Annotated in this window: 101 protein-coding genes, 1 pseudogene and 1 other annotated feature (1 of these 103 running past the window's edge); of the genes and pseudogenes, 45 read left to right on the top strand and 57 right to left on the bottom strand. The window is 54.2% G+C overall.

Annotated features, from left to right (window positions below; all coding sequences use genetic code 11):
* The 6 genes from BLS94_RS05035 to BLS94_RS05010 all read left to right on the top strand — a co-directional run.
* Positions 1-917, top strand: partial view of a VTT domain-containing protein gene (locus BLS94_RS05035; protein WP_090958184.1) — the 3' end only. 1,228 nt of this gene lie to the left of the window's left edge; 917 of the gene's 2,145 nt are visible here — the last part of the coding sequence; its start codon lies beyond the left edge, outside the window; its stop codon occupies positions 915-917.
* Positions 918-1,040: 123 nt separating this feature from the next.
* On the top strand, positions 1,041-1,727 hold the full coding sequence (locus BLS94_RS05030; protein ID WP_090958182.1) for an endonuclease/exonuclease/phosphatase family protein: 687 nt from the start codon (positions 1,041-1,043) through the stop codon (positions 1,725-1,727).
* 501 nt (positions 1,728-2,228) lie between these two features.
* Entirely contained in the window at positions 2,229-2,774 is a 546-nt protein-coding gene (locus BLS94_RS05025) for an SRPBCC family protein (protein ID WP_090958180.1), read from the top strand.
* 366 nt (positions 2,775-3,140) lie between these two features.
* On the top strand, positions 3,141-3,647 hold the full coding sequence (locus tag BLS94_RS05020; protein WP_072767645.1) for a DUF4142 domain-containing protein: 507 nt from the start codon (positions 3,141-3,143) through the stop codon (positions 3,645-3,647).
* 113 nt (positions 3,648-3,760) lie between these two features.
* Entirely contained in the window at positions 3,761-6,607 is a 2,847-nt protein-coding gene (locus tag BLS94_RS05015; protein ID WP_090958178.1) for a cation-translocating P-type ATPase, read from the top strand.
* Between the two features lie 264 nt (positions 6,608-6,871).
* Complete coding sequence (locus BLS94_RS05010) at positions 6,872-7,399, top strand: DUF1269 domain-containing protein (protein ID WP_090958176.1); 528 nt, start codon at positions 6,872-6,874, stop codon at positions 7,397-7,399.
* 218 nt (positions 7,400-7,617) lie between these two features.
* Here the strand turns inward: BLS94_RS05010 and BLS94_RS05005 are convergent, their stop codons facing one another.
* Positions 7,618-8,064 (bottom strand): YjjA family protein, encoded by a 447-nt coding sequence (locus BLS94_RS05005; RefSeq protein ID WP_090958174.1) that lies wholly within the window; start codon positions 8,062-8,064, stop codon positions 7,618-7,620.
* A 45-nt stretch (positions 8,065-8,109) separates the two neighbouring features.
* Positions 8,110-8,619 carry a hypothetical protein gene (locus tag BLS94_RS05000; protein ID WP_090958172.1) on the bottom strand — a complete coding sequence of 170 codons (510 nt, stop codon included), beginning with the start codon at positions 8,617-8,619 and terminating at the stop codon, positions 8,110-8,112.
* Positions 8,620-8,984: 365 nt separating this feature from the next.
* On the opposite strand from BLS94_RS05000, the gene BLS94_RS04995 reads away from it, so the two are divergent.
* Entirely contained in the window at positions 8,985-9,590 is a 606-nt protein-coding gene (locus BLS94_RS04995; protein ID WP_090958171.1) for a UbiX family flavin prenyltransferase, read from the top strand.
* Between the two features lie 373 nt (positions 9,591-9,963).
* On the opposite strand, the gene BLS94_RS04990 is transcribed toward BLS94_RS04995, so the two are convergent.
* From BLS94_RS04990 to BLS94_RS04970, 5 genes are all read right to left on the bottom strand, one after another.
* Positions 9,964-10,257 (bottom strand): hypothetical protein, encoded by a 294-nt coding sequence (locus BLS94_RS04990; RefSeq protein ID WP_090958169.1) that lies wholly within the window; start codon positions 10,255-10,257, stop codon positions 9,964-9,966.
* A 169-nt stretch (positions 10,258-10,426) separates the two neighbouring features.
* Positions 10,427-10,729 carry an EexN family lipoprotein gene (locus BLS94_RS04985; protein ID WP_083569934.1) on the bottom strand — a complete coding sequence of 101 codons (303 nt, stop codon included), beginning with the start codon at positions 10,727-10,729 and terminating at the stop codon, positions 10,427-10,429.
* A 351-nt stretch (positions 10,730-11,080) separates the two neighbouring features.
* Positions 11,081-11,602 (bottom strand): hypothetical protein, encoded by a 522-nt coding sequence (locus tag BLS94_RS04980; RefSeq protein WP_072767654.1) that lies wholly within the window; start codon positions 11,600-11,602, stop codon positions 11,081-11,083.
* 414 nt (positions 11,603-12,016) lie between these two features.
* Entirely contained in the window at positions 12,017-12,694 is a 678-nt protein-coding gene (locus tag BLS94_RS04975) for a DUF6475 domain-containing protein (protein ID WP_090958167.1), read from the bottom strand.
* Positions 12,684-13,667, bottom strand: a complete 984-nt coding sequence (locus BLS94_RS04970; protein ID WP_176767800.1) for a YdaU family protein — start codon at positions 13,665-13,667, stop codon at positions 12,684-12,686. The genes BLS94_RS04975 and BLS94_RS04970 overlap by 11 nt, the downstream gene beginning before the upstream one ends.
* Before the next feature lie 179 nt (positions 13,668-13,846).
* On the opposite strand from BLS94_RS04970, the gene BLS94_RS04965 reads away from it, so the two are divergent.
* From BLS94_RS04965 to BLS94_RS04950, 4 genes are all read left to right on the top strand, one after another.
* Positions 13,847-14,389: a helix-turn-helix domain-containing protein gene (locus BLS94_RS04965; RefSeq protein WP_176767799.1), complete on the top strand. Its 543-nt coding sequence runs from the start codon at positions 13,847-13,849 to the stop codon at positions 14,387-14,389.
* Positions 14,390-14,685: 296 nt separating this feature from the next.
* The gene (locus BLS94_RS04960; protein WP_090958161.1) at positions 14,686-14,907 is read left to right on the top strand and encodes a hypothetical protein; all 222 of its coding nucleotides are present in this window, start codon (positions 14,686-14,688) and stop codon (positions 14,905-14,907) included.
* A 103-nt stretch (positions 14,908-15,010) separates the two neighbouring features.
* Entirely contained in the window at positions 15,011-15,343 is a 333-nt protein-coding gene (locus BLS94_RS04955; protein WP_090958159.1) for a hypothetical protein, read from the top strand.
* A gap of 327 nt (positions 15,344-15,670) precedes the next feature.
* On the top strand, positions 15,671-15,928 hold the full coding sequence (locus BLS94_RS04950) for a hypothetical protein (RefSeq protein WP_090958156.1): 258 nt from the start codon (positions 15,671-15,673) through the stop codon (positions 15,926-15,928).
* Between the two features lie 139 nt (positions 15,929-16,067).
* On the opposite strand, the gene BLS94_RS04945 is transcribed toward BLS94_RS04950, so the two are convergent.
* Both BLS94_RS04945 and BLS94_RS04940 read right to left on the bottom strand, forming a co-directional pair.
* Complete coding sequence (locus BLS94_RS04945) at positions 16,068-17,246, bottom strand: alginate O-acetyltransferase AlgX-related protein (RefSeq protein WP_090958154.1); 1,179 nt, start codon at positions 17,244-17,246, stop codon at positions 16,068-16,070.
* Positions 17,247-17,268: 22 nt separating this feature from the next.
* The gene (locus BLS94_RS04940; protein WP_305367562.1) at positions 17,269-18,672 is read right to left on the bottom strand and encodes an MBOAT family O-acyltransferase; all 1,404 of its coding nucleotides are present in this window, start codon (positions 18,670-18,672) and stop codon (positions 17,269-17,271) included.
* Between the two features lie 670 nt (positions 18,673-19,342).
* On the opposite strand from BLS94_RS04940, the gene BLS94_RS04935 reads away from it, so the two are divergent.
* Positions 19,343-20,518 carry an acetyltransferase domain-containing protein gene (locus tag BLS94_RS04935; protein ID WP_218124741.1) on the top strand — a complete coding sequence of 392 codons (1,176 nt, stop codon included), beginning with the start codon at positions 19,343-19,345 and terminating at the stop codon, positions 20,516-20,518.
* An 80-nt stretch (positions 20,519-20,598) separates the two neighbouring features.
* Here BLS94_RS04935 and BLS94_RS04930 read toward each other — a convergent pair whose 3' ends face one another.
* On the bottom strand, positions 20,599-21,615 hold the full coding sequence (locus BLS94_RS04930) for a zinc-dependent alcohol dehydrogenase family protein (RefSeq protein WP_090958149.1): 1,017 nt from the start codon (positions 21,613-21,615) through the stop codon (positions 20,599-20,601).
* Positions 21,616-21,840: 225 nt separating this feature from the next.
* Here BLS94_RS04930 and BLS94_RS04925 point away from each other — a divergent pair, with 225 nt between their 5' ends.
* From BLS94_RS04925 to BLS94_RS04900, 6 genes are all read left to right on the top strand, one after another.
* Positions 21,841-22,107 (top strand): hypothetical protein, encoded by a 267-nt coding sequence (locus BLS94_RS04925; protein WP_256325294.1) that lies wholly within the window; start codon positions 21,841-21,843, stop codon positions 22,105-22,107.
* Positions 22,108-22,204: 97 nt separating this feature from the next.
* The gene (nhaA, locus tag BLS94_RS04920) at positions 22,205-24,052 is read left to right on the top strand and encodes a Na+/H+ antiporter NhaA (RefSeq protein ID WP_090958145.1); all 1,848 of its coding nucleotides are present in this window, start codon (positions 22,205-22,207) and stop codon (positions 24,050-24,052) included.
* Positions 24,053-24,252: 200 nt separating this feature from the next.
* The gene (locus BLS94_RS04915) at positions 24,253-24,681 is read left to right on the top strand and encodes an OsmC family protein (RefSeq protein WP_090958143.1); all 429 of its coding nucleotides are present in this window, start codon (positions 24,253-24,255) and stop codon (positions 24,679-24,681) included.
* 473 nt (positions 24,682-25,154) lie between these two features.
* Complete coding sequence (locus BLS94_RS04910; RefSeq protein ID WP_090958141.1) at positions 25,155-26,687, top strand: CotH kinase family protein; 1,533 nt, start codon at positions 25,155-25,157, stop codon at positions 26,685-26,687.
* A gap of 20 nt (positions 26,688-26,707) precedes the next feature.
* Positions 26,708-27,817, top strand: coding sequence for a hypothetical protein (locus tag BLS94_RS04905; RefSeq protein ID WP_090958139.1), 1,110 nt, complete (start codon positions 26,708-26,710; stop codon positions 27,815-27,817).
* 97 nt (positions 27,818-27,914) lie between these two features.
* On the top strand, positions 27,915-28,289 hold the full coding sequence (locus tag BLS94_RS04900) for a hypothetical protein (protein ID WP_072767670.1): 375 nt from the start codon (positions 27,915-27,917) through the stop codon (positions 28,287-28,289).
* 121 nt (positions 28,290-28,410) lie between these two features.
* On the opposite strand, the gene BLS94_RS04895 is transcribed toward BLS94_RS04900, so the two are convergent.
* Positions 28,411-29,997, bottom strand: a complete 1,587-nt coding sequence (locus BLS94_RS04895) for a long-chain-fatty-acid--CoA ligase (protein ID WP_090958137.1) — start codon at positions 29,995-29,997, stop codon at positions 28,411-28,413.
* A gap of 517 nt (positions 29,998-30,514) precedes the next feature.
* Here BLS94_RS04895 and BLS94_RS15185 point away from each other — a divergent pair.
* The gene (locus BLS94_RS15185; RefSeq protein ID WP_090958135.1) at positions 30,515-31,807 is read left to right on the top strand and encodes an NYN domain-containing protein; all 1,293 of its coding nucleotides are present in this window, start codon (positions 30,515-30,517) and stop codon (positions 31,805-31,807) included.
* A gap of 36 nt (positions 31,808-31,843) precedes the next feature.
* Here the strand turns inward: BLS94_RS15185 and BLS94_RS15415 are convergent.
* Together BLS94_RS15415 and BLS94_RS04880 are read right to left on the bottom strand one after the other, a co-directional pair.
* Positions 31,844-32,002, bottom strand: a pseudogene (locus tag BLS94_RS15415) (diguanylate cyclase); the annotation flags it as partial.
* A 162-nt stretch (positions 32,003-32,164) separates the two neighbouring features.
* Positions 32,165-32,578, bottom strand: a complete 414-nt coding sequence (locus BLS94_RS04880) for a response regulator (protein WP_090958214.1) — start codon at positions 32,576-32,578, stop codon at positions 32,165-32,167.
* A gap of 255 nt (positions 32,579-32,833) precedes the next feature.
* On the opposite strand from BLS94_RS04880, the gene BLS94_RS04875 reads away from it, so the two are divergent.
* Positions 32,834-33,037, top strand: coding sequence for a hypothetical protein (locus BLS94_RS04875; protein WP_090958133.1), 204 nt, complete (start codon positions 32,834-32,836; stop codon positions 33,035-33,037).
* 179 nt (positions 33,038-33,216) lie between these two features.
* Here the strand turns inward: BLS94_RS04875 and BLS94_RS04870 are convergent, their stop codons facing one another.
* The 3 genes from BLS94_RS04870 to glgP all read right to left on the bottom strand — a co-directional run bounded on the left by BLS94_RS04870 (position 33,217) and on the right by glgP (position 36,896).
* A complete protein-coding gene (locus BLS94_RS04870) occupies positions 33,217-33,423 on the bottom strand; it encodes a hypothetical protein (protein ID WP_090958131.1) in 207 nt (68 codons plus the stop codon).
* A 329-nt stretch (positions 33,424-33,752) separates the two neighbouring features.
* Complete coding sequence (locus tag BLS94_RS04865; RefSeq protein WP_090958128.1) at positions 33,753-34,169, bottom strand: BON domain-containing protein; 417 nt, start codon at positions 34,167-34,169, stop codon at positions 33,753-33,755.
* 177 nt (positions 34,170-34,346) lie between these two features.
* Positions 34,347-36,896, bottom strand: a complete 2,550-nt coding sequence (glgP, locus tag BLS94_RS04860; protein ID WP_090958126.1) for an alpha-glucan family phosphorylase — start codon at positions 36,894-36,896, stop codon at positions 34,347-34,349.
* Between the two features lie 647 nt (positions 36,897-37,543).
* Here glgP and BLS94_RS04855 point away from each other — a divergent pair.
* From BLS94_RS04855 to BLS94_RS04840, 4 genes are read left to right on the top strand one after another with little or no spacing between them, the layout of a single operon-like run.
* Positions 37,544-38,704, top strand: a complete 1,161-nt coding sequence (locus BLS94_RS04855; RefSeq protein WP_090958124.1) for an ABC transporter permease — start codon at positions 37,544-37,546, stop codon at positions 38,702-38,704.
* The gene (locus BLS94_RS04850) at positions 38,698-39,510 is read left to right on the top strand and encodes an ABC transporter ATP-binding protein (protein ID WP_090958122.1); all 813 of its coding nucleotides are present in this window, start codon (positions 38,698-38,700) and stop codon (positions 39,508-39,510) included. The genes BLS94_RS04855 and BLS94_RS04850 overlap by 7 nt, the downstream gene beginning before the upstream one ends.
* Complete coding sequence (locus tag BLS94_RS04845) at positions 39,510-40,448, top strand: MlaD family protein (RefSeq protein ID WP_090958121.1); 939 nt, start codon at positions 39,510-39,512, stop codon at positions 40,446-40,448. The genes BLS94_RS04850 and BLS94_RS04845 overlap by 1 nt, the downstream gene beginning before the upstream one ends.
* A 43-nt stretch (positions 40,449-40,491) precedes the next feature.
* Positions 40,492-41,337, top strand: coding sequence for an ABC-type transport auxiliary lipoprotein family protein (locus BLS94_RS04840; RefSeq protein ID WP_218124739.1), 846 nt, complete (start codon positions 40,492-40,494; stop codon positions 41,335-41,337).
* Between the two features lie 97 nt (positions 41,338-41,434).
* On the opposite strand, the gene BLS94_RS04835 is transcribed toward BLS94_RS04840, so the two are convergent.
* The 9 genes from BLS94_RS04835 to atpD form a co-directional block, all read right to left on the bottom strand.
* Positions 41,435-42,421, bottom strand: a complete 987-nt coding sequence (locus BLS94_RS04835; protein ID WP_256325293.1) for a F0F1 ATP synthase subunit gamma — start codon at positions 42,419-42,421, stop codon at positions 41,435-41,437.
* Positions 42,408-43,982, bottom strand: a complete 1,575-nt coding sequence (locus tag BLS94_RS04830) for an alternate F1F0 ATPase, F1 subunit alpha (protein ID WP_090958119.1) — start codon at positions 43,980-43,982, stop codon at positions 42,408-42,410. Before BLS94_RS04830 ends, BLS94_RS04835 begins: the two co-directional genes overlap by 14 nt.
* On the bottom strand, positions 43,979-44,977 hold the full coding sequence (locus BLS94_RS04825) for a F0F1 ATP synthase subunit B family protein (RefSeq protein WP_090958117.1): 999 nt from the start codon (positions 44,975-44,977) through the stop codon (positions 43,979-43,981). The genes BLS94_RS04830 and BLS94_RS04825 overlap by 4 nt, the downstream gene beginning before the upstream one ends.
* 3 nt (positions 44,978-44,980) lie before the next feature.
* Positions 44,981-45,262, bottom strand: a complete 282-nt coding sequence (locus BLS94_RS04820) for a F0F1 ATP synthase subunit C (protein WP_090958115.1) — start codon at positions 45,260-45,262, stop codon at positions 44,981-44,983.
* Positions 45,263-45,611: 349 nt separating this feature from the next.
* Positions 45,612-46,349, bottom strand: a complete 738-nt coding sequence (locus tag BLS94_RS04815) for a F0F1 ATP synthase subunit A (RefSeq protein ID WP_090958112.1) — start codon at positions 46,347-46,349, stop codon at positions 45,612-45,614.
* The gene (locus BLS94_RS04810) at positions 46,339-46,662 is read right to left on the bottom strand and encodes an ATP synthase subunit I (RefSeq protein ID WP_090958110.1); all 324 of its coding nucleotides are present in this window, start codon (positions 46,660-46,662) and stop codon (positions 46,339-46,341) included. Before BLS94_RS04810 ends, BLS94_RS04815 begins: the two co-directional genes overlap by 11 nt.
* 9 nt (positions 46,663-46,671) lie before the next feature.
* Positions 46,672-47,097 carry an AtpZ/AtpI family protein gene (locus BLS94_RS04805; RefSeq protein ID WP_090958107.1) on the bottom strand — a complete coding sequence of 142 codons (426 nt, stop codon included), beginning with the start codon at positions 47,095-47,097 and terminating at the stop codon, positions 46,672-46,674.
* Complete coding sequence (locus tag BLS94_RS04800; RefSeq protein WP_090958105.1) at positions 47,087-47,479, bottom strand: F0F1 ATP synthase subunit epsilon; 393 nt, start codon at positions 47,477-47,479, stop codon at positions 47,087-47,089. Before BLS94_RS04800 ends, BLS94_RS04805 begins: the two co-directional genes overlap by 11 nt.
* Before the next feature lie 5 nt (positions 47,480-47,484).
* Positions 47,485-48,954 carry a F0F1 ATP synthase subunit beta gene (atpD, locus tag BLS94_RS04795; protein ID WP_090958103.1) on the bottom strand — a complete coding sequence of 490 codons (1,470 nt, stop codon included), beginning with the start codon at positions 48,952-48,954 and terminating at the stop codon, positions 47,485-47,487.
* A gap of 317 nt (positions 48,955-49,271) precedes the next feature.
* Between atpD and BLS94_RS14815 the strand changes: the two genes are divergently transcribed.
* Positions 49,272-49,640, top strand: coding sequence for a hypothetical protein (locus BLS94_RS14815; RefSeq protein ID WP_176767798.1), 369 nt, complete (start codon positions 49,272-49,274; stop codon positions 49,638-49,640).
* 568 nt (positions 49,641-50,208) lie between these two features.
* On the opposite strand, the gene bamC is transcribed toward BLS94_RS14815, so the two are convergent.
* Together bamC and dapA are read right to left on the bottom strand one after the other, a co-directional pair.
* Positions 50,209-51,327: an outer membrane protein assembly factor BamC gene (gene bamC, locus BLS94_RS04780; RefSeq protein WP_090958099.1), complete on the bottom strand. Its 1,119-nt coding sequence runs from the start codon at positions 51,325-51,327 to the stop codon at positions 50,209-50,211.
* Positions 51,328-51,365: 38 nt separating this feature from the next.
* A complete protein-coding gene (gene dapA / locus BLS94_RS04775; RefSeq protein ID WP_090958097.1) occupies positions 51,366-52,256 on the bottom strand; it encodes a 4-hydroxy-tetrahydrodipicolinate synthase in 891 nt (296 codons plus the stop codon).
* 590 nt (positions 52,257-52,846) lie between these two features.
* Here dapA and BLS94_RS15410 point away from each other — a divergent pair.
* Positions 52,847-52,966: a DUF2795 domain-containing protein gene (locus tag BLS94_RS15410; protein WP_218124738.1), complete on the top strand. Its 120-nt coding sequence runs from the start codon at positions 52,847-52,849 to the stop codon at positions 52,964-52,966.
* A gap of 94 nt (positions 52,967-53,060) precedes the next feature.
* A complete protein-coding gene (locus tag BLS94_RS04765) occupies positions 53,061-54,203 on the top strand; it encodes a glycosyltransferase family 9 protein (RefSeq protein WP_090958094.1) in 1,143 nt (380 codons plus the stop codon).
* Here the strand turns inward: BLS94_RS04765 and BLS94_RS04760 are convergent.
* Positions 54,175-54,978, bottom strand: a complete 804-nt coding sequence (locus BLS94_RS04760) for a glycosyltransferase family 4 protein (protein ID WP_256325292.1) — start codon at positions 54,976-54,978, stop codon at positions 54,175-54,177. The genes BLS94_RS04765 and BLS94_RS04760 overlap by 29 nt on opposite strands.
* 146 nt (positions 54,979-55,124) lie before the next feature.
* Positions 55,125-56,132, bottom strand: a complete 1,008-nt coding sequence (locus BLS94_RS04755) for a glycosyltransferase family 9 protein (RefSeq protein ID WP_090958090.1) — start codon at positions 56,130-56,132, stop codon at positions 55,125-55,127.
* A 359-nt stretch (positions 56,133-56,491) separates the two neighbouring features.
* On the opposite strand from BLS94_RS04755, the gene BLS94_RS04750 reads away from it, so the two are divergent.
* Positions 56,492-56,950: a YbhB/YbcL family Raf kinase inhibitor-like protein gene (locus tag BLS94_RS04750; protein ID WP_090958088.1), complete on the top strand. Its 459-nt coding sequence runs from the start codon at positions 56,492-56,494 to the stop codon at positions 56,948-56,950.
* Between the two features lie 147 nt (positions 56,951-57,097).
* Here the strand turns inward: BLS94_RS04750 and BLS94_RS04745 are convergent, their stop codons facing one another.
* A complete protein-coding gene (locus tag BLS94_RS04745; protein WP_090958086.1) occupies positions 57,098-58,210 on the bottom strand; it encodes a hypothetical protein in 1,113 nt (370 codons plus the stop codon).
* 448 nt (positions 58,211-58,658) lie between these two features.
* Positions 58,659-58,862 carry a cold-shock protein gene (locus tag BLS94_RS04740; protein ID WP_090958209.1) on the bottom strand — a complete coding sequence of 68 codons (204 nt, stop codon included), beginning with the start codon at positions 58,860-58,862 and terminating at the stop codon, positions 58,659-58,661.
* Between the two features lie 359 nt (positions 58,863-59,221).
* On the opposite strand from BLS94_RS04740, the gene BLS94_RS04735 reads away from it, so the two are divergent.
* Both BLS94_RS04735 and BLS94_RS04730 read left to right on the top strand, forming a co-directional pair.
* Complete coding sequence (locus BLS94_RS04735; RefSeq protein ID WP_090958084.1) at positions 59,222-59,500, top strand: hypothetical protein; 279 nt, start codon at positions 59,222-59,224, stop codon at positions 59,498-59,500.
* A complete protein-coding gene (locus tag BLS94_RS04730; RefSeq protein ID WP_090958082.1) occupies positions 59,501-59,881 on the top strand; it encodes a hypothetical protein in 381 nt (126 codons plus the stop codon).
* A 118-nt stretch (positions 59,882-59,999) separates the two neighbouring features.
* Here the strand turns inward: BLS94_RS04730 and BLS94_RS04725 are convergent, their stop codons facing one another.
* Positions 60,000-61,892 (bottom strand): glycosyltransferase family 2 protein, encoded by a 1,893-nt coding sequence (locus tag BLS94_RS04725; protein ID WP_090958080.1) that lies wholly within the window; start codon positions 61,890-61,892, stop codon positions 60,000-60,002.
* 365 nt (positions 61,893-62,257) lie between these two features.
* On the opposite strand from BLS94_RS04725, the gene BLS94_RS04720 reads away from it, so the two are divergent.
* Entirely contained in the window at positions 62,258-62,662 is a 405-nt protein-coding gene (locus BLS94_RS04720) for a DUF2892 domain-containing protein (protein WP_090958078.1), read from the top strand.
* Positions 62,663-62,732: 70 nt separating this feature from the next.
* On the opposite strand, the gene BLS94_RS04715 is transcribed toward BLS94_RS04720, so the two are convergent.
* From BLS94_RS04715 to BLS94_RS04685, 7 genes are all read right to left on the bottom strand, one after another.
* Positions 62,733-63,518, bottom strand: coding sequence for an inositol monophosphatase family protein (locus BLS94_RS04715; protein ID WP_176767797.1), 786 nt, complete (start codon positions 63,516-63,518; stop codon positions 62,733-62,735).
* Between the two features lie 344 nt (positions 63,519-63,862).
* Entirely contained in the window at positions 63,863-64,666 is an 804-nt protein-coding gene (locus BLS94_RS04710; protein WP_090958073.1) for a glycosyltransferase family A protein, read from the bottom strand.
* Positions 64,629-65,753: a glycosyltransferase family 9 protein gene (locus BLS94_RS04705; protein ID WP_256325291.1), complete on the bottom strand. Its 1,125-nt coding sequence runs from the start codon at positions 65,751-65,753 to the stop codon at positions 64,629-64,631. The genes BLS94_RS04710 and BLS94_RS04705 overlap by 38 nt, the downstream gene beginning before the upstream one ends.
* On the bottom strand, positions 65,750-67,213 hold the full coding sequence (gene rfaE2, locus BLS94_RS04700; RefSeq protein ID WP_090958070.1) for a D-glycero-beta-D-manno-heptose 1-phosphate adenylyltransferase: 1,464 nt from the start codon (positions 67,211-67,213) through the stop codon (positions 65,750-65,752). The genes BLS94_RS04705 and rfaE2 overlap by 4 nt, the downstream gene beginning before the upstream one ends.
* A gap of 84 nt (positions 67,214-67,297) precedes the next feature.
* Positions 67,298-67,891 carry a D-glycero-alpha-D-manno-heptose-1,7-bisphosphate 7-phosphatase gene (locus BLS94_RS04695; RefSeq protein ID WP_256325290.1) on the bottom strand — a complete coding sequence of 198 codons (594 nt, stop codon included), beginning with the start codon at positions 67,889-67,891 and terminating at the stop codon, positions 67,298-67,300.
* Positions 67,882-68,613, bottom strand: coding sequence for an SDR family oxidoreductase (locus BLS94_RS04690; protein WP_256325289.1), 732 nt, complete (start codon positions 68,611-68,613; stop codon positions 67,882-67,884). Before BLS94_RS04690 ends, BLS94_RS04695 begins: the two co-directional genes overlap by 10 nt.
* 17 nt (positions 68,614-68,630) lie before the next feature.
* Entirely contained in the window at positions 68,631-70,547 is a 1,917-nt protein-coding gene (locus BLS94_RS04685) for a glycosyltransferase (RefSeq protein WP_090958067.1), read from the bottom strand.
* A gap of 37 nt (positions 70,548-70,584) precedes the next feature.
* Between BLS94_RS04685 and BLS94_RS04680 the strand changes: the two genes are divergently transcribed.
* Both BLS94_RS04680 and BLS94_RS04675 read left to right on the top strand, forming a co-directional pair.
* Positions 70,585-70,977, top strand: coding sequence for a hypothetical protein (locus tag BLS94_RS04680; protein WP_090958065.1), 393 nt, complete (start codon positions 70,585-70,587; stop codon positions 70,975-70,977).
* A gap of 175 nt (positions 70,978-71,152) precedes the next feature.
* Positions 71,153-73,393: a copper-transporting P-type ATPase gene (locus tag BLS94_RS04675; protein ID WP_256325288.1), complete on the top strand. Its 2,241-nt coding sequence runs from the start codon at positions 71,153-71,155 to the stop codon at positions 73,391-73,393.
* 561 nt (positions 73,394-73,954) lie between these two features.
* Here BLS94_RS04675 and clpB read toward each other — a convergent pair.
* Positions 73,955-76,561 (bottom strand): ATP-dependent chaperone ClpB, encoded by a 2,607-nt coding sequence (clpB, locus tag BLS94_RS04670; protein ID WP_090958061.1) that lies wholly within the window; start codon positions 76,559-76,561, stop codon positions 73,955-73,957.
* Between the two features lie 106 nt (positions 76,562-76,667).
* The gene (locus BLS94_RS04665) at positions 76,668-78,143 is read right to left on the bottom strand and encodes an FMN-binding glutamate synthase family protein (protein ID WP_090958059.1); all 1,476 of its coding nucleotides are present in this window, start codon (positions 78,141-78,143) and stop codon (positions 76,668-76,670) included.
* Positions 78,144-78,211: 68 nt separating this feature from the next.
* On the opposite strand from BLS94_RS04665, the gene nadC reads away from it, so the two are divergent.
* On the top strand, positions 78,212-79,075 hold the full coding sequence (nadC, locus tag BLS94_RS04660) for a carboxylating nicotinate-nucleotide diphosphorylase (protein ID WP_090958057.1): 864 nt from the start codon (positions 78,212-78,214) through the stop codon (positions 79,073-79,075).
* Positions 79,076-79,133: 58 nt separating this feature from the next.
* Here the strand turns inward: nadC and BLS94_RS04655 are convergent, their stop codons facing one another.
* The 3 genes from BLS94_RS04655 to BLS94_RS15180 form a co-directional block, all read right to left on the bottom strand.
* The gene (locus BLS94_RS04655; RefSeq protein WP_090958056.1) at positions 79,134-80,039 is read right to left on the bottom strand and encodes a hypothetical protein; all 906 of its coding nucleotides are present in this window, start codon (positions 80,037-80,039) and stop codon (positions 79,134-79,136) included.
* A 338-nt stretch (positions 80,040-80,377) separates the two neighbouring features.
* Positions 80,378-81,406 (bottom strand): cardiolipin synthase, encoded by a 1,029-nt coding sequence (gene cls / locus BLS94_RS04650; RefSeq protein ID WP_256325287.1) that lies wholly within the window; start codon positions 81,404-81,406, stop codon positions 80,378-80,380.
* A 23-nt stretch (positions 81,407-81,429) separates the two neighbouring features.
* The gene (locus BLS94_RS15180; RefSeq protein ID WP_256325286.1) at positions 81,430-81,741 is read right to left on the bottom strand and encodes a hypothetical protein; all 312 of its coding nucleotides are present in this window, start codon (positions 81,739-81,741) and stop codon (positions 81,430-81,432) included.
* Between the two features lie 804 nt (positions 81,742-82,545).
* Between BLS94_RS15180 and BLS94_RS04645 the strand changes: the two genes are divergently transcribed.
* The 3 genes from BLS94_RS04645 to BLS94_RS04635 all read left to right on the top strand — a co-directional run bounded on the left by BLS94_RS04645 (position 82,546) and on the right by BLS94_RS04635 (position 85,863).
* Positions 82,546-83,754, top strand: coding sequence for a cation:proton antiporter (locus tag BLS94_RS04645; RefSeq protein ID WP_090958054.1), 1,209 nt, complete (start codon positions 82,546-82,548; stop codon positions 83,752-83,754).
* Positions 83,751-84,866 carry a YbdK family carboxylate-amine ligase gene (locus tag BLS94_RS04640; protein WP_090958051.1) on the top strand — a complete coding sequence of 372 codons (1,116 nt, stop codon included), beginning with the start codon at positions 83,751-83,753 and terminating at the stop codon, positions 84,864-84,866. Before BLS94_RS04645 ends, BLS94_RS04640 begins: the two co-directional genes overlap by 4 nt.
* Before the next feature lie 223 nt (positions 84,867-85,089).
* On the top strand, positions 85,090-85,863 hold the full coding sequence (locus BLS94_RS04635) for a gamma-glutamyl-gamma-aminobutyrate hydrolase family protein (RefSeq protein WP_090958049.1): 774 nt from the start codon (positions 85,090-85,092) through the stop codon (positions 85,861-85,863).
* A gap of 314 nt (positions 85,864-86,177) precedes the next feature.
* On the opposite strand, the gene thrC is transcribed toward BLS94_RS04635, so the two are convergent.
* The 3 genes from thrC to BLS94_RS04620 all read right to left on the bottom strand — a co-directional run bounded on the left by thrC (position 86,178) and on the right by BLS94_RS04620 (position 90,441).
* A complete protein-coding gene (gene thrC, locus BLS94_RS04630) occupies positions 86,178-87,593 on the bottom strand; it encodes a threonine synthase (protein WP_090958047.1) in 1,416 nt (471 codons plus the stop codon).
* A 194-nt stretch (positions 87,594-87,787) separates the two neighbouring features.
* Entirely contained in the window at positions 87,788-89,104 is a 1,317-nt protein-coding gene (locus BLS94_RS04625; RefSeq protein ID WP_072767488.1) for a homoserine dehydrogenase, read from the bottom strand.
* Positions 89,105-89,214: 110 nt separating this feature from the next.
* Positions 89,215-90,441, bottom strand: coding sequence for a pyridoxal phosphate-dependent aminotransferase (locus BLS94_RS04620; protein ID WP_072767487.1), 1,227 nt, complete (start codon positions 90,439-90,441; stop codon positions 89,215-89,217).
* 219 nt (positions 90,442-90,660) lie between these two features.
* Here BLS94_RS04620 and BLS94_RS04615 point away from each other — a divergent pair, with 219 nt between their 5' ends.
* The gene (locus tag BLS94_RS04615; RefSeq protein ID WP_072767516.1) at positions 90,661-91,029 is read left to right on the top strand and encodes an Mth938-like domain-containing protein; all 369 of its coding nucleotides are present in this window, start codon (positions 90,661-90,663) and stop codon (positions 91,027-91,029) included.
* A gap of 235 nt (positions 91,030-91,264) precedes the next feature.
* Here the strand turns inward: BLS94_RS04615 and BLS94_RS14505 are convergent, their stop codons facing one another.
* The 5 genes from BLS94_RS14505 to BLS94_RS04595 all read right to left on the bottom strand — a co-directional run bounded on the left by BLS94_RS14505 (position 91,265) and on the right by BLS94_RS04595 (position 99,650).
* Complete coding sequence (locus BLS94_RS14505) at positions 91,265-91,444, bottom strand: hypothetical protein (protein WP_143021649.1); 180 nt, start codon at positions 91,442-91,444, stop codon at positions 91,265-91,267.
* A gap of 75 nt (positions 91,445-91,519) precedes the next feature.
* Positions 91,520-92,761, bottom strand: a complete 1,242-nt coding sequence (locus BLS94_RS04610; RefSeq protein ID WP_090958043.1) for an EAL domain-containing response regulator — start codon at positions 92,759-92,761, stop codon at positions 91,520-91,522.
* A gap of 298 nt (positions 92,762-93,059) precedes the next feature.
* Positions 93,060-97,232, bottom strand: coding sequence for a PAS domain S-box protein (locus BLS94_RS04605; protein ID WP_090958041.1), 4,173 nt, complete (start codon positions 97,230-97,232; stop codon positions 93,060-93,062).
* Positions 97,229-98,494, bottom strand: coding sequence for an ABC transporter substrate-binding protein (locus tag BLS94_RS04600; protein WP_090958039.1), 1,266 nt, complete (start codon positions 98,492-98,494; stop codon positions 97,229-97,231). Before BLS94_RS04600 ends, BLS94_RS04605 begins: the two co-directional genes overlap by 4 nt.
* 223 nt (positions 98,495-98,717) lie before the next feature.
* Complete coding sequence (locus tag BLS94_RS04595) at positions 98,718-99,650, bottom strand: histone deacetylase family protein (protein WP_090958037.1); 933 nt, start codon at positions 99,648-99,650, stop codon at positions 98,718-98,720.
* 212 nt (positions 99,651-99,862) lie between these two features.
* On the opposite strand from BLS94_RS04595, the gene BLS94_RS04590 reads away from it, so the two are divergent.
* The 5 genes from BLS94_RS04590 (at position 99,863) to BLS94_RS04570 (ending at position 106,228) form a co-directional block, all read left to right on the top strand.
* Positions 99,863-101,989 carry a bifunctional diguanylate cyclase/phosphodiesterase gene (locus tag BLS94_RS04590; protein WP_090958034.1) on the top strand — a complete coding sequence of 709 codons (2,127 nt, stop codon included), beginning with the start codon at positions 99,863-99,865 and terminating at the stop codon, positions 101,987-101,989.
* Positions 101,990-102,136: 147 nt separating this feature from the next.
* Complete coding sequence (locus BLS94_RS04585; RefSeq protein WP_090958032.1) at positions 102,137-104,290, top strand: hypothetical protein; 2,154 nt, start codon at positions 102,137-102,139, stop codon at positions 104,288-104,290.
* 76 nt (positions 104,291-104,366) lie between these two features.
* The gene (locus BLS94_RS04580) at positions 104,367-105,389 is read left to right on the top strand and encodes a class I fructose-bisphosphate aldolase (protein WP_090958030.1); all 1,023 of its coding nucleotides are present in this window, start codon (positions 104,367-104,369) and stop codon (positions 105,387-105,389) included.
* Between the two features lie 16 nt (positions 105,390-105,405).
* Positions 105,406-105,792 (top strand): fluoride efflux transporter CrcB, encoded by a 387-nt coding sequence (gene crcB, locus BLS94_RS04575; RefSeq protein ID WP_072767479.1) that lies wholly within the window; start codon positions 105,406-105,408, stop codon positions 105,790-105,792.
* Positions 105,793-105,895: 103 nt separating this feature from the next.
* Positions 105,896-106,228 carry a DUF190 domain-containing protein gene (locus BLS94_RS04570; protein ID WP_072767478.1) on the top strand — a complete coding sequence of 111 codons (333 nt, stop codon included), beginning with the start codon at positions 105,896-105,898 and terminating at the stop codon, positions 106,226-106,228.
* A 579-nt stretch (positions 106,229-106,807) separates the two neighbouring features.
* On the opposite strand, the gene BLS94_RS04565 is transcribed toward BLS94_RS04570, so the two are convergent.
* Entirely contained in the window at positions 106,808-107,149 is a 342-nt protein-coding gene (locus tag BLS94_RS04565; protein ID WP_090958028.1) for a hypothetical protein, read from the bottom strand.
* 171 nt (positions 107,150-107,320) lie between these two features.
* Entirely contained in the window at positions 107,321-107,551 is a 231-nt protein-coding gene (locus BLS94_RS04560; RefSeq protein ID WP_143021648.1) for a hypothetical protein, read from the bottom strand.
* Between the two features lie 484 nt (positions 107,552-108,035).
* Here BLS94_RS04560 and BLS94_RS04555 point away from each other — a divergent pair, with 484 nt between their 5' ends.
* Both BLS94_RS04555 and BLS94_RS04550 read left to right on the top strand, forming a co-directional pair.
* Positions 108,036-111,245 carry a hypothetical protein gene (locus BLS94_RS04555; protein ID WP_090958024.1) on the top strand — a complete coding sequence of 1,070 codons (3,210 nt, stop codon included), beginning with the start codon at positions 108,036-108,038 and terminating at the stop codon, positions 111,243-111,245.
* A 76-nt stretch (positions 111,246-111,321) separates the two neighbouring features.
* Positions 111,322-112,512, top strand: coding sequence for a hypothetical protein (locus BLS94_RS04550; RefSeq protein WP_090958022.1), 1,191 nt, complete (start codon positions 111,322-111,324; stop codon positions 112,510-112,512).
* Between the two features lie 73 nt (positions 112,513-112,585).
* Here the strand turns inward: BLS94_RS04550 and BLS94_RS14810 are convergent, their stop codons facing one another.
* The 3 genes from BLS94_RS14810 to BLS94_RS04535 form a co-directional block, all read right to left on the bottom strand.
* The gene (locus BLS94_RS14810; RefSeq protein ID WP_176767795.1) at positions 112,586-112,750 is read right to left on the bottom strand and encodes an SRPBCC family protein; all 165 of its coding nucleotides are present in this window, start codon (positions 112,748-112,750) and stop codon (positions 112,586-112,588) included.
* Between the two features lie 66 nt (positions 112,751-112,816).
* Complete coding sequence (locus BLS94_RS04545) at positions 112,817-113,305, bottom strand: hypothetical protein (RefSeq protein WP_090958020.1); 489 nt, start codon at positions 113,303-113,305, stop codon at positions 112,817-112,819.
* 701 nt (positions 113,306-114,006) lie between these two features.
* A protein-coding gene (locus BLS94_RS04535) for an IS3 family transposase (RefSeq protein WP_090958200.1) occupies positions 114,007-115,241 on the bottom strand; the annotation gives its coding sequence in 2 pieces (ribosomal slippage) (positions 114,007-114,953 and positions 114,953-115,241; 1,236 coding nt in all).
* Positions 114,847-114,963 (bottom strand) — a sequence feature (AL1L pseudoknot). (Overlaps the previous gene by 117 nt.)
* Positions 115,242-115,343: the final 102 nt, after the last annotated feature.

Genomic DNA, 115,343 nt, shown 5'->3' with positions numbered 1-115,343 from the left:
TCGGCGTGGAGCCCAGCGAGATCGCTGCACGCCTGGCGCAAGACGACTCCCTGATCCGTGCCATCGAGTCACTTCGCGGTTCAGCGCGTACCTTACTTCCGTTGCCGCTTCGCGTAACGGCCGAGATGGATGCTTTGGTGCCGGATGCCCAGGTTATCGATCCGGACCAGCCTATGGACGCCGACCAACTAATCGACGAGTATGTGCCTGGGGAAGAACGCGAACCCGCCCGCTATCATATCTACCTGGTCGCATTCATCCTCGCATCCATTCTGGGATTAACCACCCTATGGCACTGGTCGCCGCTTCGGGAGTGGGTTAACGTAGAAACATTGGTAGGCTTGGCCGCCGAATTCGAGCAAGCCCGCGGTGCCCCATTATTTGCGCTTGGCGTTTTCCTCATCGGCGGCCTGATTGTGTTTCCGCTTACGGTACTTATTATTGCTTGCGTCCTGGTGTTTGGCCCATGGCAGGGTTTTCTTTATTCGCTGATCGGCGCGTTGTTGAGTGCAATGTCAACCTACGCGCTGGGCCATTTGCTGGGCCGTAATACCGTACGCCGGTTTGCCGGCAAAAAGATTCGGGAACTGAACAGGCGGCTGGCTTATCGGGGAATCATGACTATCATTATCGTTCGCATCGTTCCACTCGCGCCGTTTTCGGTCATCAATATGATTGCCGGGGCCTCGCAAATTCGCTTCCGCGATTTTGTCTTCGGCAGCGCCATTGGATTGCTGCCGGGGATGGCAGGAATATCCTTATTTACAGATCGGCTGGCTGCCACGATCCAACAACCTGATTTACCGGCCTTTGCGGTCTTGGCAACAGTTGTCGCTATCATTATCGTCAGCGGCTGGACATTCTGGCGGTGGGAAGAACGCAAGCGAAACTCCCGATTGAGAGCGCACGCCGATTGAAGAATACCTGACGTGGGTTTGCAGCCCGGCAAAAACACTGTGATATTAAATAACAGCGCGGCAGCTTGCCCGTACTGCTATTCTTCATGATAGAAAGTTTATTCTTTAATCTTTACGTAATTTATGCCCCTTACGCTGGTTACATACAACATACATGCCTGTGTCGGCACAGATGGCCGCTTCGAACCTGCACGCATCGCAGGCGTGATTCGTGAGCTGGACGCAGATGTCGTGGCGCTGCAGGAAGTGGACCACCGTCACGTCGAAGGTTATGACCTCCTGGATTACCTGGCTGTGAAAACCGGCTTAACCGCCATTGCCGGCCCTACCCTGCTGCGTGAATCCCGGCATTATGGAAATGCGATATTGACAAAACTCCCCATTTTGACAGTGAATCGCGTGGACCTGACCCTTCCCGGCCGGGAACCGCGTGGAGCGCTCGATGTGACTCTCGACGGTAAAGAACGGCATGTGCAAGTGGTCGCGACCCATCTCGGACTTAAACCATGGGAAAGACGCCAGCAGGTGCGTCAACTGCTCAAGTTGTTCGACATCGATTCCAGAGATATTTATGTGCTGCTGGGTGATTTAAACGAATGGTTTCTTTGGGGACGTCCCCTGCGCTGGCTGCACGGCCACTTCAGATCCACCCCCCACGTAGCGACCTACCCGTCGCGCAAACCTTTCATGGCCCTGGACCGGCTTTGGGTGCACCCGCGTCGCCGGCTCGCAAAATTGGAGGTCCACGCCAGCAGCCTTGCGCGGATTGCGTCCGACCACCTTCCCTTGAAAGGTACTATTGAAATTTAACTCGCGAAGATGGAGAGATTTCACCTCATCCTCGAGTTTTCTTGTGCTTTATATCGCGGTGCTACAGTCTCGTTATCAGCCTGCTTCGGAATTCTAATAGTTGAATTCGGGAATTGGCGCGATTGGGATACATAGCCTCAGCGGGTCATCAGGAAATGGCTCTTCTCAGAGGTATACCGTGGACACCGTGCAAATACTTGAATAATTGAATAATTGATTGCTCTCACTCCGCGATGGCAGGCTCTCACATGGCCCGAACTTGCAGTACTTTTGGACTACGTGTACAACCGCACAGATCGCTTGCGGGGGGAAGTACATCATTTTAAAAGAGGTACGATTTGGTGCTGTGTTCACTCAGCCTGTATAGGTAAAACGCGGACAAATTTTCTCTCACGGTCGAGCGAGTCTTCCGCCAGTTCAAGGATCAGGCCAGGTAGAGCTCGCGAATGAAAAAAACTTTCGGAACGGTGATGGTGCGGCATCTACTTGGAGGAAATTAAAATGTTAAAAAAACTTGTAACGATCGCTGCGGTTACCGCAGGCGGACTCATGCTGTCAAAAAAAATCAGGAACTCTCGCGGTTCTGGAAACACGTCGATGATGGAAGATTCGATCGAGGTTAATTTGCCGATAAGCACGGTATACAATCAATGGACCCAGTTCGAGGATTTTCCCCACTTTATGAAAGGAGTATGCGAAGTACGGCAAATTGATGACACGCATTTGCACTGGCGCGCAAAAATTGGCGGTAAAGAAACGCAATGGGACGCTGAGATCACAGAGCAAGTGCCGGAAACGCGAATTGCCTGGCGCAGCACGAGCGGCGCTAAAAACGAAGGCGTCGTCAAGTTCTACAAGATATCCGATTCGATAACCCGGATCGTGCTGCAAATGGATTACGGTCCCAAGGGTATTATTGAAGAGATTGGCGATGCGTTGGGGCTGGTAAAGATGAGAACGAGCGGAGATCTCAAGCGTTTCAAGGAATTTCTTGAAAACCGCGGGAAAGAAACGGGAGAGTGGCGCGGCTCCGTCGCCCAACACTAGCATTCCAGACAAGCCCCTGAGTTCACTTACGGGGCCGGAAGCGGCTTTCCCTGGGCAGGATGGTCGGAAGGCAAAGAGGTGGAGATACGCATCCGCCGACTCTTGACCACGAAATTGCAAAGTAGCTCGCCAAGTAGCGCGCGCAGTAACACGTCTTTGCTACTTCAATCCGTACCACCTTTCATGGTGTTCATCCCGGTAGCGCTACCCCTTTTTCACGGCGTTCCTCAGGTAACCTCCTCACATATCTCCAGGGCGGGCAGAAGCGCTCCACTGGCAACAGCTGGTGCAAATTCCGCAGTAGAGTTTTCATGGTAGAGTTCATTGCTCAGTTTATTACTCGACCTATCAAAGCAGGGGATCAACATGAGAAATCTGCTCTTTTTGGCTGTTGGGCTGGCCGGTTCCGCATTTTCCGCTGAACAAAAGATCGGCATCGACGATGCGCAAATCGCTCACGTCCTGGTCAGCGCCAACGATGTGACTGTCGAGGCCAGCCAGCTGGCAGGGCTTAAATCATCCAGCGAGGAAGTCAAGGCGCTCGCTCATCAAGTTGCATATGAGCACTCGAACGTGAATCAGGCGGTCGCCGAGTTGACAACCAGGCTTGAGCTGGCCTCCCGGCATAGCCCGATCAGTCAGGAGCTGAAGGCCGATGGTGAAAACCGCCTTGCCGGGCTGAAAAGTGCATCTGACGACGAATTTGACAAGGCATACATCGACCAGGTAGTCGCTTTTCACCAGAACCTGCTCGATTTGATTGACAATACACTGATGCCCAACGTCAAGAATCAGGAACTGGCAGCGCTATTATTCGGCTTATTCGCGCCCCTGTCCGACCATCTCGAGCGCGCCCAGCAGATTCAGAAATAGCAGAATAAAGCTTGGGCTTGGGCTTGGGCTTGGGCTTGGGCAATCCCAAGCTTATCCACTGCATGAACTCTCATGCTCGGCCTTCAATTACGAGAGCATCTTGAACCAGGCGGATGAATACAGCACATCCTGAGCAAGATCAGAAGATCTCTTACCAGCAAGAGATTGAGAACGTATTGATCGTGCTCGCCACAGACGCGCAGCGCGGCTTGAGCGAGGGGGAAGCGCGGGCGCGGCTCGATAGATATGGGAAGAACGAGCTGGAGGCCGAAAAACCTGTTCCCCGGTGGAAGAAATTCCTCGCCCAATTTCAAAATGTACTGGTTATGCTGCTGCTGATTGCAACGGCGATCTCCACGGGATTGTGGCTGTACGAACGCGAATCGGCGTGGCCCTATGAAGCGACCGCCATATTCGCGGTCGTGTTGCTGAACGCGCTCATGGGCTACATACAGGAATCACGAGCGGAGGAAGCGGTAGCTGCGCTACGCCAGATGTCGGCGGCGCACGCACATATTATCCGCGATAGCGCCCAGCGAAGCATTCCTGCAGCCGATCTCGTGCCCGGCGACATCATTCTCGTCGAGGAGGGCGATACCATTCCCGCGGACGCCCGGCTGATCGAGTCCGCTGCACTCCAGACGGCGGAGGCGGCGCTCACCGGCGAAAGCCTGCCTGCATCAAAAGACACGCTTACGATTAGGGAAGATGTCGAACTCGGCGACCGCCACAACATGATCTTCAGCGGTACCGCAGTTGCTTCCGGGCACGGGCGTGCGGTGGTCGTGGCAACGGGAATGCAAACCCAGATGGGGCACATTGCCGGGATGCTGGAAAATACGCCGGCAGAGATAACACCGCTACAAAAAGAACTGGCGCACGTGGGCAAACTGCTGGGAATCATCGTTGTCGTTATCGCCATTGTGATGATAGCGGCCATTATCACTGTCGAAAATGTAAGCGGCGCCGCGGCTCTTTTCGACGTGCTTATCCTTGGGGTAGCGCTGGCTGTCGCGGCAATACCCGAAGGTCTGCCTGCGGTGGTAACCGCCGTCCTATCCCTCGGCGTACAGCGCATGGCCGCCAGGAATGCCATTGTCCGCCACCTCCCGGCCGTCGAAACACTCGGCTCGGCAACTGTCATCGCCTCCGATAAAACAGGTACGTTGACCAAAAACGAAATGACCGTGCGTACCATCGTCACCGCAAGTGGGCGTATGTCCGTGGGCGGCGTGGGCTATGCACCGGAAGGAAAGGTAGGCCAAGTGGGTCCGCATGAAGATGAAGAGCCTGGCCCATACGAAAACAGAATGATTGAGGGCGTACTGCGAAACGAACTGGAACAAGCGCTTACCATCGCCGACCGCGCTAATAATGCCGCTTTACAAGAGCATGATGGGCACTGGAGCGTACACGGGGATCCCACGGAGGGAGCGCTCATCGTAGCGGCGCGTAAAGCAGGGCTGGAAGATGGGGTGCTCAATGCGCGTTTTGAACGTGTTGCCGAAATACCCTTCTCATCCGAGCGCAAGCTGATGACGACAATTCATACAGACGACCTAAGGCGGGAGCAGCTGATCGTCTTCACCAAAGGCGCGCCGGACCTGCTGCTTGGGCGCTGCTCTTATGAGCTTGTGGGAAGCGAGACAAAAGCTTTGGCGCCGGATCGCCGTGCAGCGATCAGGAAAATGAATGAAGAGCTTGCGGGCGAAGCCTTACGCACGCTCGGGGTTGCTTTCCGCTTGTTGCCGCCCGACGCTTTCCAGATCGATGATGTGGACGAACGCGTCGAGCAAGACCTCGTGTTCGCCGGACTGATCGGCATGATCGATCCACCGCGTGAAGAAGCAAAGGAAGCCGTCGCCCGCGCAAAGAGGGCCGGGATACGCCCGATAATGATAACCGGGGACCATCCGGTCACCGCGGGGGTTATCGCGGCCGACCTTGGCATAGCGGGAAATGCGCGGGCCGTTACCGGCGCCCAGCTTGAGAGGCTATCGGACGATGCTCTAGACGAGACAATAAAAGAGGTATCGGTTTACGCGCGCGTCAGCCCCGAGCACAAGCTGCGCATCGTAAAAGCGTTGCAGCGAGGCGGTGCGGTCGTGGCGATGACTGGAGATGGCGTAAACGACGCGCCTGCCTTGAAGACTGCCGATATCGGCATAGCAATGGGCATCATGGGGACCGATGTTTCCAAGGCTGCTGCCGACATGGTACTTACGGACGACAACTTCGCTTCAATCGTTGCGGCTGTCGAAGAAGGACGCGCCATTTTTTCCAACATCAGAAAGTTCTTGCGCTATCTTCTGTCGTCGAATATCGGTGAAGTGTTCACCATGTTTTTCGGTGTGCTGCTGATGGATGTCATCGGGCTGAAGGCCGAGGGGCAAACTATCGCGCTCCCGTTGCTGGCGACGCAACTCCTGTGGATCAACCTTGTGACGGATGGCGCACCCGCTCTCGCCCTTGGCGTCGACCCCGCTGACGCCGGCGTAATGCGCAAGACGCCCCGGCCGAAAGGCGAAGGCGTCATCACGTCCCGGATGTGGTTTGGCATCCTGTTCACTGGCATCGTGATGGCAAGCGGTACCCTGCTGGTGCTCGATGCCAGCTTGCCCGGCGGGTTCATGGACGGTTCGGGCAGCATGCGCTACGCGCAGACCATGGCGTTTACAACCCTGGTGATGTTTTCCCTCTTCACCGTTTTCAATGCCCGATCCGACGAGCAAAGCGCATTCGTCGGGCTATTCACCAATAAATGGCTGTGGGCCGCTGTTATGCTGGCGCTCGTGTTACAAGTGGCAGTGGTTTACATACCCGTTCTGCAACAGGCGTTTTCCACCGTAAGCCTGAGCTTTGGAGATTGGCTGCTTTGCACGGCCGTGGCAAGCTCAGTGCTGTGGCTGCGTGAACTCAGCAAACTGATACTGCGCGTGGCAAGGCGTAGTCGTGGTTAACAGTTTGATTATCTACAAGACCGCTTCGCTGTTTGACCTATCGGCAATTTCTCGCCCCGCTTGATGGACTATGCCGGCAGCTATGCGCGTCATCGAACAGACAGCCGCACGTGAAAATTTATAATCATTGCCTTATCGATGCTGTTCACTATTCCGCTGGCGACGCTATTCCCGCAGTCGGGCTCATAGTCAGCCAAGTCACTTCAGGTGATGGGGAATGAATTTGGTACGTTATGACGAACAAAACAATCAGGGGGAATAAATATGTCTGAATTAGTTGTAGTGGGCTTTGAAAATGCCGAGGAAGCCGATCGTGTACTGTTGAGGCTCAGCAGGTTAAAAAAAGAATACCTCCTGGATCTCGAGGACGCGGTGGTCGTCGTTCGCGATGACGAGGGCAAGGTCCATCTCAAACAAAGCATTAATCTCGCTACTGCCGGCGCGACGTCTGGTTTTCTTTCCGGCGGCCTGTGGGGCACGCTGGTCGGATTGCTATTCCTTAACCCGTTTGCCGGATTCGTGCTCGGCGGTGCTATTGGCGTCGGAGCGGGGGCACTGTCAGGCTCCCTAATCGATTATGGCATCAATGATGACTTCATCAAGTCATTGGGCAGCACCATTCCGAATAACTCGTCGGCGCTTTTCATTCTTGTGCGCAAGGCACAACCGGAAAAAGTCCTGGCTGAACTCTCCGGCGTTACCGGGAAGGTACTACGTACATCCCTGTCTCCTGATCAGGAGAGAAAGCTTCAGGAAGCACTGGCGGGCTCAACAGGGGCAGCCAAAACATAGCCTTTTGAATTTTAGCCGGGAGCCGATCTGGGTCCCGGCGCAATGAACGCATGTTCATAATATCTTGCTCGTCGCCCGAAAGCTGTTTATACAGCATCCAGGTAATGCGTTTAACCCATGCACGGAAGAAGTCAGGGGCTTGGCCGACTTTTTTATAAACTGCACTCCCTGGGGTTATCGATAAGGTTATATTTCGCCTGGCAGTCAAGACCCGGCGATCAAAGCATGGATTTGGCCTGGTCGAGTATCTTGTTGCATACTTTCTTGATCGCCTTGGCCTTCAGGCCAGCCATACTCAAATCAACGCTCTGGCCGCCACTGCCAGTAAGGAGGCCATTCACGCCGTTGATATAGTCGGGGTTGTTCTGGGCTGGCTGATCCTCGCTACCGGAAAGTTTTCCCATCAACTGATCCTTGACGGGAGCGGCATTTTCATCGCTCAGGTAATTATTCTTGACGCAGTATTCGATAACCCCTGCGGCATTGCCAGTACTTCCTGCCATTATGGATGACAACGACCCCAGGGAAGAGGCTGCGCCGCCGATATCGCTCCCGCCCATGATGCCTTTCAACTGACCCAAGTTTTGCGCTGCAACGGAACCGGAGAATATCGCTATTGCAATGCTGCCGCCTAATAACAAGGGATGACGCCTGGAAATATTCATTCGACTTTCCTCCGGAATGTTAACAAACTGCTGTGATGAGGCGCATCATGGTGCCGGCAAATTCCGCAAGACCGCGATCTGGCGGTACCAGCGGGCAAGAACGGCTTCCGGCTCGTGCAGGGAAAAAGTCAAGCCGGACTCCACGTCTGCATAACGCGACAAATGCTTGTGTATGCGCTGTACCTGTCCTTCGAAAATAGCGAGCGCAACGCCAGCAGCTTTACTCTCACCCAGCTTTCGCATTTTCATCCTTATTTCACACATGCCGCGGTCGAGCGGCATGGTCAGCGTCGAGCGGCCGTCATGAGCCATATTGGTGGCAGTACCCGCACTCGGGAAGATAATGAGTCGGATATGTCCGTCCGGCAGCACTAGTATCTCACCGGCGCTGAGCAGGGCGACGTGAGGCCAGCCGTCCGAATCCACAGTAAAGAGCTGGAGAGCAACATTTTTGGTGGCCAGGTCTTCCCCATTCAAATAGATGGAAATTTCATGGGGAATGTCAACCCGCGATATTTCAGTTGGCGGCAGGTAAAGCGGGTTGGCTTCGCTCATGGTGGTTTCGTCCGCACTGATCAGGTCACAACTTGGAACTTAAACCTAGCACAGGCTCAATCCATCGTCAACGTAGATATCGGATATTGTGATACGGCGAAGTACGAAGTATATGGCGAACGCAGGATGCGATTGCGTAACGGCTACGGGAAGCCGCAAAGATTAAAAAAGCCAATCCTGTTTTTCAAACCAGGCCATTGCAACGTTCGCTCTGGGTTAGAGCGACTGGAGCTGATAAAATGTTTGTAAAGCTGGATCTGCCACAAGGCAATCATTTATTTCGGGATAAGCGGAGCAAGGCTTTATTAAAGCGACTAGAATCTGGCGGATGACGCCTCTCAATTGAATCCGGAGTACCGAATCTAATGGTCGCATCACCCAAACAGAGACTTATCGTAGGCATAAGCGGCGCTACCGGGATCATTTATGCGGTGCGAGCCCTCAAAGTGCTTCGTACCATCGGCATCGAAACACATCTGATCGTCAGCCGTGCCGCCGACCTGACGCGGGCGTACGAAACCGATCTCAGCAGGGAGGAACTGGCCGCCATGGCCGATTATGCGTACAACATCAAGGACGTGGCAGCCCCGATCTCATCAGGCTCGTTTCAGACGATGGGAATGCTCATTGCCCCGGCATCGATGCGGTCGGTCGGTGAAATAGCCACAGGCGTTACCTCCTCGCTCCTGACGCGCGCTGCCGACGTCGTACTCAAGGAACGGCGTCGATTAGTGCTGATGGTCCGCGAGGCACCGCTGAACCTGATTCATCTGCGCAACATGGCAACCATTACAGAGGCCGGTGGAATCATCTTTCCCCCCGTGCCCGCGTTCTACTCAAGGCCCAACACACTGGAAGAGGTGATCGATCAATCCGTCGGGCGGGCTCTCGACCAGTTTGGCATCCATACGGATATATTCCCGCGATGGGGAGAAGGCCTCCGCAACAAAATGACTCGCCAAAACGAGTAACACCATATAGCTACCTATCCGATATCTCATCCACCCCTCCCTAACATCGTCAGGCTCATGAATATTTCCCGGCTTTAGTTCCCCTGTCGAGCCTCAATCGAGGTTGTCCCCCCTCCTCCAGCTTTCTTCGTTTGCCCAGTAAAGAGTCGTCGGTGGGATTTATTGTTGACTAAGCCACTGCCTCCCCTCCGTACAAGGCTCTGTGACGAAGCCTTAAGCGCACGGGTGAGAACGCCCTAAGGCTTGCAGGGAAACACGATACGAATGGGAAAAGAAATTCCTGAATAAGTTGCTTATGTGCGCTGGCGCGCAGAAAACCACAATGAGTCAGGGGAGAATTGATGACAAGTGGACGCGGCTATCCAGCTTCGCGTTATTCCATCAATAACCCGATATTCAAGGAAACGAAATGAACAATATCATCTGGTGGGTAGGCTTCATTGTTATTCTTCTCGCTGTATTGAGTTTCGTCGGGCTGCGTTAAGGAAAAATACCTCGGTGTACTTGTGTACGCCGAGGGGAATTCCTTGTTCTCGAAGACATGGTCAGCGGACAAAGGCGGAAGGATCACGCTGTCAGCAAAAGCGGACTCTGACCTGTCAATGTAGCCGACGGAACCGCTGGCCGGCCCGGCCTTCGTGCCGGGGCTCCACCAGGCGCTTACCACGGGCTATACGTCAAGAGCATAAAACGGGGTCCCGCCCCTCCCCCTTCTCTTTTACGCCTCATTCACCCACAGCATCATCACGACTGATTCCCAGGACAATAAACACCTGCATAAATTCCCGGTCATGAGGGAGGGCAATCGTATACTTGTCAAATAGCACAAGGCAGAGTCAGTTGGGACTGGGGAGGGTGGGCACCGTTCTGACCCCTTCGCTTGACGTCCCCCACTTGGCGTTGGCTTTCACGTTATTTTCCGCGCGGCTCGCGTTCACGCAATTGGGGGTTGCGTCAATGCTGCGCGGACTGTTCTTGCATTCATTCAGCTTCGCAGCACGCTCGGGGTCATTTGCTTCATACCAGTCAACCGGGCGGACTTCTTCCTGCGGCTGATGGGTTTCACAACCCATCAGCGTCATTAGCAATAGCGCCCCCACTGCCATGGAAACAGCCGTCACTGTCTTTTTTGTATTCATGATTTTCGCTCTTTAATATGCGCATTAACAATTCAGACTCGTGCTCTCGGAGGATGCGTAAGCATAGGGCCTGCTCTACTTTTCCTGCACCAGGAACACAAACACATCCTTGATCGTGTAGCTGGCAGGTGGATGGAGGCTGAAAACCGGGCTTATCGGGATCAACGATGAGCCCGGTTTTGCCCTACCCCATCCTTTGTCATCAGGACAACATCCGATAAGGCCGGGGGCAGCGACGACCGGAGGTCTTGTCTATTTCATTTTGAGCATTACATGACACAAATTGTTGCTCTGTGCGCTAGCGAACCTATAGGTGAAGATGCGGTTGGGCTTACATAACCGCGCCGCCAGCTACGCCATCTCGCCAACCATCGGGCTCCGCAACAAATCACGACTCTCCATTTCTTTTCGCAAGATATCCATGGCCTGGTTATGGATCATATCCAGCGCGTCATAGCCCCGGTTGCGCAACGATGCTGCCTTGAGCATCCCGCACGCCATCGATTTTCTGAGTTCGCGCAAACCTGATTTTTCCCCGCAGTAGGTGCGGATTATTTGTTCCGTGCCTCTTCGGCTGTGCATCCCCGTGCCAAAATTTGCGGTCAGGTGGCGCACCAGCAAATCAAAACCGCTCGCTTCCCTGCCGAATTGCACGCTTATGTAAGCCATGTGCAACGCGGGCAATATGCGTTCGCACAGCCCGAGTATCAATGCAGCTTGAGCGTGCCGGTCGTACGCGGTCAGCTCGCCATTGGCGCCCTCCCCGCCCCCATCGGTTCCACGCATGGCATTCACGGACGAGATTTTCACGATCGGCCTGCTGCAGGTTTCATAAGCCCATCCGAGGGCGTGCTGCGGATCATTAAATTTCATTGTCATATTCCTTCTGGTTGATATAACGCACAATGTTTCCCATGCTTCCGCCCTTTCCCGCAATATTTCGTATGTTGCGACGCAAGAAAGATAGTTTCTTCATATCGACAGCCATGACACGACTGCGCCTGCCTGCGAGCGGCAACCTCTTCGGGATTTCCATATTCCCAGCGCTCGAGATTCACGGAGGCGTTGCCTGCCCTGGTCGCCCTGGTTGCCCTGGTCGCGCTGGTCGCGCTGGTCGTTACGCTGGCGCTATTCATTTTCCGCCGCTCCGATGTACCGGATGTTCCTCATGCACCTCGAAGTTGCGATATTTCGGGTATTTCTCCTTGTATCCATTTGTTTTTACCTTCTCCATGTTTAATTATGACTTCACAAACTTCCGTTGCCCCTTTCTCGACACCGTACCGATCAACCGGCCTTTCTTTCATATTTCGCCTGCCCATTTCGGCTATGCAATCCTTCTCCAATAGCCTCGTCCAGACCATCGCTCATGCGTTTCAAACCCAGCGCCGGCTGATCCGCTCCTCCGTGCAGCACCTGCTTAGCCAACTGCTCGTTCCCGATCAACAGCGGCCGGTCATTGCGGAAACCCTTCAGGTTGTTATGGGCTGCCGCGATGCCGATTAGTGTCGCCGGGTAGTGCGGACGCTCGCTGCGTGAACAGAAGCCCCGGTAACGGTTCTCGAATTCCTTTGCCACAAACGGCCATTCATCTTCGGCTTTGGTTCCAAGCGCAATCCAGCCGCCCATGTCATGGATCACCCGGTGGATCAGCGCGTCATCGAACACCACGTCGCAATAAGTTCCTGCCTGCCGCACGGCCTGATCGACCTTGGCCCAGGCTCTCAGCGCGGCATCCTGCGTCGAGCCTTGCAACATGCGGATGATGTCAGCGGGTTTGGGCGCGAACTGTCCCGCGTCCGGATTCGCCAGATGCCGGTTAAAAGCATCCACAATCGCGGCCAGGTCATACCTCTTGAGCGCCGTCCACCATACATCCAGCGCAAAAGTGGATACGCTTTTGCCATAAAACCCCATTACCCCGGCAATTCCCTCGTGAAATTTCTGAAAATCATCAGTTTGCATGCTGGGTATCCCCTGATTGCGGCTCTCCAGCTTCTGCCAGCCTCAACTCCGGCGGCAGCCATCCTTTCGTCGCAGCCCTGTTCGATGATTCGAGCAATTCCTGCCTGTTTGGCATCCTCCCCTGATGCAAGACCAGTTTTGCGGCCTCTTCGCGCTGGCGCTTTACCGTACCTATGACGTAAGCAAAATTCTCCTTTCCCTTTGCAATGGCGTTTTTCGCCGCCTGCACAAACTCATCCTCCACCGCGCCCGCCTGCAATAACGCAAGCAACGTCGGATGATGAGGATTGCTGCCTTGCACCCCATGCCGGGCCAAAGCCTTGCAACAAACCCCCGCCGCGCCCGGTGGCGCTGAACTTCGGCTTTCAGCTTCAATGGGTTGGATGGGGCTGGAATAGACGTCGGAAATAACCGGGGAAGTCACACCAGATGCGATGTCGGATACACGCACCTGCTCTTCTGGCGAGTAAATAGTTCGTGTAGAACTACAGTCTCTATCTAGATGGGGTTGGTGCTGGTGTTGGTGTTGGTGAGCTTTGCCATCGGGCTCCCCAACGGGTATTGCGGCGGTTATATTGCCGCAACCCGTGGATAACCCATCGGGTATGCTTCGGGTTTCCTGCCGGGTTTGCTGGAAGGATTCTTTTGGCGGACGGCCGCCTTTTTTGCCGTTGATACGTGCCGCCTCTATTTTAGGCCGGGCCTTGGCGATCTCGCGGTCGGCACGATGGTTATGGCGCAATCCATCCATCTCTGAAACAGGAAAAAACTGATCGGCAACCACCTTCACGGCGTGCTGCTCAAGCCGGGTCATTGCCCTGCAAACCCTGTAGAGGCTGGATAACTCCTTGGGCAAGGGCTTTTCTACGCTAAAGTAAGTATCGAGCAGCATCGTGTAAGCCCCGTGCTCCGCCAAAGACAAGTGTGCTGTGTCCCGCTGATAGTCGCCGCAATATCGTTCGTAATAATTCACGAAATAACTCCATTTATTCGCTGTAACTGAATATGAATCCGGTAATTCGGCTGGTCGGATCGCATAATGAAACCTTTTTTAATTGGCGATCTCCAATAGAAGGCATTATTACAAGTTTAACTTGTTCAGTCAAGTTATTCTTGTAAGCAGATTGCAAGAGTTGCTTGTATTATGAATGCATGGATATTGCGAAAATAATTCGGGAGGGGCGTGAAAAGCTTAACTTGAACCAGTCCCAGCTGGCTGATCTGGTTGGCGTATCGCCGCAGGCTGTTCAGCAATGGGAGGCGGGCGCAACCCAGCCGCGCGGAAAAAGATTGAACAAGATTGCGCAGATACTCAAGCTGTCGCCAACGGTGACGCATTTCGGAGCGCCCTCGGAGACGCCGGCGGCGCCTGGAGGAAAACCGCATGGTGAACGCAGGGGCACAAGAGCCGGCCCACCCGCCAAAGCGGATCCTGAAAAACGCAACTCGGATCATGATCCGCTTATCGATCAAGTTATTGAAGCAATGCGGCGCATGTCGAAAGAAGACGCTGCCCGCCTGGTAACAATAAGCAAGGCCCTTGTCGGCGAAGGGTCTGTGGAAAGGGCGGAGGCTATGCCCGACCTGAAGCCATTGCCTGTTCCCGATCTAGCTGCTCATCCGTCACCCGCTTTTCCTCCGCGTCGGATGTCCCCGGCAGGAACAAAGGGTCGGGGAAAGACGGCAGTCAGATAGAAGGCTGCACGATCGGCATCAACTGGACAGGCGGAAATTTGACAGGCGCCGAGGCTAGCAGCCTGTCGGACTTGAAGAATCTCAGCTAAAAAGAGACTGGGTGAGGGACAGATTTTTAAGGATTTTGAAGGCCAATAGTTATTCTATTGGGCGAGAAAGCGGCGAAATATGAATCGGCCAGACGTTTTTGCAGCCGATTTCCCTTAAATCCGACGAGCTGCTGGTAAGCTGCCGAAGAGAAGCCAGAGAATAATAAACAACGATAGTGCAACCAACCTAACCAAGACCATAACAATATGAAATCCTCCAACGGTATTTTCCCCTACGACACCATAGAGATGCTGTTCGCTTTTCATGTTTCGGAAAAGGCTCGCGCCAAACGAGAGAAATATATTATGCAATTCCCTCCACAATTGCGTGAAGTGGAAAAGCGTAGCTATACGCTCGAGCGAGCGGTAAAGGAAATTCTTGCGGATGTGGCCGAAGTCGCCTTGCTCATCAAGGAATTGGAGAGCTAGCACGTCCGGGCTCTTCCACGCGGAGGGCTCTTTTACGTGGATGCTCTTCCACTTACCGCGTAACACTTTTTAAAATAATTATTTGTATCTTTCGGAGTGTACTATGAAACCCGCTATTGTCGCCCTGCTCAGCATATTAGTCCTTTCTTCATGCGTCTCGGGGCCAAAAATGAACCGCCTGCATGAAGGCATGACAAAATCCGAGGTCCTGAGCGCTGTCGGTAGCCCCGATGGCTACCAGCGCAGCGGCGAGTATGAAGTATTGCTCTACGTTGACCGGAACACCACCCCCTGGACTTTTTTTGGGGGTTATTATCGCGATGTCTCGGATTATTCAGTCATTTTACAAGACGGCCAGGTAGTGGAGTATGGCCCAGGACGTACGCATCAGCGCGACTCCGAGGTGTCGCCTTTCGTAAGAATACCAAGCCGATAAGCTCCGTTTAGTCAAATCCGCAATCCCTCAGTTCGAAACTTGTAGCGCGGGCAAAGCGCTACAAGTTCTCCTTGACAATTACAAGATTAACTTGTAATATGCTCTCCGTGCTGCAACACCTCAGTTTGTTTGGTCCAGGTGTTTGCAGCATCCGCGAAACAGACGTGTAGCCCGATCCGGCATAGCCTCGATCCAGTAAGCCCCCGGCGGCGTGGAAAGACAAGCGGTCGCGTGAAGGAAACGCACAAAGAAATGTCCAGGCTGTGCCTGGCGCGGAATTGAGCCCGATTTGAAAGGGCAAACAACGTAAGCACGAGGAAAAGCGCGATGATGGAAAACGGGGCCGGGCGTTGGACGAACTGGATGGAGACATGGACCGAACACCGCCCGGCTCCCCTTGATCTCTCAGATAGCGAAATACTGGACTGGTTAGGCGAATACTGCGACCAGGCAATTTATAACCGCCCCACCCCGCAATATGGAGGCGGCTTCACCTTGTATTGCGACGAGATCAAGACAAAGGGCCCGACCCTGCGCGAAGCGGTTTGCCTTGCGGCGGCGAAGTGGAATGAGGTTAATAAATAAGCAGCCACAGCGGCTACAGATATTCTGTAGATTGCGCGCTAACATAAAGAGCCTGTAGCGCAACGATGGTGTTTTTAGCACATAGCACAAAAAAAATTAATGGCTAAGCGCATGAAATGGCGGCGCTTCCGCAGCCCTCTTATTCCCTATAGCTGATTTGAGACAGAAAACCTTCGCTTGGGGAGGCGATCACTTCCGGCTCTCTTGAAGCAACGATGGGGGGCGGGGGCGTTCCGAACCGCTTCCTGCGGGCTGCGCGTTCAACCACTGTGATGAATACATAATCCGGCTTGAAGGTTTCCACCAAACGAGCAAACAACTCAGGGTGCGCCTCATCATAATGCAGTTGCAGTGTTTCGGTGAAAGTGGCAGCCATAAAGGGTGACATCGCCGTCCCGAAAGAATCGCGTAACCACAATACTCTCTTCTCATTCAAGGCGTGTTTCGATTTAACGAGTAATGGACGCCGCGCGGTATGAATTTGAGGGTTGCCCCCGGATCGCTTGAGGCTGCCCGTATCGAAATCGTAATGCTCGGTTTCGATAGCGCGATCACTGATAATCCTGATGACCACCTCTGTATCTCGCAACGTTTCCTTCAATCTCAGGAATTTCGCCAAATCCCCTCCCTGGCGCTCAGTCACCATGAAACGACGTATCGGTTGCTCGGTAAGCCGCCGCAACCCTTCCTCGGAGCGAGCAATTTCGGTTTCGAAAGCGCTAAAAGCCACCCAGGCGCCAAGGCTGTTCCAATGCGTGTCTGTTTTGTAGTAGAGCGATTCGGGAAACTGAGACTTTGCGGCTCGCAAGGCCATTCTGGTGTCGACATAGAGCCCCTCGCTGACATTGGCCAGCAACATATCCGTTGCAGAGTGGGCAGCAGGCTGCGCCCAGTCCGGCAGGAACTCGGGATAGATCGTCCCCTTGTCGGGGCCCAGCATGACCCGAAACATGCTGACGCCTTTTTGATTCAGCCACTGGCTCCAGGATTCGGTCGCACTCCCTATCAACCCGGCTATTTGCGCGTCCTTGGCCGTTGTCCCGTGACGTCCCTGGGCGACGGTTTTGTTGTACTGCTCCCCGAGATAAAGCCAGTCTTCTTTTCCGATGAACACCTGGCTCGGGTTAGTGGAAATCCCATGGGGATAAGAAAAACGGCTCAGCAAAGCCAATGCAAAATCGAAATTGTAGAGTACGGATTCGCTCCACCATTCCTGCCCCTCATTCTTCTGCCCGTTCAGCATGCTCAGGTTGATCACGGGCACCACCGCCAATGCAAGCAGGGCAACACAAATGAACATTAAAACTCTTTTTTTCATGCGGGGGCCGCTTAGAAAGCGCTTAGAAATTGAAGTAAAGAAATATCGAGCTCGTCGTTACCATCGTGCAATACATGGCAACGCAAAACAACAGCAGCGCGCCCGATAGTTTTGCGGTTCCATAGCCGTCCGCCATCAACTCGAAGGAGTTCTTCCGGCTGATGATTCCCAGTGTAAGCAGGATCGCTGTGAAGCAGAATACGTTCGCGGCCAGACCGGCAGGCAGCCACCTCAGGAGATGGTCGGAAAACCAGCCGCCCCAAACCAGCCCACTGGTTTGCACGTCCATTGCAGAAAAATGAAGGAGCGATCCCACGTCCGCCATTCCACGTATAACTCTTAGCGCATCTTCCAGGGTATTGGCGCGAAAGAAAATCCAGGTAAAATTGATGAAGTTGAATGTCAACAGCCATGCCAATGCCTTGGGCATCCGCAGGCCCGACCCGCTCCATGCGCGATGCAGAACAAGTGCAACACCGTGAAACGCGCCCCACAACACGAACATCCAGCTTGCGCCGTGCCAGAGCCCGCCCAATATGAAGGTCCCCATCAGGTTCAGGTAAACCCGGGGCGTGGAGCAACGATTGCCGCCGAGCGGAATATAGAGGTAATCACGCAGGTAGCGGCTGAGCGTGATGTGCCACCTTCGCCAGAAATCCTGGATATCCAGTGCCTGGTAAGGAGAATTGAAATTGATGGGCAACCAGATGTTGAACAGCAATGCCGCCCCGAACGCCATGTCACAGTAGCCGCTGAAATCGAAATAAAGCTGAAAGGTATAGGAAAGGCTGGCTCCCCAGGCACTGAAAAAATCAAGCGATGTTTCGCCATCGAACCCGGCATTTGCCCAGATTGCAAAGGTATCCGCGATGACCACCTTTTTGAACAAGCCGATGCTGAAAATGAACAGTCCGAGGGCAATATTGCGGTAGCGCACCGCCAGGTTCCAGCGCGATTTGAACTGTGTCATCATCTCATGGTGATGCAGGATGGGACCTGCTATCAAATGAGGAAAGAAGGTGACAAACAGTGCGTAATTCAGGAAATCATATTCCCTGGCTTCGCCGCGATAGCTGTCGACGAGATAGGCGATTTGCGTGAATGTAAAGAAACTGATGCCCAGCGGCAGCAAAATGTCGGGCAAGGCAAGGCCAACATTGAAAGCGGCATTGATATTGTCTGTCAGAAAGTTGGCGTACTTGAAATATCCAAGCAACCCAAGGTTTGCGGCAATTCCGCCAGCCAGAGCAAGACGGGGCGGGAACCTCGAATATCCTGCCGCAGAGTTCGAAGAAAGATGGGTGCCGACAGCGAAGTTGAATAATATGGACCCGACGAGAATCGGCAGGTAGGCTATGTTCCAATACGCATAGAAAAAAAGGCTTACCGCCACCAGCCACGCCTTGCCTGCAAGAACAAGACGCATTCGATTCAGCGCGAAGTAACCGAGGAACGCGATCGGTAGAAACAGCAGAATGAACGTCGGGGAGCTAAAAATCATCTGTGTGTCACTCTTCCATGGATTAGCCGGGCACGTTTTATTGCACAGGCGTTTTTACAGGCGATCCCACGCTCGCCTGTACCTCATCAATCTTCTTCCGGGCCGAGTTGCGCTAGCGGAGCTCCTTCCAGCTTCGCCTTGAAAAATAACGCCTCGGCCATCATAAAAAAATTCTGACGCGGGTAGGTGCTGCCGGACCAGGCCCGGCGAATGTCTACCGTACAATGGAGCGAGAAGTTGTTAACTCCTGTCTGTGTCTTGCAATATTCGGATACGCTGCCACTAAAGTACCAAATACCAACCCTGATATAAACCGAACCAGCGCGGAATGGGCAAGCGGCATGAAAAGTGAGGCTGGCTAATAGGGCTGAATCAGGCTGCGCGCCACCCCCGCAGCTTATTCTGCCCTGCCGGAAAATTATACGCCTTTGAAGCCCGACGTCGAGGGGCTATTCTAAAATATGCCTCTGCACCCTTCTCAGTGCTTTTGATGGGTTGCGCTACGCTCCACCCATCCTACTTAAAACCGCACAGAGGCATATTTTAAAATGCGGCCGATGCCAGCAATAATGCCAGCAACCCCGGGCTATCAGGTGTGAATCATCCATCTTCGGCAATTCCGGCAAGGATCCCCCACATCGCGTCTGTGAATTTAATGCGTGGGCTGGTGATCGTCCTCATGGCGCTGGATCATGTGCGCTGGTATTTCCTGGATGCCGATTTCAGTCCTACCGATCTTTCGCGCACGGATTCGGCCCTGTTTCTGACCCGCTGGGCGACGCATCTTTGCGCGCCTACCTTTGTCTTCCTGGCCGGCACCAGCGCCTTTTTATCGGCGGCTCACAGTACGGATCGCCATCAGCTTGCCGCCCGGTTGTTCACCCGAGGGCTCTGGCTCGTCACTCTCGAGCTTACGATTGTCCGCTTTGCCTGGTTTTTCAATCTGGACTATAGCCAGATGGATCTGCAGGTCATTTGGGCCTTGGGGTGGTCGATGGTCGTGCTGGCCGGGCTTGTCTATATGCCATTGTGGTCGATAGCCGTGTTGGGTATCGGCATGATTGCGGCGCACAACCTGCTGGATGGTATACGGCTCGAGGACTTCGAGATGGCGGATGGATCGCTGGGGTGGCAGGGATGGTTGTTAAGTGTGCTCCATATTCCGCGCTTCCCGGTGGTGTATCCCCTCATCCCCTGGATCGGCGTCATGGCTGCGGGCTACGCCTTCGGCCCTTTGATGCTGACGACGTCGAAGACAAGGAAACAGCTGGCGCTTGCAGCTGGCGCGGTCCTCATCGCGGCCTTCGTTATTTTACGGGCCTGCAATGCCTATGGCGACCCTTCGTCCTGGTCTACTCAGGAAACGGCCTTGTTCACGCTTTTTTCCTTTCTGAATACGACAAAATATCCCCCATCCCTGCTGTTCCTGCTGGTGACCCTGGGGGCCATGTTCATCCTGCTTTCAGTATTCGAGCGGCGGCATGGGCTCGTGGAAGATTTTTTCATCACCTTCGGACGCGTGCCCCTGTTTTTCTACGTTCTCCATCTATATGTCATTCATGGGCTGGTTATCGTATTGGGCTATGCGATAAAGGGCGATATCGATTCATTCATGACGATTCCGGTTTTCTTCCCCCCCTGGTGGGGCTTCAGCCTCCCCATCGTCTATCTGATCTGGGTTGCGGTAACCGCATTGCTCTATCCGGTTTGCCGATGGTTTGCCGCTGTCAAGTCAAGGCATAGAGGAAGATGGTGGACCTATTATGTGTAGACATAGTGATGGTCAGATCACTTGCACCCGCTGCTCGCCACAAGCAGCAATACCTCACCGGCGACGACGGTATATCCCGGTCACATAGTAATGACCGTTTTCCCGAAACGGTCCTCGGCCTGGTTGAACTGATAGGCATAGGCATAGTTTGCGTGATCGAAGGGAAATGTTCGGGAAATCACTGGGCGCAATCCGGAAGTGGCAATGGCAAGATTCATTGCGCGGAACATTTCGGCAGAGCCGACATTGATACCGTACATACGTATCGAGCGCAGCATCAACGGTAAAGGGTCAATTTTCCCGAAACCCGCCATCAGACCGATCAACGTTACCATTCCGCCAAAACGCACCGCCCGCAGAGAGCGTTCAAGCGTTCGTGCGCCTCCCACTTCCACCACGATATCCGCGCCTCGTCCATCGGTCAGCTTCATGACTTCCTCATCCCAATCCGGCGTATTTTCATAATTGATAAGATGATCGGCTCCCATTGTCTTGGCCTGCTCCAGTTTCTCGTCGCCGCTTGAAGTCTGTATAACGATTGCACTATGCAACTTGGCGAACTGCAAAGCGAACAGGCTTACCCCACCCGTGCCCAGCAGGAGCACGGTCTGGCCCGCCCGGATGCGTCCGGCCTTGACCAGCGCATGCCAAGCGGTCACGCCGGCGTTCGGCAGGGTTGCCGCTTCCTCGTAAGTCAGATGCTCTGGAAACGGTATGACCGCGCGTTGGGGAAGCACGACATATTCGGCCAGCATGCCATCGAGTGGTCCGCCAAGCGAGCGTTGAAAGATTTCCTGCGTCAATGGGCCCGATACCCAGTCGGGAAAAAAGCAGCCTGCAACGCGATCACCCACCTTGACGGTTGTGACGTTTATCCCGACCTCAACCACATCACCAGCACCATCCGAAAGCGGAATGACGCAAGGCTTCACCCCGGCCGGGTACTGGCCATGAGCCACGATATAATCGCGAAAATTCAGTGAAGTGGCGCGTACTTGAATCAGCACCTCGTCGGGGCCCGGTTCGGGTTTCTCAAGATTACAGCGCAACATCAGGCCGCCTGTGCCGCAAGTTTCTTCAAGTTGAAAAGCTTTCATCGGACGATATCCCCTATATGCTCTACCGACAATCTCCACTCAAGCCGGCATTCCTGGGAGCACACCTCCTGGCGGCAATCACGGCTGTTGCCGGAACCAGAACTTCCGGCATGCTGCACCTATTCTTCTACCATCGCCTGCCGCCGCCGTATGTGCGTTAGTGAACGAAGTAATAAAGCTTCGTTTGCTAAACTTCGGTTTTCCAATTTAATGAGGAGTGCTCCCATGGGCGACGATCTTTTTCAATTCCCGATAACCGGATGGGAAGTAAAAACCGAGCCAGTCGACGGCCTGCTCTCTGTTCGCTTTCCATTTTTATCGCATGAGCAGCAAAAGCTGGCCGAAGCCGACCCCGGCAGGCCTTACGTCATGCAGGCGGAGCAGGCGCGTGAGTTCCGGGACGCGTTATCCAGAGCGATCGAGCGAATGAGCGACCAGGAGTATGCATCTCCCTCGTTCATGGGAATGCCAAACGATCTGTCGATCTACTGATCGCGTCGCAATCGTTGCGCAATGGGGCCGTGCAAAACCGGCTCAAGTCCAGCCTTTTCTGTACATATAGCAACACACCCTTCGCGCGACCTCTGAAGTGACACCCGAAGCTCCGTCGAACCGGCTCGACCGGCCTGTGGACGAGGCGTACGACCATGTGCTGGGTCCGCCGGATGCCGAGATCACGCTGGTCGAATACGGCAGCTATGGCGATCAGCCCTCCAGCGCTGCCCACGAGCGCGTCATCAAGATGCGCAACCGGTTCGGCAGACGTTTGCGCTACGTATTTCGTCACCGCCCCATGCCGGGTAGCGATATCGCCCGCCACGCAGCCGAGTTGGCGGAGTCATACGCCGCTGATCCAGCGCACTTTTGGAACGTGCATGTCGCGCTGATGGCGCGTTCAAACAAGCTGACCAAGGAAGACCTCAGCACCCTCGCCGCGGATTTGAGCCTTGGTGCGGATACCGCGTCCCAAGAAGACAACACGGCCGCCCGAGCCGCCGCTCGGGTGGATGCCGACATCGAAAGTGCGGCCGAGAGCGGCGTCACCGTTACACCGACCTTTTTCATCAATGAACGGCGCTACGACGGCCCGTGGGATACGGGCTCTCTTTCCGATGCGATGCTGGGCTCACTGGGCCATGTCGTCCACTCGGCTGCGCTGGATTTCGCAAAATGGGCGCCTTCGACCGGCATCATGCTGCTGCTGGCGACAGGGCTTGCAGTCATGCTGAGCAATTCCACGATCGGCCCGGATTTTAATGATTTATGGAATCTGCCCCTGGGATTTACTTTTGCCGGCAACGGGTTCGAACTCTCCCTGCGGCATTGGATAAACGACGGGCTGCTTGTCATCTTCTTCCTGGTCGTCGGTTTGGAGATCAAGCGGGAATTCACGGTGGGCCACCTTGCGAGCCGGCAAGCCGCCATGCTACCGGTTGCCGCCGCCATTGGCGGTATGGCTGTGCCCGCCATGCTGTATCTGGTACTGGTGCCCGAGGGTCCAGCAGGCGCGTGGTCGCTGGGCTGGGGCGTACCGATGGCAACAGACACCGCCTTTGCCGTCGCGTTGATTGCCATGATGGGCAAACGTGTCCCCATAGAGCTTCGCGTTTTTCTTACTGCGGCCGCTATTGTCGATGATATTGGTGCAATCATCGTCGTGGCGATTTTCTATTCCGGCAGCCTCCACTTCAGCTATCTTGCCAGCGCGGCCGCAATCGTAGGATTGCTGGCGCTACTCAATCAAGGCGGCATATACCGTGCGTCTCCCTATGTCTTCCTCGGTATCGGTTTATGGGTATGCGTATACTCCAGCGGAATACATGGAACCCTGGCCGGCGTTATTCTCGCTGTCTTTATTCCGACCCGGCCGCCGCCCAATCTTCAAGCCCTGATGCTGCAAGCCGATGCCATCCTGACCGCCGAAACGCAGCGCGGCAAGGAAGTTCTGCGGTACGGGCCTTCCGAGCCCTCCCTGGAAGCGTTGGACGCGATACATGACCGGCTTGAATCACCCGCCGACCGCATGCTCCGCCATGTCGCGCCAAGGTCGAGCTTTCTGGTGCTACCGGTGTTCGCCTTGGCTAATGCAGGGGTAGTAGTCGATACCGATGTATTCAGCGGCCACTTGCCATTGATATTGGGTACGACCGCGGCACTGGTGGTCGGCAAGCCACTCGGGTTTATTGCCGCCACCGCTGCCGCAGTATGGCTGGGTATCGCAGCCAAGCCGGACAATTACTCCTGGCGCCAATTGGCTGGCGCCGGCGCGTTGGCCGGAATCGGCTTTACCATGTCTCTATTCATAGCCAGCCAGGCTTTTCCCCAGGAAGGCGATTATGCTGCCGTCAAGATTGCAATTTTCGCAGGCTCGATTTTATCGGCGATCATAGGCGTAGCGATATTGTGGAATGGGCGATCCACCCTGGATTCCCGGTAGAAAACCAAACCGCCGTGCCAGGTGCGAAACGCGCGTACCTGCTGGTTTCATGGCGAAACAAGAGAGCCTCGCTTTATTGGCTCATCGGTGAGGTACCGAACAGACCAGCAGCGCTCCAGAACGCAATGTAGTCGTCTTTTCACACATCGGCACCGGTCATTTACCCGCAAGCAACTTTTCTTGCAACAGGAGGAGCGATCATGACAACCAAGAAAGCATGGGCAGTCTGGAAGGGCGGCATCAAGGACGGAGGCGGCACTATTTCCACCGAAACCGGCGTACTCAAGGAAGCGCCTTATGGTTTCAAATCGAGATTCGAAAATGGCAAAGGCACGAATCCCGAAGAACTGATCGGCGCCGCGCACGCTGGTTGTTTCTCAATGGCGCTTTCTCTAATGCTCGGTGAAGCGGGCCTGACGGCGGAGAAGATCGAAACGCACGCCGACGTCACGCTCGACAAGGCAGGGGAAGGGTTCGAGATCACCGCAAGCCATCTTACCGTATCGGCGAAAATTCCCGGCGCGGATAAAGCCCAGTTTGAGGAGATTGCCAACAAGGCCAAAGTCGGGTGCCCCGTATCCAAGCTCCTGAAGGCAAAGATTACGATGGATGCCAGACTGGAGCCCTAGCAGCCTGCCCGACTTAAAGGAAATCCGCTGCAAAACTGCGATTCTTCAAGTCCGACAGGTTGCTGGCACCCCCAATCATACCGGGCATACCGGGAAGTGCGGGGCTGCAGCGCGGTAACCCGAACCTGCCTATGATTCCAGCTTGGCAAGGGGACGATAACGTATTTTTCAGGCTGGTTTAATAGCCGTGATTACTGGCGATGCCAGCACTGTCTGCAGCATTCACTTTATTCGCGTTATTCACGTTAGCGCAGCATAACCAGCAATCTGCGCGACATAAAGATGTTTATGTTTTCGCGCAGGCTGAACGCTCATCTTGCAATAAGTAAAAGATAGCCCGGCGCAGGATCACTGCCGCCGGGCTATAGGCATCGCTGCCTTGGGAGAAATCAGGTTATTCTCCCAAGGTGCAATCTTACCGGCTTTCGGCAGGTTGCCTATTGGACTGAAGTACACTCGGGAACCAGGCTTTCATGGACAAGAAATGGATATTGCCAGCTTGCTGCATTACAGTTTTCCTCAACCTTTCCCTCGACACCGATCCCTCCTTTGCACAAAAACCGCTAAAGCGCGGCGCCCAGTCCACATTACAGCCTGACGTAGAAACGGGGCGCCCGGAAGCATCCGGTAAAGATTTGTGGGCGCTTACAGAAAGCGGATTATTCAATGGAGAGCTGCACCGGATTTCGATTCGCATGAACCAGGCGGTCTGGGATCGGCTTCATGAAGACGAGAAACGCAACGAATGCCGTAAGGCCGCCCACGCCGGGTGGGCTCATGTACGCGACTTTACATTCAATGATGTCACCATGAAAGATGTTGCGATCAAGGTACGGGGCAACAGCTCGCGCTGCGTTCCGCGCTTGCAATTCAGTGTTTCCTTCGACAGGGCAAATGGCGTCTACACCCGGCAAGGAACCGAGGACTGGCACGAGGTCAATTACGACGAGCAGAGCGGGGCAGCAATGAAGGGCCGAACCTTGCACGGCCTCCAGGAACTGAGCCTGCGCCGCAGCTACAACGACTCAAGCAGCGAGCATGACAGCGGTAACGGTATGCTCGCACGCGAATTCGTCGCAACATGGGCGAGCGCCAGGACGGAGGACATCGCCAGAACGACGCTTCGAGGTCCTCCCACTTACCGCACGGCTTACGCTCTCGTCGAGTTCCGGTTTTGCGCCAACGATGCGGACAATGCTTGCAACAATCGAATTGTTCGCGCCTACCTTATCGCCGAACCACTCGATAAGGGTTTCTTCAAAATGCGTTATGACGACGAGAAACCGACCTTTTTCTCGATGGCCCATGGCTGCGCCCTGAGGGTCGACAAAGGGAATGAAGGCTTTACCTATCGTTGCATTGAGCCCGAATACATGGATGGTAAAAAGATCGAAGAGGCCAATGCGGAAGACCTGCTGAAGGCCATGGCTCACATCAACGGAACCGAAGGCCTGAAGGCACGCCTCGATGCGGCGGACAGCCCATCGGAACTCGGCAAAGTTCTCGATCTCGGTTCGATCATGAATTACGCGGCATTCGCAACCACTGCGGGCCATTGGGATAGCGCCTACGGGAATTTCAATAACGATGTGCTGTACTTTCATCCGCCCAGCGGCAAGTGGAAGCTCATCGCCTCGGATATGGATGACACATTCGACTATGATGGCGCCGGCGGCACAGCGCGCAGCTATTCCTATGCCGAGGTTGTCAGCGCCCCACGCATACTGTTCGATGAATTGTTTGATACGCCCGAGCTCGATGCGGAATTCAGAAAGCACCTCGGCAAATACCTGACCACGCTCTACGGCTCAAATGGCTCGGATAGCTCGCTCAAGAACAAGATCCTGGACGCGCGCGACCGCTATATCATCAAAACCAACGATGAACTGCCCAGTACCGAGCACCAGAATATCGAGCGCGCAAAAGAGATGATCGACTATGCAAGGCAACGCTTGCGCGTGCTGAGAAATCAGCCGCGGCCACCAGGACCCGAAGGGCGAAACTAGATGAAAGGGGCGGAAACAGCGTGAACGAACGGACTGCCAGCCCATCGGCAGGGACGATTAAAGCGGCCGTGCCAAAAGCGCCTGCGCAGCTACCGGTACTTGCCGCCTGTGCTTATATTTTTACCGTGCTGGGCTTGGGCAATGCGACCTCTACCGCCGCTGACGCTGCCGGAAATCCGAAGAAGGCGCTGACCGTCACCCAGCAATATAACGTGCCTATTGTAGAGGTCTCTGGACTCGCCATCGTGCGGTCGACAAAAAAGGAAAACAAAGAAACGGATGAGGATGGCGTCAACCTCTACGTTGTTGGCGATAAAACCCACGAAGTTGCCCGCTTTCGCTTCAGCGGCATGGCGGACGCGATCATTGATGTGCATGATGCCGCGCCTGTCATCGGCAAGGAAAAAAAAGATGTGTCCGGGTGGGAAGCCATCGCGGCGGACGGGAAAGATACGATCTGCATGCTGAACGAAACCCGCAGCGAAATTTCCTGCCTTGACCTTGGCTTGCAGCAAGACCGGGGGAATTTCAGCCTGGATACCTCCAGCATCAGTGACCTCGACTCAGCCTGGAGAGCACACTCCAACTCGCGCGGAGAAGGGATGATACTCATGAAAAAGGGACACGTCCTTGTCCTCAAGGAAAAGGAACCACCCATGCTTGTCGAGTTCGGCCCCGAGGGGGATGTTCCCATGGGTTATGGCCCGGCAACGTTTCTTCAGGAAGACGACTCCTTCGTCGGGCTTTCGGATAAGGCTGATCAACAAAACCAGCCTGATCGCCGTGCGTCCCCGCAACGCCTGGTAGCGCTGAAGACATGGAAGTTTTCCGCGCGCTTGAGCGATCTGGCCAAAGATGCCAGCGAGATCACGCTCGGGCCCGATGGCCGTGTCTACCTGCTATCGCAAGAGGGATCAGCGTTGATGCGCCTGGAAAAGACACTGAAGCCTGATGAAAACAAGGTCGGGGTGGATCACGGCGCTTACTGGAATCTTCCAGCGGGACTCGAAAAAGCCGAAGGGCTGGTGATCGACAACCACATGCGCCCATGGATCGGCATCGACATCAAGCAAACCCATAAGCCCAATCTTTTCCGGCTATCGCCCATCGAGGCAGCAGCGCCTGAATAGGTGGCTTTGATCCGCCTTGCAGCCGTCGGACTTAAAGAATTTCAGCGAAAACGTGATTGGGTGAAAGCAGGAGAATACACGTACTGGAGAACCGGATATGACAAAGAAGAAAGTTGAAATCAAGTGGTTGAGCGAACCGGAAGAACACGACTACCCAGCGGCCACGTCATATTTGAGCCTGCTGTATGATGAGTCCGTTATCGATGCGTATGTGGAGAAATTGAAGCGCGCTTCCACATCGGTGTTCAAGGCAAAAGACATTTTCAGGGCATCCGGTCTCCCGCTGGTTGGGGTCAGCAACGCACACGTCGAAAAAGATCAACAGAAAATAGAGTCAGGGCAAGCGCTCGCTCCGCTTCTATTGATACGAGACTCGACCAATGGCAAGGTCATCATTGCCGATGGCTATCACCGGTTGTGCGCGATCTACTCGTATGATGAGGACGCTATCATTTCCTGTAAAATCGTGTAGGCAAGTTTTCGATTAAGCGGAGCAATAGCCAGTACTCGGCGTGGCGCTGACTGTCCGGCTTCCGCTATGGCACTTTGAATCCTAAAGAGAGCCGGGCAGTCCGAAGTCGCTGATACATTTATCACTGCCGCAACTCACGCTTGAGAATTTTGCCGGTCGCGCTGGTTGGCAGATGATCACGAAACTCGACGTGCCTGGGATACTTGTAAGCGGCAAACTCCTCCTTGCACCAGGCCACGAGTTCCTTCTCGGTAGTTTCCATGCCGGCTTTCCTGACAACAAAGGCTTTTATTTCCTCGCCCAGTTTCTCGTCGGGTATACCAATTACCGCTACCAGCGATACCGATGGATGGGTCATCATGACGTCTTCCAGTTCACGCGGATAAACGCTGTAGCCGCCGCGCAAAATCATGTCCTTTTTTCGGTCGACTATGGATAAATAACCCTCTTCGTCAAGAATGCCGATGTCGCCGGTATGAAACCAGCCATTGCGCATGGCTTCGGCCGTGGCCTCGGGGCGTTTGTAGTAACCCTTCATGATGTTGTGGCCCCGGATCAGCACTTCCCCTCGCTCGCCTGTTGAAACTGGCCGGTCATTATCGTCCGCACATATGATATCCACGCCCCAGAGTGCTTGGCCGACCGTACCCGGTTTGGATCGCTTGTCTACATGGTTGAAGGAAGCGACAGGTGCTGTTTCCGATAAACCATACCCTTCCATGATCCTGACGCCAAACATTCCTTCGAACTGTTTCATCACTTCCACCGGCATCGGCGCACCGCCGGAAGACGCCAGCCGCAGGGAGGCCGCAATCGGCGCGATGTCGATATTATTCGCGGCAGCGTAATGCAACAAGGCGTGAAACATGGTGGGAACACCCGTCCAGAAATTCACCTTGTCGCGTTTCATCACTTCCAGTACCGCACCTGCCTCGAAGCGCGGCATGAGCGTCAGGGTAGCGCCAGCCAGCAGATTCGCGTTCATCTGCGCTTGCTGGGCAGTGGCGTGGAACAGGGGTAAAGTAATCAGCACGACATTTTCGGCATCCGCACCCGTTTCCATTACTGTAGCAACCAGATCACGCACAACCATCGCGTTCATTAGCAGGTTCATATGGCTTAACTCCGCACCTTTGGGCTGGCCGGTGGTTCCTGAGGTGTAGAGTATGACAGCGGTGTCGTCGGCCTGCGGCGCATGGGCAGCGAATGTCGGCGGCTGGTTATGCATCAACTGCCCCAATGTCCTAGCCTCTTCGATAGGCGTGGGTGATGCCGGATTGGCCGTGATGACAATCAGGTGCTCGCATTGCGGCGCTGCGTCGAATGCGGTCTTGCCCATCTGACCCATCGGCAACTCGGCTGTGCCTTCAAAGCAAAGAAACGCCTTGGCTTCGCTATCCTGAAGGTGATAGGCAATCTCACGCGGCTTGAGCAATACATTAAGGGTAACGACTACTGCGCCTGCCTTGATTATCCCGTAGTAGGCCATCGGAAAATACGGCAGATTCGGGCACGACAGGGCAACATGATCGCCCGGTTTGATACCGAGGTTCACCAACCCATTGGCGATCATATTAGCCATCGCGTTGAGTTGGCCGTAGGAAAAACGCCGGTCATTGTAAATAATTGCTGTGCGATCGGAACGCTTGCGCGCGTGATCTTCAATAATGGAAACCATGCTGAGTGTCGTTGCTGCGTGGGCTATCATTGAGGCTCGCTCCGTAGAAAATAGAAAATTACTCGAAATGCCGGGAATGCGCGCCAACGCCACCAGCACGACCGACGCGACGATGGGTGGCAGTTGCGCGACTGCCTCATCAGGATATTCATGCCCGAACTGTGGGAAAGCATGACGATCATTGCAAATAACGCTGAAAATCGCTGAGTTTAACCTCGAAAGGGCAAGGTAATGTTCGGTATTATTTATTTTTTTACGTTAACTCTGGATTACAAAAGAAGATGAACTAAAATATCAGATACCAACGTCTATTCGGATGAAGTTTTAAAAAAACCACCAGGAAAGCATCTCGCTGGGATTGGATTTCATGAAATGTGTGTGAAAGCCTTGATTCGGGTTTTTCGGCAGAAATCGAGCCTGTTTATTTCACGATTCGTTCCTGATAGTTCAAGTGTTCTTCACCGCCTTCCTTTGTAAATCCGTCATGAATACCTTCTGTTCCGTGTGACAATAAGCCCCACCCATCATTTGGAAAACAATTAACCCTATGGCTTCATCCCACGAAAACGTCAGCATGGCGGTATTTTGCGACTTCGAAAACGTTGCACTTGGCGTGCGCGACGCAAAATATGATAAGTTCGATATCAAGCCGATACTTGAGCGTCTCTTGCTCAAAGGCAGCATCGTCATCAAGAAGGCTTACTGCGACTGGGATCGTTACAAGAGCTTCAAGTCCACCATGCATGAAGCCAATTTCGAGCTGATCGAGATTCCGCACATACGCCAGTCGGGCAAGAACTCGGCCGACATCCGCCTGGTGGTGGATGCTTTGGACCTTTGCTACACCAAATCGCACGTCAATACCTTCGTCATCATCAGCGGGGATTCCGATTTTTCGCCGCTGGTCTCCAAGCTGCGCGAGAATGCCAAACAGGTGATAGGCGTTGGCGTCAAGCAATCGACCTCTGACCTGCTGATCGCCAATTGCGACGAATTCATCTTTTACGACGATCTGGTGCGCGAGAGCCAGCGAGCGGCCAAACGCGATACAGAGGAAGTGCAGCCCGAGACCAGGCGTTCGCCCGATGAAGAAAAGCACCGCAAGGAAGAGTTGGAAGCGCGCAAGAGCCGGGCGATAGAAATAGCGGTGGAAACCTTCGATGCCCTGGTATCCGAGCGCGGAGACAGCGGCAAGATCTGGGCATCCGCGCTAAAACAGGCAATCAAGCGACGCAAGCCTGATTTCAATGAGACCTACTTTGGCTTCCGCGCCTTTGGCAATTTGCTTGACGAGGCACAGCTACGCGGTTTGCTTGAATTAGGTCGTGACGAGAAATCCGGCACCTACGTTTATCGCAGCAACGGGGGAACGGACCCCGGCAAGGCGATAACAGAGCAGGCGCCAGACGTACCGGTAGCGAAGGTGGAAGCAGAAGGGGAAGCCGACACCGAAGCCGGCGTCACCCCATCGGAGGTTGTGGAGACCCGCGGCAAGCAGGAGGCGGCTCACAAGAAACGTGGCAGCCGCAAAACGGTGGAAAAAAAGGCAAAGACCGGGGTACCAAAGACGACTGGCAGGCCTCTTTCGCCAGAAACAGCCAATCTGCCTGACGGACCTGATTTGGCTGCTTCCCTGGCAGCGCCTGACTCGACTGCTTCCTCAGCCAAGCCGGGTGCCGCCGATGCGCCTCTACCCGATGCAGCGCGGGCAACACAAGCGGTTGCCGAGCCAACGGCTCAAGCCACGCCTAAGGAAGCAGCACCCAACCCCCCCCGCAAACCTGCTGCCCCCACCCGTCGCAGGCGTAAACCGGAAGTAGCACCAGACAGCACCACTTGAGCATGGCCAGATACTTTCTGGCAGCATCGTATTACCGCTATAACGGCAAAGAGTATCCTCAGAGACGCGCTGATGCAGTTGCCGCACAGCCTGTTGTACCTTGTCACCGATGGCATGCTCATAGGTGTTGTTAACCAGTTTAAAACGATCAAGATCACTAAAGATTATCGCCAAAAACCAGTTATTTCGTCTGGCAGAGCAATTGCTTGTTCGATGCGAACAGGTAAATTTTCCAACTTGGTTATACCAAACGCAAGGAACGCTTCAACCGAGATCTCTACCAGCATGCAACTCTCGAGAGAGAACATCGGATTGATTCTGCGCAGCGGAGTCAGAGGTGGACTTATGGTTCATATCTCAAGGCATCTCGCTGATAGTCCAATACGTATCAATTGACCGCATGACTTCGACGAATTGCCAGTAGTCAACGGGTTTCGCCATATATCCGGCCACGCCGAAGTTAAAGCTGTTTAGCTTATCCTGTTGTTCGTCCGATGTAGTCAGTACCACCACGGGAACTTGCCTTAGCTGCTCATCATCTTTTACCGCTCTCAGGAATTCGACGCCGTTCATGATGGGCATGTTCAAGTCGAGCAAAATGATGCAGGGCTTTTCGTTGTCCTCATCCCTGAGGTAATTTAGCGCGTCCTCCCCGTTTTCCAGGTGCACAACTTTATTTGTAACGTGAACCTGCTTGAGCGCGCGGATAACCATCATCATATCCACTCGATCATCTTCGACGAGGAGAATGGATTTGTTCGTAACCCTCACGATATTTTCTCCTTTGTCATACATTACCTTCCCGCTATTCGCTGCTCAGTAACCTCTGAACAGTATAGGAGATCAGATTAACACTAATCGGGATCTCATACTGTTCGGTGTCTCACACTCATATTTAAACCCGTAAGCAGGGATTTCGTGGGTGCGGTACCGAACATATTCCTTGCATGAAGATTGGCAAAATGCGCCCAGTCCTGAAGCCCAGGGCTTTTTCTGACTGATTGTATCCCTGCCGGAAGAAATGTTATGAAGAAACGAAGATACGTTGACCTGTATGGTTACACGCAGGATGAGTTTGACTGCTGGTTGGAAAGCGGTATTAACAAAAAGCTCCGCTCTGCGGGTAAGCCCAGGCTGGAGCTGGACAAGGACATTGTCTTCGCGGTTTATAAAGATGAAACTCGCAAACTCCCTCGCCGTCGACTCCGCGAAATGCGTATTGCCCCCTGATCTCCAGTATCGAGACACTGCAAGACCAGTCTGTCGACCCCATCGCTACTTCGCACGTCACTTTCCACTGAACAGATTCGAACCAAGAGATTGTAATCAGCGCGTGTCCGTTCTTTCTGAACGTTTCAATCGCGGAAGCCGCGGAAGCCGCGGAGGCGTGCGGTGTACACTATTTTGACTTAACCGAAGATGTCGGCACGACCAGCCTCATCGCAGAATTGGCCGAGAGTACCAGGACCGCCTTCGTGCCGCAGTGTGGTGTGGCGCCGGGAGCCATAAACATCATCGGCCATCACATGGCGATCGGATTCGACAAGACAATCAGCGTCCAATTGCGGGTCGGAGCCCTGCCGCTTCCCTACGAACGCGCTGAAATACAACTTCACATGGTCGACTCACGAACTGATCAACGAATATTGCAATCCCTATGAAGCGTTGCGGGGAGGCCGCGAGGGTTGAATTGCTGCCGCTGGAAGGCCTGGAAGTTTTCTCATTCGCATCGACTATGAAGCTTTCAATACCTCATCCTTCAATGTGGTTGAGTTTTTGACCTTGAGCAGGTCGCTCAGTGTTCCAGTTCGCGCTTCCGGCGCCGGAAAAAAAACCATTCTCTATTCTTGTCGAGCTCTTTGCGTAGCGTCAACTATTGCACCGAAAACAAGGGGCCCGAGGACCTACTCCTCAGGATCTTACCGACAACTCAATTTCATCTGCTTTATTTTGTCACAAGCAGGTTTTTAACCTCTTTCACTCCAGCCACCGCACCAGCCAGTGCTTTAGCCCTATCGCTGCTTGGCCACGAATCGACTGATCCGCTTAATGTCACAACGCCTTTTATGGTATCAACACCGATTTGTAGCGTTTTGAGACCGGGCTCGGCAAAAATGCCTGCTTTAACCTTGGTCGTAATCTCGGCATCATCAATGGTCACACTGGCTTTCTCGCCTTGCTCGCCGAGTTTTTTACCGATTTCATCGGTTGCTTCATCTATTCTCTTGCTGGCTTCACCGCTCATCTGATCTATTTTTTTACCAGCGGTTTCTGCGGGGCCCGGCTTGTCACATGCGGTAAGCCCAAAAACGAGTAGCATCGAGGAGATCCCGATTAATGTGAAATTCTCTTTTACTTTCATTTCGGTTCCTTTTTAATTTTTATACCGCCAAAAATACATCCTCATTGATCGGCGGACCCAATGAAGAATACCACACCCCCCCACTCCCCTCCGATATTCGTAAATCCGATTCGCGGGCTGCGTGCAATACCGCAACGCAGTCCTACGGTTTTTGCCTCGTTCCCGGCATGAGCAACCTCACCGCTGCCATAAAATCCAGGCCGCCTCCAGCGGAACTTCCGCGGCGTGGTGGTGGGGTATGAGCCGAACGGTGTAGTCCGACTCCGGACGATCCGCCGGCACGGATGCATGATAGGCAAAGCCCGTGGCTGCGGCTATCAGTGGATGCAGCCGCGTCATCTCGTGGCGCACGGGAGTGCCGCCAAAAATGGCGTCCGCATACAGCTCGACCCGCACCGACTCGGGATCGAGGTCATTCAGATATACATGAATTACAAATTTGTGATACTCGCTGTCGGTCTCGACCCTCAATTCGCCGAAACGCAAGGCAGACCAGTTATGCTCCAGCGCATGCCGCCAGGTTTCCACCTGCACACCCAGCGCGCCGTTGTCGGCGCTCCGTTCGCCGTACGCGGCCGCTGCCGGAAGGTAATGGCGCTCGGTATATTCGCGCACCACCCGGTTGGTGGAAAAACGGGGCGTCAATTGCGCCATGCTCTTGCGCATGCGCGTGACCCAGGCGGTGGGAATACCTTGCTCGTCGCGGGTATAGAATTCCGGAATCACCTCGTGCTCAAGCAGATCATAAAGGGCTTCGGCTTCAATCGCATCCCAGGCGGGATCATCGCCATGCTCGTTCCCGTCGCCCAGCGCCCATCCCACTTCTGGGGTGTACGCTTCCGCCCACCAGCCATCCAGTTCCGACAAATTGATGCCACCATTGACAAGTACTTTCATTCCGCTGGTTCCGCTTGCCTCCCAGGGCCGGCGGGGGGTATTGAGCCAGACATCCACCCCCTGCACCAGTTGCTCGGTCAAGTGCATGTCATAGTCGCTCAAAAAAATGACCGAGGCGCGTGCGCCGGCGCGATGGATGAAACGCATCCACTCCTGGATCAACGCTTTGCCTGCCTCGTCCGCCGGGTGCGCCTTGCCGGCCATGACGAGTTGTACCGGGCGCTGCGGATTAGTCAACAGCCGCAGCAACCGCTCGGGATCGTGCAGCAGCAGATCCGGTCTTTTGTAGGTCGCAAAGCGGCGCGCAAAACCCAGAGTCAGCGTATCGGGGTCAAACATGCTTTTGGCCGCCTCGACCGCTGCGGGCGGTTCCCCCGTGACGGCAAGTTGCCGGGTGAACCGCTTGCGGATGTACTCGACAAGCGATTTGCTCGCGACACTACGAAATCGCCACAGATCGATGTCGGAAACACAGAGGATATTCTGTTCCAGCATTTCCGTAGTCCCGCCCCAGCGATTTTCTCCACAGGCCTGTTTCCATAGCTTGGCCGCCGGTACCGAATCCCAAGTCGGCACATGAATACCGTTGGTTACATGGCCCACAGGGACTTCGCTCGCCGGCCAGTGCGGGAAAACGGGCCCGAAGAGGTGCCTGCTCACTTTTCCGTGCAAGCGGCTCACTCCATTTATCGCCCCGCTCCCATGGATAGCGAGATAGGCCATGTTGAAAGGCTCCGATGCATCGTCCGGATCGCCACGCCCCAGCGCCAGCAGATCTTGACAAGTTATGCCCAGCCCCGTTCTGGCATAGTCGGCAAGATATCGCTCGATCAGATCCGGGTCGAAGCGGTCGAAGCCCGCGTCTACCGCCGTGTGCGTGGTAAAAAGATTGCCCACGCGAGTGATGGATAACGAGGTCTTGAAGTCATGCCCCATCTCCTCCATGCAGTGCCGCGCGCGCTCCAGGACGGCAAAGGCGGCGTGGCCCTCATTCAGATGGCAGACTTCCGGCTTGATGCCCAGTTCAGCAAGTAATCGCCACCCGCCGATGCCCAGCAAAATCTCCTGCTCGAGCCGCAGCTCCGGGCCGCCTCCGTAAAGCTCGCTGGTGATGCCGCGGTGAGCGGGGTAGTTTGCAGCGTCATTGCTGTCCAGCAGATACAGCTTCACCCTGCCCACCTGGACCTGCCAGGCACGCAGCCAGACGGAATAGCCCGGCAATTTGACCTCGAGCCGCAACCACTCCCCGTTCTGGCGGCGCAACGGTGTAATAGGCAACTGGCCGGGGTCGTTATAAGGGAAGAGCGCCTGCTGGACGCCGTCCTTGTCGATCACCTGACGAAAATAGCCCTGTTGATAGAGCAACCCTACCCCAACGACCGGCACGCCCAGATCATTGGCGGCCTTGAGCTGATCTCCGGCTACATTGCCCAGCCCGCCCGAGTAAATGGGGAGCGCTTCATTCAGCATGAATTCCATGCAAAAATAGGCAATACATTTCAGAGGAGATATCGGATAGGTTTGCTGAAACCAGCCGGGCGCGGCCGCCGCCTCATGCCTTTCCCGCGCCAGCTCGGCGACGTCCTTGCTGAACACGGGGTCGGCAAAGACGCTCTGAAGTTTTTCTCGCGACACCGTTTGCAGCACGACCCATGGATTGCGCGTCAAATCCCATAGCGCCGGGTCCAGTTGTTCCCATATATGGTCCCCACTGTGGTCCCACGACGTTCGCATGTCCAGCGCCAGATCGGCCAGGAAATTGTATCCGTCGACATCTTTGGTGGGATGAAGCCGGTAGAGCGGTTTGCGGTCTGACGTCTGGCTTGCCATATATTGAACTCCCGGATTGCTGACGATGGAGTTTCTGCAATAGTCACATGTAATATGTAACGCAATGAAAGATTTCGGTCAAGAAACAGTTATGTATCATCAAAACTGAACCATAGCAGATATGCAAGGTTGGCGAATAGCCGCATACCCCCTAATCCCGTTTGGCTACGCAACATGCCAGATTGTTTTAACCCAAAATTTAACCCGCGCGAGGCGTACAATCTGTCGAAACGGTTGAGCGTGGTTTACTCTCCCTTTTTATTCCGCAGGGCTTTGCTGCATGCCGATAGGCCAGCGCACAGGTCCTTCCCGTACTATACTTCGTGCTTGACACCATCCACACAAACAGATAGTTTTAAACGTGTTTTCAGTCGGTTGGCTAACGGGATGCCACGTGTTTTTAATCAAGAGAGAATCGCGAATCTCTGTTCCCGGAAGTCGAAGGATGGGGAAGCTCGTTGACGGACTGGATCAATACCGGTGCCGGCGAAGATCATGTCGCCAGATGCCGGCGTAGCCCTTTCCGTGCCGCACCGTCATATGAAATATCGACCGCCCATCGACTCCCGGTAGAGCAAACAAGCCCCCCAACGGATTCCGGCGATCATCCCATTTACATCCAGATACATCCAAAAAAGTAGAAACCCATGACATCCGGCGCTAATTCAAAGCTCCTCGCCTGGGACTCCTCTGCCATTCCGCCCAAACTGACCGTGCGCGGCGATTGGACCCTTGACAACTATGCCGCACTGGGAAAGGAAATCGCCCGGCTTCGCGCCGAAGTGGCGGATCTGGCTGGGGCGCAGAGTAACCAAATTGACCTGAGTGGCCTGGGCGCGCTAGACACGGCAGGGGCTTCGAGGCTGCTTGAATTGCTCGGCGTCGAACTCGCCCGGAAACTATCCGGTCCCGATTCAGTGCTGACCACGGAACGCGATGCACTGTTGCGAACAGTAGCGGATGCGATGAGCACTACCGGCAAAATCCAGCACACGCGGCGGCGCTCGGCGGCAATCGAACTGCTCGAGAGGATTGGGCATGCCATGGAAATCTTTCGGCAGCAGGCATTGGCGTTGCTCGGATTTACGGGTCTCACGCTCCAGGCCCTGACCCATACCATTTTTCGTCCAAGGCGCTGGCGTATCACTTCGGTAGTGGCCCAGATTGAAGAGACTGGCCTGAATGCCGTGCCCATCGTTGCCCTGCTAAATTTCATGGTCGGGGCGGTGATTGCGTTTCTCGGCGCAACGGTGCTGGCCGATTTCGGCGCCAGCATCTATACCGTTAATCTGGTGGCCTACTCGTTCCTGCGCGAGCTTGCTGTCCTGCTCACCGCTATTCTGATGGCTGGTCGGACGGCGAGTGCCTTCACAGCCCAGATCGGGTCCATGAAAGCCAATGAGGAAATTGACGCCGCACGCATGCTGGGCCTGAGCCCGGTCGACTTGCTGATATTGCCACGCCTGTCGGCGTTGTTCGTCTCGCTGCCTATTCTTACTTTCGTGGGCATGATCTCGGGCATATTCGGGGGCGGGGTGGTCTGCGCGCTGACGCTGGATATTTCCCCGGCGATGTTCCTGTCGATTTTTCAGGAACAGATTGAATTGCGGCATTTTCTGGTGGGTATGTCCAAGGCACCCGTATTCGCTTTTGTGATCGCGATCATCGGCTGTCTCGAAGGTTTCAAGGTCAGCGGTAGCGCACTGTCGGTTGGCCAGCACACGACTTCCAGCGTGGTCCAATCCATTTTCGTCGTCATTCTTCTGGATGCGCTGGGCGCGCTGTTTTTCATGGAGATGGGATGGTAAGCCCGACTGCTTCTCCCAACTGCGATGTGATAATTCAGGTCCGCGATCTGACAAACCGTTTTGGCAGGCAGACGGTACATGAAAAGCTGAATCTGGACGTTTATCGTGGGGAGATACTGGGCGTGATCGGTGGCTCCGGCTCAGGCAAGTCGGTACTATTGCGTACGATAGTTGGATTGCAGACACCTGTGTCAGGGAGTGTATGCGTACTTGGCGAAAACGTCCTCAAGTTGTCGCGTAAGCGCCGATATCAGCTCGAGCGGCGGTTTGGCTTGCTTTTCCAGCGCGGCGCCTTGTTTTCTTCGCTCACCGTCATCGAAAATGTCGCTGTGCCGCTCATTGAAAATGCCGGCCTCAGCCGGGCCGATGCCGAGCATCTCGCGGAAGTAAAACTTGCGCTGGCGGGATTACCCGCCAACGCCGGCGAAAAATACCCCGCCATGTTGTCCGGGGGCATGGTAAAACGTGCTGCGCTTGCACGTGCGCTGGCCCTCGACCCGGATATACTATTTCTGGATGAACCTACGGCGGGCCTTGACCCGATAGGCGCCGCGGAATTCGACCAACTCATCATCACATTGCGCGACGCGCTGGGACTGACTGTTTTTATGGTGACGCACGACCTTGATACGCTCTACACCATCTGTGACCGGGTTGCGGTACTGTCCGGCAAGCACGTCCTGGTGGCGGATACGCTGGATGTCGTTGAAGCCACCGATGACGCCTGGGTGCAGGATTATTTTCACGGTCCACGCGGGCGCGCGGCTCACCAGGCCGGACGCCACCGAATGCAGGAGGCCGGTTGATGGAACCTCGCGCTCACCATGTACTGATCGGGCTCTTCACCGTTACCGCCGTGGTGGTTGTCTCGCTATTCGTTTTATGGTTAGGGAAATCGCCCAGCGATGCCCAGCAGCGATATTACATCGTCATTTTCAACGAAGCCGTAAGAGGCTTGTCCGTCGGCAGCGCCGTACAGTACAGTGGCATAAAGGTGGGCGATGTGGTCGGGCTTGAGCTCGATCCGCGCGACCCTCGCAAAGTACTCGCGCGGATACGTGTGCAAGGCAATGTCCAGATCAAGCAGGATACGCAGGCGCGGCTGTCATTTACGGGCATCACCGGAAACTCCATTATAGAACTTAGCGGCGGGTCTCCGGATAGCCGCAGATTGGTGGCGGCGGAAGGCGAAGATCCTGTGATCGTGGCCACCCCTTCTCCAATTTCCAAACTGCTGGAGCAGAGTGACAGTACCATGGCTGACATCACCGAGCTGATCCTGAGAGCCAAGGACGTTTTGTCACGCGAAAACGCGCAACATTTAAGTAAAACGGTCGAAAATATAGCGCAGGCTTCCGGAGCGATAGCCGGCCAAAGCGAAAACTTCAAGGTGCTGGTGAAGGAATTGACGGCCGCCAGCAAGCAAGCAAACCAAGCGTTGCGGCAGGCTTCGCTGATGATGGACAATACAGACGCGCTGATCAACAATCAGGGCGCGCGTACTTTGGACAGCGTAGAGCAGACGACGGCTTCACTGGCAAAAACCAGCGCCACCATCGACCAACTACTGCTCGACAACCAGGAAGCGCTTGGCAGCGGAATGCGCGGTTTGAACGAGCTTGGGCCTGCGCTGCAAGAGCTGCGTAAAACGCTGGGTTCAATGAGCAGGATAATGGGTCGACTGGAGGACAACCCGGCCGATTATCTGACCGGTCGTGAAAAAATTCAGGAGTTTGAACCGTGATCCTAAATCCGGTAGTTGACCGCTCATTTAATAGATCAATGTCATGATTAATAACAATATTTCATATTATTTGACGCTTACCCTCCGGGGTGAGGCCGCTACGGGGCGAATTGTACGGTTTGTGCGGCACATGGCTGCGTTGCAACTTCTTGGAATGGAACGACCATTCCGCGTCGTTGCGCCTTGCCCTGCACCCCAAAAACCGTACACTTCCCCCCGTCCAACTACCGGATCTAGGATGATGGGTCGCGCGCTTCGGCCACAATACTTTTGCCGTTTCGGGCTGGTGTCGGGTATGGCAATGGTATTTTTGTCTTCCTGTTCTATATTGCCTAAAGCCGAAACGCTGGAGATCTATCAACTCCCCTCCTCTTCGATTCCGCGCTCGACCCAGGCGCACAGCCTGCCCTGGGCGCTGCGCATTGCTACCCCTAAGAGCAGCCAGGTGACCGACAGCATGCGCGTGCTGGTACTGCGGCAGGACAACCGCATCAGTGCTTACAAGGGCATACGCTGGGGCGACCCTGCGCCCATTTTATTGCGCGATCAGCTCGCGGAAGCTTTTCGCACCGATGGCAGGTTCAACTCGGTGAGCAGCGGCAATAATAATCTCATGGCCGATCTGGAGCTCGGAGGTGACCTGACCGCGTTTCAGGTGGAATACAAAAACGGCATACCTGCCGTGAATATCCGCTTTTATGCAACGCTGGTGCAATCCGGAAGAAACCGCATCGCAGCCACGCGCAGCTTCGAGATCCTAGAACCCGTACTGGGCAGGGAAATACCGGAAGTCATCGCGGCATTCGGCAGAGCCAACGACCGGCTCGCCACGGAGATTATCGATTGGACGCTGCAATATGGACCGGCTTCGCAACCCGCCGTGGAATAAATTCTTCGCTCGGATTTTCAGTGTAAATATCCTACGCGGAAACTGCTTCCCATCTATGGCGGAAACAGTCCTGCCGGTAATCCGCCGGTGCCCCGACCTAAGATGAAATACGGCCCGCCAGCGCCTCCACGCCGGCGATAACATCGAACAATTCCTCATCGATTTTGTTTTGCCGCAGCCGATAGAATGTCTGGCGAAGATCGGCACTCAATTGATCGATATTTTTTTCGGCGCGCTCCATTGCCGCCAGGCGGCTGGCGTTTTCACTCGCAAGCGATTCCGCACACGCGCGAAATAGTGAAACGAACAGATACTCCCGAATCAGCGCGTGCAGCGTCGCTTCGCCGCTGCCCATCACCTCCGGCAGCTTGCTTGTCGGCCAGGGAATTCCGGCCAGTTCGCTCCGCCAGCCATCGTCCAGCGGCAGCAGCCGCTGATGGACAGGCGCATATATCGCGCCCGATCGAGAGCTGTTGTAGAAGAGATAAAGCTGCCTCACTCCGTTTCGGTTGCGACCGGTTAGCCGGGCTTCGCCTTTTCCCGAACTGGGTGTCAGAGTTGGCCCCGCTCTCGACGTCAGCGTCTCCATCAGAATCCGGCCCACCAGCGGCGTGATCGCCTTGACCGAAAGCGGAACGGTAAACAGCCCTGCTACCTGCAGATCCATATGCACGCTCATACCCGCCAGCCGATCATGCAAACGCTCACCCATCACCCATACCCTTATTTTGCCCGGCAGGGCTGCCAGCGTCTGAATGGCGTAATCGGCCATGACCTCGTTGAATTGGCCCACCAGTCCCTGATCCGAACCGAACAGGACCGCGCCGATTACATCGTTCTCCCGGTTTATTTTCTCTCCCGCCACAGGTGATAAGGGCGATACGGGCGGCGATAGCATGCCGGTGCGAAAACAGACGCTCAAGCCAAGCTGCACGGCGCGATAATAATCGTCCAGTGCCCGTGTTGATCTTTCGTATTGCCCGATGCTTGCCGCTGCCATCGCCTTCATGGTGCTGACCACCGACCGCAGATCACGGGCTCCCTCGATTTTCCGACGGAGGCTGGCGAGGCTATCGCTCATCATGTGCCTCGCCTGCTTTGGATTCAAGTTCCGACGATGACTGAAATCCGGTGAGCGCATTGCGCAGGCTTTGCGTGATCGATTCACGGTCCTCATCGCTCAGCTTTTTGGCAGTTTCGATGCGCGCACGCACCTCGGCAGGTATATTCGCCACTGCCTCCCGTACTGTTCGCTCGGCCTCTGCCATGCGGTCGGGCGGTACGTTGTCAAACAACCTGGCGGTCAGCGCCAGCAGCACACCGATCTGCTCGATCATTGAAACCGGAGCGGATTCGAGTTGCCTGAGGCAGGCACGAATGCGGCGCCCATGCTCGATAATCCGGAGGGTATCCTTATCCAGCCTCGCGCCAAACCGGGCAAAGGTCTCCAGCTCTTCAAACTGCGCATAGTCCAGCTTCAGGTCGCCTATCACCGCGCGGTAAACGGGGCGCTGGGCCTTGCCGCCGACACGCGAGACAGATTTGCCGACATCGATAGCCGGCAATACACCCAATGCGAACAATGCCGGGGAGAGATAGATTTGGCCATCGGTGATGGAAATCAGGTTAGTCGGAATATAAGCGGAAATATCCTGAGCTTCCGTTTCGATAACGGGCAACGCAGTGAGCGAGCCGCCGCCCAATTCTTCGCGCAGATGGGTTGCGCGCTCCAGCAACCGCGAGTGAATATAGAAAATGTCGCCTGGATAGGCTTCGCGTCCGGGCGGCCGGCGCAACAACAGGGACAGTTCACGGTAAGCGCGCGCGTGATGCGTAAGGTCATCGTACACGATCAGCACATCGCGGCCCTGCTCCACAAAATATTCCGCTATGCTGGTTGCGGCATAGGGGGCAATGTAGATGAGGCCCGGTGGATTGTCTCCCTCCGTCACCACGACCACCGTGTAGCGCATCGCGCCTTTTTCGCGCAAGGTGGCGACCACCTTTGCTACGCCGGAGGCATGTTGGCCGATAGCGCAATAAACGCACAGTACGTTCTCGTTTCGTTGATTAAGTATGGTGTCGAGCGCGATGGCGGTCTTGCCCGTCTGCCGGTCGCCAAGAATCAGCTCGCGCTGTCCGCGGCCGATCGGGACGAGTGCATCGATGGCCTTGATGCCGGTTTGCAAGGGCACGGTGACGGGTGCACGGTCCATGATGGATGGAGCGGCGCGTTCGATGGGCAGGCGCTTCGAGGAGACGACCGGCGCCTTGCCGTCCAGCGGCCGTCCCAGCGGATCGATTACCCGTCCGATCAACCCGTCGCTCACAGGCACATCCATTACATGGCCTCTGCGTTCGACCTCATCGCCGGTATTCAAGTGCGAGTAGTCGTCGAGCAGCACCACGCCGATTTCATCTGCATCGATATTGAATGCAATGCCATATGACTCACCGGGAAACTTCAGTACTTCCTCGAACCCCACGCCGGGGAGTCCCGATACTTTTGCAATGCCGGCAGCGATGCTCGTGATCGCACCTGTCTCGCGCAAGGCCAACCGCGGCTTGGAAGCTTGCCGTACTTGCGCCATCTGCGTGAATACGTCATCGAAGACGTTTTGCAGGTTTTTGGTTACCGCATTCATCGAATATGTGCGGGGGGTTTGAGGTTCGAGGTTTCCGGGTTGTCCGGGGTGTTCGGTTTTTTCTTGCCCGCGTTCTTTTCCTTTACCGATGCCTCGGCTTGAGGCTCAGCTCCGAACTCAGGCTCGGTTGGGAACCCAGGCCCGGGCTCAGGCTGGGCTTCCGGTTCAGCTTTCGATTCAGGTTCCGCAGGGTTCTTCAGAAGCTTGCCTATCTCCTCCTCGAGCGACGCAAGATACCCGGCAATATTCCAGGTAACTTTATGCCCGTTGGCAATGAGTTCAATGCCGCTGATCAAGTCCGGCCTGGCCTCGAACCGGACTGGAATTCTCGTTTCCAGGATTTCATTAATCGCCGCTTTAATCGCATTTTGCTGTGTAGCGGGCAAATCAAACGCGCTCCGGATTAGAATTCCTGCCGTTTCTGCTGCCGCTGCTGCGGTCATGGCGGGCGTGGCCGGCAACGGCTGCGCCGACAGCCTGGTTATCGAAGCCAGGCCCACCTTTTCCTCGGGGCTTAGCGCGCGCAAACGTTTGATAAACGCGTCCGCGATATGCGCTTCAAGCGTGGTATCGGCAAGATCAGCCAGCACCTTGCGGGCAATGGCAAATACTTCCGCGCCTATGCGACGGGAGAGTACCGCCCTCAAGTCCTGATATTCTCTTTTCAATGCTTCATCCCGCTGCGCGCGCAGATCGTCAGCATCCGTCCGGGCGGCGGCAATCAACCGTTGGCGTTCGGCGTGCGCCTCCTCAGAAGCCGTGTGTAGCAGTACCGACCGCTGCTGTTCGAATTCGTCGTTCTTTTGCCGAAACTCGTCGCGCTCCTTTTCAGCTTCCCGTTTTTTTTCATCGGCAGCGGCAAGCTCTGCGGCGATGCGCTTTTCTCTCGCGTCCAGCGCCCTGAGTATGGGTTGATATAAAAAACGTTTCAACAACCACACCAGGATGAGGAAGTTTACGATTTGCGCAATAACGGTGAACCAGTCTATCAGCACGACCTATTTTCCGGCTGCCTGGGCAATAACGTGATTCCAGAACGGATTGGCAAAAATAAGAATCATGGAAATCACGAAACAATAAATAGCCAGCGACTCGATTATCGCCAGCCCGACAAATAACGTACGGGTAATGGTCGCGGCGGCATCAGGCTGCTGCGCCAGTGAAGTCAGCGCCGTCGCCACCGCCTTTCCTTCTCCCAGTGCCGGTGCAATCACACCGATGCTGATCGTCAGGCCCGCCGCGAGAATCGATACGATTGCGATAAGGGTCATGCTGTCCATATGCTCTCCTTCTCTTTATCTGTCAGGTTATATTTATTTGGGTCATGTTTATTCGTGTCACGTTTATTCATATTGATTATACGGTCGCCACTGACATTGAGGTATCGCCTTTCCCGCGAAAGCGGCAACCATTCCGTCAGCGTTGTGAAGTAGTTTTACTGGATAAACCTGGTGCGATCTCATAAGTTTTGCAGTCATAGGTCGTAGTTCCGTAGTTCGTAGGATGGGTGAAGCGACGCGCAACCCATCAAATCCCCCCGAAATAAATGGAACGACCATTGCGCTTCCTTCTGCCCGCCCTACATAAACAGGCGAATGCAAATGAGAATAATCTATAGGTATTATGCTCTCACCTGGCTTCCAGTCTTTTCATCTCCGAGTCACCGGGTCCGTCCAAGTCATAGTCCTGATCGGTATCCTCCCTAAAGCTCGAGGTGGCAGCCGCGATATAGACCGTCGCCAGGATACTGAAGATATAGGCTTGCAGCATACCCGTCAGCAGACCAAGCGCACCCATGACGACGGGGAAGATGAACGGCGTAACGGTCAGCAAGATCGCAAGAATCATCGTGCCGCTCATGATATTGCCGAACAGGCGAATAGCCAGGGCCAGGGTGCGCGAGAACTCGCTGATAACGTTGAAGGGCAGCATGAGGGGTGTCGGCTCAAGATAGGATCTGAGGTAACGGCTTAGTCCCTGCTCTTTTATGCCGTACACCGGCACAGCGATGAATACGCAGATCGCCAGCGCCGTGGTGGTCGAGAGCGAGCCGGTCGGTGGTTCGTACCCCGGAATGACGATGAAGAGCGTCGCCGCGACGATAAACACAAACAACGTGCCGAGAAAGGCGAAGTATCGCCGCGGCTGGCGCAAACCTACTTCTCTTATCTGGTTGTGGATGGCGAGAACAATGACTTCCAGAAGATTCTGCCAGCGGGCACGTTCCAATCCTATGGATAGGTTACGGGTAATGGCTCTTGAACCGATAACCAGCACGCACATCAGCCCCCAGGTGAATACAATGGTGGCGTTCAGTTTCAAAAACCCGTACTCCCAGAAAATAATGCCGTCAGGGCTAAGGTGCATGGCTGGCCTTTCGTTCCAGGTGGTCGAGGTCTGATTTATCCGAGCCTGCAAGCCGCGTCGCAACCAGCCGCGTAATGATGAATCCAAGCAGACCGGCAAGTAGTATTTGCCAGCTTTCGCCCGGCAGGCCCAGCAGAAAATAAAATCCCGTCATGACCGCGCTTATCCGCAGCAGCGTGCTGCCAATGAACCAGAGTCCCGGATTCCGGGATGAAACGCCGCGGCGCACTGTCCACCACAAGCCGCCGAAAAAAAAAGCGCCCAGCAGAATGCCTGCCGCCAACGACAACACCAGACCCCAGGTTTCACCCATTCGATCCCCCTATTGCTTCCGTTGCTGCCGCTGCTCCCGTTGCTTGGTTCTACCTTTTATTGACGCTCTCGTGGCGCCCCCCTCGTGGCTCGCCCTATCCTCTCTGGCCAACCAGTACCAGGCATTCAGGCAACCCGTAATCAGGCCGATAATGAGCAGGGTCAGCGTCCATGAGTGATTGATCGGATAGTTTTTATCCAGCCATATGCCCAGTGCCGCACCCAGCAGTGTGGGCACAGCGACCGACCAGCCGACCAGCCCGATCATGCCCAACCCGGACCAGATTATCTGTCTGGCCTGATGCTGGGCCTGTTGTCCTTTGAGCTTCCGCGTCGCCGTCACCGCTACGCGTCGGCTTAATTCCGACTCACTCCCGTCTGTGGAGGCTTTCTCCTCCGCTTTTCCTCCTGTTTTTCTGCCTGCCTCATCGCTCATGGTGAAATTCCATTAAACGGCGAATAAAGCCGCTTTCCATTTTTGCCATCATCAGGCGTGCATCCCGCTCCTGTGCATCAAGGTTTAAAAACGCGTTCACCACGGTCTCATGTAGCGTAGCCAGGTCAGCGCCCGTTATCGCATTACGTACGGATACCAGTACCTCCACACCGGTTTTTATCAGGATGCCCTCGTCAACCGCCACATAAACCTCACCCTCTTCTTTCGTTTCAAAAGCGAGGATGCCCGGCACAAGCGCCGCCACGCAGTCGAGCCGGTTGGGCAGCAGACCATATGATCCGGTACTGGTCTCGGCAACAATGCGGGCTACCTCAGTCTTTTCAGCGAAAACCCCGAACGGCAGAAGTATCTTGAGGTTCATGACAGTTAGAGAGCCGCATTCCGGTTTGGGCTGGTGTTCAAGTTCGGGCTGGGGTACATGTCCGGCTTTACAGGCGAATTTCCCGCATGGTTCTTTCTTTTCGCCTCGTTGGCCCCGCCGATCATATATAGCGCCCCCTCGGGAAGATCCTTGAATTCATCTCGCAAGATGCGCTCGCAGCCATCCAGCGCATCCGCAAGACTGACCAGTTTCCCCTCGATGCCCGTAAACTGCTCCGTAGTGAAAAACGGCTGGGTAAAAAAACGCTCCAGCCGCCGCGCACGTGCCACGATGCTTCGGTCTCCCGGAGACAGTTGTTCCAATCCCAACATGGCGATGATGTCCTTGAGCTCGGCGTATCGCGCAAGCGTGTGGCGCACCTCTTGTGCTATATGATAGTGCCGCTGGCCGATGACGCCGGGCGTCGACATTTTGGAGCCGGACTGCAGCGGATCGATGGCCGGATACAAGCCCTCGCTCGCGCGCTTGCGCGAGAGGACGATGGAGGCGGAAAAATGCGAGAAGGCGTGCACTGCAGCAGGGTCGGTAAAATCATCCGCCGGGATATAAACTGCCTGGATTGATGTAATGGCGCCGGTTTCCGTATTGGCGATCCGTTCTTCCAGTTGTGCCAGTTCCGTGCTCATCGTCGGCTGGTAGCCCAGGCGCGACGGCATCTGGCCCATCTGCCCGGACACCTCCATGCCCGCCTGGATAAAGCGGAAAATATTATCCACCAGCAGCAATACATCACGATGCTCGTCATCCCGGAAATACTCTGCCATGGTCAGCGCGGCATGACCGACACGGAACCGGGCGCCGGGAGGCTCATTCATCTGGCCGAACACCATCACCATGTTCTCCAGCACCCCCGCTGCCGTCATGTCACGGTAGAGCTCCTCCCCTTCGCGGCAGCGTTCCCCGATGCCGCAAAAAATACTGACGCCCTCATGCTGCCCGGCTACGTTATGGATCATTTCGGTGAGCAGGATGGTCTTTCCGACGCCTGCTCCGCCGAGCAAACCGGTTTTGCCCCCGCGTTCCAAAGGCATCAGTACGTCGATGATTTTGATACCTGTCTCGAAGATTTCGGATTTCGTGGAGCGCCGCGCCAGAGGGGGCGATGCGTGATGAACCGAACGCCATTGCGCGTTGGCCGGAGCAGGCCGCCGATCGATGGGCTCGCCGAACACGTCGAACATGCGCGAAAGGGTCGCCTTCCCTACCGGCGCCATCAGCGGCCCATGCGTATCGGTGACCTGCATGCCTCGAGCGAGACCTTGTGTGGGCGTTAGCGCAATGCCACGCACGTGATGGCCATCAAGCTGCGACAACACTTCAATCGCGATTTCTCCTTGCTTCCCTGCACGCAGCAATGTGTGAATAGGCGGAACACGCTCAAACCGGATATCCACAATGCCGCCGCGCACGGAAACAATCGAACCGAATTCCGAGAAAACAGCCGTAGTACTCATATTCCCCCTCGGCAGACAAGGCGTCCATATTCTCCGATTAACTGCTGTCGTTCATCGATGCTTCATCAATATTTATACGGTAGCTATTTCATTCTAGAAGGAATAGATAACGCGCGCAGAGAAAAGCCAATCAGTTTTCTTTCTTTCGCCCAGCCATGACGGGCCGCCGCCAAGTTGCACGATATTATGCTTGTTGAAAATATATTGCATTTGAGGCGTAACCCGGTAACGCCATCCGTTGGAGCGGATTTCGTTATTGAGCTCGCACCCGACAGTGAAGTAGTCTGAAAAACGGTAAAACACGTTATTATTAATCAATGGAACGGCTTCCCCAAAGCGGTCCCCCTATCAATCCAGCCAAGTTGCTGTTTCAGGATAATACGTCGGTCCCCAAGCTTGTTCCGTGTGCTTCCACACCAAGCTACACACTAAGCCATCCTTCCATAGTCGTCCTCGTCCTGGTCAATGCACCGGCCGGCGCGGCTAGAGTCGATCCATCAAGCCCGTACTATGCCGGTACGCTCTCGATGTTCGGGCACCACGTCGTGCATGGGTCCGTCACCTTCACCATACCATTGTCGGGTGCGCTTGCCGCGACACAAGCAGGTAACCTCCTCTGGGCCGACGCGCCGGTGAACATCCAGGTGGTGCCGGAACACAATAATCGCGTGGCAGTTGCGTCTTGAGGTGGATGAGCCGGGTTCGTCCGCCCGTGCGCCACGGCCGGGCGAGGTAGAAAGCGTCAATTTGATTTATATACCGATCAGCCATTGAGAACATTGACAGGATCGGCAACGAAACCCGAATGTTTATAAGACCGTATTTACAAGACAGGAGAGCTTCTGGCGGCACTTTCGCGGAGATCGAACGGTAGGTCGGGCTCCGCCCGACGATCAAGAAACGATGTCGGGCATAGCCCGACCTACCAATCGTGTATCTTCGATGCCAATCCCCCATGGCGGGGTGGAGAGGAATAACTCATTATTCCGATGGACCCCCTGTTACAGGTCAGCCGGTAGGTCGGGCTCCGCCCGACGATCAAGAAACGATGTCGGGCATAGCCCGACCTACCAATCATGTATCTTCGATGCCAATCCCCCATGGCGGGGTGGAGAGGAATAACTCATTATTCCGATGGACCCACTGTTACAGGTCAGCAGGTCGGGCTCCGCCCGACGTCGTTTCTTAGATCGTCTACCTTACCTTATCTTTGATGCCAATGCCGGCCGGCTGATTCATTCAAAGATGAGCCCATCACTTCAATTGCTCATGAAGCAATTTTAATATGCGGTTTGCGTCACTCGATTTCTCTGGTTCGCCCTCGCTATTCAATACCTTGACATCGGTGCTTTCTCCTGCCGCTCCGACTTCACTTAGCTGGATGCGGTATTTATCCCGTTTCTCGTCCTTCTCGTCGCGCCAGAAGAGAAGTTTCGAGAAAAATCCCGGCCCGGCACCACTGTCCACGTCAGGGTTGATATAGCGCACGAAATAAATCCCTTGCGAGCGATTACGATCCTCAACGGTAAAACCAATACGGTCAAGCGCCAGCCCAACCCGTCGCCAGCAGCGGTCAAAAGCCTCATTCACGGTAAGCACGCCGCCTTTTTCACCCGTCAGGCGCGCGCGCTCTGGCGCCTTGCCGGCGCTGGCTACTGACGTTCTCGCACGTTCTTCCGCCACACCGAAACGCATCATCAAGCGGGAAAGCATCTCGGCCTCAAGGTCCGGATCGGCTGGACGGGGTTGCCAGCGAGTACGAATATCACCCTCCATCACTTCATCCATGCCGCGGTGGCTGATGTAAATCTCGGTTACGCCATCCTCTCCGCGCTCAAGGCGGGTGCGAAATTTGTCGCGCTCGGCGGTCGAATACAGGGTATCCAGAATTTTACCCAGCGTGTTACGGATGATATCCTCCGGAATTTTCGCACGGTTTTCCGCCCAGTCGGTTTCCATCACGCCGGCTTCGGGCATTTCAACCTTGACGATAAAACCCAATTCCTGCCAAAACTCTTTTACTACCGGCCATATGTCCTCAGGTTCACCTGCCACCACCAGCCAGCGCTGAGTACCGGAGCGCTCCATGCGCACACCACCCTCATCCAGCGTGGGTAGAATGGAACTGCCTCCCCCGGTTACGGAACCTTTGTTGCGCTCTTTGTCGTAGGCAGAAAAAGTTGCGGTTCCCGTCGGGTTGATATCCGGAACGATATAGCGCTCGTCTGAACCGGGCATGGTCAAATCGGGCGGTATCTCCAAGGGCGGAAGTTTACCCGCCGACTTGTAATTTATTTTCTTTGCTTCCGGTAGCAGATTGCATCCTGCCACGGCCACCGCTAAACATAGCGCGACCATTATCCGCCATCTCATGCGCAACGCTCGATCCCTCGTAAATTCCGGCCGGTCATTTATATGGTTATCCCGGCCTTGTCCATCGCTTCTCTTACAACTTGATGATATTGATCCGATAATGGAGTCAAAGGCAGACGAAGGGTAGCACCTATCAGCCCCATCTGCGATATTGCCCATTTTACCGGAATGGGATTCGCCTCGACGAACAAATCGAGATGCAGCCTCAACAATTTACTGTTGGCAAGACGAGCAGCGGAAAGGTCTCCCGCAAACGCCGCAATGCACATCTCGTGCATCAGCCGCGGCGCAACATTGGCTGTTACGGAAATGACGCCATGCCCGCCCAGCAGCAGCATCGCCAGGGCACTCACATCATCTCCGCTATAAACCGCAAAGTCTTCCGGTGCTCGGCACAGCAGATCGAAACCTCGCCCCATATCGCCGGTCGCATCCTTGATGCCGACAATATTGGGAATCTGTGCCAGCCGCAGCACGGTGTCGTTGGCGATATCGGCTACCGTCCTGCTGGGCACATTGTATAAAATCTGCGGAATATCGACCGCCTCCGCTATTGCCTTGAAGTGTTGATACAAGCCTTCCTGGGTCGGCTTGTTGTAATAGGGAACCACTGAAAGACTTGCATTTGCGCCTGCGTTCTTCGCGTAAATGGATAGATCGATTGCTTCCCGGGTTGAATTTGCACCGGTCCCGGCGATAATCGGCACTCGCCCCGCAGCACGCTCTACCGCCGTTTCGATCAGCAGATGATGTTCGTCGAAATCCACTGTCGGAGATTCGCCTGTGGTACCCACCACCACGATGCCATCAGTTCCTTCCGCTACATGAAAATCGATCAGGGCGTTGAAACGCTCCAGATCCAGTTCGCCATTGTCATGCATGGGCGTGACGATAGCGACCAGGCTGCCCTTTATTGCAACAATACTCATGACGGATCCATCCAGGAAACAGTAAAAACCATATTTTACCCGAATCTCGGCGTTACCAAGAATATTCGCCGCGACCCGGTATTAATCCGGCATTACTACGCACAAGAGTCACCTGCTCACGCGGATCGCGCTTTCAGACAACGCAGGCATGGCTGGGTTCCTGGATGACCTGAACAGGGTCCACCCGGATGGGGTGTGGGCTTATCCAGGTCATCCGTTCGCCACCATTAATTGCATTACCGGATAAAACTTACTACTATAAAATCACATCTGTCACACAACGACGGTGCGCCAAGGCAGAGATTATAGCGATCCCCTCGCGCTGAAAAATGGCAGTGCCGGTGAGCAACCTGGTGGCGCAAAAAGCATCCGGTTATTCTGCAAGGCCAACTGAAGAAGAATGAGCTGCTGGGGATGATTTTCCTGAGCGGCAAAGGTGGCAAAGATCGAAGAAATCGGCTCCAAAACCGAAGACCGAAGACTGAAGAAAATAACCAGCTATCAGGGAGGCACCATGGCAAAAGCCAACCCGATCCAGGTACAAAAATTTTTATCCGGCATGCATTACCCCGGCGGACAAGGACGAAATTGTGGATCACGCCAAAAAGCAAAGGGCCGATGACAATATAATGCAAACGCTCCAGCAGTTGCCGGATGAGAGTTTTGAAACCCCCGCCGACGTCAGCAAGGCTATTGGTCAAATTGAATAGTTTTTGCCGATATGCCGAGTGCGATTCCATTGAAAGCGAAGACGGAGACAGCGTTTATGTCGGGCAGGTGGCAGGATGATCACCGCAAGTAACTGTGGCAGCGTACCTGCCTAGCGCGCCGGGGAAAATTGCCGTTCTCCACGCCAAGGCGCTGGGCGATCTTATTGTCGCCTTGCCGGCATTAGAGGCAATAAAAGAAACTTACCCGACCGCTGAGTTGGTGCTGCTCTCCAGGCCCTGGGTAAAGGAATTCCTGGCAATACGGCCTTCCGCGATCGATCGTGTCATCAACGTCCCGGCACTCACCGGCGTGAACAATGCGGTTGAAACAACGGATGGAGTCCAGGCCGTTGGCGCAGGTTTCGGTTCAGTCGAAGTTGAGCTGTTTTGCAAAGCCATACGGGCCGAAAAGTTTGACCTTGTAATCCATATGCAAGGGGACGGCAAAGCCGTTAATCCTTTTATCAACAAGCTCGGCGGCAGCCTTACAGCGGGCATGCGCAATCCCCCGGCCGAGCGCATCGATCGCTCTATTCCTTACGTACATTATCAAAGCGAGGTTTTGCGCAACCTGGAAATCGCTGCGCTGGTGGGTGCGCATACGACCCACCTCGAACCTCAAATCAATGTGACCCGAGCGGATGAGCAGGAGGCCGCGTCCATTAGAGAAACCATCAAGGGGAAGCCTTATGCCGTGGTCCATGCGGGTGCTGATGATATCCGCCGCATATGGCCGGCGGATAAATTTGCCGTTGTAGCGGATAGCCTGGCCGGGAAAGGATATGAAGTTGTCCTCACCGGCACGTCAAAAGAAGAAGGCATCGTTACCAACGTCATGCAGGCAATGGCTCATACCGCCATTCCATGCACTTCACTTGCGCTTGGCGGCCTCGCCGCGCTCCTGAAAAAAAGTGCATTGGTCATCAGCAACGATACGGGGCCGCTTCATCTGGCGCGAGCGGTTGGTGCACCGACAGTCGGTATTTACTGGGCGCCTAATGTACTCAACTGGGGCCCGCTCAGCCGGAAACGCCACCGTCTTGCAATAAGCTGGCAGCTTGAATGCCCCCGCTGCGGCATCAAGCCGGTTTCGCCATGGCCCTTTCAGCCTGCGGCACCCGATTGTGATCACCCGTACTCGTTTGTTGAAAGCATCCCTGTTGCAGAAGTACTTGGGTTGGCCGCCGAATTACTGCCTGCCGAAAAAACTAGCGAAAATTCTCGAGAAAACGGCTGACCACCTGCTGCCAGTCGCTTGCAAACCGCTTTATGCCAAATCGCTGGTTCGCATAGTCTGCGGCATTCCGGCTCAGTTCCCGTGCGTACGCAGGATGATCGATCAGATAGCGCATCCGCTCGGCAAGCATCTCGGCATCGGTTTCCACATAACCAGTCCTGCCATTTTCCACCGCTGTCACCATCTCCGTTGTAGCAAGGCCAACTATCGGCAGGCCCACCATCATCGCTTCACAGACGGACAGGCCCAGGCTCGTATAACGAATCGGATTAAAGAAGAAACGATAGGTCGCCATCAGAGCCGGCAAGTCATCGTGGGGCACTTCGCCAATGCCGCCGAGTTCCGCTGACCCCATCCCTGCCAGGTCCAGAGGGATTTGTTCACGAATTTTCTCGAATACATCCAGGCCCAACCGGCGGCCCCGTTTCCCAATATTATTCACCACGACGATGCCTTTCGGATTCTCGCCGGTATAGGTCACGTTGTCCGGCACCATTACCCCATGGTCGATAACCACCGCCGGCGTTCGGTTGTTGTCCCACATCAAGCGATTGAAGCTGGTCACGTGAACCAGTAGCATGGCTGGGTCGTCCACCCAATGCCTGGTATTGGTAGGATGTTCTTGCGGGGGGTCGTGCTCGAGATAGATTCTTGGCAGCCGGCGCTGGGTCTCGGATAATATCTCGTACTGGTCAACTTCGTAATTCTTGCGGTGTTGAAACAGTATGGCGTCGAGTTCGAGATCCTTTACCTCGCCGGCGGGAACATCATGCACATTTTCCCCCCAGGCAAAACCCGGCGCGCGGCCGCCATATCCCTCCCCCTCTCCTTTCGGGAGATAGAACTCAAAAGGCGCCTGCGTAAGGTAGTAAAGATAATTACCGTGAATATGCCAGGTAAGAACCCTGAGTTTTCTTTGATTTATGGGTTTCTCCTTTCGTTTTCCAGTACTGCTTTGGTCACCAGGATAGTAGCCTCGGGTGTCGTAGCAGCACGTCCCGCCACAACCCGGTGGCGAACCTGATCAAGCGGGCCCCAAATCAGGGGATCGGTTGTCGTAAAGATCGTTACACTGGGCACATTCACTGCTACCGCGAGATGGGCAACGCCAGTATCGTTGGAAATGGCCGCGTGACTACCTTTCAGCAACGCGGCGAGCGATCCGATATCGGTTTTACCCGAAAGATCAATCGCAGCGCCCGTCATTGCCTGCATAACTGCCAGTGTCAGCGGCCTTTCAGGGCCGGTGCCCGTCAAAACCACTTGCAGGCCCTGCCGAATGCAACTGTCCGCCACAGCTGCGAAATGCTTGGCTGGCCAGGGCGTCGCGGAAACAGCGCCTGGATGCAAGCAAACATAGGGCTGGTTGCTGATAGACCGGTATTCTTTCAACGCCTGTAGTTCTTGATAGTCCGTGTCGAATAACGGAAACTCCATGGTGGTGTCCGGCTGACCCATGCCGAGAAACTCCAGCAAACTGAGGCTCTTGCTCAACTCAGGCTGATGAGCGGGATACGGCATGAAAAAATCACGATTGGGCCAGTATGTCTCCTCGCTCGCAAACCCAGCGACCGTCCTGCCACCGAGAAGGGATACGAGGACATTGGACACGTTGCCTTTGCCGTGCATTTGCAAGACCAGGTCGTATTTTTGCGTCTGCATATCGACTAGAAATGCTGTGATTGCTTCAAGCCTGAATTCGCATTCCGGTAATCCCGGAAAACCCGGGAATTCAACAAAATTATCGATGTAGCGGTTGTAGCGCCTTGCGAGCTCTCTACTCCACGGCAGGCCGATATAATCGATGCTGGCTTGCGGAAAAGCTCGCCGGATAGTTTTCAATGCAGGGGTAAACAACAGGAAATCACCTAACTTCAGCGCTCGGAAGATGGCAATTTTTTTAATTGGCAGACCACATAGCTGGACCATATACTTCCTGCTGATATACCTTTATTGTCTTCTTCTATCCCACAGTATTACAGACAGTATACATAAAAGGCACGGTCCTATTTCTGCAAGGTTTTCCGATTTATTTGAGTGATGTTTTCACTAACGCTACTTCATCCAATGAGAAGATATTATGTGTTCGTCATTACAAGCTTAACCCGGAACGCAGAAGGTAGAAAGTAGGATGGGTGAAGCGAAGCGCAACCCATCAAATCACAGATGGGCACAAATAGAGGTTGTTGCCTCCGCCTCCACCTATCCTGCGAGGTAACTCATACCAGGTATGCCCCTTGTAATATTCGTCCGCCTGCTACAAACAGACAGCTAAGAAAGGAGCTTTCATGTTTATTACAAGTCCAGTATTTCACGATCGTACCGATGTCCCCACGCGCCATACGTGTAACGGAGAGAATATCAGTCCTGCCCTTGAGTTTCGAGACTTGCCTGCCGGGACTCAAAGCCTCGTTCTTATCGTGGAAGACGTCGACGCAACACCTGACCCATGGATTCATTGGCTCGTTTTTAATATCCCCCCAACGACAGCTTCGGTATCAGCCGGTCATATTCCTGAAGGCAGCACAGAGGGCATCGCGAATGGCGGCACTCACGGGTACGAAGGGCCTTGCCCCAAATACTTCAGCGGCACCCACCATTACCACTTCCGGTTGTTCGCCCTCGATACCGTACTTGACTTACCTGCCACCGCCGACAAAATTCAGGTAGCGGCGAGCATGCAAGATCACCTTATTGATTCTGCAACGCTCGTCGGTTTATGCGAGGGGACAAAAGCCGAAGCGTAAGCTCCTTGCAAGATAATTCAAACAGCAGAATGTTTCTGTCGAATGTATGTTTCTGAGGAAGTTAATAAGAAAACATGTCAAGGTAGCGTTTTATCAAGTTTGAAATCGGTCGAGCCACTTCTTTCCATAACGATGCTTTCAGAAACGTTATTGCGACCCTAAACCGGAATTTGCCATAAGCCTGCCTGTTTTCTCGTGCCTATCCAGTTTCCCTAAAAGAGCCAAGCTCCAAACCAGAACTAAAGAAATGGAAAAAACAAGGAAACGATAATGAGTCGTAGGAAATAAAAGCATATGCGTTATGTTAAAAACAAAAGGTATGCCAAGCAGGCAATAAAAATTAACATCGGCTTTAATCTGATCCCGCTTCAGCCATAGCAGGTAAGCCGATAATACATATATCACTGAATGCGAATGAAAAATAAGATTCTCCAGCAATAACGCATAAGGTATCAGGTAGTCGCCCGCTTTGTGAGAAATCACGATATCTGCGGGATAGGGGGTAAGCGAGCCGACGAATGTGAAATTAAAAAGAGTCAGATACCCATAATTACCATGTAACTTATTAATTAAAATATAAAAAGAAACAGATGACAGAATGGAAAATAGTGAAAGAAATCTGTTGCCATGGAGATAGGTATAACCCATCAGGAGACCTGATAGCACTATAAAATCCGTTCTTATTAAAGGAAGAAATGCCGCAATCAGAAAAACCAGTCTTCCTCCTGTCATTAGACTGTATATTCCCAGAAGGGAAAAAAAACATGCCATGGCGTCGGGTGTGGAGAGGGCTGCCAATTCCGTATATCCCGCCACCGCGACGACAACTGGCAGCATTCCTATCGGCACAGCCGTCTTTAGGATAATCAGCCCTAGCACGAATACAGATAACGACGCGAAAATTGCGCTAATTACATACGTTGACTTGGCGTAACTCAATCCGATATTTTTGAGTAATCTAATCAGTTCGATGTACCCAACCCTTATGGAAAAGAAAGGAATTTGCTGTTCCAGCGAAGATGGGTCTGCAAACACCGTTTCCCTGTATTTTCCTGTTGTGAGTTGTGAGAATGTTTTACAGCGAACCTCTTTCCTGATTTCTTCGTAAGTTTCCCTGGTTAAGTCTGATCCGCGAAAGCCATCTTTGGAATAAGATGCAGCAACGTATGCAATCATGTCCCAGTTATGATGGGGTTTCAGGAGTCCGTATAGCAAGATGATTGCCGCGGTTGCTGCAAGGATCCCATATCTGAAAACCATCAAGAAGCTCCAGAGGAGTTAAAGGAAGAATTGGAGGAATATAGTGGGCTCCAACTTCAGGGTGACTGTAAAGCATCCTTAAGATCATTTCATTTTGGCCGCAGCGACCAGGGTGCCTTAAAAGGGTAGCACAAGCAGTCGTGTCACCAGCCGCCACCTGAATCAGTCGGTGTCGTCAAAGTCGGGGTTGCCGATGTTGGTGAACCACTCGATTCGAGAGAAACCTTGGCCAGCTATCAGAACTGTATGGCGATGAGGATTGAAGTGTCGCTTGAAGTGTCGCTTGAAGAGTAGCCTATAAGTACCGATTGGAAGTAGCGGGATTCCCCAGCGGAATAAGGGAATTCACGGAGTAATTTTACCCGTGATAAATACGTTATCAGGATAAGAAGAGATCGTTGGGAATGGACTACATGCTGGCACGGTTTGGCCGCCCCAGCATGAAATCTTACGATGATTGAATGTTTGACGCCTGCTTGCCTTTCGGACCCTGCGTAACCTCAAACATTACCTTCTGGCCTTCCTTAAGCGTCTTGAATCCAGACATGCCGATTGCCGAGAAGTGCGCGAATAAATCCTCACTGCCGTCATCAGGGGTAATGAAGCCAAAACCTTTTGAGTCATTGAACCATTTTACTGTACCGGTTGCCATTTTTACTTCCTTTAAAAAATCGGGCCGGAGCCCGGGAAACATATCAGTTAAAAAAGACCTCGTTTGCAGGTCTGGCGGCATTTTGACAATCCTTAAGCCAGAAATATGTTCGCTACCGCACGTACGAAATGCGTGTCCCCATTCAGGACACTCATTTTTTGGATTATTAGCGACAATAGTGGTACCTAAGTCCAATTGTTCGTTTATCTCTGAAGCCTAGAATAAAGGCATGGATAAAATTCACATTCTTTCTGAAAGCGCTTCGGCCTCATCTGAATGTCTGGCTATAATCAGTAAACCGAGTCATCGGTGCGACGGAATTAGCGAGGGATTAATAAAACCTAGATTGTGGAAATAAAATGAAGGATGAAGATTCACCATCACGTCAAAAGCAAAATCCATCGTTTATAAAAAAAAATTGGGTAGTGATTTCTGGTATAGCCGCCGCATCCTTCGCGTTGCTATTAAACGCACCGACCCTAATAGTCAATTTGGAAAACTTGCCCGCTGATGTATCGCGACTAGCAACGAAATACCTGAGCTGGTATCACGAAGATGTCGCCTGGACTGGTTTCTGGAGTACTGCTTATCCCGAGGGATATGTCGATTTCGAAGAAATGGATCTTTCAGACGTTTAGTTGGGAATTGACATCACCTCTACAAGAGGCGATATATTTGGCACGATTGCAGCAAAAGGAATCTGCAAACTTCCTCCTATAGCCGGATTTTTGCATATCGAGGGCAAGGTGAGTATGAGCGGGCAAGAGGCTGTTATAACAGCTTTTGACTGGGTCGGAGGGAAACGAAGAAAGTTTACCCGCTTAAAGTTGAGGCGCGACAAAAACATCTTGACTGTTAAACCTATTGACGGAATTGTAGATTTATTCCCACAAGAAGCAAGGATAGCGCGTTATCCAGACAACGATCCCCAAATTGTGAGTATGGTTATCCAGATAAGCATTCTGAAATTAGCGCCACCTATGCTGAAAACCTCTGTGAAGATAGACGAGAGGAATTAAGAGAGAGATTAAAGAAAACTAATAGCAAGGTGCGAGTACCAGCCGACCAACTTCATTTCAACTATGCTCCTGAAGAAGAACTCGAGAATTAATATTTCCTTGACAAATTTAATAACCTCTACGCACTACCACTAAATCGCTCCGAGCTTGTTGCCCGCCCGGATTTCCTGGATGCAGAACCAATTACCCCGCGAAAGAAATCAACCAGTTCGGGCACATGGTGATCGAACATGAAAAGATGTCGTTGCTGCCAAACCCGCTCGCGGATCGCGTGCACCTGCTCGCGGTCTCGTAACTGGGCGGCAAGCTCATCCACCTTGTCGAAAAATATTCCTGTGCCCAGCTGCCTTGTCAGTGTTTGCGTAGCAACGACTGCGCCGTCGTTTGCCTTCTGCAGCATTGGCAGACCGGCTGCCGCAAGGGTGCTTAATCGGGCCGGATAGTTCAGGTCATCCCAGTTTGCCCTCCGGATTTCACCTTCATTGCCGCTGTCAAAGAGATGCAGCCAACCCGCGTCATATTGGGAAAACTCCTCGGTCCAGCGGCTTTGGTCTACGTTGGGATGCAAATGCAGGTACCCCGGCACCATCGCCTGGGTTTTTTCAATCCACTGGAGCCACTGCCCATGGGTTATCTCTCCGTAAAAATGGAGATGGATGCCATGGCTGGCCAGCTCCGCCACGTGGTGCGGATGCAGGCCGATCGGCCGCCCCGGAGAGACCGTATGAATTTCGCCGTCGCCATCGATGGAGGAACGTAGCGGTGTGCGCGGCCGGTCGAACCAGTCGCGCTTGGGCAAGTCGCCGTCCAGCACGTGAGTCGGCTTGCTTAGCGACAGGCCGGGAACGATGGTGTCGAACCAGTCCCGCATTTCCGGGCTCGAAAAGATTTGCCCATCCGAATACTGGTGCAAGTCGATCAATTGCGGCCAGGTTCCCTTTTCCAGGCAGATGAATGGCCCTTCCTTGAAATGCCAGACGAATGGAATGCCCGGGGTCGCCATCAATACCTCATGTGCAAATGGCACTGCCTGCCAGTTGAGCAACGCATAGATGACATCCGGCTGGACCTGCTTTATGGCTTCGCGCCAGTTGTCTCTCGGCAAATCCTCAACGTGTCCGAAAGGCACCGGTCCCACCGTGTTGTACCAGTGGGGATTCTGCATCCACAACCCATAGAGCTTGTGCCCTTGCTCTTCCAGCGCAAGCACGCGGTCGGCGTTATATGCCAGTTCACCGACCAGAAGTATTTTCAGTCCATCGTCGGCCCGGGGCGTATCGGGGCGTTCCCGCATCCTTCGATAGTGGCTCGCCTCATCAATCGCGTGGCCTACCGACGTATGAAAACGCATCGGTTCTCCCACCCGGTAATGCGAACGAAACGGATTGATGCCGCCTTCAGGTTCCTGCATGATCTTGTGCCGCTGCATGGGATGGGACACCCACTCGCAGGTAATGTTGTTGCTGCCGGCAAAAACGCCGAAGGGCCTCAGCAGCGCCCAGTAGAGTCGCTCCAGGTCATCCGATTCCAGTTCCGCGCGCTCCAGCCAACGCGCTGCAGTTTTTCGATGCATGGACTGCACCAGTTGCAATGGAAATCCGGCAATCTGCCCGCTAGCCTGCCGATTGTAATGGTGGCGTATACCGGAATAAGCCAGCACGGCTTCCGCCTGCACCTCCAGGCACGTCTTCAGACTGTACAGATGGTCCTGGTAATAAACGTCGTCGCTGGGCAAATAAGCGATAAGCGACGCTTTCGCTTTGGCAATGCCTTCATTCAAGGCATGGCCTAGCCCCTGGTTTTCCGCCAGCCGGTAATAATGGATGCGCTTGTCGTTCAAGTATGCGGATACCACTTCCGCTGTTGCATCCCGCGAGCCATCGTCGATAACGATCGCCTCCCAATCGGTCAAGACTTGCGCCTGCAGGCTGTCAAGCGCGCGTCCGATGAAGCACGCCTGTTCGTAAGCCGGGATCACTATGCTGACAGATGGAGAGTATGGCTGCGGCATGATTTATCCTTCTTGTGGTTGCGACAGGAAACCCCTGGGCTAGCATCCGTGGATAGATAAGTATAATCACAAGGGGATTATCGGTGGAGGTTTTTGGTACGCGTCGGCAATCGGGCGGACTATTCGCATTTTCTATTCCCCGCCACCATCGGTACCAAGGTCTCGTCCGTGATGGAACTTAATTAATTGAAACCATGAGAAAAATTATCGCTTTTTAAGATGTCGAATGGAACGTGGGGCATTGGAACTGCTGCATCGCATGTATTGTGATCTCCATCAGATAGCCATCAGGGACCAAAAACCAGGAAAACCGCAGGGAAGCAGACTATGCTTTTAGGGAACTGCTTCTTCAAAGGAGAAAAATCATGTTACATGCCGAAGACCCAACGAGCGCGGATCGCGTTCGTCACTCAACAGCAGCAGATGTGAACCGCGAAATAGATCGCCAAACAAATAGCAACCTCCGGCGTTACGCCAACAGTAGCCCGGAAGTCATCGATAGGCGCATCCAGGAACTCGATAGAGAGTGGGACGTCGAGCGTGCGCTTGAAGTCAATGCCGCGACAGTGGCCTTGACCGGACTTTTGCTCGGCGTGACGGTCAACAGGAAATGGCTGGTGTTACCAGGGGTTGTACTGTCATTCCTGCTGCAGCACGGGCTTCAGGGATGGTGCCCGCCATTGCCCATATTGCGGCGCTCGGGTGTACGTACGCGTGGGGAAATAGACCGGGAAAAATACGAGCTAAAAGCGTTGCTGGATGGAAGGTAATCTTTGGCAGGTAGAGAGGGATTACGAGAGGACGGGTTTCCTCAGTAATGAGAGGCTGATTTCCGCATCGCTATCTAAAACAAGGGAGGTATGCGTTTATCATTCCGGAAGCGCCCGCGACCACTCCTTCTGAATGGATAGTCCAATCCCTCCCGTCATAGTCCGCCACTCTCCCTCCCGCTGCCCTGACTATGCACACACCCGCTACCATGTCTGTTAATTTGGTAGAGGGACGGAAAAATAAGTCCAGCCTTCCGGTAGCCACCGCGCCGAGAGATAGAGACGGCACACCCAATACCTTTACCGCGCGAGCCAGTTCCAATACCCTCGAAAGTTGCTCAAGTGTCCGGGCGCGCGTGCCCATGTCGGAGGAAAAATCGAGGCCGACAACAGCTTTTGATGGATCGGTTTGGTTGCCTGTTTCTACAAGTTCCGCGTTGACTCTTGTGCGTCCACCTTCCTGAGCGCTGTACAAGGTGGAGTGGACAGGATCATAAATGACGCCGAGAACGGGTTTCCCATCCCGAAGAAGCCCAATTGAAACCGCAAGAAGCGGAGGATAGCCGCTCACATTTTCTGTTCCGTCAAGCGGATCAACCACCCACTGATCGCCTTGTTCGGCAATATCTCCACCTTCCTCTTCCCCGTAAAAACCGCAGGGGTGTATTTTTAGGAGTCTTTCTTTTAGTAGCTGTTCAGATTTTCCATCCGCGCCGGTTACAACCTGCCGCTCGGATTTAAATTCGTGCGCTGCTCCTCGCGCATAATGCGCCACAACGATCTCCCCTGCGCTCCTCGCTATTTTTTCTATTTCTTCAATAAAAAAGTCTTCTTCAGCGGCGGTTTTGATCTTCAAATTCTCCATGCCATGGGTTTGTTTAATCAATATCAAACATTGCCGATCGGTTATATTGGAGAGGATATAACATAAAATCACGCGCACAAAAGCACATATCGAGGTTCAGTATGGTTTTCAAACCACCCATCTACAGAGCAACTGATGTAGGTCGGGCTCTGCCCGACATCGTTCATTCAGAGACATCGAGTTATGGCGCCCGACAAGCCCCCATCGTCGGGCGGAGCCCGACCTACCTTGAACTAACAACCCGCTTCTGAGCAACGAACGATCTACCCGATAACCTCTTCAGCAACTCTTGAAACCCGTTTCTCCTGAACATGGCTGCGAGACGTTATTTCCTCTCATAGCGCCAACTCTTTCGGTATATCGAATTTCCTGTTTACTATGGTAGTGGGTGCCTCTTGATGGTAGGCTCCGGAGGGGATAAGACCGCAGCCTCCATAGCGCTTCATCACCCTGAGTTGTGCAAGAACATCTTCGCCTACATGCTCTTCAGGTATTTCTTTCCAGAATTCAAATCCGCCTGTTTCACGCAGCTTTTGAACGTCATACAGCACACACCCCCCCACCCAGGCAACCTTGTATTTTCTTTGCATATTGGGCGAGAGCTGCATTTTTTCCTGGACATGGAGAATATTAGCGGCATTGTGGAGGGTATGACGCTGCCAGCTGGCATGCTGGGGAGTGACAAGTTCCGGCTCAACGGGGCCTTCCCATAACTCGATTGCCTGCTGGTGAGGCCGATAATCATTACGATATGACAAACCAATGAGCGCTTGTCCAACAAATCCTGTGTCTTCTTCTTCCTGAGCCTGCAGCATATTTCCAATGACAAAAGGTTCCAGCAACACATCGTCATCGAGATAAAGGCAGTAGCGCGACTCTACGGAATCCAATAAAAATTGACGCTGCTGAGCCAGACCGCGCCGCGGCAGGTTGGCCAGTTGCTGCACCTGATGCCCCTTTTTCTCAAGCAGCCGAACGGCCGTCTGGACGGAAGGGTCGTGATAGACGAGCGTATTACTCTGGTCGGAAATAACGACGGCAAAATCCTGGTACTCCTGGAAGCAAAGCCCGGTAAGCGTTACTGCAAGCGTGCCCGAGCGGTTACACGAGGGAATCAGTACAGTAATTCTTGCTGGCATTATTTATCCCCGTGAATTCGTTGACAGCGGCCTCGATCGCTTCTGGCGAAGCCCGCGGAGTTGCCAGGCCCGGGAAAGACTGGAGCAGGCGGTTCTTTGTTCGCAATTCCGGCAGCACCTCAAAATAAAGCACCCGATTCAGTACCTGCCACGGTGTGTGCTGTGGATTCGTCATCGCATACAGCACGACAACCGGCGTCCCGACGGCAGCTGCGATATGCACCGGGCCAGTATTATTCGAGATTAAAACCGGCGCTGCCGCGACCAGTGCAATAAGCTCAGCGAGAGATAGCTCACCTGCGATATTGGTGGCAGCATGGCTGAGCGGGCGCGCAATTTCGTCAACGTAATCCCGCTCGCTGCCGCTACCGGTGAGTAGAATCCTGTAGCCTTGCCTGATTAACGAGCGGCAGGCGGTAATATACCCAGCAGCGGGATAACGGCGCTTTTCTTCGCTTACTCCCGCATGTAGCACCAGCCAGGGCTCATCCGGTTCGATGCCGATCGCTGCCAGCCTGCCTGACACCTTTTCGCGGCTCTCCTCTGGAATTTCCAGCGAAAGCCTGGCGTCGGATGTCAGCCCACCTGCCATCCCGACCAGGTGAAGCTGGCGTTCAACCTCGTGGATAACATAGTCGAAAGGTTCTTTATCGGGTACCCACTGATTGATGAGCTCGTAAGGATTTTCGCGGCAATAGCCCAGGACCGGCTTGATGCCCGCGTAGTAGCACAACATGGCTGCTGGCAGTGGATTCTGGCTATAAGCGGTAAAGATTGCCGCTGCGTCAAATCGCCGGCTTGCCAACTCGTCGGCAAGCGCCTGCAGCTGTTGCTTTCCGCCGGTTTCACTCGTTTTTACCCAGGGAACATCAAACGGGATAATGTCGTCGACCTCCGGAATATATGGAGCAATCCCTGACCCCGCGCTTGATGTCAGCAGGGTTATTTTCCTGCCTTGAGCAGATTCTTTCAGCGCGCGCATCGCCGGCTGGGTCATCAGCACGTCGCCCATATTGTCCAGGCGAATGCAGAGTATATTCTTGTGGTTCTTCCACGCCTCAGAGAACAATTTCTCGTATCCTGTCAAGCGATCTGCTTTATCCGGGTAATGATATGGGTGGTGGAGCGATCCTGGACAAAGTGCATTATCTCCACTTTTCCGCCATACCCCTGGACTACCGGCGCTTCCGGCAGGCTTTCGACGGTGTAATCGCCCCCTTTTACGTACACATCCGGGTGAATGATGTTCAGAAGACGTATTGGCGTGTCTTCGTCGAACGAGGTCACGAGCGCCACCGACTCAAGCCCGGACAGTACGCGTATGCGTTCGTGCAGGTTATTGATGGGTCGGTTTTCCCCTTTAAGGCGTTTCATGCTGGCATCGGCATTAAGCGCCAGAACCAGGACATCGCCGAGGTCGGCCGCCTGCTCAAGATAGGCAACATGCCCACTGTGGAGCAGGTCGAAGCAACCATTCGTAAACACAATACGCTTGCCTTCCCTTCTGAATGTATCAATCTGGCTCTTTAATTCCTGCCAGTCCTGGACATACTTGCTGCCGCTCCCAAAATAATGGTTCAGCTCGTTTTGCGTACAGGTAGCAGTGCCTGATTTTTGAAGTATCACCGCCGCGGCACACTTGGCTATCTCGCCAGCGGCTTCAATAGACGCGCCGCTGGCTAACGCAAGCGTGAGCGCGCTGGCATAGGTATCGCCGGCGCCGGCAGCCTTGCTGTTCTCGACTGGCTTCGAGAATGTACGGTAGGGTTCCCTGCCGTGCTGGAACAACAGCGCCCCTTCAATATCCATGGTGGCCGCAACATATCTGGTTCCGGTTTTTTCCAGCAACCTCTGCCCATAGGATTTGATCTGCTCGGATCGGTGGCCACCTGTGGCGGGCTCCGTGATGGCAAGCAACGTCACAAGCTCCTGGTAGTTCGGCTTTGCCGCGGTGGCACCGACGCGTCTATATTTATCGAGTGATTTCGCGTCGATCACCACGACATTCTCTTTTTCATGCTGCAAAACACCGAGAATGCCAATGACGTTATCCGTCATAATGCCATAGCCATAGTCCGAGATCACGACGGCATCCACCTCATGAAATTTTTCTTTCAGGATGCCGATTATTCGCGCTTCATGATTTTCGCATATGGCTTCGGTCGTGCCGGTGTCGAAACGCACCAGTAGTTGCCTACCGGCGGTTACCCGTTGTTTTGTTATTGTCCGACGCGTGTGATCGCACATGATCGACGAGATGTCGAGGCCATGGCTGATAAGAGCGTCTTTCAACATCCCGGCTTCATGATCGCAACCCACGACGGATATATAGTCGACCTGGGCGCCTAATTGAGCCAGATTCACCGCCGTGTTGGCTGCTCCTCCTGGCACTGTTTTGATATCTTTAATATCGACAATCGGTACCGGAGCCTCCCTGCAAATGCGATTTGCTGACCCGTCCAGGTAGACATCAAGCATTGCGTCGCCAATTACCAGTATGTTGAGACTCGTGAAACGATTGATGATGGCAAGATAATCGCTGTTCATACCCCTCCTTTCACAAGACACACCCCTACGTCGGGCGCTCCAGTCATGAAAACGCACCAACCGACGTCTGGCAACAGCAAAGATTCAGCAGCGGGCAACTGCCGGCAGCAGTGCGCTGGCCTTGGCATAGCGGCAAATAATATCCGCCGTTGCGGCCAGATCCTTGACTGCGTAAAGAGGCTGTCGATAGTCGCCCCTTACCCATTCCGTCTCGCCACCGTTATCAAGGTGGATCGTATAACAACCCGCCCGATTGCCGGCTTCCACATCATGCAAGATATCGCCTATCATCCATGAGCGCCTCAGGTCGATCACATGATCCGCTGCTGCCCTTAAAATCATTCCCGGCTTCGGTTTACGGCATGCGCAACCATCGCCCGGCCCATGCAGACAGTAATAAAAAGCATCGACTTCCACGCCGTACGGCTCAAGCAAGGTTCGTATCCGTTCATTAACAGGCAGAAGTTCTCTTTCTTCAAATAAACCTTTGGCGACCCCGGATTGATTGGAAATGACGATCAACTTATAACCCGCGTTTTTCATATGGCGTAGCGCCTTGCCCGCGCCTGCCGTAAGACGCACATTTGTGGGGTCGACGTTGTATGGCACATCCTGAATAAGGGTCCCGTCCTTGTCGATAAAGACAGCTGTTTCCTGCGCCATCCGTGCTATGGCCATGATGTCTCCCTCATGGGCAGCACCATTACCTCCGGAATCACCGTCTCGTTTGGCTGCGTGAGGACAAATCGTACCGTTTCGGCCACATTCCTGGGATCCTGGAGAACATTCGGATCGGTATCGGGGAATCGATCCATAATAAAGGGCGTGCGCATCCCGCCGACAACCACGGCGGTAACTTTTATGTTGTCGCGCCTGCCTTCGGCGTGCAAAGCGTGGCTGAAGCCGAGTAGCCCCCATTTGCTGGCATGGTAGGCGGTCGCCTCGGTCCAGACCCGCTTGGCAGCCGTCGAGGTAATGTTAACGATGTGGCCCTTGCCCTGCCGCTTCAGGAGCGGATAGACGGCTTTTGACAACAGGAAGGGGCCACGCAAATTCACGTCCAGCACCCTGTCCCAATCGGCGATGCTCAAATCTTCGATCGAGAGCGTCGTATCGGTACCGGCATTGTTGATCAAAACATCGATACGCCCATGCTCAGTGATAACCCTATCGACAGTCTTCCTGATTTCATCCTCATTACGAACATCCAGCAGATATGAATAAGCCGCGCCGCCTGCGTCCCTGATTGCCGTTGCTACGTTCCTTACCCGGTCTTCCTGGATATCGCAACCGCAAACAACCGCCCCTGCCGCAGCGAGCGTGCGCGCGATAGCCTCACCCAATCCTTGACCCGCGCCTGTAACAATAATTACTTTACCGGCCATATTCTGTTGATCCATGCTAAGCCTTCCTCTTGTTAATGGTGCTTTTTTGATCGGCCAACCACGTGGAGCTGACCCATTGGCCATTCTTCCGGCATCTGAACGGTTTTGTTGTCGTCAGCCCCGATCTGCTGCTCGATCAGGTGGCCCAGCATATGGAGAACATGAAGCTGCACCTCCTGAATACGGGATGTCTCGTTTGATGGAATAACGATGTTGACATCGGTTAGTTCCCCGGCGGGGCCGCCTCCCTTACCGAGCAGCCCGATAGAGAACATCTGTTGTTTACGCGCTGCGCGGATCGCATTGATCAGATTGGGCGACCGGCCGCTCGAGCTGATGACGAGCAAAACGTCGCCAGGCCGTCCGTGTGCCTCAACCTGCCTGGCGAACACTTCATCAAAACTGAAGTCATTTGCCCAGGCAGTTACAAATGTCGTATCCGCTGTCAACGCTATTACCGGCAAGCCGCGGCGTCCGGTGGCCTCGAATTGGCCAACTAGCTCTGCCGCGAAATGCTGCGCTTCCGCAGCACTGCCGCCATTGCCGCAAACCAGCACCTTGCCCCCCCGGGCCAGCGAGCGATAGACAGCCTGGGCTGAGTCAAGGGTAGCGAGACGTATTTTCCGCTTCGACTTCTTAAGGGTTTCGATCAATGAATCGAAGGAATCATCGATGTACGAAAGCGGATCATCCTCGTCATCTTCCCGCAAGGGACTCTGCGTCGCGATCCGCTCGTACATATTGGCGGTGAGATGTGTTGCCTTCATCCATGTGTAGTTTTCGTTGACATGACGAATCGCATTTTCCTTGAAGTACATCATGAGCTTATTACTGCGCAGCAACTCCAGGATGCGCTGGCCAAGCAGGACAGGATCGTTGGGGGGCACGAGAAAACCCGTCTTGCCATCCATCACGGTAGATTTGATCCCGCCGACATTCGAGCCGATGACAGGCGTTCCGCAGGCCATGGATTCAAGCGGAGTGATCCCGAACGGCTCATACCAGGGCGTGGTTGTAAATACGTCGGCTGCACTGTAGTAGTAGTGCAACATGGCACGGGGACGGCGTCCGGCAAAGGTTACCAGGTCGCTCCCGCCCTCGGCTTCCGCGATCTTTTGCAGGCGGCCGATTTCTGGTGTCATTTTTGGGTCTGGCTCATCCGATTCGCCACCCACGATCAACAGGCGCGCCTTGAAATTGTGCTCCCGGCGCATATAACCAAGCGCTTTTATGACGTTATCAACTCCTTTTCGCGGAACCATACGGCCTACTTGCAGGATAATCTTTTCCTTGGGATCGAGTTTCAATGCCATCCGGGCAAACAACTTATCCAGCGGATAGATCTCATCCGGGCGGAATCCGTTTGGAATAACCGTAATTTTCTCTGGATCAGCCTGATAGAGATCGACCAAGTCGTCGTGCTCCTGTGGGCATAACGCCACGATCTGGTCGGCCTCTGCTATTACCCTTTCTTCGATGGCAAAGCCTTCCTCGGGGAACCAGTCGTTTTTACCCTGGTGGATTCTGCGCACTTTCGCCAGCGCGTGAAAGGTAACGATGAAAGGAATCCGGAGTTTTCGCTTGATGTCCGCCGCAACCAGCGCAGACATGAAGAAGTGAGCGTGGATAAGCTTGTAGGGGTTATTTTCTGCTTCAACAAAGCGAAGCATATCCTCTGTAAAAGCCGGCATATGCGGAAGCAGTTTCTCTTTGGGAATAAATGCTACCGGACCGGCTTCCACATGGATGACGCGTATGCCGCTCCGCCAGTTGATGATCTTTGGTACGCGCCGGTCGTCCCACCGGGTAAAGACGTCAATTTCGTAACCTAAAGCAGCTAAATGCTGGGCCAACTCAGCCACTGCAATATTTTGGCCGCCCGTGTCCGCGCCGCCCACAGCCGCCAGGGGCGAAGCGTGTTCGCTTATCAGGGCTATTCGCTTTTTCATACCCCTTCCTTTTCTCTGAAGCCAGCTAAAAAATTGGATGAGCCTGGCCTTGATTCAAAGCGAAAGTTTTGCCGAAAACTTGCCCGTTATGTCATTGCTGTTTTATAACCTGTTTCACAAAAGCGATAAAAGTGAAACGCGTTTCTTAAGGCCAGCCCCAACAGAGCGCTGCCACAAGGGCTGGCGCTGCCTGCATATCTGGTTACTTCGAGGATCCAACGCAAATAAGCAGAAGGATCAGTCCGCTGAATTTATCATAGACCACCCTGAGCTGATGTCAATTCGCTGTTTGCCCGAATTTGCTCTAAAAAGAATAAAAGAAACAAATCAGGGAATCGTCTGCTCCATCACGGCAGCAGTGAAATATGAAGGGCCGGAAATATCATTTTTAGTGCGGCTGTACCACCTGTGGTGCTGCAGGCGACTATAGCTTCGGTCTTGACATCAGTTACCAGCAGGCCTTTATCGTCCATCAAAAACTGCTATGAATTTCTGCGAATATCAGAAACTGGCCTAACATGAATCATAGTCATTGAAATAAAACTTGCCTTTCTTTCGTATTCCGAACACTTGGTTTGAGAGGAATTTATAGAGAGCCTGCAACCATGAACAAATACATGAACAGTTCGGGCTCATCGCAGCAGCACGAACAGCACCACGATCACACCCACCGCCATGCAGGCTCCGACCCCTCCTCGGCTTCTGCCCTGGCAGCAGGGGCTGCCCTCCAGTGGACGTGCCCGATGCACCCGGAAATCCTGCGGGATGCACCCGGCGATTGCCCTATTTGCGGCATGTCGCTCGTATCCATTGCCGGCACTGGCTTGAGCGGAGGCGAAGAAGCCCATGACTCGGAGTTGCGCGATCTCGCGTGGCGGTTGAAAGTGGGGCTTGCGCTGTCGATTCCTCTGGTTTTGGTCGCAATGGCGCCCATGATGGGCATTCATGAACCATTTGGCCTGGGGCCGCGTTCCCGCGGATGGGCCGAATTCCTGTTAGGGACGCCCGTTGTTTGGTGGGTGGGCTGGCCGATTTTGCGCAGATTCTGGTTCTCTCTCGTGCATCGCGCGCTAAACATGTATACGCTGATCGGGTTGGGAGTCGTATTTTCTTACCTGTTCAGTCTGGCAGCAGTATTCATGCCGGGCTTGTTCCCTCAAGAGTTTCGGGCACATGATGGCTCAGTAAGAACCTATTTCGAGGCCGCCGCGGTCATCATGACGCTGGTGATACTCGGCGAATACCTCCAGACGCGAGCAATGGGCCAGACCAGCCGGGCGATTCAGCAGCTCTTGAAGCTCGCGCCCAACCAGGCGTGGCGCTTGCGCGATGATGGAACGGAAGAGCAGGTGTCGCTTGAGACAGTCGTGGCCGGCGACCGGCTGCGCGTGAAACCGGGAGAAAAAATTCCGGTTGATGGCGCTGTGCTTGAAGGGAAAAGCCGAGTCGATGAATCGATGATTACCGGCGAGCCCATGCCGGCCCCAAAAGCGCCAGGCGACAAGGTCACTGGCGCTACCATCAATAGCAACGGCTCGCTTATCATGCGCGCTGAACGGGTGGGCGCAGATACTCTGCTGGCCCGTATCGTCCACATGGTCGCGGATGCCCAGCGTACACGCGCGCCAATTCAGCTGCTCGCAGACGTTATTGCGGCCTACTTCGTCCAGATCGTCATCGCCATCGCTGCCCTCACCGCGCTTGCCTGGTGGTTTCTCGGCCCTGAACCCCGATTTACCTACGCTTTCCTAAACGCTATTGCCGTCCTCATCATCGCATGCCCTTGCGCTGTGGGTCTTGCTACGCCTATCTCGATGACGGTAGCGATGGGGCAGGGAGCAGGCGCCGGCATCCTCTTTCGAAACGCCGAAGCGATAGAGCGTATGCGTGAAATCGACACCGTAGTGGTGGACAAGACGGGCACCTTGACCCTTGGCCGCCCGACGCTGACTGATTTTTTTACGAAAGGCATTGCCGATGACGAGGCGCTCGCACTTGTCGCAGGTGTAGAGCAACCTTCGGAGCATCCTATTGGTCACGCTATTGTCGAGAGCGCCAAAGCGCGAGACCTGACGCTGCCCGCCATTGAGGATTTCGAGGCGTTTAATGGGCTGGGCGTGCAAGCTAATATTGGAGGCAAGCGCGTTCTTGTGGGAAGCCGTAATTTTCTCGCCCAGCATGATATCGATACGCGGCACTGGGAACAAACGGGGGAACGATGGCGCACGGAAGCAAAAACTGTCGTGTTTTTCGCAGTGGATGGAGCATTGGCCGGCATTGCGGCAGTTGCCGACCCGATTAAGGAAGGGACGCCTGAAGCGCTTGTTACTTTGCGCAGAGAGGGAATCCGTATTGTCATGCTTACCGGCGATTCGCAACAGACCGCGGACGCAGTTGCACGACAGCTTGGTATTGATGAAGCGTTGGCGGAAGTGCTTCCCGAGCACAAGGCTGATCACGTAAAGCGGTTGCAGGCCGAGGGGCGTAAGGTCGCAATGGCTGGCGATGGCATCAATGACGCGCCCGCGCTGGCACAAGCCGATGTGGGCATCGCCATGGGTACGGGTACGGACGTGGCGATGGAAAGTGCCGGCGTGACCCTCGTCAAGGGTGATTTGCGCGGCATCGCGCGCGCCATCGTGCTTTCGCATGCCACTATGCGCAATATCCGGCAGAACCTCGTCTTCGCATTCGGCTACAACGCGCTGGGTATACCGCTTGCTGCCGGGGTGCTTTATCCGGCTTTCGGGCTGCTGCTCTCGCCGATGTTCGCTGGGGCTGCGATGGCAATGAGCTCGGTATCCGTCGTTACCAATGCGTTGCGGCTTAATCGCGTCAAACTATAAATCCGCGCAGAAACCGCTGCTGGGATAGGCGGGCACTTCACGGGACCAAAGAAACAGAACACACAGCAGTGGCCCGCGCTGACAGGAACCGCGAAAGACATCAAGACGAGGACATATTGCTTTGCTCGCTAATAGCGGAAACTCCCATTCTTCACGACGAGCACCTGAGTCTGCCGGAGGTTCGAGGCCCGAACGATAGTAAGGATGAGGAATCCAATTATTACCGCTTCTGCCCGATGTAACGCATTTTTATGGAGGACCATTTCTGATGCACAATCAGCTTCTCGTCTTCATTGCGTGGAGTATTCTTGCGCTATTCGTTGCCTGGTCGGTTGCCAGAGGGCTTATCATTCACTTCTTTCTCTGACACTTATCCCTGGGTTTTACCAGGGAGGCAAACGAAAAAAAGGCGCCACTGTCGGGCTAGCCCGCGAGCGGCCTTTATTGTCCTGATCCGGCAGTCGGACACGCCCGTTTGTCGGCGCGGTGTCGACCGCCGGGGTCAAAATTATTACCTCGATTGCTCAGGACTACACGGGGAAACGCCTTCTCCCGCCCCGATCACGACTTCGCAAACACTATCATTCCATTTCTGCAATCCACCGCGATGGTGTCCTTGGCGCCAAAGCGGCCTTCGAGTATTTCCTTTGCCAGCGGGTTCTCGATTTGCGCCTGGATGGCACGTTTCAACGGACGCGCGCCAAAAATGGGATCGAAACCCGCCTGGGCAAGCTCCGCCAGCGCCGCATCGGTCACCTCGAGTTTCATCTGGAGCTTGGCAAGCCGCTCTTCAAGGTATTGCAACTGTATCCGCGCTATGGCCTGGATATGCTTTTCGTCCAGCGCATGGAATACCACCACCTCATCGATGCGATTGATGAACTCGGGGCGGAAATAGGTCTTCACTTCGCCCATCACCGCCAGCTTGATCACCTGATAATCATCGCCTGCCATTTGCTGGATCATTTGCGAGCCCAGATTGGAGGTCATGACAATGACAGTGTTCTTGAAATCCACCGTGCGCCCCTGGCCGTCGGTCATGCGACCGTCATCGAGCACCTGTAGCAGGACGTTGAACACATCAGGATGCGCTTTTTCAACTTCATCCAGCAGAATGACCGAGTAGGGCTTTCTGCGCACCGCTTCGGTGAGATAGCCGCCTTCCTCGTAACCCACATAGCCCGGCGGCGCCCCGATCAATCGTGCGACCGAGTGTTTTTCCATAAACTCGGACATGTCGATGCGGATCAGATGATCTTCGGAATCAAAAAGAAAACCGGCCAGCGCCTTGCATAATTCCGTCTTGCCCACGCCGGTCGGTCCCAGAAATAGAAACGAGCCATACGGACGGTTCGGATCGGACAGCCCCGCGCGCGAGCGGCGAATAGCATCGGACACCAGGCGAACCGCCTCATCCTGGCCCACAACACGGTCATGCAGTTTTTGTTCCATGTGCAGGAGTTTTTCGCGCTCGCCCTGCATCATCTTCGATACGGGAATACCCGTGGCGCGGGATACCACCTCGGCGATTTCTTCGGCGCCTACCTGCGTGCGGAGCAGCTTCGGTTTGCTCTCCGCAGCGCCTTGCCCTGCCATTTCGCTCTGCTGCTGATTGTTGAGCTGCGACTGCAGTTGCGCTTCCAGTTGGGGAATCCGGCCATATTGCAGTTCCGAGACTTTCTGCCAGTCTCCCTTGCGCGTAGCCGCTTCTATCTCCAGCTTGACCTTCTCCATCTCCTCCTTGATGTGTTGAGACCCCTGCACCTGCGATTTTTCAGCTTTCCAGACCTCTTCCAGATCCGCATACTCACGTTCCAGTTTCGCTATTTCGTCCTCCAGCAAACCCAGGCGCTTCTGTGAAGCCTCGTCTTTTTCCTTTTTTACCGCCTCACGCTCGATTTTGAGCTGAATGAGACGGCGGTCTAGCCTGTCCATCACCTCGGGCTTGGAGTCAATTTCCATGCGAATCCGTGCCGCTGCCTCATCAATCAGATCGATAGCCTTATCCGGCAGGAAGCGGTCGGTTATATACCGATGAGACAGTTCAGCCGCTGCGACAATGGCCGGGTCAGTGATATCGACACCGTGATGGACTTCGTATCTTTCCTGCAATCCACGCAAAATGGCGATAGTGGCTTCGACGGTGGGCTCTTCCACCAGGACCTTCTGAAAACGCCGCTCAAGCGCTGCATCCTTCTCGATGTATTTACGGTATTCGTCTAGGGTGGTCGCGCCAACGCAATGCAATTCGCCGCGCGCAAGCGCGGGTTTAAGCATGTTTCCCGCATCCATCGCACCTTCCGCCTTGCCGGCGCCCACCATGGTATGAAGCTCATCAATGAATACGATAATGCTGCCTTCCGCCTGAGCAATCTCCTTCAAGACAGATTTCAGGCGTTCCTCGAATTCACCTCGGTATTTGGCCCCAGCGAGCAGTGCGGCCATGTCAAGGGACAGCACACGCTTGTCCTTCAGGGTTTCCGGTACCTCGCCGTTTATGATTCGCTGGGCCAGGCCCTCGGCGATGGCGGTCTTGCCCACGCCCGGCTCTCCAATCAGAACCGGGTTATTCTTTGTACGCCGCTGCAATACCTGGATAGTGCGGCGAATTTCGTCGTCACGTCCGATCACCGGATCGAGCTTGCCCATGCGTGCGCGCTCGGTAAGGTCAAGCGTATATTTTTTCAAGGCTTCACGGCTACCCTCGGCTTCGGCGCTTCCGACGTTTTCTCCACCCCTAACCTCGCTGATAGCCTGCTCCAGCGCTGGCCGGCTGGCGCCGTGCTGCCTAAGCAGGTTGCCGGTTTCGCCTTTGTCCTGAAGTACGGCGAGCAGGAACATCTCCGATGCGATGAATTGATCACCGCGTTTTTGTGCTTCCTTGTCCGCAAGGTTGAGCAAGTTGCCCAGCTCGCGCGAAGCGTTGATTTCTCCGCCGGTACCCTCCACCTTGGGTAAACGCTCTATGGCTTTTTTTAGTGCATCGCGCAGAGGAGGGACATTTGCACCGGACCGTTGCAGCAGCGAAATCGTACCTCCATCCTCCTGTTGCAAGAGTGCAAGCAGCAGATGCTGTGGCTCAACATAGGAATTATCCTGCCCTACCGCGATGCTCTGCGCATCCGCCAGCGCCTGCTGGAATTTGGTGGTTAGTTTGTCGAAACGCATGAAAGAATCCTCGGGTAAGTGATGGATGATTTATTTTTCTATATGTGGGAACGGTCGCGAATTTCAAGATAGCACCTCAGGGCTGATGTTGCCTTGCAGATTCACATCAGTTCACGTCGGGATAGGGATAAAGAATATTGAGCGCCACGCTTTTGCCTGCTGTCTCTACGATACGCACATGCTCGCGCCTCAATTGACGGGCATGGGGCAACCCGCATGAATACGAGATCATGTCGATTTCACTATTCATATTTCTTGCATAATTGGCGACTCGCAGGTATTTCTCCTCTACCACCAGCCCACGCTGCAAACGCCGGTTGTGAGTGGTAATGCCGGTAGGGCAGGTATTGGTATGGCAGCGCATGGCCTGGATGCAGCCCAATGAAAACATGAAACCCCGCGCGGTATTGACGAAATCCGCTCCAGCGCACAGCGCCCATGCTGCCCGCGCCCCCGTTACAAGCTTGCCTGCCGCGACGACGCGTATGCGACTTTTCAAGCCGGATTGCAGCAACGAATCCACCACTCGCGGCAACGCTTCCGCTATGGGCAGGCTCATGTGGTCGACGAGAGTCTGAGGCGCCGCACCACTGCCGCCTTCGCCACCATCGATCGAGAGAAAATCGGGCGCGTATTCGACACCGCGGCGGTTCACCGCATCACACAGATCGTTTATAAAGCGCCAACCGCCGATCGCGGCCTTTATGCCGACAGGCCGTCCGGTAAGTTCACGGATGTAGGCTATCTTGTCTAGCAACTCGTCCACATTGCTGATATCGACGTGACGATTGGGGCTGATCGAATCATGATGTGCAGGAATGCCACGGATAGTGGCGATTTCGTCGCTCACCTTCACGCCGGGAAGCAATCCGCCCTTGCCAGGTTTTGCACCTTGGGAAAGCTTGATCTCAAACGCCTTGACCACCTTGGCCAGTTCCTTTGCCCGCTCGGGCGAAAAGCTGCCGTCCTGCTTGCGGATACCGTACCGGGCGGTGCCTATTTGCATGACGACGTCACAGCCGCCCTCCAGGTGGTAAGGCGAGAGCCCACCCTCCCCTGTATTCAGCCAGCATCCGGCCTCCGCCGCACCGAGCGACAGCGCACGCACCGCAGGCGCCGATATCGCGCCGTAGCTCATGCCGCTGATGTTGGTTATGGACCTGGCATGAAAGGGATGCTCGCAAAAGCCCTCGCCGATGAGAAGCGATGGAGTCGGCAGGCGCTCGCTTTCCAGCAGCGGAAAAGCGACATTGACAAAAAGGATCGAACCGGGCTCGCGCAAATCGTTGGTGGACCCGAAACCGACAATGCCGCCCTCGTTCTTCGCATTCTTGTATACCCAGCTTCGCGTAGCGCGATTAAACGGCATCTCGTCCCTGTCGCCCGAAAAGAAATACTGGCGAAAATATTCCCCCTGTTTTTCCAGAAAAAATCGCAGGTGTCCAATGACCGGGTAGTTACGCAGGATGGAATGCTTTTTCTGCGTCACATCCTGAATGAACAGGAACACGATGATCGCGATCACGATCAAGCCAAGTATCGAGCCAAAACCATAGGAGATTACCTTCAGTGCATCAGACATGCTGCCTCCGCCTTCTCATTCAGCTAAAATACTCCGATTCCATAACATAAGAAAGCCACGATGAGGCCATGGATCTAGCGATTACAATTGAAGAAAACGTCCGCCAGGCGCTGGCCGAGGATATCGGCGCGGGCGACCTTACTGCAAGCCTCATTCCCGCCGAAAAGGCCGCGATCGCCAACGTCATCAGCCGCGAGAATGCAGTTGTATGTGGCGCACAGTGGTTTGACGCATGTTTTCGGCAACTGTCTCCCGAAGCCGAAGTGCAGTGGTTTGCACAAGATGGCGAAGCGATCGGTGCCGGGCAACAGCTCTGCGAGATAAAAGGCAATGCGCGGGCTCTCCTCACCGCGGAACGTACCGCGCTCAATTTTTTGCAACTGCTGTCGGCCGTGGCAACGCAAACCAGGCGTTATGCAGACGCAGTGGCCGGAACCGGGGCAATAATCGTCGATACGCGCAAGACACTGCCGGGGCTGCGCCTGGCGCAAAAATACGCAGTCAAATGCGGCGGCGGCGCAAACCATCGCCTGGGTTTATACGATGGCATACTCATCAAGGAAAACCATATCGCCGCTGCGGGGGGAATCGAACCTGCCCTGCGCGCCGCGAAAAGAATTGCCCCGGCAGGGGTGTTCGTTCAAATTGAAGTGGAAACACTGGACGACCTGCGCATCGCGTTGAATGCGGGGGCTAAGCTGATCCTGCTGGATAACCTTGACCTCGACACCTTATGCGAGGCAGTCATCCTGAACGCGCGGTTGACCAACCGGGCTGCGACACTGGAGGCATCGGGTGGGATTACGCTCGACAAGGTCCGGGCGGTAGCCGAAAGCGGCGTAGACCGGATTTCCGTTGGCAGCCTCACCAAGGATATAATGGCGGTGGATTTATCGATGCGCTTTTCAGCCGACCCGCATAGCCTACTGTGACAACGTGCTGTGACGAATGCGCAACCCGCTCCCCGCTTCATCAGCTATCTCATTCCCCTTAAAGCAAGATAACATTATCCAGCAAGGGCAACGTAACCGATCCTTGTCCTTCCTCCTCGTCGGTACTCAATGTACCCAGGGGCCACGCGGGGAGATGCACCAGGGGCACGGCAAATTCAGGCGGCTGGCCCCTTTCATCCTCGCTGAGACCGAAAAGAAATAAACGATTGGGCAACCACGCGTCATTGCCCTTTATACTTAAGCGAATCGAATCGGCATTCAGCTCAGTCCTATTGAATGGGGTCATGACCGGCACGTAGTAAAGATTCGCTTGCGCTCTTTCCAGATCAGCCTGCGACGTATCCGGAAAGACGTGGTCCACCACGAGGCGCCCGTCGATGGTCGTGATCTGAAGCGCGATATCATCATCGGTGCCGGCATCATCCACATCCGCGGTCGTCATAAGCATGAGCAACCGCCGGATCACCGTCGTTGCGGCCCCGAGTTGCACGCGCGAGGGCGCGAAGGAAAGCTTTCCTTCGCTCGCGTCCGTGCTGAGGTCAATATTAGCCAGTTGACCCGCAATGACGATACCGCTCCGCAACTCGGTATCCAGAGCAAGCGGAACGACGAGTCCATCTTTTTGTTCCCCCCAGATGAAAACACTCTTGGGACGCCATAAGTCATTGCCCCGGATGCCGATACGAATGGAGGACGCGTTCAGGTCCTGAGGATCGACCGTGGACCCGACAAAAGCTTGCGGCTCAAAATCATCCTCTGTTATCTCATAAAGATTCGCATGCCCCTGCTCCTGATCGCTCTGGCGCGTATCAGGGAAAGTCCGGTGTAAAACATCTAACATGCCGCCTCTTACATTGATAATCAAGACGATGGGGCTATCAGTACCAGAGTCGTCGGAATCATCGGTTAGCATGCCGAACCATACGGTTTTGAGATCAGACATGATTTATTCCTCGCGTGATGTGGGACTTATCAGAGTATCCACTCTTAATATAGCTTCAAGTTCATTTTTCGCCACGAGATATCCTGAAAAAGAGAGAGTAAGACGTTCTCATCATTACTTTGCGCGCAACATCGGGATGCTCTGATGGCATTGTATTTTTCCTGTTCCCTGGCATCCGCCTTTTCACCGCTGGAGCATGAGAATCCTGACGGAAACAGATGTGGGCTTAGCTCCATGACGAAGAATAAAAAATAATCCACCGTTAGCTGATTTCAGTTTTCCGAGGGTCGCATCCTTGACAGTGGAGGCCTGGCCATTATTGGTGTATAGGCGGTTTACTATAACTGCCGAGCCAGCAAACTCGCGCCAAATTCTTTTATGCGCGTAAGAATTGGCCGCTGCCGCCATTTTTCCAATGTGACAAGTCGGGAAGATTTAATATCTTCGTCGAACAGTGCTTTCATTTGCGTACCAAACTCTTGACCAAGGATAACCGCATTAATTTCCTGGTTGTGCTCCAGGCTAAGCCAGTCAAGATTAGTCGAGCCTATGGTAGACCAGACGCCATCGATCAGCGCGGTCTTGGCGTGCAATAAAGCGCCCTCCAGCTCGTAAATCTTTACGCCGGCACTCAGCAGTTCGTCGTAGTAGGCATGCGATGCGTACAAAACCAGATTCGAATCGGTTTTGTCCGGTAACAGCAACCGCACGTCGACGCCACGCTGCGCTGCGCCCTTCAATGCAGCGAGTAACCCCGGATCAGGCACAAAATAAGCGGTGGTGACATATGCATAGGTTTCGGCGCTATTTATGGCGGATAAGAGCGTAACGTAGATGAGGCTGTAAGACTCATCGGGAGAGCTGCCGATGGCACGCACTACTTCGTTACCCCTCCTGCCTATCCGTGGAAAAAAGGATTTCGACGCCAGGGGCTTACCCTTCTGTTTTTCCCAGGTCGCCAGAAACAATTTCTGGAAATCAGTGACGACGGGTCCTTCGATACGAAGATGAGTATCGCGCCAAGGTGGAGTATCCTTGGTACGCGGTTTTGACCTGAATGATCCGCTGGAATATACGCTGCTGATATTGACGCCACCTACAAAGGCGATTTGGCCGTCAACCACGAGCAACTTGCGATGATCACGGCCCACTTCAAATTTCTTTCGAAGTGCCAATGGGTTGATGGGGTTGAATTTCAGCACGTTAACGCCGCTGTCCAGCAACGGCTTGAAGAATTCTTCGGGTGTATTGCCCGACCCGATACTGTCGTAAATGAAATTTACTTGCACGCCCTGTTTTTGCTTTTCGATCAATACAGCAGCGAAGCGACGGCCAACCTCGTCGTCTTCGATGCTGTAGGTTTCCATGTTGATATGATGCTTCGCGCCCTTTATTGCCGCATACATCGATTTGTAGGTGGTGGGCCGTCAACCAACAGCTTCACATTATTGCCCGTCACCAGCGGGCTTCCCGAGAACTGCTCTGCCTGGGCAAGGTGCCTGGTAAAGATATTGGTTTCAGGGCTGCCGTTTTTGAGATTGGCAAGGACTGCCTTACTTTCCTGGATAGAGAGCGCACCGCGTGCGCCATCGACTTGCACCGGACGGTTCGCATGTGCCGTTTTATCTGGACCTGAAAGGGAGCCGCAACCAGCCAGCAACACGATCATGCAAAGGCTCACTGCACATTTTGGAGCTGTCATGATCAAGCTTTCTCAGGTTTGCGATACAAACGGCCCGTTTTTGTGGGGGTTGGCGATTTTCACCAAATCAACAATTTTGGGCGTGATGCTTCTCTTGCTCATGGAAAATTCAACCTGAACAATTCAGCTGGTGAAGGGCGAGCAGCAAGAATCGTTCCAAGCCTATCAATCAGCGGGTTACCGGTATGAACCAGAGTGACGTGTGAAGTTCCTCGACATAACCTGACTGAAGGAATACCGGTATGGCATGGCGTTCCATTCGCCTCGGCCGTCCTAATATGCGGGTATGAAATTTAAAGCTGAATGAAATTTGGCGCTCCATCCGCCTGCAATTGCCTGAGCAAACGCGCCGAGGGGTGACGCACCTGCGTCTTTTTCTACGTGGCCGTGTGTGGAATTTGGAATTCACGAAGGATGTGGGAGAAAGCCGGTCTTTTCCATCACTCCCATACGTAGTCCTGCGCTGATTTTCAGCAGGGTTTAATCCTGATCCAGCGCAAAGAAATCGCCCTTCGCGAAATCCGGCATGTACTGATTTTTAGTTGCAGCCGATTACGGCAGACGTTCCCTCTTCGCATTCATGGTTTATAATTCACCCACCATCTCTTCCAGATAGTTATTCAGTCCCTCGCTAACTAGCCTCGCTCGTTTTCTGTAATCCCGGAGTTTAGCTTGAGGATACCGTAAAGTTTCCCAAGTACAGACCGAACATCCGCATTGTCCTTAAGGAGACCGGATGCATCCGACAATAACGTTTGCGATTAGCGGAACAGCGCCATTCCGGCTGTTCCTCCGCATTGTTTCATGAACTGGCCCGCATACCTGCCTTTTTGGCCGCTTGAAGTCGGCCCCGCTCTCTGGCTCGCGCTGACGCTGGTTGCCGCCGTACTTGTGGGTGAAGCGCTGGTGCGCCACCTGCGGTTGCCGCGTATCGTAGGCTATATCGGCATCGGCGCACTGCTGGGTCCTGGCGGCCTGGGCTTTATCCCGCCATTGCCCGCCACCGAATGGCGGCTGGTAGTCGACCTGGCGTTAGGCATTCTCTTGTTCGAACTGGGCAGCAAAGTAAATCTTCGATGGCTGAAAGCCAATCCCTGGATTGCCGCCACAAGCCTGCTTGAATCCACCGCCACATTCGCCGTTGTTTTCTCCATGCTGGCCTGGTTTGGTGTTGCCAATATCGCCGCAGTGGTTGTTGCTTCCATTGCAATTGCCACCTCACCCGCCATCGTGATACGCATAGTCACCGAATCGCGCGCTCAGGGTCAGGTGACCGACCGGCTTCTGCTGATGACCGCGCTCAACTGTATTTATGCAGTCATCTTCCACAAACTGGCGGTCGCCGGTATGCATGGCCAGGCCGGTACCAGCGCCATCCATACGGTATTGGCGCCGCTTTATCTCCTGGGTGGGTCTGCGCTACTGGCCTGGTTATTCGGCATTACCTTCGAACGAATCCATCATTATCTCGGCCAGCATGAGGAAACCTTTTCTTTCGTCCTGTTCGGCATGATTGCGTTTGCGACAATCATGGCTTCGACACTCAAGCTCAGCCCGATCCTCGTCCTGCTTGCTGCCGGCCTCATAACGCGGTACCGGCGGCAGCGTCCACGGACGTTTCCACCTCACTTCGGTTCCGCAGGCGCCGTTCTGGTCGTGTTGATGTTTATCGCTAACGGCCTCGCGGCCGACCTCAGCGGGTTGCGCGACAGCTTTCTGCTGGTCTTGCTGCTTATCACGGCACGCGCAGCAGCCAAGCTTCTGGCTGTACTGACATTGGCGCATTACAGCGGCATCAGCCTGCGCCAGGCCATGGCCCTTGGGATTGCCCTGATACCCATGTCGAGCGTTGCGCTGCTTCTTACATTGGATACGGCGGTGGATTTTCCCCTGTTCGGTTCAGGGTTGGGGCTGGTACTGATGAGCTGCATCGTGATACTTGAGCTTGGCGGCCCCATTCTGGTCCAGATGGCCCTGCGAATAGCCGGGGAAACACCGGAGAAAAAAAGATGAGCCTCATGCCCTTCGCGCCCTCCAGACCCTTGAGCATCGGGGTGGAACTGGAGCTGCAATTGCTCAGCTGCAATGACTATAACCTGGCTTCTTCGGCTCCCGATGTATTACGCCGGGTTGAAAAACGCGCGCATCCCGGCGAGATAAAGCCGGAAATGACCCGCAGCATGATCGAGATCAACACCTCGGTGCAACAGGAATATACCGGACTGGTCGAGGAGTTGCGTGCCTTGCGCGACGTTGTATCCGAGGCGGGGCGCTTTCTCAACGTCGCGGTTGCGGGCGGCGGCACGCACCCGTTCCAACACTGGAGCGAGCAAAAGATTTTTGATGCGCCGCGCTTCCATCATCTGTCCGAGCTGTACGGCTATCTGGCCAAACAATTCACCATATTCGGGCAGCATGTCCACATCGGTTGCCCGGGGCCTGACGAAGCGCTTCATTTGATGCATATGCTGTCGCGCTACATCCCGCATTTTATCGCGCTATCGGCCAGTTCTCCGTTCGTGCAAGGGCATGATACCGGATTCGCTTCGGCACGCCTGAATTCAGTATTTTCCTTCCCGTTGAGCGGTCGTGCCCCATTCGTACTGCGCTGGGATGAATTCGAACGGTTTTTCGGCAAGATGACCGGCACCGGCGTGGTCGAATCAATGAAGGATTTTTACTGGGATATCCGCCCCAAGCCAGAGTTCGGCACTATCGAGGTGAGGGTATGCGATACGCCTCTTACCGTTGAAATTGCCGCCGCCATTGCCTGCTATATTCAGGCAATGTCCCGTTACATCATGGTGGAGCAGCGCACGCCTCCGGAAGAGGATGATTATCTGGTTTATACCTTCAACCGCTTTCAGGCTTGCCGTTTTGGACTCGAAGGTGTTTTTATCGACCCGCGCACCCACGAGCAACGCAGCATTCGTGAAGACATAACCGATATGCTGGCGCGCATTGCGGACCATGCCCGGGAATTGCACGCGGTGGAAGCAATGGAACATGTTCGGGAGATATTACGAGCAGGCAATGGCACAAGCTGGTTGCGCCAAACCTATGCGCGGGAACACAATCTTGCTGACGTCATGCAATTGCAGGCGGAGTTGTGGATGGGAAAGTAAGTTATGAATCGGAAATTTTTTTAAGCTTGATTCGCCGGATACGGCTATTGTTAAAGTACAAAGAATACTGCTGGACGCTAAAATAGCTGGATTGTTCACAAGAAGGGTGCAAAGGAAGCAAATGAAGAGGCAAATATTTATTTATATGTGACGAAGAACACAGCAGGAATGCAGCAATCTAATTATTCTTGATATTCCTTTATGCACCCTACCCAGACTCTAAATGACGCGCCCGTTACGTATCGGATTATCACCGCGTATCCTGCATCAACCGCCTGCGGAATTAGGTTTTCGCAATAAAACCCTGCAATATCTCGAACAAAGCGTCGCCCATTGGATTATGCGCCGCCGCGCCCTTGCGTTCATGCTACCCGCCATAGAGACAGGCGGCGTCGAACGCTCCAGCGTGCGCATCAGCGACTATGTGAAGGAAATAGATGGACTGGTGCTGCAGGGGGGAGCAGACGTCAGTCCCATTTCATATGGCGAAACGCCTGTACGGCCCGAATGGTCGGGAGATCGGGTGCGCGATCTTTATGAAATGGAGCTCTTTTGGGAATGTGTCGTGCAGGGGAAACCCGTACTGGGCATTTGTCGGGGGCTACAGCTTATCAACGTGGCATTGGGCGGAAGCCTTTATCAGGATATCGCCACCGAACACCCAAACGCTATCTCGCATGTCGACCACGCTCTGTATGATCAGCATCGCCATTCAGTTCTAATCGAGGAGAACTCCCGATTGGCAAAGCTGTACGGTGAGGGTTATCAACATTTTGTCAACAGCATCCATCACCAGGCGATCAAGCGGCTGGGGCGGGACTCCGAGGTCGAGGCAGTCTCCAGTGACGGCATTATCGAGGCAATACGCATGCGGGGCGCATGCTACGTGACTGGATTTCAATGGCATCCAGAGTTTCATGGCGGCGCCAGTGAGTTGCTCGACTCAGGGCCCATACTGGACGATTTTCTAGCCGCCGCCGAAAAGCAGCGCAGGTAAAAGGTGATCCTTGCCTCGCGCGTTCACACGAGGTAGGTCGGGCTTTGCCCGACGATCAAAGAAATGATATCGAAGTAGATCGGGCTCTGCCTGACGATCAAAGCAACGATGTCGAAGTAGGTCGGGCTCTGCCCGACGATCAAAGAAACGAGTCGGGCGGAGCCCGACCTACTTCTCGGCGGGAAAATTCGTGCCGGAGGAAGGTCGGGCTACGCCCGACATCATGCATTGAATCTTCGAGAGTGCGATCTGCTTTCTACTTGCCGCTGCTTGACTTGCCGCTGCTTAAAAAAGCAATGCAAGTAAATCGTTCCCTAGGGCTGTCCGGTCTGCTCGGCAATAAACGCTTTGATGGCATCGGCGTCAGCATTCATTACAACATATCGCTGCGGCATGCTTTCAATATTTTCATAACCCGCGGGACGTGCCGGCTCCTGTCCGATGGCCTCGACGATGCTCTCGGAAAATTTTACGGGCAGTGCGGTTTCCAGGCAGATCAGGGGCACCCCGGTTTCGCGGTGTTCCAGTCCCACCTTTAAACCGTCCGCGGTATGCGGGTCCACCAGCATGCCATATTGCTCATATGTTTTGCGGATGGTCGCGATGCGGGCCGCATGGTTACTGGTTCCCGATACAAGACCGAAGTTCTTCACTTTCTCCCATAACGGCGTAGCGGCGAGATCGAAAGCGCCGCCCTTGTCCACTGATCCCCATAATTCCTTCACCCTGGACGCATCTCGCTCTGTCAGGTCAAAAATGAAACGCTCGAAGTTGGACGCCTTGGAAATATCCATCGAGGGACTGCTGGTCTGCTGTGTCTCTCCCGTGGTGCGGGGCCGATAGCACCCCGTCCTGAAGAATTCATCCAGCACGTCGTTTTCATTGGTGGCAAGTATCAATTTTCTGATGGGCAGGCCCATCATTCGCGCAACATGGCCTGCACAGATATTACCGAAGTTCCCCGATGGCACGGCAAACGATACCTGCTCGCTATTCGAGCGGGTAGCCTCGAAATACCCTTTGAAATAATAGATGATCTGGGCGGCGATACGCGCCCAGTTTATCGAATTGACGGTGCCGATGCGGTATCTTTGCTTGAAGACAGAGTCGTTGCTGACCGACTTGACAATGTCCTGGCAATCGTCGAATACGCCGCGAACGGCGATATTGAAAATATTCGGGTCTTGCAGCGAAAACATTTGCGCGGTCTGGAACCGGCTCATCTTCCCTTGTGGGGAAAGCATGAACACGCGAATGCTGCGCTTGCCGCGCATGGCATATTCCGCGCTGGGGCCCGTATCGCCGGAAGTTGCGCCGAGAATATTCAGACGCTCTCCGGTTTTTGCCAGAGCATACTCGAACAAATTACCCAGCAATTGCAGGGCAATATCCTTGAAGGCCAGGGTCGGCCCGTTCGATAATCGCAGGATGTGCAGCCCCGGCTCCAGTGTCGCCAAGGGAGTGATCTCCTCACTCTGAAACATTTCAGCGGTATAAGTCCGCGTAATGATGCCGTGCAGATCGGCGGCGGGAATATCATCTGCAAAACGTGAAATAATCTCGAACGCGAGCTCCTGGTAATTCAGGGCGCGCAATCTTTCCAGCTCGGCGGCATCGAACTTCGGGTAGGTTTCAGGCATCACCAACCCACCGTCAGTCGCCAGCCCACCCAGGAGAATCATGGAAAATTTTTTCGGCGGCATGCCGCCGCGAGTAGAAATATAGCGCATTATTTTCACCACAACAGAACTGGAACAACTCTCACATATAACATTTGACTTGCAACTTATGCTACCCCAGCCTCGGCGCGAAGCCATCCTGCTCGCACACCCCGCCTAGCAACTTACCGGTGACAGTTCAGCTGGGCGGCGACGGTTGATTGTCCGATCGCGCAACGTTTGGAGGCCCCAAGAATGGTCCCCCACTACTTGCTGCTTAAATTTTCCAGCCGGATGCGCGTCACCTTACCGGTTGTCAAAGGCAGTTTTTTTATTTTCGCGATCGCGGCATTAATGTTTTTTTCAATCGCCAAGTGGGTGAGCATGATGATATCCACCTGATCTTCACCCTCGCTCGGTTCTTTCTGCACCATAGCGTCGATGGAAATGCCCAGATCGGCGAGTACGCGGGTGATGTCAGCCAGTGCCCCGGGTTTATCCATCACTCGCAAGCGAAGGTAGTATGAAGTCTCCACCTCGTCCATGGTCAGGATGGGTGTATCCGAAAGCAGGTCGGGCTGGAAAGCGAGATGAGGAACACGATGTTTAGGATCGGCGGTATGCATGCGGGTCACATCCACCAGATCCGCCACCACCGAACTGGCGGTAGGCTCAGCGCCCGCACCCGCGCCATAATACAAGGTGGCGCCTACCGCGTCGCCTTTCACGACGATCGCGTTCATGACACCCTCCACATTGGCTATCAACCGCCTCGCAGGAATCAGCGTTGGATGAACGCGCAGCTCGATCCCCTTGGGCGTGCGCCGTGTAATGCCCAGCAGCTTGATGCGATAGCCCAGCTCCTCCGCATAGCGAATATCTTCGCGGGTCAATCTGGTGATGCCTTCGGTGTAAACCTTATCGAACTGCATGGGAATCCCGAACGCGATAGCCGCCATGATGGTGAGCTTGTGCGCGGCGTCGATACCTTCGATGTCAAACGTGGGATCAGCCTCGGCATAGCCCAGTTTTTGCGCCTGCTTCAGCACGGTATCGAATGTCAGCCCCTTATCGCGCATTTCGGACAGGATGAAATTACTCGTGCCGTTGATGATGCCGGCAATCCATTCGATACGATTCGCAGTCAGTCCCTCACGCAATGCCTTGATAATGGGTATGCCCCCTGCTACGGCCGCTTCGAACGCAACCATGACGCCTTTTCTCTGGGCTGCCGCGAAAATTTCGGTGCCATGCGAAGCCAGCAGCGCCTTGTTGGCGGTAATGACATGCTTGCCGTTCTCGATAGCCTTCAGTGTCAATTCCTTCGCCACGGTGTAGCCACCGATCAGTTCGACGACGATATCGATATCCGGATTCGTTACGACCTCATTCGCGTCGGCGGTAACCACGACGTCATTACCCGCGATATTGCGCGCTTTCTCCAGGTCGCGATCGGCGATCATGCGGATGACGATGCCGCGCCCGGCACGACGCGTGATTTCCTCCTGGTTGCGTTTGAGCACCGCAAAAGTGCCGCCGCCGACAGTACCGACGCCTAGCAAGCCTACATTGATGGGTTTCATGTTGAGTTCAATAAAAATAAAGTTGGCGGATGGGCTCAGTATTTCGGCGTGACGTTGGCGGTCGGGGTTTATCCCTCCCGCTGCGTTTTTACTGTTTTGTCAGGTTAAGCTCAGGTTCGGCAGCGCTTGCGATACCGCTCAAGGAAATTCCCGATGCGGCCGATTGCTTCCGTCAGGTCATCGCTGTTGGGCAAAAAAACCACGCGAAAGTGATCGGTGGACGGCCAGTTGAAGCCGCTGCCCTGCACCAGCAGCACCTTCTCTTCCAGCAGCAGATCCAGCGCAAACTGCTCGTCGTCCTCGATTGGATACATTTCGGGCTCCAGCCGCGGGAATAAATACATTGCGGCCTGCGGCTTGTAGCACGTAACGCCGGGAATATCGGTCAGCAATTTCCAGGCGAGATCACGCTGCCGCATAAGCCGCCCTGTGGGCATTACCAGATCCTTGATGCTTTGATAGCCGCCAAGCGCGGTCTGAATGCCGAATTGCGAGGGAACATTTGCGCACAGGCGCATGGAAGCAAGCATGGTCAGCCCCGATATATAATCGCGGGCAAATTGTTTTGTTCCCGAAACCACCGCCCAGCCGGAGCGAAACCCCGCGGCCCGATAATTCTTGGACAAGCCATTCAGGGTTACAAATAGAATGTCGTCCGCCAGCGAGGCTATCGAAGTGTGCGTGGCGCCATCGTACAGCACTTTATCATAAATTTCATCCGCATAAATGATGAGCTGATGCTGGCGCGCGATCTCGATGATTTCACGCAATACGTCATCCGGATAAAGCGCGCCGGTAGGATTATTGGGATTAATGACAACGATGGCGCGGGTGTTCGGCGTAATTTTCGAACGCATATCATCCAGGTCCGGCAGCCATCCGGATTGCTCATCGCAAACATAATGCCGCGCCGTGCCACCGGCCAACACCACCGCCGCGGTCCACAATGGATAGTCGGGAGAGGGGATCAGCACCTCGTCACCGGTATTCAACAGCGCCTGCATCGCCATCACGATCAACTCGGAAACGCCGTTGCCGATGTAAATATCCTCCATCCGCACGTCCTGAATGCGTTTTTCCTGCGTGTAATGCATGATCGCCTTGCGTGCGGCGAACAAGCCTTTGGAGTCGCAGTAGCCGGACGCGGCGGAGAGGTTATGAATGACATCCTGCAGAATCTCCTCGGGCGCATCAAAACCGAATGAGGCCGGATTGCCGATATTGAGCTTGATGATGTAATGCCCTTCCTCTTCCATTTGTCTCGAACGGTCGAGCACCGGCCCGCGGATGTCATAACATACATTCGCCAGCTTGCTGGATTTCAGGATGGGTCGCATGAATGGAAAAGACCTGATTGGCAATAGCGCTGGTAAGCGCCGGTAGAAGATAACCTAATGGTGGAGTATTTGAAATTCAAAGCTTTGCGGTTTCCATCGCAGGCACCGAAAAAATCCTCGGCCTGCGTTGTTCCCCTTAATTGACACAAAAACTTTATCAAGGCGCAAAAAAGATGTAATGTTACCCGACACGCCAATCTGCCGCAAATGGAGCCTTACGTGAAGTTGCATCTTTCCGTGTTTTCCGAACAAAACATGTTCACCGGCTACGGGGCCGGATACGTCATGGTCAATAAGACGCGTCATGAGCAAAGCCTGATCGTATTGCCCGATCGCCTGATTGAAAATTGGGACGCCAAAACCTTTGAACAGCTCAGGGCCGAGCACTTCGAATTCGTGCTCTCCCTGCAACCTGAAATGGTGTTGTTCGGGACCGGAGCCACCCTGCGTTTTCCTCACCCGACACTGACGAGGACGCTGATAGAGTCACGCATCGGCGTCGAGGTGATGGATACCGCCGCCGCATGCCGCACCTATAACATACTGACAGCCGAAGGACGACGCGTGGCGGCGGCACTGCTTATATAGAACTTCTGCTCAGTTTCTTCGGGAAGTGCTCGGATAGAAATCATCCGCAGACGTCTTACAGGATGATGAAGGCCGGAAGCCGCAACCGATTGTCATTCATCCTTGATGGGTTGCGCTACTTGCTCCGGATGATTCTACATCAGCAGAACAACCTGGAATTCATGCGCAGCTTGGATCAAAGAAGCGATGTCGGGCAGAGCCCGACCTACCTCCATCATAAATTTTCTGAGCCGGATTAGCGCAGCGTGAGTGGACGAAGGCGCGCAAACAGCAGAGCGCGCTCGCCATCCATGAAGACGACGGTGGATTGAAAAGGCATCACCATCGCATTGAACGTCATATGAATGGAGTAGGTCGGGCTCTGCCCGACATCATTTCTTCGATCGTCGGGCATAGCCCGACCTACCGCACTCATTCCTGATTTCTTGTGGTATCACAGACCGATTACATGAGCGGCCAATTTTCCGACCCGCAGGGGTATCGCGAATAATTATTTGATAACTCCCTGAGCCTCCGCAGGGATGGAAAGCTCGTTTTGCACCCGCTCGCGCCATTTTTCAATCCATGCAGGCAGATCGGCGGCCAGCATAGGCCGCGACATGAACGTCCCTTGGGCCAGATCGCATCCCGTGAGGCGCAGAAGGTCCCAATCGTTCCGGTCTTCTACTCCTTCCGCCACCACCTCCATGTCCAGTTGTCGTGCCAGAGACAGGCTCGCGTCATACATGGCACGTAATGTTTCGTCTTTCCATGCGCCATGTACGAAACCCTGATCGATCTTGAGTTCATCAAAGGGAATGTCGCGCAACTGTGCCAGGGAAGAGTGCCCGGTGCCGAAATCATCAATGGAAAGGCGGAAGCGCTTCAAGCGCAGCCGGGTCAGAATCTCAAGCGGCGCGCGCGTATCCTGCATCAATCGGGTTTCCGTTACCTCCAGGACCACGTTATGCGGCGCTACATCCAGCTTTGTGGTGATCTCGGCAACAAAATTCAGAAAATCCAGGGATGCCAGATTATCCATGGATACATTGACGGCGATCCGCAATGGCAGGTGCGCTTCTTCCCAGGCTTTCGCCTGCGTCATCGCGCCCGTGAATACCACTTGAGTCAGCTTATCGATCAGGCCGGACGCCTCGGCCACATTGATGAATTGGTCTGGAAAGATGAGACCATCCACGGGATGCTGCCATCGCGCCAGCGTCTCCACACCAATCAGTTCGCCGGTGGCGACCGCCACTTTCGGTTGGTAATAATTGATCAGTTCGCCATTGTCGATGGCAGCCCTCAACTCATCCGAGCCGTACATTTTCTTCGCCACGCCGGCGGCTTCGGTAAGGGGTGGCGTCCACTTCTCAAGCATCGCGGATAACGCATCCGGTTTGACAGGCTTGTGCAGGTACCCAAGTATGGGGATCTTATGCGCCCGTACCAGTTTCTCCGCGGTTTGCAGCATGCGCTCGTCCTCGCCGCTGATCAGTATGAGGCTACCGGAATAATGCCGGTCGACAAGGTGCCGCACAAACTCGATCCCATCCATTTCGGGCATATTGAGGTCCAGCAGGATCAGGTTCGGCCGTACATTCGCATCAGTTATCTGTTCCAGGGCCGATCGCCCGCTATCGCAAAAAATTACCGAGGTAAATCCCAGGTTCAACAGGATGCGCCCCAGCAGCTTGAGCATGAAAGACTCATCGTCAAGCACCAGAATATTGACTGCGGATCTATCTGTCATGGCGTTCGCTCTTCCCTTCAGGTCGATAGCTGGAAACTATGCTGATCTGTCAGCCCATCATTTTTCGCCGCGCCCTTTCCTGGCGAAGCCGGATAAATTCGGAGATTCCCAGGCTCCAGTGCTGAATCGCGGCAAGGAATCTTTATCGTGATAACGGGAGCATAACCCATTCGATCCGATATTATAATGCTCGTTTGAGACGGGTCATCAAATGGGTCATTATTTTGCCTTCTCGAAAAAGGCACTATCACTCCGGCGCCGCAATCGACCCCAGCCAGCGTCACGGATCCTGCTCGCATCAGCCTTGCAATGAATCGATATATTTATTCACGGCTGCCAACTCCGACTCGAAACGCGGCAATAGCGCATTTAAAGCCTGAGCGTCGCCTGCCTTTCCTGCTTGTTCCATCTCCGCACATAATTCGCCTAACGCCAACGCACCCACCGCCCGGGCCGACGACTTGAGTTTGTGAGCGGTGGCGCCGGCGATTTTTGCCTGCCCTCCCTGGCAAGCGCTGCGCAAATCCGCCGCTATTTTTTCCGAACTAGTGCGAAAATCTCTCAAAAACTCACTGGTCACCGTCGGATCATCTCCAACAAGCTCTTTAAGGACATTCACGTCCACCGGTTTTTGCACCATTGGGGTGGGGGTCGCGGTGGGAGTGCTGGGGGTAGTAGCGGGCACGGCGGCCGGGGCGGCAGAGATAGCGGGGGTTGCGAGCGACAGCAGTTGCGTGGTAGTGGCAGGAGGCAGCCATTTATGTAATATCGCTTTCAAGTGGGAGAGTTGCACAGGCTTGCTCAGATAATCGTCCATGCCCACTTCACGGCAATGCTCGGCCTCGCCCTTGAGTGCATTGGCAGTAAACGCAATAATGGGTTTTCTGGTTTTGCCCTGCTCGGCGAGGCGAATGGCTGAGGTTAACTGGTAGCCATCCATCTCCGGCATATGCAGGTCGGTGAGCAGCAGCGCGTAGTTGCCGCTCTCCCAGCGTTTCAGCGCTTCGCGGCCATCGCCGGCGATATCTGTGGCATAGCCCAGCAACGTGAGCTGTTGGCGGATCACTTTCTGGTTGATTTCGTTGTCTTCCGCTACGAGAATCAGCCGCCCTTCCTTAAGCTCCGTCTCGCGAGACGGCGCAACCATCGGCTCGACCTTGGCAGCCTCCTGCGTTTCGACTTCTTCATGTGCGCGCCCCGCCGCGATAGCCACCGCCCGCAGGAAAGCTTCGCGATGCATGACATCGCCATCCAGTGTGACCGTATCGACCATTTCGGAACGCTCATGACGACGGCGGCCGCGCCTGATAACAACGAATCGCGGCTCAATGTCGGGCTGATGATGCCCATGCTCGAGAACCACGAAGTGGGGGTCCATATCGGGTCGTGACTGGAAGGCTTCACGCAGTTGCTCGATGGGTGGAACATTGTGACCCGCGTCAATGATAAGCAGCCATAAGCCGGGCGGGAGTACTTTTATCCGTTCGCGAGCCGCCGCCAGATCCCTGACGCGCTCGGCAGTTGCCCCGCTGTACCTCAAGTACACGGCCAGATCGTCCGCCATTCCCTTCTCGTCACCCAGTACCAGGCAGGAAACCCCCGTCAGGTCTACCACCTTGTCTCCCGATGGGGCGGCCGGCAATTGCGCGAACGATATGCGTACGGTAAAAATGGAACCCTTGCCCGGCGCGCTTTGTACCGTTATTGTCCCTCCCATCAATTGAATCAGATGGTAAGAGATGGCCAACCCCAGCCCGGTGCCGCCATACCGGCGGGTAGTCGAGGTATCGCCTTGGGTAAAGGAGGTAAAAAGACGCGCCTTGGTCTCCTCGTTCATGCCTATGCCGTTATCCGTTACCTGAAATTCCACAGTTACCCGATCCGCGCTATGGTCCGCCATCAATGCCCGCACCGATACCCTGCCGGGCTCTTCCAGCCCGCTCGAAAATTTAATAGCGTTATTGGCGAGATTGACCAACACCTGGCGCAAACGGAGCGCATCGCCATAAACTTCCTCCGGAATCGCCGGGTCGAGAAACAAAGTAAGCTCCACCCCTTTCCGTGAAGCCAGGCTTTCCAGCATGTTGCAGGCCTTCTCCACCACGGTAACGATCGACGTGGGCGCCTGTTCGATTTCCAGCCGTCCCGCTTCGATCTTGGAGAAATCGAGAATATCCTCGATGATCTCCAGCAGGGCAAAGGCGGATTCCCGTATCAGGTCGACCATTTCCATCTGATAGCCATTCAAGCTGGTTTGCTGTAGTACGTCCGCCATGCCGATCACGCCGTTCATGGGCGTGCGTATCTCGTGGCTCATGGCTGCCAGAAAAATGGATTTGGCCTGGTTGGCCTGCTCCGCATCGAGCCGGGCTTGCTGCAAATCCTTCAGCATACGCACTCTCTCGCTGATGTTGATACCGGAAGGTATCAGCTTGGCCACCTGGCCTTTGGCATCGCGAACCGGCACAAGCATGAAATCCATCGTCATCACGCCGCCGCCGGCGATGCGTGCCTCGATATCATGACGCACTATTTCGCCGCCTACGGCGCGCTTGATGTCTTGGCGAATTTGTGCCTGCACTTCCGGCTTGAAAGCGAACCACGCGGTTTCATCGAGTCTTTTGCCGATGACATCCGGGGGCCGCAAACCGCCGCTCTCCAGCGCGGTGCGATTGATCTCGACCAGCACCCCGTCGGGTGTCATTTCCCCGACAAACGCCGCCAGATTATCCACTATGGCGCGCAGGCGCTGCTCGCTTCCCCGCAACGCCTGCTCGGCCTGTTTACGGTCATGGATATCGCGCAGAATAGCCGTGAAGTAGCGCTTTCCCCCGACGAAATATTCGCTGACCGCAACATACAAATCAATAGCCTGGCCATTCTTGTGACGTCCTTCAACCTCCCGGCCCATGCCGATGTTATGCACTCCCTCGACTTCCAGCGTGAGAATATGATCGAATTCACAGCGGCCCCTTCCTGTGCGGTAATACCTGCTGATGTAACCATCATGGCCGCTGCGATGGGGTTCCGGCATGAGTATGGAAACGTTCTGGCCGATCGCCTCCTCGCGTGTGTATCCGAAGAGTTTTTCAATCACGGGGTTGACTGAGCGGATGATGCTTTTGTCATCGATGGTAACGATGCAGTCCATCATATGCTCGACAACGGAACGTGTTTCCTCCTCTTTACTTGCCAGGATCGCATTGGCTCGCTCCAGCTCGGCGGTGCGGGTCGCGACCCTGGTTTCGAGGTCCTGGTTCAGCTGGCGCAAATCGTCTTCAGCGAGGTCCCGTTCACGATTGCTGACGTTCAGGCGTTCGATCATCGTATTGAACGTACCGGCGAGTTTTCCTATCTCGTTCCATCCCTTGACGGGCACACGCTGCTGCAGATTGCCCGCGGCGATGTGCTGTGCGCTATGGCTAAGTTTTTTCAGCGTGGTTACTACGCGCCGGCTGAACAAAACGGCGCCCAGCGAGGCAACCAGCAGCGTCAGGCCAAGAATCAGCAAACTGAAAGCTCGAACGCGCGTCACTGAAGCAAATACCTCGTCCGCATCCATTTTGACCTCGATGCTCCAGTTCATGCGCGGCAGGTATCTCCACGCAGCGACGACCTCCTTGCCGCGATAGTCCATTTTCAGACCGCCTCCGCGTTCGCCGTACAAGCCGTTATGGACCGATGTCGAAAATGGCGGATTATGAATGGGTATCTTGAACTCCAATGCTGCATTGGGCTCATGCTTCAGCGGCGCCATCACCAATGCGGTGTGATCGTCCAGAAGCCGTGTAACCACCGTTTCGCCACTCGCTCCCAGGCCCACATTGTCGGTTACCACGTCAAACACGCGCTCGCTGTAGAATTGCAGCGCCAGTACCCCTTCGAGTTTTCCCTCAACCACGATGGGAATCGCCATGAACGCAGCGATCGCTCCCCGGGATGGCGGATAATATTCGAAATCCGATACTCCACTCTGCAAGGTATTCAGCGCTGCACGTGTGATTCTGCCCAAGCCGCTGTTTCGATAAGGACCCGTGATGAGATTAGTGGCAAAATCTGCTTCATGAGCCTGGGTATAGACGATGTCGCCTTGAGTGGAAATCAGGAACAGATCGTAATAACCGGCATCCTCGACAAAACGTTTGAAATGCCCGCGGTAAAACGCATCCAATCGGCGATACGCATGTGACTCAACTCCATCCTTGGCGTAGGCGCTGGCAAATTCGCGCATCGCCGTGCGTGTGGTACTGGCAACCTGTATAATCCTGGCATCGCGGATACGCTCGCGCAGGTAACTATCGATTTGCTCCGCTTTCATGTCGGCGATGGCCGAGACTTGCTGGACGGCCGTTTTCTGCGTCTCGGTTTCGAAAGTACGCAACAGGCTGTAACCGATGACCAGGATGGGAAGCAAAGAGACGGCCATGAACCAGACCGCGAAGCGCTGGGTGAGCGAGGTGAACCCTATCATGGTTGGGGGCTCGCGATGGGTCCGAGCAGATGCTTCCACTCTTCGCGCGACCGGTATGTGGGAAATGGCGCCGGCTCGAGCGGCTTCCCGGAATCCCAGACAACATCGATTTGGCCGTCTTCGCGGGATCTGCCAACGCGGGCCACTTTCCAGACGTGACGCGTGACCGGGTCGAGCGAAACGATTCCCTCAGGTGCGAGCAGGCTCTGACGCAGAATCGTGCGCTGCACCTTATGCAAATCGCCCGAACTTGCCTCGAGCGCTGCCTGAATCCACATCCGCATATTGAGGTAAGAAGCTTCAGCGGGACTGTCGAGCAGAGCATGCTCCCCAAAACGGTCACGGAATCGCTTAACGAAAGCCTGGTTCTCATGGGTAGGAATAGTCCGGAAATAATTCCGTGCGGCATAGTGACCCGCCATCGGAGCAGTCTCTGCGCCTTTCAACTCCACTTCGGTAACGCCGAACGACAAGACCGGCATCATGGCGGCGACGATTCCATTCTTTTTAAGCGTCTTGAAGAAAACGTTATTATCGGGGCCGCTGATCGTATTGAATACAATATCAGGCTGCTTATCCGCGATATCGGCTACCAGATCGTCCATGTTGGCGGCCCCCAGAGGCTGGTACCGCTCGCCCACCACCACCGCGCCGTGCGCACCCGCCATATCCTTGATAAGGATGCTCAGCACCTGCGAAAAGATATAGTCTGACCCCGCCAGATAAACCCGCTTGCCATGCTTTTCCGGATTACCTTCCTTGCCGAGGTTCTCCAGCGCCCAATTCACCGCAGGCATGACTAACTGGTTAGGTATGGCACCGCCGTATATGATATTGGGCGACTGTTCCATACCCTCATACCGTAGCGCGTAAAAGAGCAGGTGGCGATGCTCCTCGACTACTTTTTTCACTTTTTTCCTGCAGTCCGTTGTCCAGCATCCGAACAAGGCTTGTACGTGTTCTTCAGTAATCATACGTTCCGCCTGTTGGGCGCAATACGTAGCGTCAGACCGGCAATCGGCCACCACAGCCTCGATCTTCTGTCCCCCGATACCGCCTGCCGCGTTAGCCTCTTCGATGGCAAGCTGGATTGCAGCGACCAATGGTTTTTCGCTCGCCGCCATGGGCCCCGACAGGGAGTGGAGCACGCCAATCCTGATGCTGAGCTTTCCGCTCGAGTAATGATGCCAAAGCAGGGCACCGCCAATCAACACAGCGATCAGCAAAATAAGAGGGGTACGCGATTTATGGCTGGTCTTCATTGTCCTTTTCGAGGATACAGGAAATCGACTGAAGTCAATCGCCTGTCTATGTTTCTATCATAGACACAATGGCTGCGTTATGAAACAAGTCCGGAGAGAAAAATTGCTCCTGATAAGTTTGACGATGGTGATCCCAGTTTGCCCCGGCGTATCGTCCGGCATGCGATAAATTGTAGCCAAAACAGGCGAAGCATGCTGCGTTGGACGAAATTCCGATAACCGGTCAAGGATCGGTAAGGGCTTTCAAATGGGCAGCCACGCTTCGCCCCAGTGCGGGCAAGTCATACCCCCCTTCCAAAGCGGATACGATGCGGTTGCCGGCGTGCTTTTGCGCAACCTCCCTGATCTTTTGTGTTACCCATGTGTAATCCGCTTCCACTAGATTCAATGAAGCAAGATCGTCATCTTTATGCGCATCGAAGCCGGCCGAGATGAATAGCATCTGCGGTTGGAACCCTTCCAGCGCGGGTAGCCAGAATCGGTTCACCGCTTCGCGGAACAGTTGGCCATCACTACCGGCGGCCAGCGGAATATTGACCATGCGTTCCGAGCGCCCCTTCACCCCGCTATATGGATACAAAGGGTGTTGGAAAGTGGAAACCATCATGACTCGCGGATCATCCCGGAAAATATTCTCTGTGCCATTGCCGTGATGCACATCGAAATCTACCACGGCAACACGCTCCAGTGCATGCGCTTCAATGGCGTGCGCAACCCCTGCCGCGATATTGTTAAACAGGCAGAAGCCCATCGCGCGGTTGCGTTCCGCATGATGACCGGGGGGACGAATACTGCAGAAGGCATTTTCCACCTGCTCTCCAGCCACCAGATCCGTTGCCAGGATTACCGCACCCGCCGCACGATAAGCGGATTGCAGGCTGTATCGGTTCATCGCCGTGTCCGGATCGAGATTCACGAGGCCCGATGACAGCGCCTGACGCCCAGCGGCATCCAGCAACGCGATATACTCTGGGGCATGCACCCGTTTCAGTTGCCCGAGGGTGGCTAGTGGTGCAAGATGGCGCTCCAGTTTATCCATCAGGCCGGAGGAGGCCAGCTCATCCTCAATCGCCTTGAGCCGCGCTGGGGACTCAGGATGGTGTAAACCCATATCGTGTAGCAGGCAATCGGGGTGCGAAATGAAGGCGGTATGCATATCAAACTCCTTTTTATTCCCTGCCACGCGTACATTCTCTACTTTGACGCATTCTTCATGCAGTTGGCTTCTTACAAATTGGAAAGCAACATTCAGTCCGTGATAATCTCATAAAATAAGAAACCCCAGAGTAAGTCCGCCCATCCGCTCGTCCGCAACTGACCGGCAACCCGGCGGGGCTTATCCAGAGGCCCCCAAAAATAAGGCGTTCGATGTCTCTTCTTCGACAACTCCGGTTGACGGTTATCCTGGTTACCCTGGCAAGTTTCACAGGCAGCTTTGCCATAAGCCTGCTCAGCGCGCGAAGCTATCTGGAACAGCAACTCCATCAAAAAAATATCGATAGCGCCAATTCCCTCGCCCACTCGATCTCGCAACTGAGCAAGGATACGGTGACGATCGGCCTGCAAATCGGGACACTTTTCGATAGCGGCCAATATGAGGCGATCTCCATCACTTCGCCGGATGGCAGGGTGATTGCCGAACGGGTGCGGGATCGGAAAGACAGCGCTGTTCCCGAGTGGTTTATCGACCTGTTCCCCATCAGCGCCGAAGCGGGCATCGCCCAGATCTCGGACGGCTGGATGCATTTCGGCGTCATCAGGGTTGCGGCTAACGCCCAGTTCGCCTATCAGGCTCTCTGGGATCAAACGGGAACGTTATTGATCTGGTTTCTGGCCGCGGGCATATTCTGCGGGCTCATCGGCATACTGATACTGCAGCGTGTCAGAAAACCACTGGCAGCAATGGTCAAGCAAGCTGAAGCTATTACGGAACGGCGTTTTCTCACCATTTCCGACTCTCGCATACCCGAATTGCGCACCATCGCGCATGCGACGAATGACATGATAAGACGCTTGCATAACAGGGCCATAGAGGAAGCGTCCAGGATGGAGAGCCTGCGCAAACTGATAAATTACGACCCCGTCACAGGCCTGGCAAATCGCGCTTACTTCATGGCCCGGTTTCTCGAAATTCTGGATGGCAAAGAGGGCGAAGGCGCTACTCAGGATGGAGGTAAAGATACCGCTCGCGGCAAAGACAGCGTAGATATGGCTTCGAGCGAGGGCGCCGAAGACGCGGCTTTGATCCAGGATGGCGAACATACCGGCCCCGGCGGCGATACCGGAGATACCGCCCTGAGCGAGGATGATAAAAATCTCGTAGCCGTAGCGAAGACGAAGCGCGCACAAGGCGTTCTTTTCCTGGTGCGGATCAATAACCTGGAAGAGATCAACCAGAAACTCGGCCGCGATGAAACAAACAGCCTGCTCCGTGAGGTCGGCAAGCTCATAGGCAACCTTGCCGGCAGGGCTTGCGATAGCGAGAGCGAGATATGGAATCCTCTGGCTGCGCGCCTGAACGGGTCGGATTTTGTCCTTGTCATTCCTGATATTGATGATGCAAGCCAGATCGCGGATCAACTGGCGATGGAATTGGCGGTATTGTCATCAAAAATCGACCGGGAGATAACCGACCTGTGCCACATCGGTGCGGTTCGATACCAGGCCGGGGATAAGCTGGGCGAACTGTTAGGCAACGCCGACATAGCGCTGACCACCGCCGAGCGCGCAGGCATCAATGCCTGTCATATCGTTGACGCGCAACCTGATCAGCTTCCTGTTCCGGTCGTCAATATCGGTGACTGGCGGAATATCTTCAGCGATGCGCTCGCTGAAGACCGCTTCAAGCTGGTTCTGTGTCCCGTAGTCGGTCCGACTGGCGCTCCGCTGCATCAGGAGGCCTTTGTCCGCATGCAAGCCCAGCATAACGGAGGCTGGCTGGATGCGAGCGATTTCATCAACATCGCTGCACGCCTCAATCTGACCGGGCCTCTTGATCTGGCTGTCATCCGCCACGGACTCGAAACGTTGCAGTCGTTGACTGGAGAACTCGCGATCAACGTGTCCATTGAAACAATAGCAGATTGGGATTTTCGGAATAAGCTTGCAGAATTGTTGCGCCAATGTCCAAACCTGTGCCAGCGGCTCTGGATCGAAGTGCCGGAGTATGGAGCGTATCGAAAATTCGAAGCGTTTCGTGACTTCTGCTACACCTTCAAGGAACTCGGCTGCCGTATCGGCATTGAACACTTTGGCCATCACTTCGCCGAACTGAGGGAACTTACCGGCCTCGGCCTCGATTACATCAAGGTAGACGCCAGTTTCGTGCATGGCATCCACCAGAACAGGAATAACCAGAAATTCCTGAAGGGATTGTGCCGGCGCGCCCACAGCATTTGTATCATAGCAATTGCCGACGGTGTGCAAACGGAAGCGGAGCGGAAGGCATTGATAAAACTCGATTTCGACGGTGTTACCGGACCCGGGGTAAAGTAGCGGGACCTTGCCCGCCCCGTGAAATTCCCAAGAGTGAATCCATAGTCCTGTCGTGGCAAGGTTCTTCTTGCATTGCTCGAGTAGTGCATCTATAACACGTTAAATAGCCCTGCAAATTCCAATAATAAATAATACAAAGGATGAATCATGACTCCCTTACATACATGGAAATTTTTCCGTGCGGGTGGATTCGATCAGGTACAAATCGATAATGGTGCGGATTTGCTGGCGCTAAAAGGACTGGATCAGAAATTGTGGGTAGCGTTGAGCTGCCCCACACGTGGCATAGAATTCGACACTAAAACGCTCGATTTGATCGATCACGACGCAGATGCGCACGTGCATGCGAATGAAGTGCTGGCAGCTATCGCGTGGGCGGGCGGCTTACTGAGGAATTCAGACCTGTTGGTCGAAGGGTCGGATCGAGTGGCTCTCGCTGATATAGATGATAGTAGCGAAGAAGGACAACGGGTGCTTGCGTCAGCACAATACATTCTGAAAACGCTAGGCAAGCCGGATGCGGCAGAGATTTCACTGGCGGATATGGCTGACATCGAGAAATTTGTTGCCGGTCTGGAATTCAATGGCGATGGCGTGGTTCCCGCCAGCCAGATTAACGATGCGGGGTTGCGCAAGACGATCGAAGACATCATGAAGTGTCGCGGCTCAGTAATGGATGTGAGCGGGAATGCGGGCCTCAATCAGGAAATCAATGATGCGTTTTTTGCAGAAGTCGCCATTTTTTCGGACTGGGGCGTTAAGGGTGACGCCGATGCGGATATTCAATTTCTGGGTGACAAGACACAAGCTGCGGCTGATGCCTTCCACGCCGTCAAAGAAAAGGTCGACGACTACTTCACGCGTTGCCAGATGGCCGCTTATGATGTGCGCGCAGCCGTCCCGCTAAGCCGCTCCACCGAGGATTATGAGGGCATTGCCGCACAAACGTTATCGGCAAAAAACACCGATATCGCAAGTTTTCCGCTTGCGACAGTGGAACCGGATAAACCCCTCCCGCTGGTTTCCGGCCTCAATCCCGCCTGGCAAAAACAGATAGACGCGTTGCGCGAGCGTACCATTGCACCGGTATTCGGCGATAAGGAAATATTGCTCGCGTCGGAGTGGGCCACCCTTTGCACCAAATTCGACGCATTTGAAAAATGGCAGTCCGCCAAGCCAGCCTGTAGCGCCGAGCAACTCGGCAAGGAACGCCTGCGCGAGATCTCCCGCAGCAAGCACAAGGAAGCAATCGATGATTTGATTAACCGGGATAAAGCGGTGGAAAGCGAAGTAAACGCGATCCGCTCGGTGGAAAAACTGCTGCGCTATAAACGTGATTTATTTAATCTCGTGAATAACTTCGTATCGTTTCGCAGCTTTTATACGGGGAGAGATAAGGCGCTATTCCAGGTAGGCATACTGTACCTGGACGGACGCAGCTGCGAGCTGTGCGTAAGGGTCGACGATATAGCCAAACATGCTGAGTTTGCAAATACGAGTGGCCTGTATCTCGCGTATTGCGATTGTGTACGCAAAGGCGGCACGGAGAAGATGAGCATCGCCGCTGCCTTCACCGCCGGCGACTCCGATTTCCTGATGGTGGGACGAAACGGTATTTTCTATGATCGAAAGGGCCAGGACTGGGATGCCACTATTGTGCGAATCCTGGACCATTCGATCAGTATCCGTCAGGCGTTCTGGTCGCCATATAAAAAACTGAGCAAATTTATCGGTGATCAATTGCAGAAGATGGCCGCATCGAAAGCGGCTGCATCGGATGAGAAGCTGCTCGCTGCTGCGGCGGTGCCTACTCCCCCCGTCACTCCGGGTGCGCCTCCTCCGCCGCCAACATCAAAGCCGCCTTTCGATGTAGGCAAATTTGCCGGGATTTTTGCGGCGATAGGGCTGGCGCTCGGCGCTATCGGCGGCATACTTGCTTCGCTGGTCAGTGGAATATTGGGACTGCAATTCTGGCAAATACCTTTGGCGATAATCGGTTTGATGTTATTGATTTCCGGCCCGGCGATGATTGTAGCGTGGTTCAAGTTGAAGAAACGCAACCTTGGTCCCGTGCTGGATGCAAACGGCTGGGCGATCAACGCGCGCGCACGCATCAATATTCCATTTGGCACCTCGTTGACCAAGCTTGCTCGTTTGCCGGAAGGTTCGCGTCGCTCGCTGGCCGATCCCTATGCGGAAAAAAAACCGGTGTGGCCGTTTTATATGTTGATTGCGGGAATCATCGTCGCCCTGATCGTCGTGTGGCAAATGGGCTTTTTCGGGGCGCCTCCAGTCAAATAATAGGCTGGAGCGACATTACCCATGAATGTTTCTGGCTTCGATGTGAATCTTCAGCTTTACAGGAGAATAAGCGCTTATGAATATTGACGAACTCAAGTCGGTGGCCGACGCTATCGTTGCGAAACAGAAGGGTATTCTGGCGGCTGATGAAAGCAACCCGACTATCAAGAAACGCTTTGATTCGATCGCGCTTGAATCCACTGAAGAAAACCGCCGGCGATACCGGGAAATACTTTTCACTGCGGATGGTATCGAGCGCTACATTAGCGGCGTCATTCTTTTTGATGAAACATTGCGCCAGAGCACGCGCGATGGTACGCCTTTTGCTAAATTGCTATCGAGCCGGGGGATCATACCGGGCGTCAAGGTGGATAAAGGCGCAAAAGCGCTGGCATTGTGTCCCGGTGACAAGGTCACCGAAGGACTGGATGGGTTGCGCGACCGGCTTGCAGAGTACAAACAGCTCGGGGCCAGGTTTGCCAAATGGCGGGCTGTGATGGAAATCAATGAGCAGGACCTGCCTTCGACATACGCGATTCATGCGAATGCCCATGCACTGGCGCGTTATGCCGCCCTTTGCCAGGAAGCTGGCATTGTTCCGATTGTCGAGCCCGAAATACTCATGGACGGCGCCCACACTATCGACCGGTGCGAGGCAGCCACCTCACAAATGCTTGAAATTTTATTTGGGGAGCTTGACGCGCACGGCGTGCGGTTCGAGGGGATGCTGCTCAAGCCGAATATGGTGATTTCAGGGATGAAATGCCTGCAACAGGCCAGTCCGCAACAGGTTGCAGCGGCAACTATCCGTTGCATGCGCAGCTACGTGCCCGCCGCGGTTCCTGGAATCGTATTCTTGTCGGGTGGTCAAAGCGCGGAAGAAGCAACCGATCATCTCAACGCGATGAATACAAAGGACGCCCATCACCCTTGGCAACTCAGCTTCTCCTACGGGCGCGCGTTGCAAGCGCCAGTTTTAACCGCCTGGAAGGGGCAGGAAGGCAACGTTGCCGCAGCACAACGAACTTTCTTCAAGCGCTGCCAACTGAATGGTCTGGCTCGCGAAGGATTATATAGCCGGGTAATGGAAAGCAGTTAACCTGCATAACAATAAAATGGGTATCTACGCGATAACGGCGGTGGGCGCAGGTGCGGCGCTGGGCGCATGGCTACGCTGGTGGTTTGGCATGGCATTAAATCCGGTATTTCCCACCCTTCCCCTCGGCACTTTAATGGCGAACCTCACCGGCGGCTATCTTGTCGGCGTTGTGGTCGAGTATTTTCATCACAATACGATGCTGCCGCCCGAAGCACGGCTGTTTGCCCTTACCGGTTTTCTCGGCGGATTGACCACCTTCTCCACTTTTTCTGCTGAAACAGTCAACCTGCTGTTGCGCGAGCAATATGCCTGGGCTTGTCTCATTATTTTTTCACATCTGGCCGGCTCGCTGGCGATGACAGTGCTTGGAATCATGACGGTCAAATGGCTGGCGCAACATTAACCCGCTTGACCCGCTTGGCCCGATTAGCCTGCTTAAGCTGCGCAGTGTCGGTTCGGGCTCTGGCTGAATTCAACCGCGAAAGCGAAATGACGGGAGAAAGAAAATGAGGGGGGACGACACAAAAGGCACCTTTCTCAAATTCTTTGTCAGCGAATATCGGGAACATAATGGTATTCTGCTATACGAATGGTTGCTGGAGCGCGCCAAAAAAAGCGGCTTGCATGGCGGCACCGCGATGCGCGCGTTAGCGGGCTTTGGGCGGCACGGGGTATTGCACGAAGAAACTTTTCTCGAGCTCGCGGCAGACCTGCCGGTGGAAGTTAGCTTTGTCGCGAGCGAAGAGGAAGCAAGGCGCTTCCTGGATTTGCTGCAGGCGGAAAACCTGGACCTTTTTTACGTCAAATTCCCGGTCGAGTACGGGTTTTTGCCGAAGTAAGAAGACCGGTTGAACCGATGGCGGTCTTTCAAATCCACAATTCCGTTGCATTACAGTAGGTTAGCCAAAACTGGTTCTCTGGTGGATGCGCGTACAACCGGTAGGTCGGGCTTCGCCCGACATGTTTTTTCCATCGTCGGGCGGAGCCCGACCTACCGCCGCCTGGTCAATTTACAACTGATGCATTTTTGTGATCCTGAGCAATCAATTGCGCGAGGCGCGAATCAGGAACGACACTCTTGATAAGCATCACGCTGCGAAGCGATATTGCCACGCAGGTGTAGCAAAAAAGACGTGCAACTTTTTGGCCATAAATACACTGGCAGGATGACGGAATTTCCCACCCGCATCTAATGGCTTCCAAAGGAAGGCAAATCCCGCAGTCGAAGAGCAACGGTGTGGCGTACTTCGCTTACACCGAAGGACGATTCGTAGAAACAAAAGTTATGTCTGCTAGCGAACAGAAGAGTAAATTAGCCCGTCAATTTTGCGCGCCATTGCAGGGAAACACCGGTAATACAAAGACAAGGCGCAGCGGATATATAACCCGCTCCGCCTTGCTAATACGTTCCGGGAAATCTAGTACCCTCCGCCCCCGGACTGGCCGGATGATTCTCCTCCCTGCCCTGAAGACTTATCGTTTGATTTATCTTGCCGCTTATTTTGCGTTTTATCCTGCGATTTATCATATCCTTGTTGCCCCGACATACCTTGGCCGGAACCGGAGGTAGAGCCGCCGGATCCCTGATAGCCACGAGGTTCGGGAGCGTCGCTCCCCTTCCCCTGCCCGGACATGTCTCCATACTGCCCAGTCTGCTCACCTGCACCTGCGGCGTGAGCTACACCGGCTGCACTGAAGAGCATCACGCTGGCGAGCGCTACAGACCTCGCCATCTTTTTCAGCACGAAAATATTTTTCATGGCTGTTCCTCATAATTAATTCAGCGATATTGCTGGATTGCAATGCTACTCAAATCGCCGGGACTTTCCGTACGCTCACGCACACAGTTATGAAGTTCGCCTTTTCAAGAACGGGATCGGGAAGGATAAGGACGGCGGTAGAAGGCGTTGCGTCATTGGCGCTGCTGTTGACTAGTGACGAGTTGTTGGCGCAATTTCCAGGGACCTGGAAGTGTCCAGGAGTCCGTCGGGGGTAGCGGCGCGGACGTTAACCTGCTTGTCACTCCCCTCCGGCAAGGATAAGGCCTCAGGAGGCATAACTCTGCTGCCCTCTTCACTGGTAATACGCTCTCCTCTCCATACCAGGCCGATGATGAGCGCCACGATGATGATTTTTACGCGCACAGTTACTTTTTCCCGCATATATCAGGACACTGCATTGATGAGTCGAGAAAAAAGACCCGGAGCAGGATCACTGCTGCCGGGCCCGTGGCGTTTGCTGCAAGGGAAAAGCCGGCATTGAATTCCGCTAGCTGTTCCCCAGTTGAATATTACTCGTTCTGGACGCGCCGCCAATTGGACTGAAGTACAACCTCGGGCGTCAGAAGGTATAACGGTATTGGAGAAGGCTGCAAAATTTGCAGGTGGTCATGGTCGACAAAATCAGAGCATCCTAAGATCGAGCTGCCTGATCTATTAAAACGTCGCCTTGCTGCAGGTCTGCGTCGATTTTCAGGTTGATGAGGGATAAACTTTCCGCTTTATGGTTCTTAGGGGGTTTTGCTTTATGGTTCTTATGGGGTTTTTTTAGGCGTTTATGCTATAAATAAGTGTAACTCTACCATTCCGATTACCGCCCCTGGACCGCTCAAACCCAATTGGGCGGCGCCATCAAAAGGCTTACGATATGGCGGAACAACACGACGAAAAAGCCAAGCTGCCGCTAGCGGGAATATTTGCGTTGATCTCGATGATAAGCAGCTTCTTCATCTATCAGCAAATGTCACTCCAGACTTCCCGGCCGATCCACAAGGACACCGCAAGTTATATATTCGCGGAAAAGGGAACTGTACAGTCGCGCCTTTGGCAGGACCCATTCGAAGCAGTCGAAGCGCATCGGCTTAGCGAAAAACAAAATCCGGAAATGTTGAGCCATAAAGCGAGGCTTCCCTACCCGCTTTCCGGCCTCATCAATGTCATTGCAGAATTGGGAATTTCATCCGGGCTTCGCGTCGTGCCGGTATTTGTCGATGGAAGCCCCTATTCCAGTAGCGCCGAGTCGCGGCTGAACGATCGTTATGCCGTCGTATCGGCTTTGGGAGCTGCGGGATACGTACCTGAATCAGGTGAATATATCCGGTTTTTCGAATGGACTCGTCAGGACATGACGACGGGCACAACCGCCTTGACAGTTCCGGTTGAATTGTTCATTCCGAAGTCGAAAATGCAGAATGAGCAAAATCAGCCTCACGTTCTGGTTTTATGGTTAAAAGATCAGGACTTCAGCCGGAAACCACTCAGGTCTCTGAATGAGCTCCTAACCGAATTCAATGAGGCGCTTAAAACCGGCGCACCTCATGTAACCTCGGCATATAGCGTGCTGGGACCCCGGTTTTCCACCGGCCTGAGCGCCATGCTGAAGGAAATGGATAGGGAGTCTAGAGACGAGTCGTCACCGTCCGGCCACCGGTGTTCAGCCTCGAACCCACACTTCAGCGAATTGAAAGACACGCGTTTCTATTCTCCCTGGGCAACAGCGAAGGATATTTTCTTGTTGGACCATTCCGCTGATCCTGAGAATAAAGAAGAGTCGCGAAGAACCACCAAGGAAATATTCGACTGCGCAGGAATCAAAAACTTTACCAGGACCATCGACACGGATGCCGTGCTTGCGGAGCAGCTTCTGCAAGAGCTAAAGCGCCGCCGAGTGGATTTGAAACCTTGTCCAGGTAAAGATTGCAATCCTAAAGTCGCGCTGATTTCCGAATGGGATACCCTTTATGGACGTGCGCTGCCGCGCACGTTTGCCGCGGTTGCGATGAACAACGGTTCTGGCGAGGCCGGCCCGGCATTGGAAGCTGAAATTGACAAACTGCTCGGAGATGACTGGCCCGAGTGGATCTCACGACACTCATACCTGGCAGGACTTGACGGTGAACTGCCGGCGAAGGGCTACGATAAGGGGGACGATAAAGCCAATGCACAGGCTCAGGCCAAAGGTCAGGCGTGGTTCGGAAACCAGCCTCAGGGTGTCGAGAAAAATGTCGGCCAAAGGCCTGAAGGCCGCAGCCAGCTGGATTATGTCGTCAGGCTGGCTACGGCCTTGAAGCAAGAGGAAGCAAAGAATGGGAAATTCAGCGCAATCGGCGTGCTGGGTGGTGATGTGTATGATAAGCTTTTGATTTTGCAAGCCTTACGCGACAGGTTTCCAACTGCTATTTTTTTTACGACCGATCTTAACGCCAGGCTGGCCTTTCCCGCCCAGTGGAAATCGACCCGCAATCTCATCATCGCTTCGCACTTCGGGTTGGAACTTCAACCTGAGCTGCAAACGCCCATTCCGCCTTTCCGCGACAGTTACCAGACATCGTTGTTTTATTCCGCTCTGATGGCGTTGGAGTACGTCGTTGCTGTTGCTGATAAGGCGAACTGCCCGGATTGCGTCCAGCTGAGCGCGGATATGAATAAAAAACCGGAGCCAAAGAATTCCCTGAGGAACACAGGGCCGAGATTGTATGAAATCGGGCGGCACGGCGCTTTTGACATCAGTACCACCCACCCCCACCTGCCCAATTACGCAAGCATCCATCCAGTGCGGCCAGATATGGATACCTATTTCAATACACGGCAGAATCTGAAATGGCTGGCGGTAGCAGTCGCCATGGCTGTTATATTTATTATTGGCATCATGCTGATCAGCAGCGCGGCGGCAGATATTTTCCTCAGACTTGGTTCAAACATATTGTTCTGGCTGGGCCTCGCCGTCGTGGTCGTGGTAATTTTCGACCTGATGGAAGGAATGCCGCCTGCTGCTGAGAACGAGCCGCTTGCGTTGACCGAGGGAATCAGCGCATGGCCAACGGCGGCAATTCGCCTGCTTGCTTTGGTTACGAGCTTGCTCTTTCTCTGGTATTCGCGGCAAAAGATGAAAGGTAACGAAAACATTCTGACACGCGAATTCGCCTTCGAAGAAAAAAACGGCAAGGACAAAGATAAGTCCGGAGATGAGCTTGGCCGCGCACATTCTTTAGCAGGATTGCTCACTCGGGCCATTCGCCGCTCTTTAGGATTATATATGTGGCGCCCGCATACCGCAGGCCGGATCGATGCCACTCGTCTCTGGCGCGAATACACGATAATGGGTGAATTGAAAAATTTCAGCATGAGGGGCTTGCCGCAGGTAGCTGTCGCTTTGTGCGTTGCCTGGCTGATGATGGTGCTATTCGGTTTTCCCAACACGCCATGCCGGGGTTCGAGCTGTTTCGCGATAAATGACGCGCTCATCGTCATGAGCGTAACAGCGATGATGCTCCTGATATTCTATGTAATAGATGCCACGCGGCTCTGCCGTAGGTGGGTCAACTGCATTGCCATGCGTAAAGTACGATGGCCTGATGGCACCTTGGCAAAAATAGCTGGCGAGCGCGGCATCGGCAAAGAGAATCTGGACGAATGGCTAGGCATTGAATTGATCGCGGAGCGCACAACCGTCATCGGCAATTTCATCTATTTCCCTTTCATCGTCATGTTTCTTTTAGGTATTGCACGTTACAACTACCTTGACAATTGGGACTTCCCCCTTGCACTCGTCATTATTTTTACGCTCAACGCGACACTTATTTTTGTCAACAGCATGGCATTGCGAAAATCCGCCGAGATAGCCAAACGAGAGGCCATCAAGCGCCTTGAAAGCAAACTTATCCAGCTACCCGGTCAAACACCGGACGAAATAAAGCAGAGGCAACAGATTGAGTGGGCGATTCGCGCAATCAAAAACAACCAGAGGGGAGCCTTCCTACCCTTTACGCAGCATCCGTTCTTCGGGGCAGCGATAGCCCTGCCTTCAGGTGGATTTGGACTCGCGCTATTGCTGGAGTATCTTGCAACCGGTTTCTGAAGCGAATGAAATAATGTTTTGCGGTTGCAGTTGCAGTCGCACAAGCAACAGTCGCCCAATACAGGGCTTTATTGATATGCCTGGCAAAAAACTTTCCTATACCCTTGCTTTTGTGCTGCTCGTGCCGCACGCTTTCGCGAAGGAGCCGCCGCAGATCCCGCCCCAACCAGCCGTTGTCAGCGAGAATGCCAAGCAACAGCAACAGGATGAAAAAACACCCTCCCCGCCTGGTGCTAATCCACTAAATTTCGAGGGCATTGTTATTCAGGTAATGCCGCTGGAGGTAAAATCGATGAGCGGCGAGATAAGCCAGTTTTTTACTGAGAAAAAGGAGGCTTCAATTGCTGAGCTGAAAACCGGCGATCTGATCAAGCTGACCTATGAACATACTGCCAAGGGCAACATCCTCATGGGTGAAGTCAAAGTAGTCGGTAGAACCATTGGTGGCACGATAAAGGAAATCGCCACCGATATGTCGTGGCTCGTCGTGCGGACTCGGCAACCGGATAAGCCGGAGAATGAGATCAATATACCGCTCCAGGTAGACAAGCAATTCCAGTCCCTTGTTTCTGCGATGCGCCCCGGAGACGGGATCAATGCAACATTCGTGCGCGATGGAAGCGTCGACGCCATGGAGGGAATCAATCACGTTAAATCCCTTGAATGGCAGAGCAAGCCGGTCGGCCGTGGCACGCGATGGTTCTCGCTCATCGGTGCGCTGATATCACTTTGGGTTATCGCTTTCATTTTTACGAAGGGCCATCCAACAGCATTATTTCTCGGAACGGACAATCGTTACAGCAGTTCGAAATTCCAGACCGTTCTCTGGTTTACGCTCGTAATCAGCGCGTATATAGCTATCGTGTCGCACCGCATCGCGGCAGCCGGCTGGACTTATGTGGGCGGAGTAGATATTCCGCCCAACCTGCTCATCCTTTCCGGCATCAGCGTACTCACCTTTGCTGCTGCCAAGGCGATTACAACAGGAAAGGTCGAAGGCAAGCCCGACATGAAAACTACTGCCATTGCACCGAGAGCAACCGACCTCATCACTGATGACAACAATAAAACCGACCTGGGCGATTTCCAGATGGTGGCAATTACAATCCTGGCAGTCATTATCTACGCTATATCTGCGGTCGAATTCATGGAGCACATCGAGTTCCGCCGTTTCGTCACGATGCCTGATGTCGACGCAACCATGCTTTCCATATTCGGCTTGGGTCAGGCTGCCTATCTCGGCAAGAAAGCCGCTGGAGAGGGGTAGCTCGAATACTGATCAGGCCTGGCATTTCCAGCTTCCGAGTGGAAGCCGGCGCCACGAAGCAAGTCGCAACCGTTCAGTTTGGGCGATAATGCGCAGGAGGGCGCTCGAAGCGGTCGTTTTCTGGAATGTATGTTCCCGTTTTTGGGATGCGCTCATCCAGGTCGTAGCGCCCGTCAAGGTAGGCCAACTGCTCGGTTAGCCTGCGACGCGTGGCGGACCCGTCCAAGTTAAATTCCACGCAGCCTTCTCGCTTGTGAACGCACCCAGCCATGAGGTTTTATACGATGCAATCGTATCGTTACTGCTATACCGTTTCCGAATTTCCGTTCTTTCGTTTAACGTGGCACCTCTTTACTTGAATATCGGTAACTTGCCCCCCCAACTCCCGTTGTTTCGGCACATATTGCGTAGCCCACTCGTTTATTCTCGTCATGACGGGCTCAATCACGCCGTTGGCAACCCCCCCCGTAAGGTCAAGCTGATCAGCTAAAAAACTCTTACCCACACTTGGTTTGAAACGGCGTCCGACATAAACCGCCACTGCAGTGCTAAAGGCAACGTTCAGCGTGAGGGCACCTTTATCGGTGGACCTAATTCCTATGAAAGAAAGTTCCGAGGCTTTCCGAAGGGGAAATAAATAGAACGAGGGCAGGCATAAATGAGGGTGCCACCTGGACAAAAGCTCATCTTCGATTAGCGTGTCAATCCAAGACAGGATTTCATCTAAATCGAAACGGGTGAGGAAGTTGTCATATGTGATGGTAATTGTAAACTCAGGTTCGTATTCTTCCATTTCAGTCTCCTCAATCTTTAGTTGGACACTTGCAGGGAAACGTTACTAGAAGCGATTTAAAGAGTGAGAAATTTTTCTCGCACAACGAGACATCAACTCGGACAATTCCTCCTTAATGCGAGTAACTAAAATGAGTGGCGTTAAACCTGATCCAGGCCCCGCTTCATTTCGTTTTTAACCGGTTTCTTAGCACCGCTGACACCGAAGTATAGTTCATACGAACGAGGTTGCTAGTGCCATTGCCGCCACTAGTAGCGCGTTAGGACTAACGATTCCGCTTTACGTGGGACAGTTAACAGACTCCCCCGGAATGGCTGGGTAAAACATACCCGTTCTCCACCTTATCCGTGAAACGCAACGCACTCTCATGCAGGTCGGTTATTGACGGCCATTACGTCCCAAGGTGTTCCGCCTATTTGTATTGGCGGTACTATGGAAGCGGCGATATCTTTTTTGGTGAATGCATGCGTTGGCATAATTCCCAATCCTCCATGAGTTCATCTTGATGTTCCTGTGCCCATTCTTGCGCGCGCACGCGTGCGGGAACTACAACTCCGAAAGCTTGCGCGAGCGAAAAGGGAAGCCTTACGCGAGCCAGGAAACCCCCAAGGCCGGACATTCGACCCTACAGCAAAACGCGCACGTTGTAAGTAAATTAGGGGCTGACTGAACCGCCCCGGATTTCATGGAGGCTGGTTGGTTTAAGTTAGACCCTCTACCGCGGCCTTTTCTGCCTGCTGTCGATAATAATTTTCCTCGGCCTCAACCGGTGGAATATAACCGGTGGGTTCGAGCAAACGTTGATGGTTGAACCACGATACCCATTCCAGGGTGGCCAATTCCACCGCCGCCTTTGTCTTCCAGGGCGCGCGTCGATGTATCAATTCGGCTTTATACAGGCCGTTGATGGTTTCAGCCAAGGCATTGTCGTAACTGTCTCCCCGGCTGCCTACCGAAGGTTCAATGCCTGCTTCGGCTAGACGCTCGGTATAGCGGATGGAGACATACTGTGAGCCTCTATCGCTGTGGTGGATCAAGCCATCGGAGAGCGTTGGCTGGCGAGCATAAAGCGCCTGCTCCAGCGCATCGAGTACGAAGCCCGTCTGCATGGAACTGCTCACGCGCCAACCCACGATACGCCGGGCAAATACGTCAATGACGAAGGCCACGTACAACCCGCCTTGCCAAGTCGAAACATGGGTAAAATCCGAAACCCATAGCTGATTTGGGTGTTCCGCTTTGAATTGCCGATTGACCTTGTCCAGCGGGCATGGGACCGATGTGTCAGGAATTGTGGTGCGTAAGGTTTTACCCCGTTGTACGCCTTGCAGTCCCATGCGCCGCATCAAGCGTTCCACCGTACAACGTGCCACGCACTCTTCCTCGCGATTGAGCTGATGCCAGACCTTGTCAGCACCATAAACCTGCATATTGGATTGCCAAACACGTTGAATTTCCGGCATGAGGATGTCATCACGCTTGGCACGTGCGCAACGCAATTCCAGATTCCTTTGCTGGGCAGCGTAGCGCCGGTAGCCTGACGGGGCAATCTGCAATACCTTGCAGATCGGCTCGACCCCGTAGGCATGGCGATGTGCATCTATGAACGCTCTCAAGATTTGAATCGGCGGTCGAGCTCCGCCTGGGCGAAAAACGCACTGGCCAGTTTCAATATCTCGTTGGCTTTGCGCAATTCTTTCACTTCGCGCTCTAGCACTTTTACCCGCTCCCGTTCAGCGCTCGTCACCCCATCGCGCATGCCGGTCTCGACCTCGTGCTTGCGCACCCATTCGTTCAATGTCTGTGGCACACACCCTATCTTAGGCGCAATGGACTCGATGGCCGCCCACAGGGAGGAGTACTCGCCGCGGTGTTCGAGCACCATGCGTACCGCACGCTCACGTACCTGGGGGGAAAACTTGTTTGATTTTTTCATGGCTCCATTTATATGGACGCCTCCCGTTTTGCAAGGGACTTCGAGTTGGTCTGACGTGACAGGAACGGTTCGCAGCTTTATATCCGGCCTTGTTGCAGCCGA

The sequence above is a fragment of the Nitrosospira sp. Nsp18 genome (assembly GCF_900103145.1).
Classification (GTDB): Bacteria; Pseudomonadota; Gammaproteobacteria; order Burkholderiales; family Nitrosomonadaceae; genus Nitrosospira.
Note: the sequence above shows the minus strand (reverse complement) of the source record. Positions and strands in the feature narration are given on the sequence as shown.

Bases quoted from the DNA above. Each gene is read 5' to 3' on its own strand.
- BLS94_RS05030 (WP_090958182.1), top strand. From the start codon at position 1,041: ATGCCCCTTACGCTGGTTACATACAACATACATGCCTGTGTCGGCACA.
- BLS94_RS04975 (WP_090958167.1), bottom strand. From the start codon at position 12,694: ATGCAAACTGATGATTTTCAGAAATTTCACGAGGGAATTGCCGGGGTA.
- BLS94_RS05010 (WP_090958176.1), top strand. From the start codon at position 6,872: ATGTCTGAATTAGTTGTAGTGGGCTTTGAAAATGCCGAGGAAGCCGAT.
- BLS94_RS04740 (WP_090958209.1), bottom strand. From the start codon at position 58,862: ATGGCAACCGGTACAGTAAAATGGTTCAATGACTCAAAAGGTTTTGGC.
- BLS94_RS05020 (WP_072767645.1), top strand. From the start codon at position 3,141: ATGAGAAATCTGCTCTTTTTGGCTGTTGGGCTGGCCGGTTCCGCATTT.
- BLS94_RS04815 (WP_090958112.1), bottom strand. From the start codon at position 46,349: ATGCACCTTAGCCCTGACGGCATTATTTTCTGGGAGTACGGGTTTTTG.
- BLS94_RS05005 (WP_090958174.1), bottom strand. From the start codon at position 8,064: ATGAATATTTCCAGGCGTCATCCCTTGTTATTAGGCGGCAGCATTGCA.
- BLS94_RS04900 (WP_072767670.1), top strand. From the start codon at position 27,915: ATGACAAAGAAGAAAGTTGAAATCAAGTGGTTGAGCGAACCGGAAGAA.
- BLS94_RS04610 (WP_090958043.1), bottom strand. From the start codon at position 92,761: ATGACAGATAGATCCGCAGTCAATATTCTGGTGCTTGACGATGAGTCT.
- BLS94_RS04845 (WP_090958121.1), top strand. From the start codon at position 39,510: ATGGAACCTCGCGCTCACCATGTACTGATCGGGCTCTTCACCGTTACC.
- BLS94_RS04980 (WP_072767654.1), bottom strand. From the start codon at position 11,602: ATGAAATTTAATGATCCGCAGCACGCCCTCGGATGGGCTTATGAAACC.
- BLS94_RS04875 (WP_090958133.1), top strand. From the start codon at position 32,834: ATGAAGAAACGAAGATACGTTGACCTGTATGGTTACACGCAGGATGAG.
- BLS94_RS04800 (WP_090958105.1), bottom strand. From the start codon at position 47,479: ATGAACCTCAAGATACTTCTGCCGTTCGGGGTTTTCGCTGAAAAGACT.
- BLS94_RS04955 (WP_090958159.1), top strand. From the start codon at position 15,011: ATGAAACCCGCTATTGTCGCCCTGCTCAGCATATTAGTCCTTTCTTCA.
- BLS94_RS04940 (WP_305367562.1), bottom strand. From the start codon at position 18,672: ATGCGTCTTGTTCTTGCAGGCAAGGCGTGGCTGGTGGCGGTAAGCCTT.
- BLS94_RS04600 (WP_090958039.1), bottom strand. From the start codon at position 98,494: ATGAAGACCAGCCATAAATCGCGTACCCCTCTTATTTTGCTGATCGCT.
- BLS94_RS04865 (WP_090958128.1), bottom strand. From the start codon at position 34,169: ATGAAAGTAAAAGAGAATTTCACATTAATCGGGATCTCCTCGATGCTA.
- BLS94_RS14815 (WP_176767798.1), top strand. From the start codon at position 49,272: ATGGAACGGCTTCCCCAAAGCGGTCCCCCTATCAATCCAGCCAAGTTG.
- BLS94_RS04850 (WP_090958122.1), top strand. From the start codon at position 38,698: ATGGTAAGCCCGACTGCTTCTCCCAACTGCGATGTGATAATTCAGGTC.
- atpD (WP_090958103.1), bottom strand. From the start codon at position 48,954: ATGAGTACTACGGCTGTTTTCTCGGAATTCGGTTCGATTGTTTCCGTG.
- BLS94_RS04595 (WP_090958037.1), bottom strand. From the start codon at position 99,650: ATGCATACCGCCTTCATTTCGCACCCCGATTGCCTGCTACACGATATG.
- dapA (WP_090958097.1), bottom strand. From the start codon at position 52,256: ATGAGTATTGTTGCAATAAAGGGCAGCCTGGTCGCTATCGTCACGCCC.
- BLS94_RS04995 (WP_090958171.1), top strand. From the start codon at position 8,985: ATGGTCGCATCACCCAAACAGAGACTTATCGTAGGCATAAGCGGCGCT.
- BLS94_RS04685 (WP_090958067.1), bottom strand. From the start codon at position 70,547: ATGAAAAAGCGAATAGCCCTGATAAGCGAACACGCTTCGCCCCTGGCG.
- BLS94_RS04915 (WP_090958143.1), top strand. From the start codon at position 24,253: ATGACAACCAAGAAAGCATGGGCAGTCTGGAAGGGCGGCATCAAGGAC.
- BLS94_RS04745 (WP_090958086.1), bottom strand. From the start codon at position 58,210: ATGGTTTTCAGATATGGGATCCTTGCAGCAACCGCGGCAATCATCTTG.
- BLS94_RS04755 (WP_090958090.1), bottom strand. From the start codon at position 56,132: ATGGTCCAGCTATGTGGTCTGCCAATTAAAAAAATTGCCATCTTCCGA.
- BLS94_RS04635 (WP_090958049.1), top strand. From the start codon at position 85,090: ATGACGCGCCCGTTACGTATCGGATTATCACCGCGTATCCTGCATCAA.
- BLS94_RS04545 (WP_090958020.1), bottom strand. From the start codon at position 113,305: ATGGAAGAATACGAACCTGAGTTTACAATTACCATCACATATGACAAC.
- nadC (WP_090958057.1), top strand. From the start codon at position 78,212: ATGGATCTAGCGATTACAATTGAAGAAAACGTCCGCCAGGCGCTGGCC.
- BLS94_RS04835 (WP_256325293.1), bottom strand. From the start codon at position 42,421: ATGATGAGCGATAGCCTCGCCAGCCTCCGTCGGAAAATCGAGGGAGCC.
- cls (WP_256325287.1), bottom strand. From the start codon at position 81,406: ATGGAAACCTACAGCATCGAAGACGACGAGGTTGGCCGTCGCTTCGCT.
- BLS94_RS15180 (WP_256325286.1), bottom strand. From the start codon at position 81,741: ATGACAGCTCCAAAATGTGCAGTGAGCCTTTGCATGATCGTGTTGCTG.
- BLS94_RS04710 (WP_090958073.1), bottom strand. From the start codon at position 64,666: ATGCCAGCAAGAATTACTGTACTGATTCCCTCGTGTAACCGCTCGGGC.
- BLS94_RS04605 (WP_090958041.1), bottom strand. From the start codon at position 97,232: ATGATAGGGTTCACCTCGCTCACCCAGCGCTTCGCGGTCTGGTTCATG.
- BLS94_RS04625 (WP_072767488.1), bottom strand. From the start codon at position 89,104: ATGAAACCCATCAATGTAGGCTTGCTAGGCGTCGGTACTGTCGGCGGC.
- BLS94_RS04585 (WP_090958032.1), top strand. From the start codon at position 102,137: ATGACTCCCTTACATACATGGAAATTTTTCCGTGCGGGTGGATTCGAT.
- BLS94_RS15185 (WP_090958135.1), top strand. From the start codon at position 30,515: ATGGCTTCATCCCACGAAAACGTCAGCATGGCGGTATTTTGCGACTTC.
- BLS94_RS14505 (WP_143021649.1), bottom strand. From the start codon at position 91,444: ATGAGTGCGGTAGGTCGGGCTATGCCCGACGATCGAAGAAATGATGTC.
- BLS94_RS04665 (WP_090958059.1), bottom strand. From the start codon at position 78,143: ATGTCTGATGCACTGAAGGTAATCTCCTATGGTTTTGGCTCGATACTT.
- BLS94_RS04895 (WP_090958137.1), bottom strand. From the start codon at position 29,997: ATGATAGCCCACGCAGCAACGACACTCAGCATGGTTTCCATTATTGAA.
- BLS94_RS04810 (WP_090958110.1), bottom strand. From the start codon at position 46,662: ATGGGTGAAACCTGGGGTCTGGTGTTGTCGTTGGCGGCAGGCATTCTG.
- BLS94_RS04965 (WP_176767799.1), top strand. From the start codon at position 13,847: ATGGATATTGCGAAAATAATTCGGGAGGGGCGTGAAAAGCTTAACTTG.
- BLS94_RS04580 (WP_090958030.1), top strand. From the start codon at position 104,367: ATGAATATTGACGAACTCAAGTCGGTGGCCGACGCTATCGTTGCGAAA.
- BLS94_RS04945 (WP_090958154.1), bottom strand. From the start codon at position 17,246: ATGAAAAAAAGAGTTTTAATGTTCATTTGTGTTGCCCTGCTTGCATTG.
- BLS94_RS04690 (WP_256325289.1), bottom strand. From the start codon at position 68,613: ATGGATCAACAGAATATGGCCGGTAAAGTAATTATTGTTACAGGCGCG.
- BLS94_RS04560 (WP_143021648.1), bottom strand. From the start codon at position 107,551: ATGCGGGAAAAAGTAACTGTGCGCGTAAAAATCATCATCGTGGCGCTC.
- BLS94_RS04640 (WP_090958051.1), top strand. From the start codon at position 83,751: ATGAGCCTCATGCCCTTCGCGCCCTCCAGACCCTTGAGCATCGGGGTG.
- BLS94_RS05000 (WP_090958172.1), bottom strand. From the start codon at position 8,619: ATGAGCGAAGCCAACCCGCTTTACCTGCCGCCAACTGAAATATCGCGG.
- bamC (WP_090958099.1), bottom strand. From the start codon at position 51,327: ATGAGATGGCGGATAATGGTCGCGCTATGTTTAGCGGTGGCCGTGGCA.
- crcB (WP_072767479.1), top strand. From the start codon at position 105,406: ATGGGTATCTACGCGATAACGGCGGTGGGCGCAGGTGCGGCGCTGGGC.
- BLS94_RS04950 (WP_090958156.1), top strand. From the start codon at position 15,671: ATGATGGAAAACGGGGCCGGGCGTTGGACGAACTGGATGGAGACATGG.
- BLS94_RS04570 (WP_072767478.1), top strand. From the start codon at position 105,896: ATGAGGGGGGACGACACAAAAGGCACCTTTCTCAAATTCTTTGTCAGC.
- BLS94_RS04675 (WP_256325288.1), top strand. From the start codon at position 71,153: ATGAACAAATACATGAACAGTTCGGGCTCATCGCAGCAGCACGAACAG.
- BLS94_RS04655 (WP_090958056.1), bottom strand. From the start codon at position 80,039: ATGTCTGATCTCAAAACCGTATGGTTCGGCATGCTAACCGATGATTCC.
- BLS94_RS04840 (WP_218124739.1), top strand. From the start codon at position 40,492: ATGATTAATAACAATATTTCATATTATTTGACGCTTACCCTCCGGGGT.
- BLS94_RS04735 (WP_090958084.1), top strand. From the start codon at position 59,222: ATGAAGGATGAAGATTCACCATCACGTCAAAAGCAAAATCCATCGTTT.
- BLS94_RS04695 (WP_256325290.1), bottom strand. From the start codon at position 67,891: ATGGCCATAGCACGGATGGCGCAGGAAACAGCTGTCTTTATCGACAAG.
- BLS94_RS04645 (WP_090958054.1), top strand. From the start codon at position 82,546: ATGAACTGGCCCGCATACCTGCCTTTTTGGCCGCTTGAAGTCGGCCCC.
- BLS94_RS04565 (WP_090958028.1), bottom strand. From the start codon at position 107,149: ATGAAAAATATTTTCGTGCTGAAAAAGATGGCGAGGTCTGTAGCGCTC.
- BLS94_RS04620 (WP_072767487.1), bottom strand. From the start codon at position 90,441: ATGCGACCCATCCTGAAATCCAGCAAGCTGGCGAATGTATGTTATGAC.
- BLS94_RS04930 (WP_090958149.1), bottom strand. From the start codon at position 21,615: ATGAAAGCTTTTCAACTTGAAGAAACTTGCGGCACAGGCGGCCTGATG.
- BLS94_RS04985 (WP_083569934.1), bottom strand. From the start codon at position 10,729: ATGAATACAAAAAAGACAGTGACGGCTGTTTCCATGGCAGTGGGGGCG.
- BLS94_RS04925 (WP_256325294.1), top strand. From the start codon at position 21,841: ATGGGCGACGATCTTTTTCAATTCCCGATAACCGGATGGGAAGTAAAA.
- glgP (WP_090958126.1), bottom strand. From the start codon at position 36,896: ATGGCAAGCCAGACGTCAGACCGCAAACCGCTCTACCGGCTTCATCCC.
- BLS94_RS04855 (WP_090958124.1), top strand. From the start codon at position 37,544: ATGACATCCGGCGCTAATTCAAAGCTCCTCGCCTGGGACTCCTCTGCC.
- clpB (WP_090958061.1), bottom strand. From the start codon at position 76,561: ATGCGTTTCGACAAACTAACCACCAAATTCCAGCAGGCGCTGGCGGAT.
- BLS94_RS04750 (WP_090958088.1), top strand. From the start codon at position 56,492: ATGTTTATTACAAGTCCAGTATTTCACGATCGTACCGATGTCCCCACG.
- BLS94_RS04555 (WP_090958024.1), top strand. From the start codon at position 108,036: ATGGCGGAACAACACGACGAAAAAGCCAAGCTGCCGCTAGCGGGAATA.
- BLS94_RS05025 (WP_090958180.1), top strand. From the start codon at position 2,229: ATGTTAAAAAAACTTGTAACGATCGCTGCGGTTACCGCAGGCGGACTC.
- thrC (WP_090958047.1), bottom strand. From the start codon at position 87,593: ATGCGCTATATTTCTACTCGCGGCGGCATGCCGCCGAAAAAATTTTCC.
- rfaE2 (WP_090958070.1), bottom strand. From the start codon at position 67,213: ATGAACAGCGATTATCTTGCCATCATCAATCGTTTCACGAGTCTCAAC.
- BLS94_RS04590 (WP_090958034.1), top strand. From the start codon at position 99,863: ATGTCTCTTCTTCGACAACTCCGGTTGACGGTTATCCTGGTTACCCTG.
- BLS94_RS04720 (WP_090958078.1), top strand. From the start codon at position 62,258: ATGTTACATGCCGAAGACCCAACGAGCGCGGATCGCGTTCGTCACTCA.
- BLS94_RS04910 (WP_090958141.1), top strand. From the start codon at position 25,155: ATGGACAAGAAATGGATATTGCCAGCTTGCTGCATTACAGTTTTCCTC.
- BLS94_RS04820 (WP_090958115.1), bottom strand. From the start codon at position 45,262: ATGGACAGCATGACCCTTATCGCAATCGTATCGATTCTCGCGGCGGGC.
- BLS94_RS04830 (WP_090958119.1), bottom strand. From the start codon at position 43,982: ATGAATGCGGTAACCAAAAACCTGCAAAACGTCTTCGATGACGTATTC.
- BLS94_RS04960 (WP_090958161.1), top strand. From the start codon at position 14,686: ATGAAATCCTCCAACGGTATTTTCCCCTACGACACCATAGAGATGCTG.
- BLS94_RS04680 (WP_090958065.1), top strand. From the start codon at position 70,585: ATGAGCCTGGCCTTGATTCAAAGCGAAAGTTTTGCCGAAAACTTGCCC.
- BLS94_RS04805 (WP_090958107.1), bottom strand. From the start codon at position 47,097: ATGAGCGATGAGGCAGGCAGAAAAACAGGAGGAAAAGCGGAGGAGAAA.
- BLS94_RS04725 (WP_090958080.1), bottom strand. From the start codon at position 61,892: ATGCCGCAGCCATACTCTCCATCTGTCAGCATAGTGATCCCGGCTTAC.
- BLS94_RS04550 (WP_090958022.1), top strand. From the start codon at position 111,322: ATGCCTGGCAAAAAACTTTCCTATACCCTTGCTTTTGTGCTGCTCGTG.
- BLS94_RS05015 (WP_090958178.1), top strand. From the start codon at position 3,761: ATGAATACAGCACATCCTGAGCAAGATCAGAAGATCTCTTACCAGCAA.